Annotated in this window: 103 protein-coding genes (2 of these 103 only partly in view); 47 read left to right on the top strand and 56 right to left on the bottom strand. The window is 69.0% G+C overall.

Annotated features, from left to right (window positions below):
* The 5 genes from AC1RGU_RS01920 to AC1RGU_RS01900 form a co-directional block, all read left to right on the top strand.
* Positions 1-802: the 3' portion of a 3-methyl-2-oxobutanoate dehydrogenase (2-methylpropanoyl-transferring) subunit alpha gene (locus tag AC1RGU_RS01920; protein WP_492694354.1), read on the top strand. 440 nt of this gene lie to the left of the window's left edge; the window shows 802 of its 1242 coding nt (coding positions 441-1242); its start codon lies beyond the left edge, outside the window; it ends in the stop codon at positions 800-802.
* 5 nt (positions 803-807) lie between these two features.
* Positions 808-1821, top strand: coding sequence for an alpha-ketoacid dehydrogenase subunit beta (locus tag AC1RGU_RS01915; RefSeq protein WP_062472230.1), 1014 nt, complete (start codon positions 808-810; stop codon positions 1819-1821).
* Positions 1822-3042: a dihydrolipoamide acetyltransferase family protein gene (locus AC1RGU_RS01910; RefSeq protein ID WP_492694352.1), complete on the top strand. Its 1221-nt coding sequence runs from the start codon at positions 1822-1824 to the stop codon at positions 3040-3042. It abuts the gene before it with no gap.
* Positions 3043-3254: 212 nt separating this feature from the next.
* Positions 3255-4559, top strand: a complete 1305-nt coding sequence (locus AC1RGU_RS01905; RefSeq protein ID WP_492694350.1) for an ABC transporter substrate-binding protein — start codon at positions 3255-3257, stop codon at positions 4557-4559.
* A gap of 41 nt (positions 4560-4600) precedes the next feature.
* Entirely contained in the window at positions 4601-5503 is a 903-nt protein-coding gene (locus AC1RGU_RS01900) for a helix-turn-helix domain-containing protein (RefSeq protein WP_070061640.1), read from the top strand.
* A 12-nt stretch (positions 5504-5515) separates the two neighbouring features.
* Here AC1RGU_RS01900 and AC1RGU_RS01895 read toward each other — a convergent pair whose 3' ends face one another.
* Positions 5516-6163, bottom strand: a complete 648-nt coding sequence (locus AC1RGU_RS01895; RefSeq protein WP_492694348.1) for a nucleoside/nucleotide kinase family protein — start codon at positions 6161-6163, stop codon at positions 5516-5518.
* A gap of 236 nt (positions 6164-6399) precedes the next feature.
* Here AC1RGU_RS01895 and AC1RGU_RS01890 point away from each other — a divergent pair, with 236 nt between their 5' ends.
* The 5 genes from AC1RGU_RS01890 to AC1RGU_RS01870 all read left to right on the top strand — a co-directional run bounded on the left by AC1RGU_RS01890 (position 6400) and on the right by AC1RGU_RS01870 (position 11810).
* A complete protein-coding gene (locus AC1RGU_RS01890) occupies positions 6400-7731 on the top strand; it encodes a C4-dicarboxylate transporter DctA (RefSeq protein WP_062472092.1) in 1332 nt (443 codons plus the stop codon).
* 5 nt (positions 7732-7736) lie between these two features.
* Positions 7737-8444, top strand: coding sequence for a GntR family transcriptional regulator (locus tag AC1RGU_RS01885; protein ID WP_492694346.1), 708 nt, complete (start codon positions 7737-7739; stop codon positions 8442-8444).
* A gap of 161 nt (positions 8445-8605) precedes the next feature.
* Entirely contained in the window at positions 8606-9715 is a 1110-nt protein-coding gene (locus AC1RGU_RS01880; protein WP_062472098.1) for an AI-2E family transporter, read from the top strand.
* A gap of 145 nt (positions 9716-9860) precedes the next feature.
* Positions 9861-10298, top strand: a complete 438-nt coding sequence (locus tag AC1RGU_RS01875) for a DUF2141 domain-containing protein (RefSeq protein ID WP_307586462.1) — start codon at positions 9861-9863, stop codon at positions 10296-10298.
* 12 nt (positions 10299-10310) lie between these two features.
* Entirely contained in the window at positions 10311-11810 is a 1500-nt protein-coding gene (locus AC1RGU_RS01870; protein WP_492694344.1) for a carotenoid oxygenase family protein, read from the top strand.
* Positions 11811-11871: 61 nt separating this feature from the next.
* Here AC1RGU_RS01870 and AC1RGU_RS01865 read toward each other — a convergent pair whose 3' ends face one another.
* Entirely contained in the window at positions 11872-12945 is a 1074-nt protein-coding gene (locus AC1RGU_RS01865; protein WP_487850370.1) for an aromatic ring-hydroxylating dioxygenase subunit alpha, read from the bottom strand.
* A gap of 348 nt (positions 12946-13293) precedes the next feature.
* Between AC1RGU_RS01865 and AC1RGU_RS01860 the strand changes: the two genes are divergently transcribed.
* The 3 genes from AC1RGU_RS01860 to AC1RGU_RS01850 are packed head-to-tail and all read left to right on the top strand — an operon-like array spanning position 13294 to position 15699.
* A complete protein-coding gene (locus AC1RGU_RS01860; RefSeq protein WP_492694342.1) occupies positions 13294-14322 on the top strand; it encodes an ABC transporter substrate-binding protein in 1029 nt (342 codons plus the stop codon).
* On the top strand, positions 14319-14846 hold the full coding sequence (locus AC1RGU_RS01855; RefSeq protein WP_095744142.1) for a nucleoside deaminase: 528 nt from the start codon (positions 14319-14321) through the stop codon (positions 14844-14846). The genes AC1RGU_RS01860 and AC1RGU_RS01855 overlap by 4 nt, the downstream gene beginning before the upstream one ends.
* 22 nt (positions 14847-14868) lie before the next feature.
* Positions 14869-15699 (top strand): urease accessory protein UreD, encoded by an 831-nt coding sequence (locus AC1RGU_RS01850; RefSeq protein WP_492694340.1) that lies wholly within the window; start codon positions 14869-14871, stop codon positions 15697-15699.
* 20 nt (positions 15700-15719) lie between these two features.
* On the opposite strand, the gene AC1RGU_RS01845 is transcribed toward AC1RGU_RS01850, so the two are convergent.
* The 3 genes from AC1RGU_RS01845 to AC1RGU_RS01835 form a co-directional block, all read right to left on the bottom strand.
* Complete coding sequence (locus tag AC1RGU_RS01845; protein WP_492694338.1) at positions 15720-16220, bottom strand: hypothetical protein; 501 nt, start codon at positions 16218-16220, stop codon at positions 15720-15722.
* Between the two features lie 52 nt (positions 16221-16272).
* Complete coding sequence (locus AC1RGU_RS01840; protein ID WP_159278026.1) at positions 16273-16692, bottom strand: SEL1-like repeat protein; 420 nt, start codon at positions 16690-16692, stop codon at positions 16273-16275.
* Between the two features lie 115 nt (positions 16693-16807).
* Positions 16808-17860: a YeiH family protein gene (locus tag AC1RGU_RS01835; protein WP_492694336.1), complete on the bottom strand. Its 1053-nt coding sequence runs from the start codon at positions 17858-17860 to the stop codon at positions 16808-16810.
* Positions 17861-17930: 70 nt separating this feature from the next.
* Between AC1RGU_RS01835 and AC1RGU_RS01830 the strand changes: the two genes are divergently transcribed.
* Positions 17931-18815, top strand: a complete 885-nt coding sequence (locus AC1RGU_RS01830) for a LysR substrate-binding domain-containing protein (protein WP_492694334.1) — start codon at positions 17931-17933, stop codon at positions 18813-18815.
* A 54-nt stretch (positions 18816-18869) separates the two neighbouring features.
* Here AC1RGU_RS01830 and AC1RGU_RS01825 read toward each other — a convergent pair whose 3' ends face one another.
* Positions 18870-19076, bottom strand: coding sequence for a YbdD/YjiX family protein (locus AC1RGU_RS01825; protein WP_062472123.1), 207 nt, complete (start codon positions 19074-19076; stop codon positions 18870-18872).
* Positions 19077-19093: 17 nt separating this feature from the next.
* Positions 19094-21166 (bottom strand): carbon starvation CstA family protein, encoded by a 2073-nt coding sequence (locus tag AC1RGU_RS01820; protein ID WP_095744137.1) that lies wholly within the window; start codon positions 21164-21166, stop codon positions 19094-19096.
* Between the two features lie 230 nt (positions 21167-21396).
* Between AC1RGU_RS01820 and AC1RGU_RS01815 the strand changes: the two genes are divergently transcribed.
* The 9 genes from AC1RGU_RS01815 to AC1RGU_RS01775 all read left to right on the top strand — a co-directional run bounded on the left by AC1RGU_RS01815 (position 21397) and on the right by AC1RGU_RS01775 (position 31471).
* On the top strand, positions 21397-21801 hold the full coding sequence (locus AC1RGU_RS01815) for a type IV pilin protein (RefSeq protein WP_492694332.1): 405 nt from the start codon (positions 21397-21399) through the stop codon (positions 21799-21801).
* Positions 21795-22349 carry a prepilin-type N-terminal cleavage/methylation domain-containing protein gene (locus AC1RGU_RS01810; protein WP_492694330.1) on the top strand — a complete coding sequence of 185 codons (555 nt, stop codon included), beginning with the start codon at positions 21795-21797 and terminating at the stop codon, positions 22347-22349. Before AC1RGU_RS01815 ends, AC1RGU_RS01810 begins: the two co-directional genes overlap by 7 nt.
* Entirely contained in the window at positions 22346-23476 is a 1131-nt protein-coding gene (locus AC1RGU_RS01805) for a PilW family protein (protein ID WP_492694328.1), read from the top strand. Before AC1RGU_RS01810 ends, AC1RGU_RS01805 begins: the two co-directional genes overlap by 4 nt.
* Positions 23473-24090, top strand: coding sequence for a pilus assembly PilX family protein (locus AC1RGU_RS01800; protein WP_492694326.1), 618 nt, complete (start codon positions 23473-23475; stop codon positions 24088-24090). The genes AC1RGU_RS01805 and AC1RGU_RS01800 overlap by 4 nt, the downstream gene beginning before the upstream one ends.
* A gap of 26 nt (positions 24091-24116) precedes the next feature.
* Positions 24117-27194: a pilus assembly protein gene (locus tag AC1RGU_RS01795; RefSeq protein ID WP_492694324.1), complete on the top strand. Its 3078-nt coding sequence runs from the start codon at positions 24117-24119 to the stop codon at positions 27192-27194.
* Positions 27195-27198: 4 nt separating this feature from the next.
* A complete protein-coding gene (locus AC1RGU_RS01790; RefSeq protein WP_492694322.1) occupies positions 27199-27735 on the top strand; it encodes a GspH/FimT family pseudopilin in 537 nt (178 codons plus the stop codon).
* A gap of 118 nt (positions 27736-27853) precedes the next feature.
* Entirely contained in the window at positions 27854-28702 is an 849-nt protein-coding gene (locus AC1RGU_RS01785) for a DUF6502 family protein (RefSeq protein WP_492694320.1), read from the top strand.
* Entirely contained in the window at positions 28699-30072 is a 1374-nt protein-coding gene (locus AC1RGU_RS01780; protein WP_492694319.1) for a DUF5666 domain-containing protein, read from the top strand. Before AC1RGU_RS01785 ends, AC1RGU_RS01780 begins: the two co-directional genes overlap by 4 nt.
* A 106-nt stretch (positions 30073-30178) precedes the next feature.
* Positions 30179-31471, top strand: a complete 1293-nt coding sequence (locus AC1RGU_RS01775) for an FAD-dependent oxidoreductase (protein ID WP_492694317.1) — start codon at positions 30179-30181, stop codon at positions 31469-31471.
* A 22-nt stretch (positions 31472-31493) separates the two neighbouring features.
* On the opposite strand, the gene AC1RGU_RS01770 is transcribed toward AC1RGU_RS01775, so the two are convergent.
* Both AC1RGU_RS01770 and AC1RGU_RS01765 read right to left on the bottom strand, forming a co-directional pair.
* Positions 31494-32051, bottom strand: coding sequence for a C40 family peptidase (locus AC1RGU_RS01770; RefSeq protein ID WP_062472146.1), 558 nt, complete (start codon positions 32049-32051; stop codon positions 31494-31496).
* Positions 32052-32156: 105 nt separating this feature from the next.
* Positions 32157-32804, bottom strand: coding sequence for a DUF938 domain-containing protein (locus AC1RGU_RS01765; protein WP_492694315.1), 648 nt, complete (start codon positions 32802-32804; stop codon positions 32157-32159).
* Positions 32805-33238: 434 nt separating this feature from the next.
* Between AC1RGU_RS01765 and AC1RGU_RS01760 the strand changes: the two genes are divergently transcribed.
* Positions 33239-33925 (top strand): HipA domain-containing protein, encoded by a 687-nt coding sequence (locus AC1RGU_RS01760; RefSeq protein WP_492694313.1) that lies wholly within the window; start codon positions 33239-33241, stop codon positions 33923-33925.
* Entirely contained in the window at positions 33922-34707 is a 786-nt protein-coding gene (locus tag AC1RGU_RS01755) for an HIRAN domain-containing protein (protein WP_492694311.1), read from the top strand. The genes AC1RGU_RS01760 and AC1RGU_RS01755 overlap by 4 nt, the downstream gene beginning before the upstream one ends.
* 213 nt (positions 34708-34920) lie before the next feature.
* On the opposite strand, the gene AC1RGU_RS01750 is transcribed toward AC1RGU_RS01755, so the two are convergent.
* The 17 genes from AC1RGU_RS01750 to ppk2 all read right to left on the bottom strand — a co-directional run bounded on the left by AC1RGU_RS01750 (position 34921) and on the right by ppk2 (position 53404).
* Positions 34921-35163 carry a hypothetical protein gene (locus AC1RGU_RS01750; RefSeq protein ID WP_492694309.1) on the bottom strand — a complete coding sequence of 81 codons (243 nt, stop codon included), beginning with the start codon at positions 35161-35163 and terminating at the stop codon, positions 34921-34923.
* A gap of 389 nt (positions 35164-35552) precedes the next feature.
* Positions 35553-36233: a response regulator transcription factor gene (locus AC1RGU_RS01745; RefSeq protein WP_492694307.1), complete on the bottom strand. Its 681-nt coding sequence runs from the start codon at positions 36231-36233 to the stop codon at positions 35553-35555.
* A 5-nt stretch (positions 36234-36238) separates the two neighbouring features.
* On the bottom strand, positions 36239-37603 hold the full coding sequence (locus AC1RGU_RS01740) for a cache domain-containing protein (protein WP_492694305.1): 1365 nt from the start codon (positions 37601-37603) through the stop codon (positions 36239-36241).
* 34 nt (positions 37604-37637) lie between these two features.
* Complete coding sequence (locus tag AC1RGU_RS01735) at positions 37638-38576, bottom strand: VTT domain-containing protein (protein WP_354343226.1); 939 nt, start codon at positions 38574-38576, stop codon at positions 37638-37640.
* 150 nt (positions 38577-38726) lie between these two features.
* Positions 38727-39737, bottom strand: coding sequence for an aldo/keto reductase (locus tag AC1RGU_RS01730; protein ID WP_095946666.1), 1011 nt, complete (start codon positions 39735-39737; stop codon positions 38727-38729).
* Between the two features lie 89 nt (positions 39738-39826).
* Complete coding sequence (locus tag AC1RGU_RS01725; RefSeq protein ID WP_492694303.1) at positions 39827-41377, bottom strand: alkaline phosphatase D family protein; 1551 nt, start codon at positions 41375-41377, stop codon at positions 39827-39829.
* Positions 41374-41907 carry a DUF3592 domain-containing protein gene (locus AC1RGU_RS01720; RefSeq protein ID WP_492694301.1) on the bottom strand — a complete coding sequence of 178 codons (534 nt, stop codon included), beginning with the start codon at positions 41905-41907 and terminating at the stop codon, positions 41374-41376. Before AC1RGU_RS01720 ends, AC1RGU_RS01725 begins: the two co-directional genes overlap by 4 nt.
* A 73-nt stretch (positions 41908-41980) precedes the next feature.
* On the bottom strand, positions 41981-43237 hold the full coding sequence (locus AC1RGU_RS01715) for an MFS transporter (RefSeq protein ID WP_492694299.1): 1257 nt from the start codon (positions 43235-43237) through the stop codon (positions 41981-41983).
* A gap of 109 nt (positions 43238-43346) precedes the next feature.
* On the bottom strand, positions 43347-44039 hold the full coding sequence (gene urtE / locus AC1RGU_RS01710) for an urea ABC transporter ATP-binding subunit UrtE (RefSeq protein WP_492694297.1): 693 nt from the start codon (positions 44037-44039) through the stop codon (positions 43347-43349).
* Between the two features lie 263 nt (positions 44040-44302).
* The gene (urtD, locus tag AC1RGU_RS01705) at positions 44303-45181 is read right to left on the bottom strand and encodes an urea ABC transporter ATP-binding protein UrtD (protein WP_095744117.1); all 879 of its coding nucleotides are present in this window, start codon (positions 45179-45181) and stop codon (positions 44303-44305) included.
* Entirely contained in the window at positions 45178-46401 is a 1224-nt protein-coding gene (gene urtC, locus AC1RGU_RS01700; protein WP_492694295.1) for an urea ABC transporter permease subunit UrtC, read from the bottom strand. The genes urtD and urtC overlap by 4 nt, the downstream gene beginning before the upstream one ends.
* Positions 46398-47945, bottom strand: a complete 1548-nt coding sequence (gene urtB / locus AC1RGU_RS01695; RefSeq protein WP_492694293.1) for an urea ABC transporter permease subunit UrtB — start codon at positions 47943-47945, stop codon at positions 46398-46400. The genes urtC and urtB overlap by 4 nt, the downstream gene beginning before the upstream one ends.
* Positions 47946-48129: 184 nt before the next feature.
* Positions 48130-49398: an urea ABC transporter substrate-binding protein gene (gene urtA, locus AC1RGU_RS01690; protein WP_013543023.1), complete on the bottom strand. Its 1269-nt coding sequence runs from the start codon at positions 49396-49398 to the stop codon at positions 48130-48132.
* A gap of 117 nt (positions 49399-49515) precedes the next feature.
* A complete protein-coding gene (locus tag AC1RGU_RS01685; protein ID WP_489059502.1) occupies positions 49516-49839 on the bottom strand; it encodes a nucleotide pyrophosphohydrolase in 324 nt (107 codons plus the stop codon).
* A 45-nt stretch (positions 49840-49884) separates the two neighbouring features.
* A complete protein-coding gene (locus tag AC1RGU_RS01680) occupies positions 49885-51321 on the bottom strand; it encodes an MFS transporter (protein WP_492694290.1) in 1437 nt (478 codons plus the stop codon).
* Positions 51322-51393: 72 nt separating this feature from the next.
* Positions 51394-52428, bottom strand: coding sequence for an extracellular catalytic domain type 1 short-chain-length polyhydroxyalkanoate depolymerase (locus AC1RGU_RS01675; RefSeq protein ID WP_062472220.1), 1035 nt, complete (start codon positions 52426-52428; stop codon positions 51394-51396).
* A 49-nt stretch (positions 52429-52477) separates the two neighbouring features.
* Positions 52478-53404 (bottom strand): polyphosphate kinase 2, encoded by a 927-nt coding sequence (gene ppk2 / locus AC1RGU_RS01670; RefSeq protein ID WP_172438226.1) that lies wholly within the window; start codon positions 53402-53404, stop codon positions 52478-52480.
* 194 nt (positions 53405-53598) lie between these two features.
* Between ppk2 and AC1RGU_RS01665 the strand changes: the two genes are divergently transcribed.
* The gene (locus AC1RGU_RS01665) at positions 53599-54633 is read left to right on the top strand and encodes a transporter (protein ID WP_492694288.1); all 1035 of its coding nucleotides are present in this window, start codon (positions 53599-53601) and stop codon (positions 54631-54633) included.
* A gap of 25 nt (positions 54634-54658) precedes the next feature.
* On the opposite strand, the gene AC1RGU_RS01660 is transcribed toward AC1RGU_RS01665, so the two are convergent.
* On the bottom strand, positions 54659-55600 hold the full coding sequence (locus tag AC1RGU_RS01660) for a LysR family transcriptional regulator (protein ID WP_492694286.1): 942 nt from the start codon (positions 55598-55600) through the stop codon (positions 54659-54661).
* A 107-nt stretch (positions 55601-55707) separates the two neighbouring features.
* Between AC1RGU_RS01660 and AC1RGU_RS01655 the strand changes: the two genes are divergently transcribed.
* The 8 genes from AC1RGU_RS01655 to AC1RGU_RS01620 all read left to right on the top strand — a co-directional run bounded on the left by AC1RGU_RS01655 (position 55708) and on the right by AC1RGU_RS01620 (position 63625).
* Positions 55708-56694, top strand: a complete 987-nt coding sequence (locus AC1RGU_RS01655) for a Bug family tripartite tricarboxylate transporter substrate binding protein (RefSeq protein WP_492694284.1) — start codon at positions 55708-55710, stop codon at positions 56692-56694.
* A 9-nt stretch (positions 56695-56703) separates the two neighbouring features.
* Complete coding sequence (locus AC1RGU_RS01650; protein WP_492694282.1) at positions 56704-58278, top strand: GMC family oxidoreductase; 1575 nt, start codon at positions 56704-56706, stop codon at positions 58276-58278.
* A gap of 120 nt (positions 58279-58398) precedes the next feature.
* Entirely contained in the window at positions 58399-59256 is an 858-nt protein-coding gene (locus tag AC1RGU_RS01645) for a 3',5'-nucleoside bisphosphate phosphatase (protein ID WP_062482136.1), read from the top strand.
* Entirely contained in the window at positions 59253-60230 is a 978-nt protein-coding gene (locus AC1RGU_RS01640; protein ID WP_070061589.1) for a DMT family transporter, read from the top strand. Before AC1RGU_RS01645 ends, AC1RGU_RS01640 begins: the two co-directional genes overlap by 4 nt.
* A gap of 16 nt (positions 60231-60246) precedes the next feature.
* Complete coding sequence (locus AC1RGU_RS01635) at positions 60247-60882, top strand: L-threonylcarbamoyladenylate synthase (protein WP_062482128.1); 636 nt, start codon at positions 60247-60249, stop codon at positions 60880-60882.
* Positions 60883-60925: 43 nt separating this feature from the next.
* Complete coding sequence (locus tag AC1RGU_RS01630; protein ID WP_062482125.1) at positions 60926-61597, top strand: site-2 protease family protein; 672 nt, start codon at positions 60926-60928, stop codon at positions 61595-61597.
* A 17-nt stretch (positions 61598-61614) separates the two neighbouring features.
* On the top strand, positions 61615-62946 hold the full coding sequence (locus AC1RGU_RS01625) for a tryptophan--tRNA ligase (RefSeq protein WP_095744105.1): 1332 nt from the start codon (positions 61615-61617) through the stop codon (positions 62944-62946).
* Positions 62947-63022: 76 nt separating this feature from the next.
* Complete coding sequence (locus AC1RGU_RS01620; RefSeq protein ID WP_056578680.1) at positions 63023-63625, top strand: LuxR C-terminal-related transcriptional regulator; 603 nt, start codon at positions 63023-63025, stop codon at positions 63623-63625.
* An 89-nt stretch (positions 63626-63714) separates the two neighbouring features.
* Here the strand turns inward: AC1RGU_RS01620 and AC1RGU_RS01615 are convergent, their stop codons facing one another.
* Together AC1RGU_RS01615 and shkS are read right to left on the bottom strand one after the other, a co-directional pair.
* Positions 63715-64893: a hypothetical protein gene (locus AC1RGU_RS01615; protein WP_492694279.1), complete on the bottom strand. Its 1179-nt coding sequence runs from the start codon at positions 64891-64893 to the stop codon at positions 63715-63717.
* A 104-nt stretch (positions 64894-64997) separates the two neighbouring features.
* Positions 64998-66413, bottom strand: coding sequence for a surface-behavior sensor histidine kinase ShkS (gene shkS, locus AC1RGU_RS01610; protein WP_070061585.1), 1416 nt, complete (start codon positions 66411-66413; stop codon positions 64998-65000).
* 198 nt (positions 66414-66611) lie between these two features.
* Between shkS and AC1RGU_RS01605 the strand changes: the two genes are divergently transcribed.
* Positions 66612-67013: a phage holin family protein gene (locus AC1RGU_RS01605; RefSeq protein WP_062482043.1), complete on the top strand. Its 402-nt coding sequence runs from the start codon at positions 66612-66614 to the stop codon at positions 67011-67013.
* A 101-nt stretch (positions 67014-67114) separates the two neighbouring features.
* On the opposite strand, the gene AC1RGU_RS01600 is transcribed toward AC1RGU_RS01605, so the two are convergent.
* Complete coding sequence (locus AC1RGU_RS01600) at positions 67115-68317, bottom strand: MFS transporter (RefSeq protein ID WP_492694277.1); 1203 nt, start codon at positions 68315-68317, stop codon at positions 67115-67117.
* A 144-nt stretch (positions 68318-68461) separates the two neighbouring features.
* Here AC1RGU_RS01600 and AC1RGU_RS01595 point away from each other — a divergent pair, with 144 nt between their 5' ends.
* Entirely contained in the window at positions 68462-69403 is a 942-nt protein-coding gene (locus AC1RGU_RS01595) for a LysR family transcriptional regulator (RefSeq protein WP_492694275.1), read from the top strand.
* Here AC1RGU_RS01595 and AC1RGU_RS01590 read toward each other — a convergent pair.
* The gene (locus AC1RGU_RS01590) at positions 69379-70740 is read right to left on the bottom strand and encodes an amidohydrolase (RefSeq protein ID WP_492694273.1); all 1362 of its coding nucleotides are present in this window, start codon (positions 70738-70740) and stop codon (positions 69379-69381) included. The genes AC1RGU_RS01595 and AC1RGU_RS01590 overlap by 25 nt on opposite strands.
* Before the next feature lie 182 nt (positions 70741-70922).
* Here AC1RGU_RS01590 and AC1RGU_RS01585 point away from each other — a divergent pair, with 182 nt between their 5' ends.
* The 4 genes from AC1RGU_RS01585 to AC1RGU_RS01570 all read left to right on the top strand — a co-directional run bounded on the left by AC1RGU_RS01585 (position 70923) and on the right by AC1RGU_RS01570 (position 77937).
* Positions 70923-71873, top strand: coding sequence for a LysR substrate-binding domain-containing protein (locus tag AC1RGU_RS01585; RefSeq protein ID WP_492694271.1), 951 nt, complete (start codon positions 70923-70925; stop codon positions 71871-71873).
* 206 nt (positions 71874-72079) lie between these two features.
* On the top strand, positions 72080-73306 hold the full coding sequence (locus tag AC1RGU_RS01580) for an efflux RND transporter periplasmic adaptor subunit (protein ID WP_492694269.1): 1227 nt from the start codon (positions 72080-72082) through the stop codon (positions 73304-73306).
* A gap of 9 nt (positions 73307-73315) precedes the next feature.
* A complete protein-coding gene (locus AC1RGU_RS01575; protein ID WP_492694268.1) occupies positions 73316-76480 on the top strand; it encodes an efflux RND transporter permease subunit in 3165 nt (1054 codons plus the stop codon).
* Positions 76480-77937, top strand: coding sequence for an efflux transporter outer membrane subunit (locus tag AC1RGU_RS01570; RefSeq protein WP_492694266.1), 1458 nt, complete (start codon positions 76480-76482; stop codon positions 77935-77937). Before AC1RGU_RS01575 ends, AC1RGU_RS01570 begins: the two co-directional genes overlap by 1 nt.
* A gap of 12 nt (positions 77938-77949) precedes the next feature.
* On the opposite strand, the gene AC1RGU_RS01565 is transcribed toward AC1RGU_RS01570, so the two are convergent.
* A complete protein-coding gene (locus AC1RGU_RS01565) occupies positions 77950-79377 on the bottom strand; it encodes a short-chain fatty acyl-CoA regulator family protein (protein WP_492694264.1) in 1428 nt (475 codons plus the stop codon).
* A 120-nt stretch (positions 79378-79497) separates the two neighbouring features.
* Between AC1RGU_RS01565 and AC1RGU_RS01560 the strand changes: the two genes are divergently transcribed.
* Genes AC1RGU_RS01560 through AC1RGU_RS01540 form a run of 5 tightly spaced genes read left to right on the top strand, consistent with a single transcriptional unit; the run spans position 79498 to position 85803 of the window.
* Positions 79498-79908 (top strand): acyl-CoA thioesterase, encoded by a 411-nt coding sequence (locus tag AC1RGU_RS01560; protein WP_489059543.1) that lies wholly within the window; start codon positions 79498-79500, stop codon positions 79906-79908.
* Positions 79905-81062, top strand: coding sequence for a bifunctional 2-methylcitrate synthase/citrate synthase (gene prpC, locus AC1RGU_RS01555; protein ID WP_062469421.1), 1158 nt, complete (start codon positions 79905-79907; stop codon positions 81060-81062). The genes AC1RGU_RS01560 and prpC overlap by 4 nt, the downstream gene beginning before the upstream one ends.
* A gap of 60 nt (positions 81063-81122) precedes the next feature.
* Positions 81123-83717 carry a Fe/S-dependent 2-methylisocitrate dehydratase AcnD gene (gene acnD / locus AC1RGU_RS01550; RefSeq protein WP_492694262.1) on the top strand — a complete coding sequence of 865 codons (2595 nt, stop codon included), beginning with the start codon at positions 81123-81125 and terminating at the stop codon, positions 83715-83717.
* A gap of 2 nt (positions 83718-83719) precedes the next feature.
* Entirely contained in the window at positions 83720-84910 is a 1191-nt protein-coding gene (prpF, locus tag AC1RGU_RS01545) for a 2-methylaconitate cis-trans isomerase PrpF (RefSeq protein WP_492694260.1), read from the top strand.
* A gap of 29 nt (positions 84911-84939) precedes the next feature.
* Complete coding sequence (locus AC1RGU_RS01540; protein ID WP_492694258.1) at positions 84940-85803, top strand: isocitrate lyase/PEP mutase family protein; 864 nt, start codon at positions 84940-84942, stop codon at positions 85801-85803.
* 6 nt (positions 85804-85809) lie between these two features.
* On the opposite strand, the gene AC1RGU_RS01535 is transcribed toward AC1RGU_RS01540, so the two are convergent.
* From AC1RGU_RS01535 to fliE, 24 genes are all read right to left on the bottom strand, one after another.
* On the bottom strand, positions 85810-86544 hold the full coding sequence (locus tag AC1RGU_RS01535) for an RNA polymerase sigma factor FliA (protein WP_492694256.1): 735 nt from the start codon (positions 86542-86544) through the stop codon (positions 85810-85812).
* A 25-nt stretch (positions 86545-86569) separates the two neighbouring features.
* The gene (locus AC1RGU_RS01530; RefSeq protein ID WP_492694254.1) at positions 86570-87373 is read right to left on the bottom strand and encodes a MinD/ParA family ATP-binding protein; all 804 of its coding nucleotides are present in this window, start codon (positions 87371-87373) and stop codon (positions 86570-86572) included.
* Between the two features lie 5 nt (positions 87374-87378).
* Positions 87379-89703: a flagellar biosynthesis GTPase FlhF gene (gene flhF, locus AC1RGU_RS01525; RefSeq protein ID WP_492694252.1), complete on the bottom strand. Its 2325-nt coding sequence runs from the start codon at positions 89701-89703 to the stop codon at positions 87379-87381.
* A complete protein-coding gene (gene flhA, locus AC1RGU_RS01520) occupies positions 89700-91805 on the bottom strand; it encodes a flagellar biosynthesis protein FlhA (protein WP_492694250.1) in 2106 nt (701 codons plus the stop codon). Before flhA ends, flhF begins: the two co-directional genes overlap by 4 nt.
* Positions 91802-92944, bottom strand: a complete 1143-nt coding sequence (gene flhB / locus AC1RGU_RS01515; RefSeq protein ID WP_492694248.1) for a flagellar biosynthesis protein FlhB — start codon at positions 92942-92944, stop codon at positions 91802-91804. Before flhB ends, flhA begins: the two co-directional genes overlap by 4 nt.
* A 134-nt stretch (positions 92945-93078) precedes the next feature.
* Positions 93079-93723, bottom strand: coding sequence for a protein phosphatase CheZ (gene cheZ / locus AC1RGU_RS01510; RefSeq protein WP_492694246.1), 645 nt, complete (start codon positions 93721-93723; stop codon positions 93079-93081).
* Positions 93720-94112: a chemotaxis response regulator CheY gene (gene cheY, locus AC1RGU_RS01505; RefSeq protein ID WP_056582361.1), complete on the bottom strand. Its 393-nt coding sequence runs from the start codon at positions 94110-94112 to the stop codon at positions 93720-93722. Before cheY ends, cheZ begins: the two co-directional genes overlap by 4 nt.
* Before the next feature lie 37 nt (positions 94113-94149).
* Positions 94150-95241: a protein-glutamate methylesterase/protein-glutamine glutaminase gene (locus tag AC1RGU_RS01500; RefSeq protein ID WP_083259225.1), complete on the bottom strand. Its 1092-nt coding sequence runs from the start codon at positions 95239-95241 to the stop codon at positions 94150-94152.
* 2 nt (positions 95242-95243) lie between these two features.
* Positions 95244-95837 (bottom strand): chemoreceptor glutamine deamidase CheD, encoded by a 594-nt coding sequence (cheD, locus tag AC1RGU_RS01495; protein WP_062469392.1) that lies wholly within the window; start codon positions 95835-95837, stop codon positions 95244-95246.
* The gene (locus AC1RGU_RS01490) at positions 95834-96661 is read right to left on the bottom strand and encodes a CheR family methyltransferase (protein ID WP_139704680.1); all 828 of its coding nucleotides are present in this window, start codon (positions 96659-96661) and stop codon (positions 95834-95836) included. The genes cheD and AC1RGU_RS01490 overlap by 4 nt, the downstream gene beginning before the upstream one ends.
* Before the next feature lie 91 nt (positions 96662-96752).
* Positions 96753-98039 (bottom strand): EAL and HDOD domain-containing protein, encoded by a 1287-nt coding sequence (locus tag AC1RGU_RS01485; RefSeq protein WP_492694244.1) that lies wholly within the window; start codon positions 98037-98039, stop codon positions 96753-96755.
* 22 nt (positions 98040-98061) lie between these two features.
* A complete protein-coding gene (gene cheA / locus AC1RGU_RS01480) occupies positions 98062-100083 on the bottom strand; it encodes a chemotaxis protein CheA (RefSeq protein WP_492694242.1) in 2022 nt (673 codons plus the stop codon).
* Between the two features lie 52 nt (positions 100084-100135).
* Complete coding sequence (gene motB, locus AC1RGU_RS01475; protein WP_062469377.1) at positions 100136-101044, bottom strand: flagellar motor protein MotB; 909 nt, start codon at positions 101042-101044, stop codon at positions 100136-100138.
* 13 nt (positions 101045-101057) lie between these two features.
* Positions 101058-101918 (bottom strand): flagellar motor stator protein MotA, encoded by an 861-nt coding sequence (gene motA / locus AC1RGU_RS01470; RefSeq protein ID WP_070061563.1) that lies wholly within the window; start codon positions 101916-101918, stop codon positions 101058-101060.
* Positions 101919-101980: 62 nt separating this feature from the next.
* A complete protein-coding gene (gene flhC / locus AC1RGU_RS01465) occupies positions 101981-102571 on the bottom strand; it encodes a flagellar transcriptional regulator FlhC (RefSeq protein WP_062469371.1) in 591 nt (196 codons plus the stop codon).
* Positions 102568-102936, bottom strand: a complete 369-nt coding sequence (gene flhD, locus AC1RGU_RS01460) for a flagellar transcriptional regulator FlhD (RefSeq protein WP_370680118.1) — start codon at positions 102934-102936, stop codon at positions 102568-102570. The genes flhC and flhD overlap by 4 nt, the downstream gene beginning before the upstream one ends.
* Before the next feature lie 350 nt (positions 102937-103286).
* The gene (locus AC1RGU_RS01455; RefSeq protein ID WP_062469365.1) at positions 103287-103571 is read right to left on the bottom strand and encodes an EscU/YscU/HrcU family type III secretion system export apparatus switch protein; all 285 of its coding nucleotides are present in this window, start codon (positions 103569-103571) and stop codon (positions 103287-103289) included.
* Entirely contained in the window at positions 103568-104797 is a 1230-nt protein-coding gene (gene fliK, locus AC1RGU_RS01450; RefSeq protein WP_492696434.1) for a flagellar hook-length control protein FliK, read from the bottom strand. The genes AC1RGU_RS01455 and fliK overlap by 4 nt, the downstream gene beginning before the upstream one ends.
* A 31-nt stretch (positions 104798-104828) precedes the next feature.
* Positions 104829-105194: a flagellar protein FliT gene (locus tag AC1RGU_RS01445; RefSeq protein WP_223301366.1), complete on the bottom strand. Its 366-nt coding sequence runs from the start codon at positions 105192-105194 to the stop codon at positions 104829-104831.
* Positions 105194-105613: a flagellar export chaperone FliS gene (fliS, locus tag AC1RGU_RS01440; protein ID WP_070061560.1), complete on the bottom strand. Its 420-nt coding sequence runs from the start codon at positions 105611-105613 to the stop codon at positions 105194-105196. Before fliS ends, AC1RGU_RS01445 begins: the two co-directional genes overlap by 1 nt.
* 14 nt (positions 105614-105627) lie before the next feature.
* Positions 105628-107076, bottom strand: a complete 1449-nt coding sequence (fliD, locus tag AC1RGU_RS01435) for a flagellar filament capping protein FliD (protein ID WP_492694239.1) — start codon at positions 107074-107076, stop codon at positions 105628-105630.
* A 54-nt stretch (positions 107077-107130) separates the two neighbouring features.
* Positions 107131-107496 (bottom strand): flagellar protein FlaG, encoded by a 366-nt coding sequence (locus AC1RGU_RS01430; RefSeq protein WP_139700351.1) that lies wholly within the window; start codon positions 107494-107496, stop codon positions 107131-107133.
* A gap of 163 nt (positions 107497-107659) precedes the next feature.
* Entirely contained in the window at positions 107660-109306 is a 1647-nt protein-coding gene (locus tag AC1RGU_RS01425; protein ID WP_492694237.1) for a flagellin N-terminal helical domain-containing protein, read from the bottom strand.
* Positions 109307-109472: 166 nt separating this feature from the next.
* Positions 109473-109790 (bottom strand): flagellar hook-basal body complex protein FliE, encoded by a 318-nt coding sequence (gene fliE, locus AC1RGU_RS01420; RefSeq protein WP_095744078.1) that lies wholly within the window; start codon positions 109788-109790, stop codon positions 109473-109475.
* A 280-nt stretch (positions 109791-110070) separates the two neighbouring features.
* On the opposite strand from fliE, the gene fliF reads away from it, so the two are divergent.
* Both fliF and fliG read left to right on the top strand, forming a co-directional pair.
* Positions 110071-111768 carry a flagellar basal-body MS-ring/collar protein FliF gene (gene fliF, locus AC1RGU_RS01415; protein WP_492694235.1) on the top strand — a complete coding sequence of 566 codons (1698 nt, stop codon included), beginning with the start codon at positions 110071-110073 and terminating at the stop codon, positions 111766-111768.
* A protein-coding gene (gene fliG, locus AC1RGU_RS01410) for a flagellar motor switch protein FliG (protein ID WP_062469343.1) crosses the window boundary here: on the top strand, positions 111761-112378 show its 5' portion. 384 nt of this gene lie beyond the right edge of the window; only the first 618 of its 1002 coding nucleotides appear in the window; the start codon lies at positions 111761-111763; its stop codon lies off the right edge, out of view. Before fliF ends, fliG begins: the two co-directional genes overlap by 8 nt.

Genomic DNA, 112378 nt, shown 5'->3' with positions numbered 1-112378 from the left:
GCTGGAGCTGACCTGCGAGCTGATGTCCAACGAGCGCGACCCGCTCAAGGGACGGCAGCTGCCGGTGTGCTATTCGATGAAGCGGGCCGGCTTCTTCTCGATCTCGGGCAACCTGGCCACGCAGTTCATCCAGGCGGTGGGCTGGGGCATGGCCTCGGCGATCAAGGGCGACACGCGCATCGCCTCGGGCTGGATCGGCGACGGCGCCACCGCCGAGTCCGACTTCCACACGGCGCTGACCTTCGCGCATGTCTACCGCGCGCCGGTGATCCTCAACGTGGTCAACAACCAGTGGGCGATCTCCACCTTCCAGGCCATCGCCGGCGGCGAGGCCACCACCTTCGCGGCACGCGGCGTGGGCTGCGGCATCGCCTCGCTGCGCGTCGACGGCAACGACTTCCTCGCGGTGCTGGCGGCCTCGCGCTGGGCGGCCGAGCGCGCCCGCAGCAACCTGGGGCCGACGCTGATCGAGTGGGTCACCTACCGCGCCGGCGCGCATTCGACCTCGGACGACCCGTCGCGCTACCGCCCGGCCGACGACTGGGCGCATTTTCCGCTGGGCGACCCGATCGCGCGCCTGGCACAGCACCTGACGGCCATCGGCGCCTGGTCGCAGCAGGAGCACGCGCAGACGCATGCCGACATGCAGGCGCAGGTGAACACCGCGGTGAAGGAGGCCGAGCGCTTCGGCTCCATGGCCGACGGGCACGTCGCGGGCGACGCCGCCCTGTTCGAGGACGTCTACAAGGACATGCCCGAGCACCTGAAGCGCCAGCGCGAACAGCTGGCGTCCGAGGGGTGACGGCCATGGCCTCGATGACCATGATCCAGGCCCTGCGCTCCGCCATGGACGTGATGCTCGAGCGCGACGACAACGTGATCGTCTACGGCCAGGACGTGGGCTACTTCGGCGGCGTGTTCCGTTGCACCGAAGGCCTGCAGGCCAAGTACGGCCGCTCGCGCGTGTTCGATGCGCCGATCAACGAGGGCGGCATCGTCGGCTCGGCCATCGGCATGGGCGCCTACGGCCTGCGCCCGGTGGTGGAGGTGCAGTTCGCCGACTACGTCTATCCGGCCTACGACCAGATCGTGTCCGAGGCGGCGCGCCTGCGCTACCGCTCGGCGGGCGATTTCACCGCGCCGATCACCATCCGCATGCCCTGCGGCGGCGGCATCTACGGCGGCCAGACGCACAGCCAGAGCCCGGAGGCGCTGTTCACGCACGTGTGCGGGCTACGCACGGTGATGCCTTCCAATCCGCGCGATGCCAAGGGCCTCCTGATCGCCTCGATCGAGAACGACGACCCGGTCATCTTCCTGGAGCCCAAGCGGCTGTACAACGGCCCCTTCGACGGCCACCACGACCGGCCGCTGGTGCCCTGGTCGGCGCATCCGCTGGGCGAGGTGCCCGAGGGCTACTACACGGTGCCACTGGAGTCGGCCACGGTGTTCCGCCCCGGCGCCGACCTGACGGTGATCAGCTACGGCACCATGGTCTTCGTCTGCGAAGCGGCCGCGCGCGAGACCGGCATCGACGCCGAGATCATCGACCTGCGCAGCCTGTGGCCGCTGGACCTGCAGACGCTGGTCGCCTCGGTGAAGAAGACCGGCCGCTGCGTGATCGTGCACGAGGCCACGCGCACCAGCGGCTTCGGCGCCGAGCTGACGGCGCTGGTGCAGGAGCATTGCTTCCACCACCTGGAAGCGCCGATCGGGCGCGTGGCCGGCTGGGACACGCCCTATCCGCATGCGCAGGAGTGGGCCTACTTCCCGGGCCCCGCGCGCGTCGGTGCGGCCCTGCGCCGCGCCATGGAGAACTGAATGGGCACGCTCACGATCAAGGTGCCGGACCTGGGCGAAGGCATTGCCGAGGTGGAGCTGGTGGCGTGGCGCGTGCAGCCCGGCGACACGGTGGCCGAAGACCAGGTGCTGGCCGACGTGATGACCGACAAGGCCACCGTCGAGATTCCCTCGCCGGTCGCGGGCCGGGTGGTCGCGCTCGGCGGCGAGGTGGGGCAGCAGATCGCGGTGGGCGCGGACCTGATCCGGATCGATGTGGCGGGCGGCGGCGAGGCGCAGGAGGTGGTGCCGGCCGTGTCGGCCGTCTCGGCGCCGGCGCCTGCAGCGGTGCCGGCACCGGCACCGGCCGAACGCGCGCGCCCCTCGGCCGGCAAGCCGCTCGCCGCGCCCGCGGTGCGCCATCGGGCGTCGGTCCTCGGCATCGATCTGCGGCAGGTGCCGGGCAGCAGCGCGGACGGCCGCATCCTGCACGAGGACCTCGACGCCTGGCTGCTGCGCCGGCCCGGTCCGCCGGCGCCGGATGTCGCGCGCTACGCCGAACGCAACGACGAGGAGGCCGTGCCCGTGACCGGCGTGCGCCGCCGCATCGCGCAGCGCATGCAGGATGCGATGCGCCGCATTCCGCACTTCACCTATGTCGAGGAAGTCGACGTGACCGAGCTGGAGCTGCTGCGCGCCCGCATCAACGAACGCTGGGGCGGCGAGCGGGCGCACCTGACGCTGCTGCCGCTGCTGGTGCGCGCGGTGGTGCTGGCGGTGCCGCGCTTCCCGCAGATCAATGCCCGCTTCGACGACGAGGCGGGCGTGCTCACGCGCTACGGCGCGGTGCACGTCGGCATCGCGACCCAGACGGCGGCCGGCCTCATGGTGCCGGTGCTTCGCCACGCGGAAGCGCGCGACCTCTGGTCGAGCGCGACCGAGATCGCCCGCCTGGCCGACGCCGCGCGCGCGGGCCGGGCCACGCGCGACGAGCTGAGCGGCTCGACCCTCACCGTCACCAGCTTGGGCGCGCTGGGCGGCATCGCCTCCACGCCGATCATCAACGCGCCCGAGGTGGCGATCGTCGGCGTCAACCGCATCGTGCAGCGCCCGGTGATGCTGGACGGCGCGGTGGTCGCGCGCCGCATGATGAACCTGTCCTCCTCCTTCGACCACCGCGTGGTCGACGGCCAGTTGGCGGCTGAGTTCGTGCAGGCCGTGCGGGCGTCGCTCGAATGCCCGGCGCTGCTTTTCATCGAGTAGCTGTCGGCCATGTGCACCGCATGCGGCATGAACCGGCGTCTGCGCAGTGCGTCGGCCTCATCGGCCCGCCCGGCCCGCTAGGGAAAATCGCTAGACCAAAAAGCACCGAAGTATCAATTCGGGCAAGTCGACGCGTTACAGGAATCGGACCATCCTCGCGATCCTTGGGGGAGATCGGAATCGCCGATTTCAAACCCGATGGGAGACACCTCATGACCTATACGAAACTGCTTGCAGGCTTGGCCGGCTCGGCGTTCGCTTTTTCCGTCTCGGCCACCGAACTGGTCATCGCAACCGTCAACAACGGCCACATGATCGAGATGCAGAAGCTCACGCCCTTCTTCGAAAAGGCCAACCCCGACATCAAGCTCAAGTGGGTCACGCTGGAGGAAGGCACGCTGCGCCAGCGCGTGACCACCGACATCGCCACCAAGGGCGGCCAGTTCGACGTGATGACCATCGGCCTGTACGAGGCGCCGATCTGGTCGAAGAAGGGCTGGCTGCAGCCCATCGCCACCGATGCCGCCTACGACGCCGACGACCTGCTGCCCGCCATCCGCGCCGGCCTGTCGCACGAAGGCAAGCTGTACGCGGCGCCCTTCTACGGCGAGAGCTCGATGCTCATGTACCGCAAGGACCTGGCCGACAAGGTCGGCTTCAAGATGCCCGAGCAGCCCACCTGGGCGCAGGTGAAGGAGCTGGCCGGCAAGATCCACGACCCGAAGGCCGGCGTGTACGGCATGTGCCTGCGCGGCAAGCCGGGCTGGGGCGACAACATGGGCCCGATCACCACCCTCGTGAACACGCATGGCGGCCAGTGGTTCGACATGCAGTGGAAGCCGCAGATCGACACCAAGCCCTGGAAGGACGCGATCAACTTCTACGTCGACCTCATGAAGGCCTACGGCCCGCCGGGCGCCTCGGCCAACAGCTTCAACGAGAACCTGGCGCTCTTCAACGAAGGCAAGTGCGGCATGTGGGTCGACGCGACCATCGCGGCCTCGTTCATCAGCGACCCCAAGCAGTCGAAGGTGGCCGACAAGGTGGCCTTCGCGCAAGCACCCGTCGCTGTCACGCCGAAGGGCGCGAACTGGCTGTGGACCTGGAACCTGGCCATTCCCGCCAGCTCGACCAAGGGCGCCGCCGCACAGACCTTCGTGAAGTGGGCGAGCTCCAAGGAGTACGTCAACCTCGTGGCCAAGGAGAACGGCTGGGCGTCCGTGCCCACCGGCACGCGCAAGTCGACCTACGCGAACCCCGAGTTCCAGAAGGTCGCCAGGTTCGCCGCCGCCGAGAAGAAGGCCATCGACAGCGCCAACCTCAGCGACAGCACCTTGCCCAAGTCGCCGTACGTCGGCGTGCAGTACGCGGCCATTCCCGAGTTCCAGGCCATCGGCACCGGCGTGGGCCAGCAGATGAGCGCGGCGCTGTCGGGCAAGGTCACGGTCGACCAGGCGCTGAAGACCTCGCAGAGCATCGCCGAGCGAGAGATGAAGAAGGCCGGCTACTACAAGTAGCCGGCGCTTTGCAGCCAACGCAACGGGCGACCAGAGAGCGCATGGAAAAGTCTCACCCGTCCAGGGAAGATCCGCTGTGCCGCAACGCGGAGCTCGGCTACAGCCCCTCGTCCGATCTCGACAGGCTCGTGCGCTGCGTGAGCCACGGCACGCCCTCGCCGCTCATCCGGTGGCACTACCACGACGACTACGAGATCCACCTGGTCGTGTCCACCTGCGGAAAGATGTTCGTGGGGGACTACATCGGCACCTTCGAGCCGGGCAACCTCGTGATCACGGGCCCGAGGCTCCCTCACAACTGGATCTCGACGAACGCACCCGCCGGCGGCGTGGCACTGCGCGATCACTGCATCGTCTTCGACCGGGGGCCGCTGGATCGGGCGTCCGAGTCGATCTCGGAACTCAAGGACGTGCTGCCCCTTCTGGACCGGTCTGCACGCGGCATCGAATTCTTCGACATGTCGGCGCTCGCCGGCGACTACTTCGGCCGCATCCGCGCCAGCCAGGGCATATCGAGGTTCTCGGTCTTCCTCGAGTTCCTCTGCGTGCTCGGCGAGTGGAAGGACTACCGGCTGCTCTCCAACCCCTGGACCGATGCGGCGGAGGACGCAAGCTCGATGGCGCAGATCGACGCGATCATCGGCTTCATGAACGACCGCTATGCCGAAGACCTCTCGATGCCGCGGGTGGCTCGGCACTTCGGCATGAGCAAGAGCCACTTCTCGCGTCTCTTTCATCGACGCACAGGCAACACGTTCACGGACTTCCTGATCCAGCTGCGCGTGTCCAGGGCGTGCCAGCTGCTGGCGCATGCGCGCGATCCGATCGCCGCGATCTGCCAGGACGTCGGGTTCAACAACGTCGCCAACTTCAACCGCCGCTTCCTTGCAGTGAAGGGAATGACGCCTTCCGCGTTTCGCAAGGCGTTTGCGGACCCGCGCTGAGGGCGGAGGGCCTCAAGGCCATGTGAACACGTGGTGAGCGCGTGCTTTCGTTGCAGCGATCAGCCGCGCGTTCGGTGCATCGGTATTGGCCACCCAGTCGCGCGCGGCCTCGGCATTGCGGCCAAACTGCCGATGGCGCGCGAGCAGGCGTTCCTCGCGCACCGCGTCGTCGATGTCCACGTACCAGACCTCGTCGAGCATCGCCGCCGCCCTCGCCCACGGGCCGGCGTCGTGCAGGAGGTAGTTGCCTTCGGTGATGACGAGGGGCGTCGAGGGCAGCACCGCAATGGCGCCGGCGATCGGCTCCTCGATCTCGCGGCGGAACTCGGGGGCGTAGACGATGTCGCCGTCGGGGCGCTGATTGCGCAGCCGCTGCAGCAGGGCGACGTAGCCGGCGCTGTCGAAGGTATCGGGCGCGCCCTTTCGGTCGGCACGGCCGAGCCGTTGCAACTCGACGTTGGCGAGGTGAAAGCCGTCCATCGGCACGACCTGTGCGCAGCCGGCGCCAGCCGCCTGGCGCAACGCCATCGCGAGCGTGGACTTGCCTGCGCCGGGCGCACCGACCAGCCCCAGCAGCTTGCGCTGGCCGCCGGCCATCAGGGCATGCAGGCGCGCGACTGAATCTGAAGGAAGAAAGAAGGGCTGCGGCATGGCGTTCATGGCTGCAGCGTATCGCCCGCGCCGCCCCGGAGTTTGCCGATGGCGCCTTCGTTCTTTGCACATGGCGCACGGCGCTTCAAAGCTGGAAGGTTCACGCCCGAGCCCCCCGCAGGCCGCCGGAACGCCCCGGGAATACCCTCTGAACCCCCTGCAATCTTCTTGCCTACAGTACTTGTATGCAAGAAAAAGCGATCCTTGCATGCAAAACCTCGACACGACAATGACAGGAGATTTCCATGCCTCGCTTTGCCAAATCGCTCTTCGGACAGGTGGTCATCGCACTGGTGATCGGCGTGCTCGTCGGCCTCTTTGCCCCCGAGTTCGCCGCCAAGCTCAAGCCGCTGGGTGACGGCTTCATCAAGCTGATCAAGATGATCATTCCCGTGCTGGTGTTCTGCGTGGTGGTGCATGGCATCGCTGGCGCGGGCGACCTCAAGCGCGTGGGCCGGGTCGGCGTGAAGGCGCTGATCTACTTCGAGGTGCTGACCACCATCGCGCTGGCGATGGGCCTGGTGCTGGCCTTCGTGTTCGAGCCGGGCGTGGGCATGAACGTCGACCCCAAGGCGCTGGACGCCAGCGCCATGAGCGCCTACGCCTCCAACGCCGACAAGCTCACCAGCGGCGGCACGGTCGAGTTCCTGATGAAGCTCATTCCCACCACGGTGGTGGCCGCCTTCGCCACCGGCGACGTGCTGCAGGTGCTGCTGTTCGCGGTGCTGTTCGGCTGCGCGCTGTCGCTGCTGGGCGATCGCGGCGCGCCGGTGGCGGCGGTGGTGGACGCGCTCTCGCTGGTGCTGTTCAAGATCATGGGGATCATCATCAAGCTGGCGCCGCTGGGCGTGCTGGGCGCCATCGCCTTCACGGTCGGCAAGTACGGCATCGGCTCGCTCAAGCAGCTGGGCATGCTGGTCGCCCTCTTCTACGGCGCGGTGCTGGTCTTCGTGTTCGTGGTGCTGGGGCTGGTGATGCGCATGTCGGGCTTCAGCCTGTGGAAGCTGCTGCGCTACCTGCGCGAAGAGCTGGCCATCGTGTTCGCCACCACCTCGTCGGACAGCGTGCTGCCGCAGATCATGGCCAAGCTGCGCCGCATGGGCATCCGCGATTCGACGGTGGGCCTGGTGATTCCCACGGGCTACTCGTTCAACCTCGACGCGTTCTCGATCTACATCACGCTGGCGGCCGTGTTCATTGCGCAGGCGACCAACACGCCGATCTCGATGGCCGACCTGCTGACCATCCTGGCGATCGCACTGGTCACCTCCAAGGGCGCGCACGGCGTGCCGGGCTCGGCGATCGTGGTGCTGGCCGCCACGCTGCATGCGATTCCGGCGATTCCCGCCATCGGCCTGGTGCTGGTGCTGTCGGTCGACTGGTTCATGGGCATCGCCCGCGCGCTGGGCAACCTGATCGGCAACTGCGTGGCCACCGTGGCGATCGCCGCGTGGGAAGGCGACATCGACCGCGAACGTGCCCATGCCGTGCTCGACGGCACCTATTCGCCCGACGACGAGCCGCTGGCCGAGGCGCCCGTGGTAAACACCGGCACCGCCGCTTCCACCGCCCACTGAAAAAAATGCCCGCCGACGTCAGCCCCACCGCCATCGCCGAACGCGTCGTCGAGGCCATCCTCGCGCAGAAGCTCGCGCCCGGCGACCGGCTCGGCGAGCAGGCGCTGGCCGAGAACTTCTCGGTCAGCCGCACGATGGTGCGCGAGGCGCTGATGCAGCTGCAGGCGCGCGGTTTCGTCGAGGTGCAGTCGCGCCGCGGCTGGTACGTGGTGGAGCCCTCGGCCGAGGAAGCGCGCGACGCCTTCTCGGCGCGCCGCATCGTCGAGGCCGGCATCCTGGCCGCGAGCGAAGGCCGACCGCTGGGCCAGGTGATCCGCAAGCTGCGCGACCACATCGCCGACGAGCAGCGCGCCATCGAAGGCGCCGACGCCGCCACGCGCGCCTTCCTGCTGGCCGACTTCCATGTCTGCCTGGCCGAGCAGATGGGTCACCAGCTGCTGGTCGACGTGCTGCGCGACCTCACGGCGCGCACCACGCTGGCGGCCACGCTGTACCAATCGAAGCACGAGGCCGGGCAGTCGTGCGCGGAGCACGGCGCCATCGTCGCGGCGCTCGAGGCCGGCAACATCGAGCAGGCGCGCCAGCTCATACTCGACCACATCGGCAATGTCGAACGGGCGCTGGAGGTCGATGCCACCGCCGAGCCCGACGCGCCGAGCCGGCTGCGCGCCACGCTGGCGCCGGTGGCGCTGCCGCGCGCCGCCAGACGTTGAAGCTGTGCATTTGTGCCACGATCAGCTATCAATTGAATAGCTGACACCCGCCGCCGGTCCTGCGCCTGCGGCGTTTTTCCTTGGCAACCCTGCTGCGCCGCACAAGGGCGCGCCGGCTGACACGGCGGCGGGTTCCGGCTCGGCTACAGTCCGAGACACTTATGAACTCTCCCCAACTCCAGCGCGGCGTCTTCCTCGCCCTGCTTGCCGCCGTCACCGTCGCCTTTCTGTGGGTGCTGATGCCGTTCTTCGGCGCGGTGCTCTGGGGGGTGGCGCTGGCGATTCTGTTCACGCCGCTGTTCAAGTGGCTGCTCAAGAAGATGCCCGGTCGGCGCAACGTGGCCGCGATGTCCACGCTGGCGATCTGCCTGTTCATCGTGATCCTGCCGCTGGCGATGGTGGGCGTGTCGCTGGTGCAGGAGATCGCGCTGATCACCCAGAGCATCCGCTCGGGCCAGATCAACTTCGCGGCCTACTTCCAGCAGATCCTGAACGCCACGCCGCAGTGGCTGCTGAACATCGTGGAGCGCTTCAACCTGGGCGACATGGCGGCCTGGCAGGCGCGCGTCTCGGCCATCGCGGGCCAGGCCAGCCAGCTCATCGCCAGCCAGGCGCTGGCCATCGGGCAGAACACCTTCGACTTCGTGGTGAGCTTCTTCGTGATGCTGTACCTGCTGTACTTCCTGGTGCGCGACGGCACCTCGCTGTCGAAGACCATGCGCGATGCGCTGCCGCTGGCCAAGCCGCACACGCACTACCTGCTGAACAAGTTCACCACCGTGATCCGCGCCACCGTGAAGGGCAACGTGGCCGTGGCCATCGCGCAGGGCACCATCGGCGGGCTGGCCTTCTGGTTCCTGGGCGTGCAGGGCGCGCTGCTGTGGGCGGTGCTGATGGCCTTCCTGTCGCTGCTGCCGGCCGTGGGCGCGGCGCTGATCTGGGGCCCCGTGGCCATCTACTACCTGGCCACCGGCCACTTCTGGCAAGGCGGTGTGCTGATCTTCATCGGCGTGTTCGTGATCGGCCTGGTCGACAACATCCTGCGCCCCGTGCTGGTGGGCAAGGACACGCAGATGCCCGACTACATCGTGCTGATGTCGACCATCGGCGGCATGGCGATCTTCGGCATCAACGGCTTCGTGATCGGGCCGGTGATCGCGGCGCTGTTCATGGCGGCCTGGAGCCTGTTTGCGGACTCGGGCCATGTGGGCACGGGGCACGCGGTCGAAGAGGCCGCGCAAGCCCCGAAGGACGGGCAGGACAAGGCCTGACACCGGTCGCGGCCCTTCCCGGGCCGCGGCGTTCGCTCCTTCTGCGCGCATTTCGCGCGCGCAATCACGCATTCCGTCGCATGACGCTGGGCACCGCCCGGCGACTGCGGGATCGTCGGGCCCTCCACCCACCACGAGGCCTGCCATGCACCTTCCCGCTTTCCTCTCCCGCCCCGCCGCGCGCGGCCTGATCGCCGCTGCCGCGCTCGCCCCGCTCGGCGCCCTGGCCGCCGACCTGAACCTGCGCATCGCCGACGGCCCCGCCGCCGGCGCCACGCTCTACGTCGCGCTGTACAACGACGCCGCCAGCTACGCCGAGAGCAAGGCCCTCGCCTCGCAGACCGCGCCGATGCGCGAAGGCAAGGCCCGCTTCGTCTTCACCGACCTGGCACCGGGCCGCTACGCGCTGCGCGTGTTCGCCGACGAGAACGGCAACGGCAAGCTCGACACCAACCTGGTGGGCATGCCGATCGAACGCTACGGCTTCTCGAACGACGCCAAGGGCAACCGCGGCGCGCCCGACTTCGAGGCCGCGGCACTGCGCATCGACGCCGACGCGCAGGCCGTCATCCACCTGCGCTGAGGAGACACGGCCATGGAACGACGCGAACTCCTGCGCCTGCTGGCCACGGCTGGCGCCCTGCCCCTGCTCGCCCCGCTCGCACGCGCGGCCGGCACCACCGACGACTGGCAAGCCCAGTTCGAAGCCGCCGACGCGCCCTGGAAGATCGGCTTCGCCACGCCCCCGGGCGACCTGCCCCTGACCCGCGCCACCGTGCGCGGGCGCTTTCCCGACGCCGTCGCCGGCACGCTGTTTCGCATCGGCCCGGCCGGCCACGACCTGGGCGGCGAGCGCTACCACCACTGGTTCGACGGCGACGGCATGGTGCACCGCTTCGTCATCGAGGGCGCCGACGTGCGCCACCAGGGCCGCTACGTCGCCACGCCCAAGCGCGTGGCCGAGGTGAAGGCCAGCCGCCACCTCACCGAAGCCTTCGGCACCATGCCGCCGGGCGTGGAGCCGCCCACCTCGGCCGACGCCATCAACGTCGCCAACACCAGCGTGCTGCCGATGCAGGGCGAGGTGCTGGCGCTGTGGGAAGGCGGCTCGGCCACGCGCATCGATGCACGCACCCTCGACACGCTGGGCGTGAAGACCTGGCGCGCCGACCTCGCGGGCATGCCCTTCTCGGCCCACCCCAAGGTCGACCCGGACGGCACGGTGTGGAACTTCGGCGTGAGCTCGGGCCAGAGCCTGCTGGCGCTGTACGAGATCGCGCCCGGCGGCGCGCTGCGCCGCGCGGCCGTGGTGCCGGTGCCCGAGCTGCCGATGGTCCACGACTTCGCCGTGACCGCGCGGCACCTGGTGTTCCTCATGCCGCCGCTGGTGTACGACAGCAAGCGCAAAGAGGCCGGCGCGAGCTTTCTCGACGCCCACGTCTGGCGGCCCGAGCTCGGCATGCGCGCGCTGGTGGTCGACAAGCAGGACTGGGACAAGCGCCAGCTGCTGGAGCTGCCGGCCGGCTTCCTGTTCCACGTCGGCAATGCGTGGGAAGAGGACACGCCGCGCGGTGTGCGCATCCACATCGACTACGTGCGCACGCAGAACGCCGAGTCGGTGTTCACCAGCAACCGCGAGGTGATGCGCGCACGCCGTGTGCGCCGCAACGAGCCGCGCCTGACCGTCGCCACGCTCGACCTGGGCACCGGCAAGGCCACGCAGCGCGAACTGCCGTTGGAGGCCGAGTTCCCGCGCATCGACCCGCGCCGTGTCGGCCTGCGCCACCGCCAGGTGGTGCACGCCACGCAGACGCGCGCCGACGTGCCGGGCTTCGGCGCCGTTGCGCGCACCGACATCGAGAGCGGACGCAGCCAGCGCTTCAGCTACGGCGCGCAGGCCATCGTGGAAGAGCACGTCTTCGTGCCCGACGGCGCCAAGGCCGGCTGGGTGCTGGGCACGGCGCTGGACTTCGGGCGGCAGCGGACGGTGCTGTCGTGCTTCGCCGCCGACCACCTGGCCGCCGGGCCGGTGGCGCAGGCGATGCTGCCGTACGCGCTGCCGCTGGGGTTGCACGGCGCCTTCGTGAAGGCCTGAGAAGGTGTGAACGCCCGACCGCTGCGGCCACGCGCACGCGGGGCCTGCAGCGGTCTCCCGTTCAGGCGGCCTTCGCGATCGGGATCGTCATGCCCCGGTGCACCTCCGCCTCGCCGTGCCTGGCCAGCAGCTGCATCAGGTGCTTGCGGATCAGCATGCCCGGCCGGTCGGACTCCATCGAGTACTCCACGCCGCGCCGACGCGTGTCGACCAGCGCATCGGGGTCGGTCGATTCGAGGATGTCCTTGTCCTCGCGCGTGATCTCCTCGTCGAAGTCGATCAGCATCTGCGCCGCGCAGTCGGCCTCGGTGTCGTTGCGGAACAGCCATTGGCACAGCTGCATGCGCCCGTCGTCGATGGGCGTGAAGCAGTTGATGATGATGTGGCGGATGCCGCTCGGGTACTCGATGTCGAGGCGGCGCGCGAACGGCAGGAAGTAGGCGTTGCGCATGTGGCGCGTGGTGATCGCGTCGGTCACGCCGCTGATCGCATGGAACTTCACCGGGTTGGTCGCTTCGATCACCGTCTCGGCGTAGAAGCCCGATTCGTTTTCCACCAGTTCGTACTTGCTCGGCTTCGGGCTTGCGGCCACGCCGAAGGTGGCGCGGTGCACGAAGCTGAAATGCGAGTTGTCGAAGGAGTTTTCGAGCGCGCGCATCGGGCTGGTCTGCCACTCTTCGTAAAACTGGAAGATCGTGCGGTAGCCCGGGTCGTCGAACTCGGGAATGGCCGGGATGTCGGCGATGGGCTCCTCCAGCGCCACCCAGGCGTAGCCGTAGCGCGCGGTGCAGGGGTAGGCCGTGGTCTTGTACTCGGGCGAGATCGTGCGATCGGGCTCGTACTGCGGAATGCGCACCACCTGGCCGCTGCGGTCGTAGGTCCAGCCGTGGTAGCCGCACTGGATCGCGCCCTGCCCGCAGGCCTTGCCTTCGCCATCCACGCACCAGCCCTTCGAAAGCTTGGCGGTGCGGTGGCAGCAGCGGTCGCGCAGGGCAGCCGGCTGGCCGTCGGCGTCGAGAAACAGAACGATGTCTTCGCCCAGCAGCCGAAAAGGCTTGGGGCCGTGGGCCAGTTCGGTGAGCGGCATGACGGCATGCCAGAACTTGCGGAAGACGGGTTGTCGGGTGACGAGCATGGGCGAACTCCTTCGATGTGCGTGTGGGACGAACGTGAAAGAGCAATTTCCTGCTTCGTCGGCATGCCCGATGAAAGGCATGCGCGAGGCTGAACGCTTCTACTCTGCGCCGATCGACTTGCAATTAGCGCGCCCGGATTGTGGCGCGCCCTTGTCGCGCGTCCAAGCCCCGCGCCGCCATGCCCGAGCGCCGCACCCTGGCATGCCTCATGCAAGACAGCGAGCAAGAGTAGAAGCGTTCAGCAGCGCACGCACCAACCCCGTGCGCCCGCCCGGAAATTGCTCTTGAGGCGCCTCCCGCCCGCGGTGGGAGGCATCCGTCAAGACCACCGACTCCGAGGCCCCACCATGCAACGCCGATCCTTTCTTGCCGCCGCTGCCGCCACCCTCGCCGCCCCTGCCGTGTTCGCGCAGGGCGGCAAGCTCACACCGCTCAAGTTCACGCTCGACTTCCGCATCAACGGCCAGACCGCGCCCTTCTTCCTGGCGCAGGCCAAGGGCTACTACCGCGACGAGGGGCTGGACGTGACGATCGACACCGGCGCCGGCTCGGTCGCGTCGATCACCCGCATCGCGAGCGGCGTCTACCAGCTGGGCCTGGGCGACATCAGCTCGCTGGTCGAGTTCAATGCACAGAACCCGGGCACGCCCGTGGTGCAGGCCGTGTACCAGTACTACAACCGTGCACCGTTCGTGATCATCGGGCGCAAGGACCGCGGCGTGACGACCGACTTCAAGAGCCTCACGGGCAAGAAGGTGGCGGCCGCCGCCGTCGAGTCCACGCGCCGCGCCTGGCCGATGGTGGCGCGCAAACAGGGCATGCGCGGCGACGCCTTCCAGTGGCAGACCACCGCCTTCAGCGCACGCGACAACGTGATGGTGCGCGGCGACGTCGATGCCGCCACCTACTTCCACGACTCGGCCGTCTCGCTCTTCGCGCGCATGAAGGCCGACGAGCTCTCGGTGCTCAAGTACGCGGACGCGGGCGTCAACCTGTACGGCAACGCGATCCTGGCGAGCAGCAACCTGATCGCGCAGAACCCGAAGGTGGTGGCGGCTTTCTTGCGCGCCACCAACCGCGCCATCGTCGAGACCTTTGCCAACCCGGTGCCCAGCATCGCGGCCATGCGCCAGCGTGAACCGATCCTGGACGAGAAGGTCGAACTCGAACGCTGGGGCCTCACGGCGCAGTACGTGGGCGCGGCGGACACGCGCGGCCACAGGCTGGGCGACATCCGCAAGCTCACGCTCGAACAGCAGGTCGACGAGGTGGCCGACACCTTCGGCCTGAAGACCCGGCCCTCGGCCGATGCCCTCTTCAACGGCGCGATGCTGCCTGCGCGCAGCGAGCGCCTTCTTCCCGCACCCAAGGCATGACCCCTCCTGAAAACCCCACTCCTTCTCTCCCCGAAGAAACCACGCTCGACGAGCGCGACGGCCGCTACCTGCGCAAGGCCATCGTGTGGTCGCACGCCGCGCGCCGGCGCGGCAACCGGCCCTTCGGCTCGGTCATCGTCTCGGCCGCCGGCGAAGTGCTGGCCGAGGCCGCGAACAGCAACGCCGAAACCGGCGACTGCACCGCGCACGCCGAAGTGAACGCGCTGCGCGCACTGGCCGGCCGCGGCCTCACGCGCGAGGAGCTGGCCGGCGCCACGCTCTATGCCTCGGGCGAGCCCTGCGTGATGTGCGCGGGCGCGATCTTCTGGTCGAACATCGGCCGCGTGGTGTTCGGCATCGACGCGCAGCGGCTGCGCGTGTTCCGCGGCGAGCGGCAGGACCAGCGCGATGCGGAGCTGTCGTGCCGCGACGTGTTCCGCGCCTCGCCGCATGCCATCGAGTGCATCGGGCCTGCGCTCATCGATGAAGCGGCTGCTGCGCACGACGGCGCCTGGAAGACCTGAGCCGGCGCACTAGACTCCCCGCATGCCCTGGCACGCCCGTCTCCACCTCGCCTACCAAAAAGAAGCCGACCGCAGCGTCGCCCGTTTCCGCCACGACGGCCCGCTGCGCATCCTGCAGAGCCTCTACCCCGAGGGCGATGCGGTGTGCCACAACGTGCTGGTGCACCCGCCCGGCGGCCTCGTGGGCGGCGACACGCTCGACATCGACATCGAGGCCGCCGACGGCAGCCACGGCCTGATCACCACGCCCGGCGCCTCGCGCTTCTACCGCTCCGAAGGCGAGACCGCGCTGCAGCGCACGCGCATCCGCCTCGCACCGGGCGCGCGGCTCGAATGGCTGCCGCTCGAAGCCATCTGCTACAGCGGCTGCGAGGCCGAGAACCGGCTCACCCTCGAGGTCGCACCGGGCGCCGAGATGATCGGCTGGGACGTGTGCGCGCTCGGCCTGCCCAACGCCCACCAGCCCTTCGAACGCGGCACCTACCTGCAGCACATCGAGGCGCCCGGCGTGTGGCTGGAGCGCGGGCGCGTCGATGCGAGCGACCACCGCCTGCTGCAAAGCCCGCTGGGCCTGGGCGGCCACCGCTGCCTCGCCTCGCTGTTCGTCGTGGCCGGCTCGCCGATGGCCAAGGCACAGCGCGAGGCCCTGCTGGCACAGGCGCGCGGGCTGCTCGAAGTGCACGAACTGCACGAGAGCGCGGGCGTGACCAGCCCGCATGCGGAAGTGGTGGTGCTGCGCGTGCTCGCGCCGGTGGTCGAGCCTGCGATGCAGCTGCTGCGGCAGGTCTGGCAGGCGTGGCGCAGCGAGCTGTGGCAACTGCCGGCGGCCACGCCGCGCATCTGGGCGACCTGAGGAGCAGGCGGCAATCGCCGCTACTTTCGTGTCTTCAGGCGGTAGGTACCGTTGAACGGATACGGGGACGAACCGTTCTGCCCCACCGCCTGCACGTCGACCGTCAGCGTGTGGCCCGAGAAAACGAGCGCGCCCGTGAGACGCGGCCTGCGCTCCTTCTCGTAGTGCTCCCGCAGCCGGAGGTCGACAGGGTGCGTGGAAGGCGCCTTCTTTTCGGCCGCCTTGTCGAACTCGCTCACCTCGTACACCGAGGCGTCGGCTGCGTCGATGCGCCCCTCGATCGACGGCACCCGGATGCGGGATTCGAGTTCGTAGCTGCGGTGGAAGATCAGTGACACAGGGTCATGCACCATCAAGCCCCGGGTGGCGTAGAGCGTGACCTCGTAGCCGTCGGCGGTCCGGGTGACGGTCGCGTCGGGCTTGTTGCCTGTTGCCGTGCACCCGGCCAGCGCAAAAACGAGCGCGAACAGGAGCCAGGACACGGTGCGCATCAGCCGGTCCGCAGGAGAAGGAATGGGCATGCAACGGCGCGCTCGTGAAGGAGCGCCGAGTATGGCCGCGCCGCACCCGCCATCAACCGCAGGCGATCTTTCCGGACGGCGCGCTGCGCAGCCTGTTGAGAAACGCCAGCTGCACCCTGGCCGTTTCGCTGCCCTGCCCGGCGGCGCGCAGCATCCACGTGCGCGCCTCGCAGCGGTCGGCCTTCACGGCCGGGCCGTACAGCGTGGGCCCCGTCAGCAGCACCATGCCCAGCATCTCCTGCGCCTCGGGATGGCCTTCGGTGGCGGCCTGGCGCAGTTGCTCGAGCATCGTGCGGTAGTCGCGTGCGGCCTGCGCTTCGAGGGCGAGCTGGTAGCGCTGCTCGGTCTGCAGGTCGACGTTCGCGTCGAAAGGCTTGGCCGCGGCGATGGCGGCGACGAGGCACAGCACGCCTGACAGAACAATGCGCCAGCGCAGCGACCAACTGGCGATCTGGTTGAGTTCGGATGACATCGGTTTTTTCTCCACGAATTGCGTGGCACCGATGGTCCCGCGAAGGCGCGCGCAGGAGAAACTGGAATTCACGCAGGACGCCTCAGGCGGCGCCTGAGCCCTGCGCGAAATTCGTTCAGAACATCGCCAGCACGGCCGCGTTCACCGCATAGCCACCGGCCGTCAGGAACACGAACAGCAGCGCCCCCAGCTTGAGCGGTTGCGCCCCGGCCTTGCGCAGGCTCGCGGCGCTGGTGCGCAGGCCCATCGCGGCCATGGCGGTGGCGAGCAGCAGCGTGTCGAGCTGGACCAGCGCGGCCACCAGTGCGCGCGGCAGCACGTCGAGCGAATGCACGGCGCTCACGGCGATGAACAGCACGGCGAACCATGGCACGCGCACCTGGCGCCAGCACGAGCGCAGGCTCGCCGTGCCCGGCGTCGAGGCCGCCACGCGGAACGACAGGCCCATGAGGAACGGCGCCAGCATCATCACGCGCAGCATCTTCTCGACCACGGCCGCGTTCGCCGCGCCCGGGCTGACGGCCTCGCCGACCGCGACCACCTGCGCCACCTCGTGGATGGTGGAGCCCGCGAAGAGACCGAAGGCATGTTCCGTGAGCCCGAGGTACGGATAGACCAGCGGGTACGCCACCATCGACAGCGTGCCGAACACCACCACCGTGGCGACGGCGATCGACACCTTGTGCTCTTCGCCGCGCACCACGGGCTGCGTCGCCATCACGGCGGCGGCGCCGCAGATGGCGCTGCCTGCGCCGATGAGCGCGGCGGTCTCGCGGTCGAGCCCCAGCCAGCGCGTGCCGATGCGCACGGCGAGGCCGAAGGTCAGCGCCACCATCGCCATCGCGATCAGCACGCCGGGCCAGCCGACGGCGCCGATGTCGCTCAGCGAGATGCGAAAGCCGTAGAGCACGATGCCCGCGCGCAGCAAGGCGCTGCGCGCGAAATCCACGCCCGCGCCGGTGCGCGCCGACACCGCGGGGAACACCGTGTTGCCCGCCACCATGCCCAGCGCGATGGCCAGCGTGAGCGCGCTCAGGCCCAGGTGCACCATCGGCGGCCACTCGGCCAGCAGCGCGGCGGCGGTCGCCAGCAGTGCAGACAGCAGCACGCCGGGGCCGCAGCGGCGAACAAAGGAGAAACCGGGCAAGGAGGCGGCAAGGGAGGACATGGACCCGAGCTTAGGAATCGACAGCCCATGAGTCAAAGACATAAACTTCACCGATGCATGAAGTTAAGTTATGACCCTGAACCTGCACCTGGTGCGCCTGTTCGTCGCCGTGGCCGAGGCGGGCAGCTTCTCGCGCGCGGCCGAGGGCCTGTGGATCAGCCAGCCGGCGGTGTCCAAGGGCATCCGCGAGCTGGAGCACCAGCTCGACCTGACGCTCATCGAGCGCGGCGCGGGCAAGGGCTTTCGGCTCACCGAGGCGGGCGCGTCGCTGCTCACGCATGCGCGCGGCATCTTCGCGATGGAGCGCGCGGCACTGGACGACGTGCGTGCGCGCGTCGGCGTGCAGCGCGGCAGCCTCACGCTGGGCGCCAGCACCACGGTGGCGAGCTACTGGCTGCCGCCGCAGATCGCGGCCTTCTGCGCCGCCTACCCGGCGGTGGTGCCGCGCGTCACGGTCGGCAACACGCAGTGGGTGTGCGAGCAGCTGCTCGAATGCCGCATCGACCTCGCGCTGGTCGAGGGCCGGGTGGACGAAGAGCGCGTGGAGGTGCGCGAGTGGACCACCGACCCGCTCGCCATCGTCGCGCCGCCCGATGCCGCGCTGCCCCGCCGCGGCGTGACGGCCGCGCTGCTGGGCCGGCAGCACTGGATCCTGCGCGAGCCCGGCTCGGGCACGCGCCAGGCCACCGAGGCGCTGTGCGCGGCGCACGGCATCGACGCGCCGCCGTGGATGGAAATGGCGAGCAACGAAGCCATTGCGCGCACCGTGGCCAGCGGCGTCGGCATCTCGATGCTGCCGCGCGTGGTGGTGGCCGACATGCTCGCGCTGGGCACGCTGCGCGAGCTGAAGCTGCCAGGCGCGGTGCTGTCGCGGCCGCTGTACCGGCTGGCCTTGAAGAACCGGCCGCTCTCGCCGGCGGCGCTGCGGATGGCGCAGATCCTCGACGCCTCGTGAATAAAAAAAGGGCGCACCGTGTGCGCCCCTTTCGTTGTTGTCAGCCGACTGCCGCTAGCAGCAGCGGCCCTTGCCCGCGCCGTAGCGCGCCTCGAGCCGCTCGCGGAAGAATTCCTCGTAGCTCATCGGCGCCCGGTCCGGGTGGGTGGCCGCCATGTGCGTCAGGTAGACGTCGTAGTCGGGCAGCCCGACCATGAGCCGCAGCGACTGCTTGATCGAGCGGGCGATGTAGCGCCCGGCTTCCGGCATGGCGAGGCCCATGGCCTGCTTGCGCCCGGTCAGTGGGCGGCGGACGAAGCCGCGCCCATCGCCTCGAACGGCGTCTCCTGCGTGGTCGGCCGGTTGGCCGCGCGGGCTGCCAGGCAGGCCTTGATGCTGTAGACCAGCACGCTCAGCACCACGAAGATGAACAGCGCGCACAGTGCCGCGTCGAGCCGGTCGTTGAAGACGATGCGCGACATGGCTTCGGGCGTCTTGGCCGGCGCGATCAGCACGCCGTTGGCCAGGCCGTCGGCGTACTTGGCCGCGTGCGACAGGAAGCCGATCTTCGGATCGCTCGAGAAGATCTTCTGCCAGCCCGCCGTCAGCGTGCAGGCCAGCAGCCACACGGCCGGCGCCGCCGCCACCCAGGCGTAGCGCTCGCGCTTCATGCGGAACAGCACGACCACGCCCAGCATCAGCGCCACCGCGGCCAGCATCTGGTTGGAGATGCCGAACAGCGGCCACAGCGTGTTGATGCCGCCCAGCGGATCGACCACGCCCTGGTACAGGAAGTAGCCCCAGGCTGCCACGCACAGCGCAGTGGCGATCAGGTTGGCCGGCAGCGAGTCGGTGCGCTTGAGCGCGGGCACGAAGCTGCCCAGCAGGTCCTGCAGCATGAAGCGGCCGGCGCGCGTGCCGGCGTCCACCGCCGTGAGGATGAACAGCGCCTCGAACAAGATCGCGAAGTGGTACCAGAAGGCCATCATGGCCTGCCCGCCGATCACCTGGTGAAGGATGTGGGCCATGCCCACGGCCAGCGTCGGTGCGCCGCCGGTGCGCCCGAGGATGGTGGTCTCGCCCACGTCCTTGGCCGTCTGCAGCAGCATCTCGGGCGTGACGACGAAGCCCCAGCCCGAAATGGTGGCGGCGGCCTGTTGCACCGTGGTGCCGACCAGCGCGCCCGGGCTGTTCATCGCGAAGTAGATGCCCGGCTCGATGCACGAGGCCGCCACCAGCGCCATCACGGCGACGAACGACTCGGCCAGCATGCCGCCGTAGCCGATGAAGCGCGCGTGGCGCTCGTTGTCGAGCATCTTGGGCGTGGTGCCCGAAGAGATCAGCGCGTGGAAGCCCGAGACAGCACCGCAGGCGATGGTGATGAACAGGAACGGGAACAGGCTGCCCGACCACACCGGGCCGTTGCCCTGCGCAAACTGCGTGATCGCGGGCATCTGCAGCGTGGGCATCACGACCACGATGCCGATGGCCAGCGCGATGATCGTGCCGATCTTCAGGAAGGTCGACAGGTAGTCGCGCGGCGCCAGCAGCAGCCACACGGGCAGGCTGGCGGCCACGAAGCCGTAGCCCACGAGCATCCAGGTGAGCGCCTTGCCGTCGAAGGTGAAGGCCGGGCCCCACACCGGGTGCTGGCTGACCCACTGGCCGCCGAAGATGGCCGCCATGAGCAGCACGAAGCCGATCACCGACACCTCGCCGATGCGGCCCGGGCGGATGTAGCGCAGGTACACGCCCATGAACAGCGCCACCGGAATCGTCGCGGCGACCGTGAAGCTGCCCCACGGCGATTCGGCCAGCGCCTTCACCACGATCAGGGCCAGCACCGCCAGGATGATGATCATGATCATGAAGGTGCCGAACAGCGCGATCATGCCGGGCACCACGCCCATCTCCTGCTTGACCAGGTCGCCCAGCGAGCGGCCGTCGCGGCGCGTGGAGATGAACAGGATGATGAAGTCCTGCACCGCCCCCGCGAACACCACGCCCGCCAGCACCCACAGCAAACCGGGCAGGTAGCCCATCTGCGCGGCGAGCACCGGGCCCACCAGCGGGCCGGCGCCCGCAATGGCCGCGAAGTGGTGGCCGAACAGCACGTTCTTGTCGGTCGGCACGTAGTCCAGGCCGTCGTTGTGGCGGTGCGCGGGCGTCTTGCGGTTGGCGTCCAGCCCCAGCACCTTGTCGGCGATGAACAGGCTGTAGTAGCGGTAGGCGATCAGGTAGGTGCAGAGCGCGGCGGTCACGACCCAGAGGGCGTTGATGCTTTCCCCCCGGCTCAGGGCGACGGTGCCCAGCGCAAAAGCGCCGAGCACGGCCACGGCCAGCCACACCAGATGGCGGCGAATGTTGGGCATGCGGATGTCTCCTCGATATGAACCGGGCGAGTGTTCCCCGCCCGCCGCCGGGCCGCATCCGTCGGACTGCGCGGGCCGGGCGGGTGGAATTGCCTAATGGATAACCCCTATCCACGCCCGGATCGCCTCCGCCGGACCGCCGCGGGAAGCGCCGCAAATCCGTTGCGCTCACATTAGATGTGATAAATTCACATTCACTAACAATGTGAAACATCTCTGACGAGTCCACGATGACCCAGCATTCGCAGGCACGCGCCCCCCGCGGCTTCACATTGATCGAGGTCATGATCACGGTGGCCATCGTGGCCATCCTGGCGTCGATCGCCCTGCCCAGCTACCAGCAGTACATCGTGCGATCGAAGCGCTCGGCGGCCCAGGCGCAGATGATGGACATCGCCAACCGGCAGCAGCAGTTCCTCATTGCCAACCGCGGCTACGCCGACAAGACGGCACTGACTGCCAGCGGCTACAGCCTGCCCGCCGAAGTCAGCAGCAACTACAGCTACGACGTCGCGCTGCAGGAATCCGGCCCGCCCACCTTCGCGATCACGTTCACCGCGATCGGCAGCCAGGTGGGCGACGGCAACCTCGGGCTCACCAGCGAAGGCGTGAAGACGCCGGCCAACAAATGGTGAGCCCCACCTTGCAGCGCCAGCGCGGCGCCACGCTGATCGAGGTGCTGGTCACCCTGCTCGTGCTGGCCTTCGGCCTGTTCGGCCTCGTGGGGCTGCAGGCCCGGCTGCAGGCCTCCGAGATGGAGTCGTACCAGCGCTCGCAGGCGCTGATCCTGCTCAACGACATGGCCAACCGCATCGCCATCAACCGCCGCGTGGCGGCCAGCTACGCCACCAGCGCACCGCTGGGTGGCACCGATGCCTGCCCCACCGGCACCGGCACGCGCCAGCAGATCGACGCCAGGGAGTGGTGCAACGCGCTGCAGGGCGCGGCCGAGTTCTCGGGCAACGACAAGCTGGGCACCGTGATCGGCGGACGCGGCTGCGTGGAAGACATGGGCAACAACGAGTACCTCGTGACGGTCGCCTGGCAGGGCCTGGGGCCGATCTCGGCGCCGCCGGCCGGCGTGGCCTGCGGCAAGGACCTCTACGACACCGGCACCAAGTGCATCAACGACCTGTGCCGCCGCACCGTGACCACGCTCGTGCGCATCGGATCGCTCTCATGAACCTGCGCCCCACCGCACGCCGCGCCCAGCGCGGGCTGACGCTGATCGAGCTGATGGTGGCCATCACCATCATGCTCATCGTGATGGCCGCGCTGCTCACGCTGTTCCTCAACGTGAGCGGCTCCCAGCGCGAGATGGAACGCGTCAACCGCCAGATCGAGACCGGGCGCCTGAGCATCTTCGTGCTCGAGAACGAGATCTCGCACGCGGGCTTCTGGGAAAACTACATGCCCGAGTTCGACGACCTCACGGTCAGCGCCGCGCCCACGCACGTGCCCACCGGCGCCGTGCCCGACCCTTGCCTGGCCTACTCGGCGGCGAACTGGACCGAGGACTACAAGCGCCAGCTGCTCGACCTGCCCGTGCAGGTCTACAGCAGCGTGCCGGCCACCTGCACCGACCTGCTGACGCACCACAAGACCGGCACCGACATCCTCGTGGTGCGCCATGCCGAAACCTGCCTGCCCGGCACGACGCATTGCGACGCCGACGTGGCCGGCGCGATGTACTTCCAGTCGTCGCTTTGCGGCACGCAAAAGCCCTCGTCGTTCGACCTCTCGACCGGCGCCTTCGACCAGATGTTCCTCAAGGACTGCACCACCCCTTCGCCCAAGCGCAAGCTGGTGGCCGACATCTACTACGTGCGCGACTACGCCGAGGCCGAAAACGACGGAATTCCCACGCTGGCACGCTCGCGCTTCGACCTGGTGGGCGGCACGCTCGCGCAGCAGCCGCCCACGGCGCTGATCGAAGGCGTCGAGGGCTTTCGCGTCGAGCTCGGCCTGGACACGCTGAGCAAGACCGGCGCCGCCGTCAACTACACCCAGGCCATCGCCTGGGCCGATCCGGCGAACAAGTCCACCCCGTCCAACCGCGGCGACGGCAGCCCCGACGGCGCCTTCGTGCACTGCGGCGCGACCTGCACCGCCGACCAGCTGGTCAACGCGGTGGCCGTGAAGCTGTATGTGCTCGCGCGCGCCACCACCATCTCGCCGGGCCACACCGACACGCGCAGGTACCAGATGGGCGCTGCGACGCTCGCGCCGTTCAACGACCACTACAAGCGGCACGCGTTCGCGACCACCGTGCGCCTGACCAACGTCACCGGCCGGAGGGAAACGCCATGAAGCCACGCGTGCGCGCCGGCCGCTCCACCCAGACCCAGCGCGGCGCCGCGCTGATCATCGGGATGATCATGCTGCTGCTGATCACGCTCGTGGTCACCGCCGCCTTCAACCTCAGCGGCGCCAACCTCAAGGCCGTGGGCAACCTGCAGACCCGCAACGAAGCCGTGGCCGCCGCCAACCGCGCGATCGAGGAAGTCGCGGCCAGCCTGCTGGTGCCCGGCAGCGACGGCACCCCGTCGCTCGCGCCGCCGCAGGGCACCGTGAGCATGGTCGACATCAACAACGACGGCGTGGACGACTACAAGGTCACCGTCGCCCCGCCCGTGTGCGTGCGCGCCACCAAGGCCGTCGACAGCGGCGGCGGCGGCAGCACGGGCCCGGGCGGCATCACGGGCGGCGCGTCCAGCAGCGGCTCGGGGCTCGCGGCCCTGCCCGACCAGTACAACGCCGTGTGGGACATCAGCACCACCGTGACCGACACCACCCCCGGCGCCACCGGCACCACCACCTCCGTGCGCCAGGGCGTGCGGGCGCTGCTCAACAAGGCGCAGTTCGAAGCGCTGTGCGCGCCGCCGCCCGCCGCGCCAGCCGAACCCGCGCCGGCCGCCTCTTGAACCACGACGATGAACGGGTCCCCGCCATGACAAGGAAACTACTCACCACGCTGTGGGCCGCCGTGCTGCTCGCGTTGCCGATGCAGGCTGCGCAGGCGGAGGACATCGATCTCTTCGTGGGCTACAACCCCGCCGTCACCCAGGCCCCGAACGTGCTGTTCGTGCTGGACAACACGGCCAACTGGAACCAGCCCTTCACCGCCGAGCTCAACGCGCTCGCCAGCGCCTTCGAAAGCCTGCAGGCCGACAAGTTCAAGGTCGGCCTGATGATGTTCACCGAGACCGGCCAGGGCAATTCGAACAGCGACGGCGGCTACGTGCGCGCCGCGGTGCGCACGCTCGACAGCGGCACCAAGCTCAAGTACGGCGCCATGATCCGCAGCCTGGACAAGGTGGCCGACAAGTCCAACGGCGGCAAGGCCGGCAAGACCATGGCGGAGGTCTACCGCTACCTGGCCAGCGCCGCGCCCATCGCCGGCAACGGCAAGGTCAAGACCGACTACACCGGCAACGTGAGCGGCACCGCGGCATCGAAGGCCATCTACGCGCTCACGCGCAACGCCCTGGCCAGCGTCAACGCCAGCACCTATGTCGGCCCGAGCACCGAGAACTGCATCGGCACCTTCGTCATCTACATCAGCAACGGCGCAGCGCAGGACAACAACAACGACAACCAGCTCTCCAACGAAGCCCTGCGCGCCGCCGGCGGCAGCACCGCCCAGATCACGCTCAGCCCCAGCGGCTCGCAGGACAACACGGCCGACGAATGGGCGCGTTTCCTGCAGACCAGCATGGGCGTCAAGGTCTACACCATCGAGGCCGCCAAGGCCACCCAGGGCCAGGGCCCGGGCTGGAGCGCGCTGCTGCAGAGCATGGCCAAGCAGAGCAACGGCGAGTACTACGACCTCTCGAGCAAGCCCGAACTCGGCGCCGCGCTCGGCGAGGCGCTGGACGACATCTTCAGCAAGATCCAGTCGGTCAACAGCGTGTTCTCCTCGGTGAGCCTGCCCGTGAGCGTGAACACCCAGGGCACCTACCTGAACCAGGTGTTCGTGGGCATGTTCCGCCCCGACGAGAACGCCTTTCCGCGCTGGAACGGCAACCTCAAGCAATACAAGCTCGGGCTGGACAGCAGCAGCCAGCTGATCCTGCAGGACGCGGACGACAAGAACGCGGTGAACAACCAGACCGGCTTCATCGCGCCCTGCGCGCGCAGCTTCTGGACACCCGCCGCCAGCGACAGCGACGCCTACTGGAGCTTCCGGCCGTCCGGCGACTGCCTCAAGAAGGAAGCCGCGGACAGCCCCGACGGCAACGTGGTGGAAAAAGGCGCGCAGGGCTACATGCTGCGCGGCGTCGTGCCGGCCGTGCGCAACATGAAGACCTGTGCGGCGGGCAGCTGCACCGCGCTCACCGCCTTCGACGACGCCAACACGGCCATCACCACGACCGCGCTCGGCATCGCCGCGGACGCGACCGCGGACCGCACCAAGCTCATCAACTGGGCGCGAGGCCTGGACAACAAGGGCGACGAACGGCCCAACGCCCAAGGCAACCCGGTGCCCTCGAGCGCCATGCGCCCGTCCGTGCACGGCGACGTCGTGCACTCGCGCCCGGTGGCCATCAACTACGGCACCGACGCCTCGCCCCAGGTCGTGGTGTTCTACGGCGGCAACGACGGCGTGCTGCGCGCCATCAACGGCAACCGCAACACGGCCATCGGCGGGGCCGCCGCAGGCTCCGAGCTGTGGTCGTTCATGCCGCCCGAGTTCTACGGCAGCCTCAAGCGGCTGTACGACAACACCACGCGCATCAACTTCCCCGGCCTGCCCGTCAGCCTGGGCGCGGTAGCGCCCAAGCCCTACGGCATGGACGGCGCGGTCGCGGCCTACCGCCAGGGCAGCACCGCCTGGCTCTACGCCAGCATGCGCCGCGGCGGCCGGCTGGTCTACGCCTTCGACGTCTCGTCGCCCGCCGCGCCCACGCTGAAGTGGCGCAAGGGCTGCCCCAACCAGAACGACGACACCGGCTGCGACACCGGCTTCGAAGGCATCGGCCAGACCTGGTCGGCGCCGAAGGTGCTGCGCGCCACCGGCTACGGCAGCGGCAGCAGCCCTCTGCTGGTCTTCGGCGGCGGCTACGACAAGTGCGAAGACGTTGACACCAACAGCGCCGCCCAGGCCTGCGGCACCGGCGTGAAGGGCAACCGGATCTACGTGCTCGACGCCAACACCGGCGCGCAGCTCAAGGTGTTCACCACCGCCCGCCCCGTGGTCGGCGAAGTGACGGTGGTCACCGACGCCCTGGGCATCGCCACCATCGCCTACGCCGCCGACCTGGGCGGCAATGTCTACCGCATCGCCATCGGCAGCGCGGCCCCGTCCGCCTGGGCCATGACCCAGATCGCCTCGCTCGGCTGCGACACGGTGACCACCTGCACGCCCAACCGCAAGTTCATGTTCGGCCCCGACGTGGTCGCGGACAACGGCGCCTACGTCGTGCTGCTGGGCTCGGGCGACCGCGAGAAGCCGCTGCGCCACTACAACGTCGCACTCGGCGTGGCCAACCGTTTCTACATGCTGGTCGACAAGCCCACCGACGCCACCTGGCTGACCAGCGAAGCCGACCGCTGCGGCACCGGCAACGAGGTGCTGTGCCATACCTCGCTGCAGGCCATCACCGACGCGAGCACGCCGAGTTCGTCCGACCTCGCCACCAAGAAGGGCTGGTACCTCGGGCTCACAGCGGGCGAGCAGGTCGTGACCGGTTCGGTGACCGCCTACGGCGTCACCACCTTCAACACCCACACGCCCACCAACCCCAACACGCAGTCGTGCCGGGCCGACCTGGGCACCGCGCGGGTCTACAACGTGTCGTACGTCAACGCGGCCGCCCAGGGCACCAACGGACGCTTCCAGAACGTGGTGGGCGGCGGCCTCGCACCCACACCGGTCGTGGGCCGCGTCCAGCTGGACGGCGATGGCGGCATGCGCGACGTGGTCATCGGCGCCAACCCCGACTCCTTCCTCAGCCCCAAGGGCACCGCGCCCAAGGCCGCGTTCAAGCAGCCCAAGGGCCGGGTCTACTGGTTCATCCAGAAGTAACGCCGTGCACCCGCGCATGCGCAACCACCACCCCAGGCAGGCCCGCCCCCGGCCGCGCGGCTTCACGCTCATCGAGCTGATGGTCACGCTGGCCGTGCTGGTGGTGCTGATCGCCATTGCCGTGCCCTCGTTCGACGGCATCCGGCTGTCCACCCGCCTGAGCAGCTACAGCACCGCGCTGGTCGCGGGCAGCCAGCTGGCGCGCAGCGAGGCCATCAAGCGCAACGCCCCCGTCACCCTGTGCGCCTCGGCCAACGGCACCAGCTGCAGCACCAACGGGCAGTGGGAAGCCGGCTGGATCGTGCGCAGCGACACGCAGGTGCTGCGCGTCGAGCCCGCGGCCGCCAGCGGCTACCGGCTGCGCGAGGCCGATGGCGCCAGCGCCATCGTGTTCCAGGCCACCGGCCTGGGCGCCGGCCGGAGCAGCATCACCATCTGCCGCGCCACCCCGAGCGCCGACCAGTCGCGCGCCGTGAGCATCAGCGCCACGGGGCGCACCACCGTCACCCGGGCGAGCGGCGGCACCTGCGCCGCGACCTGACCCGGCCGGCCGAGGGGGTCCGCCGGACGAACGACAATAGGGCCCTGTGGCAAGCCCGGGCGCCGGTCCCGCCTCTCTTGCCTTGACGACCTTCACCAGGAACAACGCTCCCGCATTCATGGAACACCGGCTGGACTGGGCCCTTGCCGCCTGCGCTCGCATCCTCAGGCCCGTGGTCCGGCTGGCGCTGGGCATGGGCGTCAAGCACCCGCACCTCGAAGCCCTGCTGCGCGACCTGCTCATCGAGGAAGCCCAGCGCACCTGGCGCGCCCAGGGCGTGACCAAGCCCAACCTCAGCCAGATTTCGGTCACCACCGGGCTGAACCGCAAGGTCGTCACCGCCAAGGTCCGCGCCACCGTTGACCCGCTGCCGCACACCGAGCTGTCAGCGGCTGCCAAGACTTTTACGTTGTGGTTACAGATGACCACCGACGACGACACCCTGCGCCGCCTGCCCGTCGTCACCGAGGGTGACGGGCCCTCGTTCGAACGCGTGGCCCGCCTGGCCAGCCGGGGCAACGTGCACCACCGCACCATCCTCGACGAGCTGGTGCGCCTGCAGATGGTGGCCGAGAGCGACGGCAGCGCCGAACTCACGGCCGACGGCTTCGTGCCGGTGGAAGACCTGCAGTCGATGCTCGCCTTCCTGGGCGACAACGGCCGCGACCACCTGCTGGCCGCCGTCTCCAACACCCTGGGCGAGACGCCCCGCATGCTCGAGCGCGCCGTGTACGCGCGCGGGCTCACGCTGGCCGACTGCACGGCCATCGAACGCCTCGTGCGCGAACGCTGGGCCGGCCTGCACCACGAGCTGGCCCGCGAGATGACCGAAGCCGTCGACCGCGTGCCCCCCGAGGCCAAGGCTACCGCGAAGGCACGCATCCGCGTCGGCATCTACACGTATTACGAAGACGAAGAAGGCGCGCCCGCCCCCGGCGCGCCCCAGCACAACGAGTCCCCCCGATGAACACGCCTCCCCTCTCCTTGCGACTCGTGCGCGGCCTGCTGATGGCCGGCGCCATGGCCCTGCTTCTGTCCTGCGGGGGAGGCGGCGGTGGCAGTGGAGGCGGCGGCACATTGGGTTTCGGCACCGCCGGCACCACGGCCACCGGTAACGGCAACGGCGGTGGGGGCGGCGACGGCGGCTCGGGTGACGCCGGCAGCGGCACGGGCAACGGCAGCACGGGAAGCACGGGCGCCGGCGGCGACAGCACCGCCAGCAACACCAACGGCGACGGCTCGGGCGTGGGCTCCGGCGGCACGGGCGTGACCGCCGACGCCGCCGGCATCGGCGCGGCCGACGGCCTGGGCAGCGTGATCCTCAACGGCCTGCGCTACAACACCGACAGCGCCACCTTCAGCCTCGAGGACACCACCGAGCTGCAGATCGGCATGAGCGCGCGCATCGCCGGCAAGGTCGACGCCGACTTCAACAACGGCATCGCCGCCACGGTCGTCTCGGCCGCCGAGTTGCGCGGCGCCGTGTCGGCCATCGACCTGAAGGACGGCAGCTTCACCGTGATGGGCGCCCGCGTGACCACCGACAACGCCACCGTCTGGGGCGACGCCAAGGGCGCCGCCGACCTCGTGGACACCGCCGTGGTGCAGGTGTGGGGCCTGCCCGCCGCACCGGGCACGCTGCGCGCCACGCGCGTGCTGGTGGCGCCCGCCACCACCGCCCCGCTGGCGACTGGCACCGTGCAGAACCTCGACCGCGGCGGCCAGCAGTTCACGCTCGGCCTGCTGACTGTCGACTTCGGCGGCGCCGCCTTCGGCCCCGGCATCGATGCCGCGAGCCTGGTCAACGGCGCCCTCGTGCGCGTGCGCGGCACGGCGGCACCGGCCGCCGGCCGCTTCACCGCCACCCAGGTGCAGGGCTGGTACGCCATTCCCTCGGCCGACGGCATCGCGCTGCAGCTGGCCGGCGTGGTCACCGACTTCGCCGCGCTGGGCGACTTCCGCGTGCTGGGCAACAGGATCGACGCGCGCAACGCCCAGATCACCGGCGGGCCCAGCGGCTCCATCGGCAACGGCGTGAAGGTCGAGGTCGACGGTTTCCTCTCGGGCCAGGTGCTCGTGGTCAAGAAACTGCGCATCCGCCACGTGCCCGGCACCGGCGGGCCGGTGTCGTTCACCGTCATCGGCGCCATCGGCGGCTACCAGTCGGCCGCCGACTTCACCGTGCGCGGCCAGCGTGTGGATGCCAGCGGCTCCGGTACCATCTTCGAAAACGGCACCGCCGCAGACCTGGGCAACGGCAAGCGCGTGACCGTCGTCGGCGACCGCGTGGTCGACGGCGTGCTCATCGCCCAGCGCGTGAGCTTCACGCAGCCCTGAGGTCCGGGCCCCGGCGGTCCGGCCGCGCAGTGCATGCACCCAGGGTGCACGCACCGCGCACCCCACAGGCCACGCCACCTATGGCGCGACCGGATCGATCGGAGCCATGGACACCCACACCACCTCTGCGCCCGCTCCCACCACGTCGCCCCGCTGCTGCATCGCCGGCGGCGGCCCGGCCGGCATGGTGCTGGGCCTGCTGCTTGCGCGCGCGGGCGTGCCCGTCGTCGTGCTCGAGAAACACCTCGACTTCCTGCGCGACTTCCGGGGCGACACCGTGCACCCTTCCACCCTCGAAGTGCTGCACGAACTCGGCCTGCTCGACGCCTTCCTGCAGCGCCCGCACAACCGCATCGAAGAGCTGCGCGGCACTTACGAAGGGCGCGGCGTGACCATTGCCGACTTCAGGCGGCTGCCCACGCACGCCCGCTTCCTCGTGCTCATGCCGCAGTGGGAGTTCCTGGACTTCATGTGCGACGAGGCGCGGCGCTACCCCGGCTTCGAGCTGTGGACCGACGCCGAGGCCGTCGGCCTGCTGCAGGACAAGGGCCGCGTCAACGGCGTGAAAGTGCGCGTCGGCGCCCGCAGCCCCGACAGCGGCGGCCCGAAGGACATCGAGCTGCACGCCTCCCTCATCGTGGCCGCCGACGGCCGCCACTCCACCCTTCGTGACGCGGCGGCGCTGCCGCACATCAGCTACGGCGCGCCCATCGACGTGCTGTGGATGCGCCTTCCCAAGCTCCCTGGCGACCCCGAGGCCACCGGCGGCCACATCGCCGCGGGCCACCTCCTGGTGACGCTCAACCGCGGCGACTACTGGCAATGCGCCTTCGTCATCCGCAAGGGCGGCAGCGCCGAACTGCAGTCGCGCGGCATTGCCGCCTTCCACGCCGAGATCGCGCGCATCGCGCCCTTCTTCGCCACGCGCCTGCCCGAGGCCCTGCCCGACTGGGAGGCCGTGAAGCTGCTCGAAGTGACCGTCGACCGGCTCGAATCGTGGTCGTGCCCCGGCCTGCTGTGCATCGGCGACGCCGCGCACGCCATGTCGCCCGTGGGCGGCGTCGGCATCAACCTCGCCGTGCAGGACGCCGTGGCCGCCGCCAACCTGCTGGCCGCGTCGCTGGCCGGCAGCGCCACCGACAAGGAGATCGACAACCTGCTGCCCCAGCTGCAGCGCCGCCGCGAATGGCCCGTGCGCGTCACCCAGGCCGCGCAGCGCCTCGTGCAGGACCGCGTGCTGATGCCCGTGCTCAGCCGCAAGGCGGCGGCGTCGACCGCGCCCCGCCCCATGCCCTGGGCCCTGCGCCTGCTGGGGCGCTGGCCGTGGCTGCGCACCCTGCCCGCGCGTGCCGTGGGCATCGGCGTGCGGGCCGAGCACGTGCAATCGCCGCGCGCGTAACGCGCGAACCGGGTTCGCCGGATCAGCCGGGCCGGCGCGCCTGCGTCGGCTGGCGCGACCAGTACACGCCGTCGAGTCGGTCGAGCCGCACCTCGCCGCCCGTGGACGGCGCGTGCACGAAACGCCCGTCGCCCACATAGATGCCCGCATGCGTGGGCGACGCCGAGCCGAACAGCACCAGGTCGCCCGAGCGAAGCTCCGACATCGGCACCGGCCGGCCGAAGCCCGCCATGCGCGACACCGTGCGCGGCGGCACCTGCCCCACGCTGTGGCGGTACACGTAGCCGATGAGCCCGCTGCAATCGAACCCGCCCTCGGGCGAGTTGCCGCCATAGCGGTACGGCGTGCCGACCAGCCCCAGCGCATGGATCGTGATGCTGTTCGACTGCTCCGACGTCAGCGGCGGGATGTTGCTGCTCGGAACCGAACCACCGGGCGTGCGCGTCGGCGGCGGGCTCGCGCAACCGATGGCCAGGAGGCAGGCGGTGACGGCGGGGATCAGTCGGAACAGGAGCCGCTGCTGCAGCAGCGACAGCGATGCGGGGGAATGAGGAGGCGTCGGCAATGGTGTGTCGAGCATGGGCGCAGGCCGGTCTTGTGGACGTGGCCCGACTCTAGCGCGAGTGGGCCGGATCGCAATGCAGAGCCCCTTGGCGGGCGACAACGCCCTCGCCCTTCATCGCCATCAGCTGAAGCCGAAGACCAGCAGCAGGTTGTTCGCAGGCATCGCGTGCCGCTCGCGCAATGCGAGGCCGACGCGGCGCGCCTCTGCCACCACGTCGTCGAGCCGACGAATGCCCCATGCAGGATTGCGCGCGCGCAGGTCTTCGTCGAACGCCAGATTGCTCGGTGCCGTGGGGCCGTGCTGTGCTTCGTCTTCGAAGTAGGGCCCGTAGGTGACCAGCACGCCGGTGCCGGCACGCAGATGCCGCGCGGCACCGGCCATTAGCGCGGCGCAGGTGGGCCAGGGTGCAATGTGCAGCATGTTGGCGCAGTAGATGGCGTCGAACTTTTCTTCCTTTTCGCCTTCTTGAACGAACGCGGGGCCTTGCGAGGGCCACTGCGGCGCCATCACGTCGAGCAGCAGCGGTGGACGCAGATTGGGCAGCGCGGCTTGCTCGACACGGCTGGCGATCGCGGGGATCGAGCGGGCGTCTGCGTCGGTGGGCTGCCAGGTCCATGAAGGCATGGCGGCGGCGAACCAGGCGGCGTGTTGGCCGGTGCCGGAGGCGATTTCCAAGGCGGTGCCGCGCTCACCGAGGATGCGGGTCAGGGCATCGAGGATGGGTTGTTTGTTGCGGTCGGCGGCGGGGCTGTGGGGGTACTCAGGCATGGGGACTCGAATCATGGTGAATACACGATATGAAGGAAGGTAAGACTGCCTTGGGTGCTTTCAGCCCCTTTTTCACGTTTTGGCTGCAGCCCTCTGCAGCCGGGGAGAATTTGATCGGCAACGCGCGTCACTCGTCTGCGAGGCCGTTGCCCACAATCGTAAGCGCAACAAGAAATATGATCGGTAGACTGTAGTTCGTGTTCTCAATCCGACAAATACCTCCTGGCTCTGCTCAATCAACGGAGCCTTTGGGTACCAAGTTCAAGTTCTGGTTCGTTGATCCAGATCATGGCCCAACTTTGTTCAAGGAAGGGCGCCCAGGAACTGGAGAAAACTGGGCCGAAAAGATCGCATGTGAACTCGCAGATCTACTGGGTCTTCCGCATGCTCTCTATGATCTCGCTCAGTATGAAAATCGGGATGGAGTGGCCTCCATGTCCTTGGTCGACAAAGGTGCTCGTGTCATTCACGGAAATGAGCTTCTTGCCAGCTACAGCACGGACTACATACTGAGTGAAGGTGCACGCTACAGGAACCCTAGCCACACCCTCCGACGAGTCGGCGCGTACTTTCGTGCAAGTGAAGAGTTGGTTGGAGCGCCGTATGGCTGGCCTCAGTCGGAGCGCGTTCGCACAGCGCTCGATTTTTTCATCGGCTACCTCATGCTCGACGCCTGGATTGCAAATCAAGACCGTCACGACGAGAACTGGGGCGTCCTGCGAATGAATGATGGCAACATCTTTCTCTCACCGTCTTTTGACCATGGCTCCAGCATGGCTCGGAATGAGCCGGATAGTCGGCGGCTGATGCGACTCACAACGAACGACAAGATGCAACACATTTCTACGTTCGTACTAAAGGCGCGAAGCGGTCTATTCCCTACGACGTCTGACCCCAACCCCGCCCCCCTGTACACTGTTGAGGCCTTTGTTCAAGCCGCCGCATACAGCCCACATGCGGCATCCGAATGGCGAGAAAAATTGGCAGGGGTGGACCTTCATCGCGTCCACGCCATCATCGACCAGATACCTCAAGAATGGATGTCAACAGCAGCCCGAGAGTTCACGGTCGAACTACTTCGCCTAAATAGAGAACGCATCCTGAACGCTGCCCTGAAATGAGACGCCTATATGTTGCCTGCCAGAACGAGAAGACACGTGAGTGGATTCCCGTTGCAGAGTTGCGCAAAGTTGAACAAGGCTACGAACTCCGCTACACCAACGGGGCGCAACGACTTTCTGGCTTCGTAGGGTTGGGGCGGATGCAATCACTCGACAAAGTCTATTACTCCCCGATTCTGTTCCCGTTTTTTGCGAATAGGCTTCTCTCAAAATCCCGCCCCGAGTACGCGAGTTACCTGCGATGGCTAGGCGTAGAAGGCGTCGTCGGGGACTCAATGGAAGTTCTATCGGTGACAGGAGGTGTGCGAGCAACAGACTCGTATGAACTCGTAGCTTCACCCAAGCAACTTGCAGGGACACTTGAACTCGACTTTTTCCCTCGGGGCCTTCGCTACCAGCCCAGCACCTCACTCGATCTCCTGATGCAGCAAGTGGAGGGGAATCGAGTGTTCCTAATGAACGACGTTCAGAATGACAAGGATCCCCAAGCACTTGCCCTTCGAACAGAAACGCCCTCAGCGACTTTCATTGGCTATGTACCTCGCTACTACTGCTCGGGAATTTCACGTCTACTCGAAGACGAGGGCGCTTGTGTCGAGGCGACTATCAAACGCGTCAACTCGGATGCCCCGCTAGACATGAAGCTCCTGGTGACGTTAAGAGCGAAGGTTTCCGATACTTTCGATTTATTTGATGGAGTAGATGACTTCAAGCCCTTGACGAGCGAACATGCGGGGCGCCTGTCGGAAGACGCACTCCTAAAGACTGATCTCAACTTCTGAGAAGCACGTCAAAGATCATCGGCAATCGCAGACCAGAACCAAGTGGTCATCAACTTCTTGTTAGCTAGAAGTGCCGAGTGAAACCCCATCGAAAAGTTTGGAATTGGGGACATGAGCGTTCCTCGCGAGCCTCCTCTTTTCGATTCGTTTTTCACATATTCGCCCCCTCGTATTTGGTTCACTGGCTGATAACTTGGGAGCGAATCAGGCACGTCACTCAAGTGCTCGCTCCTGAAACAACGCCGCCGCATCCCGCGCCAAATCCGAAGCGATCCAAAGCAGGTTGTCCCGATGCCCTGCCCCCGCCTCTTCGAACCATCCATCGCCGGCGCCGTAGCAGCACCACAGCAGTGAGTTCAGTTGTTCCAGCTTGCATTCCAGCAGGTCTGCTGCGCTGGGGGTGGTCGCGTGGGGAGGGGTCGACCCAATAGGCCGGGCCATAATTCGTTTAGCCATTTGTTGTGCTCCTTCTCAAAGCTTGCACGTCACTTGGTTAGACGGTCATGGTGTTCGCGCACCGTGGCCGTCGCCTTTTGTGCCTCACGTTCGCATCGATCGATCTGCATCGATGGCCCGCCGTGAGGCGAAGCGGTTCATTCATTCACTCAATCAGTCAGTGGTCCGTGGTGTGGTGTGGTGTGGTGTGTGCTGCCCTTCTCGCCCACATGGCGGGTCGTTTCATCACAGGGGCATTCACTGTAGAGAAGTCCTGCCCGGCACAGAGAGAAATTTCGCCGAGGAATGCGCGGTTCGCGCAAGTAATCGCGCTGCAGCAGCGGCGATTCACAAAGCCCTGACAGTCAGGCCCTGAAAGCAGGGCCCGAGCCCGCATCGACAGCAGCGCCTCAGCCCTGCCCGCCGAACTCCCGCGCGTGCTCCACCGCGTACTTGATGAGCTCCGCCTGCCCTTCGATGCCCAGGCGCCGCTTGATGCTCTGGCGGTGCGCCTCCACGGTGCGCACGCTCAGGCCGAGGTCGCGCGCGATCTGCTTGCTCGATTCGCCGCGGCCGAGCGCACTCAAGATCTCGCTCTCGCGCGGCGTGAGCAGCGGGCGCGGGGTCTGGTTGCGAAAGAGTTTCTTCGACACGGCCGGGCTCAGGAAGGTGCCGCCCGCCGATACGGCCTCGATGGCCGCCACGATCTCCGCGGCCGGCGCATCTTTCAGCACGTAGCCACGCGCGCCGACCTGCAGGGCCTTCTGCACGTACTCGGGGTTGTCGTACATGCTGAGCATCACGATGTGCGGCGCGGGCTTCTGGTGCTGCGGCTGTTGTTGCAGCAGCAGCGCCGCCAGCTCGATGCCGTTCATGTCCTTCATGCCCACGTCCATGAGCACGAGGTGCGGCTGTGCGGGGCCGATGAGTGCCAGCGCCTCGGCCGCGCTGCCGGCCTCGCCCACGATCTCCAGGCCGGGCATGACGCCCAGGCGCGCACGCAGGCCGTCGCGCACCAGCGGGTGGTCGTCGACCAGGAACAGGCGCACAACCACGGGGGCAGCGGCAGCAGCGGTGGGGTCTTCTGTCATGGCCGCTATTCTGGCTTTGCGCGCCGCACGGGCACTTCGGCCACGATGGAGGTGTGGCCCCGGCCCGAGCGCATGCGCAGCCGGCCTTCGATGGACTCCATGCGCTCGCGCATGTTGCGCAGGCCGATGCCGCGCTGCGGGTCGAGCTGCATGGCCTCGACGTTGAAGCCGACACCGTCGTCGCTGATCTCCAGGCGCACGGCCTCTTCGTCGAAGCCCAGTGCGATGTGCACCTGTTGCGCACGCGCGTGTTTATGCACATTGGTCAACGCTTCCTGCGTGACGCGAAAGAGCGCGGTCTTGGCTTCCTGCGACAGCTCGAAGGGTTCGCCCTCGACCATGATGGATGCGTCCACGCCGCCTTCTTCACCGAACTCGGCGCCCAGGCGCTCCAGCGCGGCGGGCAGGCCCAGGGTGTCGAGCAGCGCGGGGCGCAGTCGGTGCGAGATGCGGCGCACCTCGGTGAGCGAATCGTTCAGCCGCTGCAGCGCCTTGCCGAGCGCGGGCGGCGGCGACTGGTGCGCGCGGTCCAGCTGCTCCACCGCCGATTCGATCAGCAGCTTGGCCGACACCAGCGTCTGGCTGGTGCCGTCGTGCAGCTCGCGCGCGAGGTGGCCGCGCTCTTCTTCCTGCGACTGCACCACGCGGCGCGCGAGCAGGCGCAGCTTGGCTTCGGCGGTGCGGTGCTCGCTGAGGTTGAGCAGCAGCCCGGCCGCGCTGACCACGCCCAGGCACAGCGCGGCGATGCCGGCAATCCACAGCAACGTGGCGGTGACGTTGGCGTTCATCTGCCGGTCGAGGGTGTCCATGGTCGACTGGATGTCGTCCAGGTACAGGCCGGTGCCGACCATCCAGTTCCAGCGCGGCAGCGCGGTGACGTAGCCGAGCTTGGGCGCCATCTGCGCGCTGGAGGGCTTGCGCCATTCGTACTCGACGTAGGCGCCGCCCTTGTCGCGCGCGCCCTGGATCAGCTCCTGGATGGTGAAGCGGCCGTGCGAATCGCGCAGGTTCCACAGGTTCTGGCCGACCAGCTCGGGCTGGCGCGAGTGCATGAGCGAGTTGCCGTCCATGTCGTAGACGAAGAAGTAGCCGTCGTCGCCGTAGTTGAGCGTGGCCAGGCGGCGCAGGGCTTCGTTGCGCGTGGCCTCGTCGTTCAGCCCCGACTCGTACAGCGGCAGCAGGTTGCTCACGGCCAGGTCGACGTAGCTGCGCAGCTCGCTGCGGCGCTGGGCCATGTAGCTGCGCTCGATGAGCGCCCGCTCGCGCTGAGCCAGGTCGTGCTCCTGGTGGCGCACGGCCAGGGCCACGAGCACCAGCGCGACCAGCAGGGGCGCAACGGCCAAGGCGACGATCTTGGTGCGCAGGTTCATCGTCGGGGTGGGTGCCTCGTTCGTCCTGGTGCGTTCAATGCACGCTGGTCGGCCGCCCCGAAGCCACCCACGCATCCAGCCCACCCGTCAGCGGCAGCGCCCGCCGCGCCCCGCGCGCCAGCAGCACGCGCGCAGCCTGCGCGGCCGAGACTTCGTTGGGGCAGTTGCAGTACAGCACCACGTCGCGGTCGGGATCGATGGTGAGGTCCAGGTTGCGCTGCTGCAGCGCCTTGAGGGTGTACGACAGCGCCCCCGGAATGCGGCGCGGGTCGACCTGCACGCCGGCTTCGCCGCGCACGTCGATCACCAGCGGCGGCACGTCGCCGCTCATGAGGTCGAACAGCTCGTCGACGCTGATGCGCGGCATGCCGGTGAGCCGCGCGAAGGCGCGGCGGCGCCAGTAGCGCACGGCGAGCATCACGAGCAGCACCACGCCCAGCGCGGCGGTGGCGATGCCGCCGGCCTGCGCCAGCACGGCGAGCACTTGCTGGATCTGGTCGCGAAAGAGCCAGCCCAGGCCGAGGAACAGGCCCGTCCAGACCAGCGCGGCGACGATATCGAAGCCGACGAAGCGCCGCACCGACATGCCCAGCGCGCCGGCCATGGGCGGCGCCACCACGGACACGCCGGGCACGAACTTGGCAGCCACCAGCGACATGCCGCCCCAGTCGGAAATGAGCGATTCGCCACGCCGCACGCAGGAGTCCTGCGACAGCGAGATGCGGCACAGCAGCCGCATGAAGCGGTAGCCGAAGCGGCGCCCGGCATAGAACCACGCGCCGTCGCCCAGCAGGTTGGCGACCACGGCGGCCAGCACCACGCCGACCACCGACACGTCGCCCGCCGCCAGCAGCGCACCGGTGACGACCAGCACGGCCGCGGCCGGCACGGGCAGGCCCAGGCGTGCGGCGAAGCTGGCGGCAAACACCACCAGGATCGCGTTCTGCACCAACAGCGACATCAGCTGCGCCATGCTGCGGGCCGCCGTTCGGTCGTTGCCGGATGCCGCAGGGCGGCGCGCCGGGAGGGGGTGTGGGATGTGGTCATGCCGGGCGCGATTCTCCCGCATGGCCCAAGCACGTACTGCGCGCAGGCCATCCGGGGCGCCCGCACGCCCGTTCGCTCAGCGGGGCGCGTCGCCCTTGCGGTACTCGGCGGTGAGCGCGTCGAGCTTCTGCTTGAGCGCCGGGTCGAGCACGTAGCTGGCGGCGGCCACGGTGGCGTCGAGCTGTTCGGGGCGGCTGGCGCCCAGCAGTGGTGCGGTGATCAGCGGGTTGGCCATGACCCACGCCACGGCCAGCGTGGCCAGCGGCACGCCGGCTTCGTCGGCCAATGCGTGCAGTTGGGTGACGGTGTCGAAGCTGCGGTCGTTCCAGTAGCGGTCCTGGTACATGCCGCCGGCGGTGCCAAGGGTGAAGCGGGTGTTCTCCTCGGGCTTGGCGCCGGGCTTGTACTTGCCGGTGAGCAGGCCGCCGGCCAGCGGGTTGTAGGGAATCACGCCCAGGCCCTCTTCGGCCGCGAGCGGCAGCAGCTCGCGCTCGATCTCGCGGAACAGCAGGCTGTAGCGCGGCTGCACCGACACGAAGCGCGTGAACCGGTGCAGCTCGGCCTTGCCCAGCGCGCGGGCCAGGCGATAGGCCAGGAAGTTCGACACGCCGATGTAGCGCGCGCGGCCCGACTTGACGATCACGTCGAGCGCCTCAAGGCTTTCTTCGAGCGGCGTCTCGCGGTCGTCCATGTGCAGCTGGTACAGGTCGACGTGGTCGGTCTTCAGCCGTTTGAGCGAGAGGTCGATGGCGTCGAGCAGGTGCTTGCGCGAGGCGCCCTGGTCCCAGGGGTTGGGGCCGACCTTGTTGACGGCCTTGGTGGCGACCACGAAGCGGCGGCGGCCGGCGGGGCCCTGCTTGTCGAGCCAGTTGCCGATGATCTCTTCGGTGCGGCCGGTGGTCTCGATGGTGCCGCCCAGCGGGTACACGTCGGCGGTGTCGAGGAAGTTGATGCCGGCGTCGGCGGCCTTGTCCAGGATCTGGTGCGACACGGCCTCGTCGGTCTGCAGGCCGAAGGTCATGGTGCCCAGGGCCAGGCGGGACACGGTGAGGCCGGTACGGCCCAGGCGGGTGGTGGGGATGCTCATGCAGGCTCGCTCCGAGAAGGTGGGAGAGGGAGGGAAAGAGGCGGCGGCCATCATAGGCACGGCCGCGCATTCCTGCAGGCGCTGGAGATTCAGGTGGATTCGAGGTGCACGCCGGGCGCGCCGCGTTCGACCGAGAAGCGGGCCATGGCTGCGACGGCGGAATCGGCGTTCTTCTCGTCGTCCACCGCGCGGAACTCGACGGCGCAGCCGCGCGCGTCGAGCGTCATGAGGCCGTAGCCGCGCTTGTCGGCGCGGCCGTAGCGCAGGTGTTCATTCTTCGCGCGCATGTGGGCCACGCTGGCGGCGCTCGGCCCTTCGGAGGTGATGGCGCCGCCGACGAACTCGGTCGCGACGACGGGCCCCTGCGGCTCGCGGCGCAGGTCGGCGGCCCAGAAGGCGTGCACGTCGCCGCCGAGCACCAGCGCATCGCCACCGCGCGACGGGTTGGCGGTCAGCGCGTCGAGCAGGCGCGTGCGCGCGGCGGCGTAGCCGTCCCAGCCGTCCATCCAGTAGCCGTGCCCCACGCCGCGCTGGCGGTCGGCTTCGGCGAGCAAGGTGGGTTGGGCGATGACGGTCCAGCGCGCCGGCGGCGTTGCGAGTTCGTTCGCGAGCCAGGCTTCCTGCTGCATGCCGAGCAGGCTGCGCTCCGGGGCCAGCCGGTCGGCGCAGTCGACCAGCGGCTTGGTGCTGCGGCCCGGGAGGCAGGCGTGGTGCGAGCGGTACTGGCGGCCGTCGAGCAGCATCACGTCGAGCATGCGGCCGAAGCGATGGCGCCCGTAGATGGTCGCGCCCGCGCCGCGCGGGCGCATGGAGGCCGGCACGGGCATGTGCTCGTACCAGGCCTGGTAGGCGGCAGCGCGGATCGCGAGGAACTGCGCCGGGTCGGGCGTGCGCGGCGAGACGTCGTCGGTGTAGTCGTTGGCGACCTCGTGGTCGTCCCAGGTCACGAGCCACGGAAAGGCGGCGTGCGCGGCCTGGAGGTGCGGGTCGGTCTTGTAGAGCGCGTAGCGGTTGCGAAAGCCGGCCAGGTCGGTGGGAATGCCGCCTTCGTGCCGACGCACGTTGTGCGAGCCGCGCGAGCTTTCGTAGATGTAGTCGCCCAGGTGAACGACGAAGTCGATCGGCTGCGCGGCCATGTCGCGGTAGGCGGCGTAGTAGCCCTCCTCGTACTGCTGGCACGAGGCGAAGGCGAAGCGCAGCGGTTGCACGGCGGCGTCATCGTCGGCCGGCGCGGTGCGCGTGCGGCCGACGGGGCTGCGCACGCCGGCGGCAGTGAAGCGGTACCAGTAGGGGCGGCCCGGGCGCAGGCCCTGTACCTCGACGTGCACTGAGTGCGCGAGGTCGGCGTCGGCGCTGGCGATGCCCTTGGTCACGATGCGGCGAAAGCGCTCGTCCTCGGCGACCTCCCACTGCACCGCCACGGGCGCATCACCCATGCCGCCGCCCAGCAGCGGCTCGGGCGCGAGCCGCGTCCACAGCACCATGCCGTCCGGCCGTGGCGCGCCCGAGGCGACGCCCAGCGTGAACGGGTCGCGCGCCGCCGCGGTCTGGGCGCGCAGGTGCAGGAAGGGATGGCCGAGCGCGGCGGCGGCGAGGCCGGTGTGCAGCAGGCGTCGGCGGGTGAAAAACGGAGGGGTCATCGGGCGTCCTTCTTGGCGCGTCGCTCGGCGATCTCGAGGTCGATCGATGCTTGCAGCTGCGCTTGCCGTTCGGGGTTCTTCGGGCGGGTGTCGAAGCTCCTCGTGCGTATGCCTTCGACCGACTGTGAGGAAACACGGCGAGACTTTCCCCACCAGATCGCTGCAGCGCCGCCGAGCAGGAACAGCGCGACCATGAATTCCGCGGCGACCCGGTTCAGGTCGCTCTTGAGGATCGGCTGCGCTGCGTTGTCTGTCCGGTCGCGCGGAGGCAGCAGGACCGCGAGCTTCTTGCCCACGGGGCGCGCGCTGAACTTGCCGCCACGGCCGGCCCGCAGGACGGCTTTTCGGCCATCGGGTCGGACGTAGTCGACCCGCACCTCGTCGCCGTGGACGCCGGTGACGACACCCTCGACTTCGTCGTAGGAAAGAAGAACCAGCGCCGCGTCATACGCCGACAGCAGCGCGACACACAGCATGGCGACGCCCATCGCCGCAACGCACGTCGCCACCAACACTCGAAAGATATGCATGGACTCCAGCCATCAGGAACGTGCCTGATTCTGGCGCCCTTCTCTTACAGCACCGCCACTGCAGAACGGCGTCTCAGCCCACCGACCCTTCGCAAACCACAGCCACCGGCCGCCGCGCATCCGCACGCGCGCTCGCGACCGCCCAGGCAAAGATGCCCACGCCCGCCAGCGCCAGCAGCGCGCCGACCCAGCCAGTCGAGGTCCAGCCCAGGCCGGCCGCAATGGCCACGCCGCCGAGCCAGGCGCCGAGGGCGTTGGCCATGTTGAAGGCCGAGTGGTTGAGCGCGGCGGCGAGCGTTTGTGCGTCGCCGGCCACGTCCATCAGGCGGATCTGCAGGGCCGGGCCGATGGCGACGGTGGTGCCGATCAGGAACACGGTGAAGGCCGCCGTCACGACGTGGTGCGCGGCGAAGGTGAAGCTGGCAAGCACGAGCGCTGCATAGACGAGCACGCCGCCGATGGTGCGCATGAGCGACTTGTCGGCCAGCCGCGAGCCCACGAGGTTGCCGGTGACCATGCCCAGGCCGAACAGCGCGAGCACGAAGGGCACGCCGCCCAGCGGCAGGCCGGCCACCTCGATCAGCGTGGGCTTGATGTAGCTGAACACGGCGAACATGCCGCCGAAGCCGATGGCGCCGATGCCCAGCGTGAACCACACCTGCTTGCGCTTGAGCGCGCCGAGTTCGCGCCAGGGGCTGGCGCCGGCGGCGGGCGCGATGTCGGGCACGTCGCGGCGCAGCAACGCCACGGCGACGAGCGCGATGACGCCCACGAACACGAAGGCCGCGCGCCAGCCGAACAGCTGGCCCAGCCACGCCGCGATGGGCACGCCGACCAGCGTGGCGCCGGTGAGCCCCAGCATCACGAGGCCGACGGCGCGTGCGCGGCGCCCCGGCGGCGCGAGCGTGGCGGCCACGAGCGCGGCCACGCCGAAGTAGGTGCCGTGCGGCAGGCCGGTGGCAAAGCGCAGCAGGTTGAGCGACAGATAGCCGGGCGCCAACGCGCTGGCGAAATTGCCGGCCGCGAACACGGCCATCAGCGCGATCAGCAGTGCGCGTCGGCCCCAGCCGGCGGCCAGCACCGCGAGCACGGGCGCGCCAATGACCACGCCCAGCGCGTAGGCGCTGATGACGTGGCCGGCCTGCGGGATGGTGACGGCGATGTCCTTCGCGACCTCGGGCAGCAGGCCCATGATGACGAACTCGCCGGTGCCGATGGCAAAGCCTCCGACGCCGAGCGCGAGCACCGCGCGCAGGAACTGGGTGGACGAGACGGACGGTGCAATGGCGGTGGTTTCCGCGCCTTCGCGGGCGGACGGTGAGGCGTTCAAGGCCGGGCTCCTGGGGGGTGCCCGGCGGACGCGGGCAAGGCCCGATTCTAGGGTAAACCCTTAAATTGTGAAGATGCTCTCGTGCGGCGCGTCGGTACCGTCTTGCAATTCAGATGGTAACCAACTGCCTCACGCCCTGCGCTTCCATGTCCTTGCCCAGGCCGCGCGCAATGACTTCGCCGCGCTCCATCACGAGGTAGTCGTCGGCCAGCTCCTGCGCGAAGTCGTAGTACTGCTCGCACAGCACGATGGCCATGTCGCCGCGGTCGGCGAGCATGCGGATGACGCGGCCGATGTCCTTGATGATGCTGGGCTGGATGCCCTCGGTGGGCTCGTCGAGGATCAGCAGCTTGGGCTTGGGCGCGAGGGCGCGCGCGATCGCCAGTTGCTGCTGCTGCCCGCCCGAAAGGTCGCCGCCTCGTCTGTGGATCATCTGCTTGAGCACGGGGAACAGCTCGAACAGCTCCGCAGGAATGGGCGTGCCGCCGCTCTTGTAGGCCAGGCCCATGCGCAGGTTCTCTTCCACCGTGAGCCGCGCGAAGATCTCGCGGCCCTGCGGAACGAAGCCGATGCCGGCCCTGGCCCTGTCGTAGGGCGTGGCCTTGTGGATCGGCTTGCCTTCGAGTTCGATGCTGCCGCTCTTGATGGGCACGAGGCCCATGAGCGACTTCAGCAGCGTGGTCTTGCCTACGCCGTTGCGGCCGAGCAATACCGTGACCTTGCCGAGCGTTGCCTCGAAGCTCACGTCTCTGAGGATGTGGGAGCCGCCGTAGTACTGGTGGATGTTTTTTACTTTCAGCATGGTGGGATGGCTTCCTTGGTCTTTATCGGGGGCACCCGGTGGGCGGCACGGCGCGGTCGGCCCCACTGTGCCGGCCCTTCGGGCTGCCCTGCGGTGCTCGCGTTCCGCGGGGTCTCGCAGAACTCGCTTCGCTCAGACAGCTGCGAGCCCTGATCCGCGAAACGCTGCGCTCCTCGGCGGCACAGAGGGGCCGCCCACGCCGCACCGCACACCGGGCGCTGGTCGTGGCGTTGATGCCGACGGCTCCGGCCGTGGCTAGAAATTCACCGCCCAAGGTAGACCTCGATCACGCGTTCGTCGGCCTGCACTTCGTCGAGCGTGCCTTGCGCGAGCACGGAGCCATCGCACAGCACGGTGACGATCTCGGAGATGGTGCGGATGAAGCTCATGTCGTGCTCCACCACCATCAGCGAATGCTTGCCCTTGAGCGTGAGGAACAGCTCGGCGGTGCGAGCGGTTTCCTCGTCGGTCATGCCGGCCACGGGCTCGTCGAGCAGCAGCAGCTTCGGGTCCTGCATGAGCAGCATGCCGATCTCGAGCCACTGCTTCTGGCCGTGGCTCAGGTTGCCGGCCAAGCGCGAGACGCTGTCGGCCAGGTGAATCGTCTCCAGCACCTCGGCCAGACGATCGCTCTGCGCCGAGTCGAGCCTGAACAGCATCGAGGCGCGCACGCCCTTGTCGGTCTTCAGTGCGAGTTCGAGGTTCTCGAACACGGTGAGGTGCTCGAACACCGTCGGCTTCTGGAACTTGCGGCCGATGCCCAGCTGCGCAATGTCGGCTTCGCGGTGGCGCAGCAGGTCGATGGTGCTGCCGAAGAACACGGTGCCCGAGTCGGGCCGGGTCTTGCCGGTGATGATGTCCATCATCGTGGTCTTGCCCGCGCCGTTGGGGCCGATGATGCAGCGCAGCTCGCCCGGCGCGATGTCCAGCGAGAGCTTGTTGATGGCCTTGAAGCCGTCGAAGCTCACGCTCACGTCTTCGAGGTACAGGATGCGGCCGTGCGTGATGTCGACCTCACCCGGCGTGGCGATGCGGCTGAAGCCTGCGGTGCGGCCGCCCGATTCGGTCTGGCCCGTGGCCGCGTGCAGGCCGGCTGCGCGTGCGGCGCGCTCGGCACCGGCTTCCATCAGGTCGGGCGTCATGCGCGGGCTCCCTTCACATCGGCGACCAGGGGCGCCTGCACCGTCGCTTCGGGCTCGGCGTGCGAGGCGGCGGGCTCGCGCCGCGCGTCCTTCGCGGCCGGCGCTGCGGCCTTCTGTGTCTTCTCGCGCGACAACCACTTGCGCACCAACCCCACGATGCCGTTCGGCAGGAACAGCGTGACAGCAATGAACAAGGCGCCCAGGAAGTACAGCCAGTACTCGGGGTAAGCCACGGTGAGCCAGCTCTTGGCGCCGTTGACGATGAAGGCGCCGATGATCGGCCCGATCAGCGTGGCGCGCCCGCCGACTGCGGCCCACACGGCGATCTCGATGGAGTTGGCCGCGCTCATCTCGCCCGGGTTGATGATGCCGACCTGCGGCACATACAGCGCGCCGGCCACGCCGCACATCACGGCGGAGATGACCCAGATCGTGAGCTTGTACGGCAGCGGGTTGTAGCCCGAGAACATCACGCGCGTTTCGGCATCGCGAATGGCCTGCAGCACGCGGCCGAACTTGCTGCCGATGAGCCACTTGGCGAAGAGGAAGAAGCCCAGCAGCGTGAGGCCGGTGAGCGCGAAGAGCGTCATGCGCATCTCCTGCGTGGCGATCGGGATGTTCAGGATGCGCTTGAAGTCGGTGAAGCCGTTGTTGCCGCCGAAGCCCGTCTCGTTGCGGAAGAAAAGCAACATGGCGGCGAAGGTCATGGCCTGCGTGATGATCGAGAAGTACACGCCCTTGATGCGCGAGCGGAAGGCGAAGAAGCCGAACACGAAGGCGATGAGGCCGGGCACCGCCACGATGAGCAGCAACGTCATGCCGAAGCTGCCGCTGAAGGTCCAGTGCCAGGGCAGTTCCTTCCAGTCGAGGAACACCATGAAGTCCGGCAGGTCGCTCTTGTAGTTGCCGTCGCGGCCGATCTGGCGCATGAGGTACATGCCCATCATGTAGCCACCGAGTGCGAAGAACAGGCCGTGGCCCAGCGACAGGATGCCGGTGTAGCCCCAGATCAGGTCCATGGCCAGCGCGCAGATGGCGTAGCACATGATCTTGCCGACGAGCGCCACGGCGTAGTCGCTCATGTGCAGCGGGCTGTCGGCCGGCACCCACATGTTGAGCACGGGCGCCACGGCGCACACGACGATGAGCGCGACGAAGAAGGCCGTCCAGCCCTTGCCGCTCAACAGCGGGCCTTTGGTGGGAAGTACGACCTTGCTCATGCCTCAGCGCTCCGGCCTTTCATTGCGAAGATGCCTTGTGGCCGCTTCTGGATGAAGATGATGATGAAGACAAGCACCGCGATCTTCGCGAGCACCGCGCCCGCCCAGCCTTCGATGAACTTGTTGAGAATGCCCAGCCCCAGCGCCGCATACACGGTGCCCGCGAGCTGGCCGACGCCGCCCATCACGACCACCATGAAGCTGTCGACGATGTAGCTTTGGCCGAGGTCGGGGCCGACGTTGCCGATCTGGCTCAGCGCGCAGCCCGCCAGGCCCGCGATGCCCGAACCGAGCGCGAAGGCGTAGGTGTCGATGCGCGCGGTGTTCACGCCCATGCACGAGGCGATCGGGCGGTTCTGCGTGACGCCGCGCACGAACAGGCCCAGGCGCGTCTTGCCGATGAGCCAGCCCATCGCGAGCAGCACGAGCGCCGCGAAGACGATGATGCAGATGCGGTTCCACGGCAGCGTGACGTTGCTCAGCATGGTGAAGCCGCCGCTCATCCAGCCGGGGTTTTCCACGCCGACGTTCTGCGCACCGAAGAGCGAGCGCACGAGCTGCTGCAGCATCAGGCTGATGCCCCAGGTGGCGAGCAGCGTCTCGAGCGGACGGCCGTACAGGAAGCGGATCACGCCACGCTCGAGCACCGCGCCCACGAGCGCCGAGGCGAGGAAGGACACGGGAATGGCGGCCACCAGGTACCAGCCGAACGCCGCCTCGGGCATGTACTTCTGGAAGACGCCCTGCATCACGTAGGTGGCGTAGGCGCCGATCATCATCAGCTCGCCGTGCGCCATGTTGATGACGCCCATGAGGCCGTAGGTGATGGCCAGGCCCAGCGCGGCCAGCAGCAGCACCGAGCCCAGGCTGATGCCGCTGAACACGGCATTGATGCGGTCGCCCCAGACCAGCGCGCCGTCGATGTTGGCGATCGATGCGGTGATGGCCGCCTTCACGTCGGCTTCGGTCTCGTCGGCCAGGCGCTGGTTGAGCAACAGCTTGGTGTCGGGGCTGCGGTTGTTGCCCAGTTCCTTGGCGGCGGCCAGGCGCTTGGCCTTGTCGGCGCTGGTGAGCATGCTGGCGGCGCGCACGAGCTCGAGCTGCGCCTTGATCTTCGGATTCGTCTCGGCGGCCAGCGCCTTCTCGACCATCGGAATGCGCGATTCGTCGGGCTCCTTGAAGAGCGCCTGCGCGGCTTCGGCGCGCACCGCGTCGTCGGTGCTCGTGAGCTTGAGCGCGGCCTGCGCGGCATCGAGCGCGCCGCGCATGAGGTTGTTGTTGACGACGTCTTCGGCGGTGTCGGGCACCTTCAACTCGGCGCCCGTCACGGGGTCGAAACCCTTGTCGTCCTTCATCACGAAGACCTTGTCTTCGGTGTACTTCACGGCGTCGTCGGACATCGCCTGGATGAAGGCGGCGGTCTTGTCGTCGGCGGTGAGGACGGCCTTGTTGAGCGCGGCGATGCGGGCTTCGGATTCGCCGGAGGCGATGGCCCGGGCTTCGTCGGCGGTCAGCGCGTGGGCGGCCGACGCTGCGAGGAGCATGGCGGCGAAGGCGCAGTGAAGGGTTCGTCGAAGCATCATGAAACTGGAAGTTGGGGTTGGCCCCTTCCCCTTCCGGGGGAAGGTTGGGATGGGGGCACGCGGCGCTCATTCAGGCGCTGCGACCTGATCGACCACCGTCAGCCCCCACCCCTGCCCTCCCCCAGTGGGGGAGGGAGAAACACGCTTACATCGACTTGCCGGCCGGGTAGTCAGGCTTCTTGTCGTTGCCTTCGATGTACGGGCTCCACGGCTTGGCCTTCACCGGGCCCGGCGTCTTCCACACCACGCTGAACTGCCCGTCGGCCTTGATCTCGCCGATGAACACGCTCTTGTGCAGGTGATGGTTCTTCTCGTCCATCTTCGAGACGATGCCCGACGGTGCCGTGAAGGTCTGGCCGGCCATCGCCGCGATCACCTTGTCGGTGTCGGTCGACTTGGCCTTCTCGACCGCCTGCTTCCACATGTGGATGCCGATCCAGGTGGCTTCCATCGGGTCGTTTGTGAGCGGCTTGTCCTTGTGGCCGGCGATGTTCTTGGCCTTGGCGTAGTCGCTCCACTGCTTGATGAACGCGGTGTTCGTCGGGTTCTTGATCGACATGAAGTAGTTCCATGCCGCGAGGTGGCCCACGAGCGGCTTGGTGTCCACGCCGCGCAGTTCTTCTTCGCCCACCGAGAAGGCGACCACCGGCACGTCCTTGGCCTTCAGGCCCGCGTTGCCCAGTTCCTTGTAGAAAGGCACGTTGGAGTCGCCGTTGATGGTCGAGACCACCGCCGTCTTGCCGCCGGCCGAGAACTTCTTGATGTCGGCGACGATGGTCTGGTAGTCGCTGTGGCCGAAGGGGGTGTACTTCTCGTCGATGTCCTTGTCGGCCACGCCCTTGCTCTTGAGGTAGGCGCGCAGGATCTTGTTGGTCGTGCGGGGGTACACGTAGTCGGTGCCCAGCAGCACCCAGCGCTTGGCGCCGCCGCCTTCCTTGCTCATCAGGTAGTCGACGGCCGGAATGGCTTGCTGGTTGGGCGCGGCGCCCGTGTAGAACACGTTCTTGGAGAGCTCTTCACCCTCGTACTGCACGGGGTAGAACAGCAGGCCGTTCATTTCCTCGACCACCGGCAGCACCGACTTGCGCGACACCGAGGTCCAGCAGCCGAAGATCACCGAGACCTTGTCCTGGCCGAGCAGCTGCTTGGTTTTTTCAGCGAACAGCGGCCAGTTGGAGGCCGGGTCGACCACCACGGGCTCCAGCTGCTTGCCCAGCACGCCGCCCTTCTTGTTGATGTCGTCGATGGCCATCAGCACCGTGTCTTTCAACACGGTTTCCGAGATGGCCATCGTGCCCGACAGCGAGTGCAGCACGCCGACCTTGATGGTGTCGGCTGCGAATGCAGGCGCAGCAGAAATGCTGGCCAGCGCGACGGCGGCGGTGAGCGCCTTGAGTGTGAAACGACGTTGCATGTGGACTCCTGCTCCGGGTGGGTTGAACCTTGTCGACAGCGCGGGGCTGGCGATGGAGAGGAGTCTGCGGAACGCACCACAAAGGGGAAATACGCCGGGTGGCGTACACGGAGGTACTCAGGCGGGTGGCGGGGCCGGGTACTTCACGGCGTTGGCGAGCATCTTGTGCTTCGCCGCCTCGACCGGGTCGATGCCGAGCTTGTCGGCCAGCTGCAGCAGGTAGAGCAGGACGTCCGCGATCTCGGTGCCGATCTGCGCGCGCTTGTCTGCGGGCAGCGCCCGGCTTTGCGCTTCGGTGAGCCACTGGAAATGTTCGAGCAGCTCCGCGGCTTCGACCGACAGCGCGGCGGCGAGGTTCTTGGGGGAGTGGAATTGCTCCCAGTCGCGGGCTTGTGCGAAGTCGCGCAAGGCCTGGGTCAGTGCTTGAAGTTCGGTGGCCATGTCAATCCTGCGGGGGTCTTCCGCGAGTTTGGCATGGCCGCCCGGCTACGCCATGCGACTTCCCCGCCCATGCAGCACCGCCACCAGCAGCGCCGACACCATCAGATAAACCAGCGCCACGCCGAACGCGGCCGTGTAGTCCGCCTCGCGCCCCAACTGCCCATAGAACAAGATCCCGACCAACGCCACCCCCAGCGCATTGCCCGCCTGCTGCACCATCGACAGCACGCCCGAGGCCACGCCCGCGTGCTGCGGCGGCAGGCCGGCCAGCACGGTGGACACCAGCGGCGCCATCACCATGCCGAGCCCCGCGCCCTGCACGAACAGCAGCGGCACCATCCACGCCACGACATGCGTGTGCCCCGGCCAGCCGGCCACGTTGGCGCACTGCAACGCATGCCCCGCCGCGAGTACGAGGGCGCCGAGCGCGATCTGGGGCGTGCCGCCGAAGCGGCGGGCGATGCGGGCGCCGGCCATCGAGGTCGCGAAGAAGCCGACGGCCAGCGCGGTGAAGACGATGCCCGAGTGGAGCGCGCCCAGCCCCATCCCCTGCTGCAGATACAGCGCGAGCACGAAGTAGAACGAGGCGTTGCCGGCATAGAAGGCCAGCGTGGTGAGCAGCCCGGTCACGAAGCGGCGGTTGGCGAGCAGCACCGGCGCCACCAGCGGCGCACCGCCGCGTGCCGCGAGGCGGCGCTGCTGCCCGGCGAAGAGGCCCCACAGCGGCACGGCGGCGGCCAGGCACAGCCAGCTCCACAGCGGCCAGCCCTGCTGGCGCCCTTCGACCAGCGGCAGCACCACGGCCACCGAACCGGCCGCGACCAGCGCCATACCGGCGAGGTCGAGCCGGCTGTCGCCGCGGCCCTGCGCCAGCGGCGGCACCACGCGCGGTGCGAGCACCAGCGCCAGCAGGCCGATCGGCACGTTGATGAGAAAGCAGCTGCGCCAGCCGAGCCCCGCGAGGTCGGCATGGATCAGCGCGCCGCCCACCAACTGTCCCAGCGTGGCCGCCAGGCCCAGCGTGAGGCCGTAGGCCGCGAAGGCGCGTGTCCGGTCTTCACCCGCGTAGGCCAGGCCGATCATCGCGAGCACCTGCGGCTGCAGCAGCGCGCCGGCCAGGCCCTGCAGCAGGCGCGCGGCCACGAGCAGCCCGGCGTTCGGCGCCACGCCGCAGGCGGCCGAGGCGAGCGTGAACAACAACAGGCCGAGCATGAACATGCGGCGCCGGCCGAACAGGTCGCCCAGCCGCCCGCCCGTGACCAGGCCCGCGGCGGTGGCCAGGCCGTAGCCCGCCACCACCAGCTGCAGCGTGCCCGCGCTGGCCTGCAGGTCGTGCTGCATCGAGGGCAGCGCGACGTTGACGATGAAGAAATCGAGCACCACCAGGAAGGTGCCGCTGAGCATGACCCACAGGCCCAGCCGGCCCGGTGTGGCGGACGTGATCGATGGGGCAGAAGAAACGGCAGGGTTCGAGGAGGGCATGGCCCCCACTGTCGGCACCGGCCGGCATCGCGGCAATGACCTGCGAGGTCATGCGCGCAGGGCGCCGCGCGTTCAGCGCTTGTCGAACTGCGCGGACGCAAAGGCCCAGGTCATGCGCGTGGCGTCGGGCCCGAGCGGGTCGCTGAACAGCTGCCCCCGCGACCCGCCGCTCCACGAGTGGCCGAGCCCCGCGATCTCGCACAGCGTGACCAGGGTGCGGCCCTGGCGCTTGAAGTCGGTCACGCGCATGGCACGGCGCTGGCCGCGTTGCAGGTCGCGCGCGATGCCAGCGTGCGCGCCCACGGCGGTGGCCCAGACGGCCGCGCTGCTCATGGCGTTGCTCGGCGCCACCACAGCGTCGGCGTCGCCGTGCAGCACCAGCATCGGCGGCAGCGTCGTGAAGACGGCCGCCGCGCCCATGGCCTTGCCGACCGCGGTGACGGGCATCGGCGGCACGTGCTGTCCGCGCATGGCCCCGAGCGCGGTGGCCGACGACTTCGCGGCGCCGGGCGCCACGCCCGAGTGCATGACCACCGCGCGAAAACGGTTCGGGTAGCGCGTGGCCAGCAGCGCCGCCATGCTCGCGCCCGCCGACAGGCCGGCCACGGCCACGCGGTCGCGATCGACGGGGTACAGCATGCAGGCTTGGTCGACGGCGGCCATCAGCGTGGCGGCCTCGGCGTCGGCCTTGCCGGAGCGGCGCTCGTACCAGTTCCAGCAGCCCTGCGGATGGGCGATGCGGTCCTGCTCGGGGTAGAGCACGAGAAAACGCTGGCGCACCGCGAGCGCATTCATGCGCGTGCTGGCCGCGAAGTCGCGACCGGTCTGGCCGCAGCCGTGCAGCATGACCATGAGCGGGAGTTTCTCGCCGGGCTGCAGCACCAGGTCGGCCGGACGGAACAGGTGATAGCCGCGCGCCCCACCCGCGCCCATCGCCATGCCACTGATCCAGTCGCCCTTGCCGGGCGGCGGCTTGAGCCGCTTGGCGGTCGCACGTTGCACCTGGCCGGCCACGCGCTTGCCGTTGCTCAGCGTGAGCTTGGTGAGCGCCTTCAGATTGCGCTCATAGGCGCGGGCGAAGAAAGAAGCGGTGGAGCGACGGGCCATGGCGCAGTGTGCAGGCAAAGCGCCGGGCGGCCAAACGGCCGCGAAGCCTTCAGTAGATTTCCGGAACGATCATGCTGGCCGGCACGGGCTGGCGCAGGTAGTCGTCATGCCGCTCGCGCGCCGGCAACTCGACCGGCGCGTGCGCCACTTCCTGATAAGGCAGCTGGCCCAGCAGGTGGCTGATGCAGTTCAGGCGCGCCTTCTTCTTGTCGACGGCCTGCACCACCCACCACGGCGCCTCGGGGATGTGGGTGCGCTCCAGCATGATCTCTTTCGCCTTGGTGTATTCCTCCCAGCGGCGGCGGCTTTCGAGGTCCATGGGGCTGAGCTTCCACTGCTTGAGCGGGTCGTGGATGCGGCCCAGGAAGCGCATGTGCTGCTCGTCGTCGGTGATGGAGAACCAGTACTTGATGACCTTGATGCCCGAGCGCACGAGCATCTTCTCGAACTCGGGCACGGTGCGGAAGAACTCCTCGTACTCGTCGTCGCTGCAGAAACCCATCACGCGCTCGACGCCGGCGCGGTTGTACCAGCTGCGGTCGAACAGCACCATCTCGCCGGCCGCCGGCAGGTGCGCCACGTAGCGCTGGAAATACCACTGCGTGCGTTCGCGGTCGTTGGGCGCGGGCAGCGCGGCAACGCGGGCCACGCGCGGGTTCAGGCGCTGGGTGATGCGCTTGATGACACCGCCCTTGCCCGCCGCGTCGCGGCCTTCGAAAAGGATGACCACCTTCTGCTTGCTGTGCTGCACCCAGTCCTGCAGCTTGACCAGCTCGCCCTGCAGGCGAAAGAGCTCCTTGAAATAGGCCTGGCGCGCCGCCTTGTCGGACACGGAAGACGCTGCCGAGCCGGGGTCGAGCCCGTCGAGGTTGCGGTCTTCGATCTCCAGTTCGAGCTCTTCGTCGTAGCTGTCGATCAGGTCGCGGGCGATGCGTTGCATCAGGTCTTCGTGGTCGGGAAGTGCGCTCGTCAGCATGATGAAAAGGGGCAAGAGTGGCGGGTAGACAAAAAGCATGCTGCACCCGCCACATGACGACGGCGTGACGGTTTTGCGGCTGTTTTCTGTAAGCCGACACGCCGTTGTCACATGGCACGAACACCATCCGGGGCACGCTGGCAGCCCGCCAAACGGGCGTCTGCCTGTTCACATGTCTTTTCTGACCACGCACCTTGTCGGTATTTCATGACCTCGCCGCGCAGTCCTATGGCGGCGACGAAGCCGGGCTGATCTGCGGCTACCTGTTCGACGCCGCGGCGCCGGAATCCGCGCGGGCGATCGATTCGGCGCAGGCCGCCGCGTGGCTGGCGGATGCCGGCCAGCTCGGCGACAGCAACGCCTACGTGTGGCTGCACTTCAATCTGAGCCATGCGCACGCCGAACGCTGGCTGGTGCGGCACGCCGCCCTGTCGGACACCTTCTACGAGACGCTGCACGAAGGCCTGCCCTCCACGCGCATCGAGCGCGCCGACGACTCGCTGATCGCGGTCATCAACGACGTGCACTTCGAGTTCAGCTTCGAGCCCTCCGACATTTCGACGCTGTGGATCAGCGTCGGTCCGCGCCTGGTGGTCACGGCGCGCACCAAGCCGCTGCGCTCGGTCGACGCGCTGCGCACGGCCGTGAAGGCGGGCGAGGCGCCGCGCTCCAGCACCGAACTGCTCGAGCACCTGCTGCGCGCGCAGGCCGACGTGCTGGTGAAGATCGTGCGCGGCGTCACCTCGCGCATCGACCGCATCGAGGACGAGCTGCTGGCCGGGCGCCTGGACCACAAGCGCGCGCGCCTGGGCGTGCTGCGCCGGCTGCTGGTGCGGCTGCAGCGGCTGCTGGCGCCCGAGCCGGCCGCGCTGTTCCGCCTGCTGCAGGGTCCGCCGGCCTGGATGGCCGAGCCCGACGTGCAGGAGCTGCGCGGCTCGACCGAGGAGTTCTCGGTGGTGCTGCGCGACATGCAGGCGCTGCAGGAGCGCATCAAGCTGCTGCAGGAAGAAATCGCCGCCAACGTCAACGAGGACAACAACCGCAGCCTGTTCGTGCTGACGGTGGTCACGGTGCTGGCGCTGCCGATCAACATCCTGGCCGGCCTGTTCGGCATGAACGTGGGCGGCATTCCGCTGGCGGAGCACAGGCACGGGTTCTGGATCGTGGTGGCGATCGTCGCCACCTTCACCGCCGTGGCCGCCTGGACGGCGTTTCGCAAGAAGCGCTGAGGCGCGGCCGCGCCCGCCCGCCCGGTCAGTCCGACGGCAGCGGCGCGGCGGCCGCGTCCTGCATGCATTGCAGGAAGACGCGCGTGGGCATGTTCATCGCCTCGCTGCGCAGGCGGAAGGCGCACATGGGGCCGCGCAGCAGTTCGCCCGGCATGGCGATGCGGCGCACGAGCCCGCGCCGCTCGAAGTCTTCGGCGTAATGGTTGGCAGTGGCCCACAGCAGGCCCGAGCTGCGCACGAGGTGCAGCGCGAGCGGGGCCGAGTCGGCCTGGATGTCGGTCGGGTGCGGGCCGCCCGGGCGCCGGTGCACCGACAGCATGCGGTCCAGCTTGGGCCGCAGCGGCGTGCGGTGCGGCGGCAGCACCCAGCGCTCGTTGGCGGCCTCGGCCCAGGTCGGCGCACGCTTGAGCGCCAGCCGGTGCCGCGGCGCCGCCACGATGCTGCTGAACTCCTCGTACAGCGGCGTGACCTCGACGCGGTTGAGGTCGACCGTCCACTCCGTGTGCGCGAGCATGAGGTCGATGCGCCCGTCCTGCAGCGCGCCGTGCAGGTCCTCGATTTCCAGCGTCTGCACCATCGGGCGCACGTGGGGCAGCATCTGCGAGGCCTGCAGCAGCGCGGCCGCGAGCCGCTGCGCCGAGAACACCGGCAGCACGCCCAGGCGCAGCTCGCCGCTCACGCCCACGCGCAGGTCGCGCAGCGACTCCTCGGCCAGCATGAGCTCGCCCAGCACGCGGTCGGCATGCCGGACCATGCTCAGCCCCGCCGCCGTGGGCGCGATGCGCTTGGTGGTGCGCTCGAACAGGCGCACCTGCAGCGTGGCCTCGAGCTGGGCCAGCGTGCGCGACAGCGCGGGCTGGGTGGTGTTGAGCAGCTCGGCCGACTTGCTCAGGCTGAGCGTGCGGCCCAGCTGGCTGAGCAGCCGCAGCTGGCGCAGCGTGAGGTTTCGTTCCAGGAAGGAGGCCATGGCCATTTATATCGGCAACGGTATGAGTACGCTCGGATTTCTCATTTGTCGCCCTCCCCCGGCCTGCCCAGAATCCGCCCACCGCCCTGGCACCCCGGAGACCCGCGATGACCGAACCGACGAAGCGATTCCTTTGCGCCGCCCTCATGGCCGCCGCCCTGCTGGCCGGCCTGCTGCCCGCCGGCGCCGCGGCCCAGGCGTACCCGTCCAGGCCCGTGCGCCTGATCGTGCCGTGGGCGCCCGGCACGCCGGCGGACGTGGCGGGCCGCGTGGTGGCCGAGCGCATGGCGGGCGGGCTGGGCCAGACCGTGTTCGTCGAGAACCGGCCGGGCGCGGCCGGCACCGTGGGCCTGGGCGAGGTGCTGCGCCAGCCGGCCGACGGCTACACGGTCTACATGCTGTCGTCGGCCTCGCTGGTGGCGCCGCTGCTGTTCCCCGCCCAGTCGCTCGACCTGCTCAAGAGCCTGGAGCCGGTCGGCATGACGGCCTGGAGCTACAACGTGCTGGTGGCGCCCGCCGCCTCGGCGCTGGGCTCGCCGCGCGAGCTGGAGGCCGCGGCCAAGGCCCGGCCGGGCACGCTGAGCTTCGGCTCCGGCGGCAACGGCACGCCGGCGCACCTGGCGGGCGCGCTGTTCGCCCAGCAGACCGGCAGCCAGCTCACGCACGTGCCGTACAACCAGTTCCCGATGGCGGTGGGCGACCTGCTGGCCGGGCGCCTGGACACCATGTTCCTGACCGCGTCGGCGGCGCTGCCGCAGATCCAGGCCGGCAAGCTGCGCGCCCTGGCGGTGACCGGCGCGCAACGCCTGCCGGCCCTGCCCGCCGTGCCCACGATGATCGAGCAGGGCTACGCGGGCTTCGAACTGCGCTCCTTCGACGGCATGACGGTGCGCAGCGGCACGCCGCGCGAGATCGTCGAGCGGCTCGGCGACGCGCTCGCCAAGGCGCTGGCCGCCCCCGAGGTGCGCGAGCGCCTGGCCACGCTGGCGCTCGAGCCGGAGCCGATGACGCCGGCGCGCTTTCGCACCGTGCTGGCGGCCGAGTCGGACAAGTGGCTGCGCCTGGGCCGCGGCGCCGGCATCAAGGCCGACTGAGCGCGCACGATGCAGGCAGACATCGTGATCGTCGGGGGCGGTTCGGCGGGCTGCGTGCTGGCCGCCCGCCTGAGCGAAGACCCCGCGCTGCAGGTGGTGCTGGTCGAGGCGGGGCGGCCCTCGCGCAACCCGTGGCTGCGCATTCCCATCGGCTACTTCAAGACGGTGGGCCACCCCCGGCACGACTGGCGCTTCGAGACCGACCCCGAGCCCGACATGGCGCAGCGCCGCCTGCCCTGGCCGCGCGGGCGGGGGCCGGGCGGCTCCAGCCTCATCAACGGCATGCTGTACCTGCGCGGCCACCGCGCCGACTACGACCAGTGGGCCGCGCTGGGCAACCCGGGCTGGGACTGGGACAGCGTGCGCCCCTACTTCGACCGGTCGCAGCCCGCGGCCGATGGGCCGCTGTGGGTGTCCGCGCTGCCGCGCGATGCGCTGTCCGATGCCTTCATCGCCGCGGCGGCGCACGCCGGCATCGCGCCCACGGCCGACTTCAACGGCGGCGACAACAGCGGCGCCGGCTACTTCCGGATGACGACGCGCCACGGCCGGCGCATGGACACCGGGCGGGCCTTCCTGGCGCCGGCGCTGGGCCGGCCCAACCTGCGCGTGCTGTCGGGCGCGCAGGCGACCCGCGTGTGCTTCGAGGGGCGGCGCGCCGTCGGCGTGGACTGTGTGCGCGACGGCAAGGTCGAACGCGTCTCGGCGCGGCACGAGGTGATCCTGAGCGCCGGCGCCATCCAGTCGCCGCAGCTGCTGCAGCTCTCGGGCGTGGGGCCGGCCGGGCTGCTGGGCCGCCTGGGCCTGCCGGTGGTGGCGCCGCTCGAGGGCGTGGGGCGCAACCTGCAGGACCACCTGCAGGTGCGGCCCAGCTACCGCTGCCAGGGCATCGAAACGCTCAACGACATCGCCCACAGCCGCTGGCGCAGCGCGCGCGAGTTCATGCGCTACCTGCTGACGCGCGGCGGCGCGCTGAACGGCGGCGTCTACCGCGCCGGGGCCTTCTTTGCCGCGGGCGACGAGGCCGCGGGGTGGCCCGATGCGCAGATCCACTTCGGGCTGGTGAGCTTCGAACGGCCGCACCAGCCGCCGCACCCGTTCCCGGGCGTGACGCTGTCGGCCTGCCTGCTACGCCCGCACAGCCGCGGCGAGATCATGCTGCGCTCGGCCGATCCGCTGGCGCCGCCGTCGATCCAGCCGCGCTACCTGTCGCACGAAGCCGACCGGGCGCTGGCCGTGCGGCTGGTGCGCAAGATGCGCGAGATCGCCGCCGCGCCGCCGCTGGCGCGCTACCTGGCGCAGGAGCACGAGCCCGGGCCCGCGCTGGCCAGCGACGCGCAGCTGCTGGACTGGGTGCGCCGCCGCGGCGGCAGCATCTTCCATCCGGTGGGCACCTGCGCCATGGGCCCCGCCGACGATGCCAACGCGGTGGTGGATGCCCGCCTGCGGGTCCACGGGCTGCAGGGGCTGCGCGTGGTGGACGGCTCGGTGATGCCGCGGCTGGTGTCGGGCAACACGAACGCGCCGATCATCATGATCGCCGAGCGCGCCGCCGACCTCGTCAGGCACGACCTGCGCGCCTGAGCGCCCACGGGACGGCGCGCGCCAAGCCGCTTGGGCGATGAGGTTAATGCTATTTATCTAGTAGCACCGCGAAGCATCCACACGCCGGTGTCGGCGGGCGAGAGCGCCTAGAATCGGCCGGTGTCTTCTACTCTCAATGCCGATCTTCACTGCCACTCCGTGGTCTCCGACGGCACATTGACGCCCGAAGCGCTGGCCGCCCGCGCCGCCGCCAACGGGGTCGAGCTCTGGGCCCTCACCGACCACGACGAAGTCGGCGGCCAGCACCGCGCCGCCGCGGCCGCGCGCGAAAACGGCATGCGCTACCTCACCGGCACCGAGATCTCGGTGACCTTCGCGAACGAAACCGTGCACATCGTCGGCCTGGGCTTCGACCCCGACGACGCCGCCATGTCGCAGGGCCTGTACGACACGCGCGGCGGGCGCGGCAAGCGCGCGCAGGAAATGTCCGAGGGGCTGGCCAAGGTCGGCATCCACGGCGCCTACGAAGGCGCGCTCAAGTTCGTCGGCAACCCCGAACTGATTTCGCGCACGCACTTCGCGCGCTTCCTGGTCGAGCAGGGCCACTGCCGCGACACCCCCGAGGTGTTCCGCAAGTTCCTCACCGAAGGCAAGCCCGGCTACGTGCCGCACCGCTGGGCCTCGCTGAAGGACGCCGTGCACTGGATCACCGCCGCCAAGGGCATGGCCGTGATCGCGCACCCGGGCCGCTACAAGTTCACGGCCAACGAGGAGTACGCGCTGTTCCTCGAATTCAAGGCGCACGGCGGCCAGGCGATCGAGGTCGTCACGGGCAGCCACACGCCGGCCGAGTTCGTCGAGTACGCCGACAAGGCGCTCGAGTTCGATTTCGCCGCCTCGCGCGGCAGCGATTTCCACAGCCCCGACGAGAGCCACTGCGATCTCGGCAAGCTGCCACCGTTGCCCGGCAGCCTCACGCCGGTGTGGGAACTGCTCGGCCACCGCATCCAGCAGTGAGCCAGAGCCCCGGGCCCGGCATCGACAGCGCGGCCACCGCCGCGCTCGCCCAGGCACGCGCCGCAGCGCAAACCCGCCGCCGCACCGAATCCGAACGCATCCTGGCAGGCATCGGGCTGGTCATCCTGGCGGTGGCCTGCTTCGCCACGCTCGACACCGCCACCAAGTATTCGACGCTCGCCGTGCCGATCCTCATGGGCGTGTGGTTCCGCTATGCCTTCCAGGCCGTGGCCACCACGCTGGTGCTCTTGCCGCTGCGCGGCACGGCCCTGCTGCGCACGCAGCACCCGCGCTACCAGGCGCTGCGCGGGGCGCTGCTGCTGGGCTCGAGCCTCTTTGCCTTTTTGAGCCTGCGCTACATGCCGCTGGCCGAGTTCACGTCGATCGTGCTGATCGCGCCGCTGGTGATCACGCTGCTGGCCGCCACCACGCTCAAGGAGCAGGTGTCGCCGCTGCGCTGGGCGCTGGTGGCCGGCGGCTTCATCGGCACGCTGGTCATCCTGCGCCCGGGCGGCGGCAGCTTCAGCTGGGCCGTGCTGCTGCCGCTGGGGCTGGTGCTGACCAACGCCTGGTTCCAGGTGCTCACGAGCAAGCTCGCGCAGACCGAGAACCCGCTGACCATGCACTTCTACACAGGCTGGGTCGGCACGCTGCTGGCCTCGGTGGCCGTGCCCTTCGCCTGGACCTCCCTGCCCTCGTGGGAATGGTGGGCGCTGCTGTGCCTCATGGGCTTCATGGGCACGGTGGGCCACTTCATGCTGATCCTGGCCTACCAGCGCGCGCCGGCCTCCACCCTCACCCCGTACCTGTACGCGCAGATCGCCTTCGCGATGCTGGGCGGCTGGCTCATCTTTTCCCACGTGCCCGACCGCTTTTCGCTGATCGGCATGGCGATGATCGCCGTGTGCGGCGCCGCCGGCGCGTGGCTCACCGTGCGCGAGCGGCGCGTGCCGATTGAACCGGCGGAATCCTGATCAGGAGCAATTCACCATGGCCCAGTACTTCGAAGTCCACCCCGAGAACCCCCAGCAGCGCCTGCTGAAGCAGGCCGTGGCGCTGCTCGCGCGCGGCGAGGTCGTGGCGGTGCCCACCGACTCCAGCTACGCGCTGGCCTGCCACCTGGACGACAAGGACGCGGTCGACCAGTTGCGCCGCATCCGCCAGGTCGACGACAAGCACCACCTCACGCTGCTGTGCCGCGACCTGAGCGAGCTGGCCAACTACGCGCGTGTCGACAACAAGCAGTACCGCCTGCTCAAGGCCGCCACGCCCGGCCCCTACACCTTCCTGCTCGAAGCCACCAAGGAAGTGCCGCGCCGCGTGAGCCATCCGCAGCGCAAGACCATCGGCCTGCGCGTGCCCGACCACAAGGTGCTGCTGGAGCTGCTGGAACTGCACGGCGCGCCGCTCCTGGCCACCACCCTCATCGCCCCCGGCGAGACCGAGGCACTGAACGACGCGCAGGAAATCCGCGAGCGCTTCGAGAAGCAGATCGGCGCCGTCATCGACGCCGGCGCCTGCCCGTCGCAGCCGACCACCGTGGTCGACCTCACGCCCATGGGCGCGGGCGACGACCCGGTCGTGGTGCGCCAGGGCCGCGGTGCGCTCGCGGTGCTTGGCCTCTGACGAACGGCTCGGCCGCCCCATTCCTCTCTGACACAATCGCGCAGTGGATATTTCCAATCTGATACAGACGGTTCTGATTTACGCACTGCCGGTGATCTTCGCGATCACCGTGCACGAAGCGGCGCATGGCTACGTGGCGCGCCACTTCGGGGACAACACCGCCGCCATGATGGGCCGCGTGACGCTCAACCCCATGAAGCACATCGACCCCATCGGGACCATCCTGATGCCGCTGATGCTGTACTTCGCGACCTCGGGCGCCTTCCTGTTCGGCTATGCCAAGCCGGTGCCGGTCAACTTCAACCGCCTGCGCCATCCCAAGCGCGACATGGTGTGGGTCGCACTCGCGGGCCCGGCCTCCAACTTCATCCAGGCCATCCTGTGGGCCGTGCTGCTGATCGTGATCGTCGCGGCCGGCGTCAGTGAAACCTTTTTCATCAAGATGTGCCAGGGCGGCGTGCTGGTCAACCTCGTGATGTGGGCCTTCAACCTGTTCCCGCTGCCCCCGCTCGACGGCGGCCGCGTGCTGGCCGGCCTGCTGCCCAGCGGCCCGGCGCAGAATTTCCTGGCGCGCATCGAGCCCTACGGTTTCTTCATCGTGATGGCGCTGGTGCTTGCCGGCATCGTCAGCAACTACTGGCTGCGCCCGCTGATGGATGCCGGCTACTTCGTGGTCAACCTGCTCATCACGCCGCTCAAGGCAATGCTGCTCTAAGTTTTCTCTTTCGTCCCATGGCTTCGTCTTCTCCAGCTCCCCTGCGCGTCCTGACCGGCATCACGCCGTCGGGCACGCCTCACCTCGGCAACTACGTCGGCTCCATCCGCCACTCGGTGCGCCAGAGCGTCGCGGCCGGCGTCGAGAGCTACTTCTTCCTGGCCGACTACCACGCACTCATCAAGGTGCAGGAGCCCGCGCTCATCCAGCGCTCCACGCTCGAAATTGCGGCCAGCTGGCTGGCCTGCGGCCTCGACCCCGAACGCGTCACTTTCTATCGCCAGTCGGACATCGCCGAGATCACCGAGCTCACCTGGTTCCTGACCTGCGTCACCGGCAAGGGCGTGCTCAACCGCGCGCATGCCTACAAGGCCCAGCTCGACAAGAACATCGCCAAGGGCGAGGAGCCCGATGCCGACGTCACGGCCGGCCTGTTCATGTACCCCGTGCTGATGGGCGCCGACATCCTGATGTTCAACGCCCACAAGGTGCCCGTGGGCCGCGACCAGGTGCAGCACATCGAGATGGCGCGCGACATGGCGCAGCGCTTCAACCACCAGTACGGCGAGCACTTCACGCTGCCCGACGCCGAGATCGACGATGCGGTCGCCACCTTGCCCGGCCTCGACGGCCGCAAGATGAGCAAGAGCTACAACAACACGATCCCGCTGTTCGCGCCGCGCGCGCAGCTGCAAAAGCAGATCGCCAGCATCGTCACCGACTCGCGCGCGCCCGGCGAGCCCAAGGACACCGAGGGCTCGGCCCTGTTCCAGATCTACCAGGCCTTTGCCAGCGCCGAGGAAACCGAGGCCCTGCGCAAGGCGTACGCCGACGGCATCGCCTGGGGCGACGCCAAGCAGGTGCTGTTCGAGCGCATCGACCGCGAGGTGGCGCCGCTGCGCGCGCGCTACGAGGCGCTCATGAACGACCCGGCCGAGATCGAGCGCATCCTGCTGCTGGGCGCCGAGAAGGCGCGCAAGCTGTCGCGCCCCTTCATGACCTCGCTGCGCCATGCGGTCGGCCTGCGCAACCTCGCGGCGGGCCGCGACGGCGCCGGTGCCAAGGCCGCCAAGGTGGCAAAGCCCAGCTTCAAGCAATACCGCGAGAAGGCCGACGGCCTGTTCTATTTCAAGCTGCTCGATGCGCGCGGCGAAACCCTTTTGCAAAGCCGTGGATTCGCGTCGCCGCAGGAAGCCGGCCGTACCATCGCCGACTTGCAGGCGCAACGCGGCGCGGCGCTCACGGCACTGGCCGCGCAGCTCGAACCGGTCGACGCGCAACAGGCTCGCGCCGCCACCGAGGCGCTGGAGGCACTGGCGGAGGCAACGTCCACCACCCAGGGACATTGATCCGGCAACAACCCGCGGGCCATCCGCCGGCGGGTGTGACAAGAGAGAAGACGGTGCGATCACAAAGGAAGAAAACATGAGCATTTATGTCATCGACGACCACCCCCTGATGCGCGACGCGATCGTGATGGTCCTGCGTCGCCTGCGCCCCGCCGAGAACATCGTCGAGCTCGAGCGGCTCGACAAGCTCGCCAGTTCGGTCCAGCAGCGTGGCGCGCCCACTCTCTTCTGCCTGGACCTGAAGCTGCCGGACACCAATGGCGTCTCGGGCGTGATCGCGGTCAAGCAGGTCTATCCGAACGTGCCGATCGCCGTGTACTCGGCAGCCCCGGCCGCCGACATGGAAGACGCCTGCATCGAGGCCGGCGCCGACACCTACATCGAGAAGTCGGCCAGCTCCAACGAGCTGGCAGCCGCCCTGCGCGGACTGCTGATGGCCGGGTCGGAAGACGACACCGAGGAGATGCCGGCCGCCAACAGCGGCAAGCTCTCCAAGCGCCAGACCCAGCTGATCGCCATGCTCGACAAGGGCATGAGCAACCGCGACATCGCCACCGACCTGGAGATCAGCGAACACACGGTGAAGGTGCACCTGTGGCGCCTGTTCCGCCGTCTGGGCGTGAAGAGCCGTACGCAGGCCTTGCACTATGCACGCACGAATGGGCTGCTCTCGGGCTGAGCCTGAACCAGAGCTGGCTTGATCAGGAACCGCGCCTCGTGCGCGGTTTTTTCATGGAGGCGCCCCTGCAGGCGCCTCCATGCATCCGCTCAGGAGGGCTTTCGCCGGTACACGAGCTGATGCACGACCTCGACGGTGTAGATCCCTTGCGTATTCGGAACCACTTGATAGACCGCCGCATTGAGGTCGAGCTCGATGTCCTCGGAAAACTCCGTGTCGAAGGTCTTTGAATAGACGGGGACCTTGACGTACGGACTGTCCCGATCGGTGATCAACGTGACCTCGATACGAACCGAGGTCTGCCCTGTCACCTCCCACCCGAGAGGCGCGTTGGCCGGCACCACCGTTCCGGCAATGCGGTATCGCGCCTTGGGCCGCTGGATGGCAACGCGCGGATCATCCGGCCAATAGATCATCCGGGCCCCTTCCAGGCTGTAGCGGAAGGAGAACCCGTTGCTCTTGCCGATCGGGGTCCGCGCCAATGCCCCGGGATTTGCCGTCACTTCATAGGCCGCACTGACCGGTGTGGCCGGCGTGTCAGCCGGCAGGGTTCCGGGGGTCGCGACGACGGTCTCGCCCATTCGGCGGACCAGGAAGTCCAGACTTCCTGCCGAACCGGAACCCATCGAACGCCCCTCGAGTTCGAGCGGGGAATTGATCGCAAAGCAATCCCGCGCATCGAGTGCTGTCGGCCAGAAATCCTTGAAGTGCGTGTCGGGCCGATAGCCGCCGCAGCTCGCATCGGGGATGTACCTGTTTCCGTTGTCCGGCGTGGCAAGCGTCTCGATCAACGCGAACTTGAGATGCGGCCCCGTCGCCGCCGGCGCGGTGGGCGTGACCGTCAGGTAGGCCGCCTCGCTGTCCTTCACCCCGTCGTTCACCACCAGGCGAACGACGAACTCGCCGGGAACGTCCGGGAGGAAAGAAGGGGTTGCACTGTCGGCGCTCGTGAGCACCGCCTTGCTGGTCAAGGGCTTGGACTGCAGCACCCACACGTAGCGCAGCGAACGCCCTTGTGCCGCCTGGCTCGTGCGGCCGTCGAGCTTGAGGACCAGCCCCAGGGTCGTATCGACGGGTTTTGCCACGCGGGCCTGCGGCGGTTCATCCCCGACGGGTGCCGGTGTCTCCGGCTCCGAGGGGCCGGAAGGCCCGCCCGTGCTGGTGCCCGAATTTGGCGAAGGCAGGCCGAAGACAGGCCCTCCGCCACCGCATGCGGTCAGCAATGCGAGCGCCGCAACGCCCAACGCATGTTTGAACTGAATAGCCATATCCGCTCGATCCTCCCTTGTGTATTGACAGGGAAGATAGCAGAGCCGGCGACGCATTCGCGCGCTCGCCGCGGCTTCGCGGCACCTGTGTGATCGAGCGCCGCTCAGCCGCCCGACGCACTCACCCGCGCCTGCGCCACCGCCTCGTCGGCGTCGTGCAGCGCCACGCGGAACACGCTGCCGCTGCCCAGGCGCGAGCGCACGCTGACCGGGTGGCCCAGCACGTGCGACAGCCGCGCGACGATGGCCAGGCCGAGGCCGAAGCCGTCGGAGGTGCCGGCATGGTCGGCGACCTTGTAGAACTCCAGGAACACGTCGCGCAGGTGCTCGGGTGCGATGCCGATGCCGGTGTCCCACACCTCCACGCGCATGCCCTCGCGGGTCTGGCGCGCGGCCAGCAGCACGCCGCCTTCGGTCGTGTACTTGATGGCGTTGGCGAGCAGGTTGCCGATCATGCGGCGCACGCGGATCGGGTCGGTGAGGAACGAGCCCTCGGTCACGTGCACCCGGAAGTCCAGCCCCCGGCTCTCGGCCACGGGACGGTACTGCAGCTCCAGGTCGTGCAGCAGCTCGGCCACGTCGACGCGCTCGATGTGCAGCCGCACCTGGCCCGCGTCGATGCGCGCCAGGTCGAACATGGAGTCGAACAGCGCGTTCACCGCATGGGTGGCGCGCACGATCTTCGGGGCCAGTTCGAGCACCAGCTCGGGCTCGTTGCGCAGCCAGTCGGCGTACAGCGACAGCGCCAGCACCGGCTGGCGCATGTCGTGCGCGGCGCTGGCCAGGAAACGGTTCTTCATGGCCACGGCCGACACCGCCGCCTGCCGCTGCTGCGTGAGCGACTTGATCAGGATGTGGTTGTGGAACAGCAGCTCCAGGCTGTTGCGCGCGGTCTCATGGATGTTGCGGCCGGCGCGCAGCAGCAGGAACCAGTGCAGCGCCGGCAGCAGCGGCATGAGGTAGCCGTACTGGAAATGCGGGTGCTGCATGGTGACGGCCACGAGGCGCACCAGCACCGCGCCCAGCATGGTGATGAACAGCGTGTTGACGTAGCGCTTGAGCAGCGGCGGGTGCAGCGCCAGCCCGTTGAGCGGGAAGGTGCCCACGCCGGCCACGATGAGCCAGCTCATGAACTGGTTGACCTGCGGCGTGCGCTCGAAGAACAGCAGCACCGAGCAGCCCCAGACCACCGCGCTGGTGCTCCACACGAAGCCGTAGCGGTCGGTGAACTGCTGCTGCGCGACCGCGCTGCGCCCGGCATAGCGCACGGCGTACACGCGTGCGCCCCAGGCCCGGCAGGCGGTGGCGATGATGCCGGCGGCCAGCCAGGTCAGCAGCTCCCAGCGGGGCACGTGGCCCCAGCTCAGGCCGACCATGGCGGGCATGAGCGCCGCCGAGACGAGGTAGGAGCCGCGCGCCGAGCGCATCAGGCTGCGGATGAGTTCCCCGCGCACCCACGACTCGGCCTCGTCGGCCGACGCCGGAGCGGGTGTCACGCTTGCGATCGACGCATTCGCCATGGATGCATGACCGTGGTGGATTCGGCCAAACCAGAGAAAGATGGAGACAGGCGCCTGCGCAGGCGCCGGAAGTTCGCGATCTTAACGGCCTGTCGGCCATGGTTTCGGGAAGTAACCGCAGAAAATCCGCCCGCCCCGCGCAGCGGTCCGCCGCGACGCCCCGTTTACCATGCGGGCTGCCGACACACACCGCACGCCATGCTGAACAACATCACCCCTTTCCTCGTCCACTGGGCCATCACCGGCATCTCGCTGTGGGTCGCCAGCCATCTCTTCAAGGGACTCAAGTTCGACAGCACCTCGGCGCTGATCGTGTCGGCGCTGCTGCTCGGCCTGGCCAACGCCATCGTCAAGCCGCTGCTGATCTTCCTGACACTGCCGCTGACGCTGCTGACCTTCGGCCTGTTCCTGCTGGTCATCAACGCGCTGATGATCCTGCTGGTGGCGGCGCTGGTGAAGGGCTTCAAGGTGTCGGGCTTCTGGACCGCGCTGTTCGCGAGCATCTTCGTCTCGCTGCTGAGCATCGTCATCGGCTCGTTCGTGACGGGCGGCGACCCGGCCGAGCAGATCCAGATGCCGCAGGGCGGCAACTGGCTCTGAGCGAGCCCCCGCCGGCGGAGACGGTGATGATCCCGTTCCACATCGAGCAGCGCGAAAGCTCCTGAGGCGGTTGCGCGCGAAATGCCGCGCGCCCTTCGGAATCAGTGGGACGACCGGTGTGGCTTCGCGGGAAACCCGTGCGCACGCGATGTCCAGGCAATCAGAAGGCCGGGAAGCAGCAGCGCCAGCAGTGCCCATGGAAAAGCGCCGACGCCCGATGTCTCCAGCAACACGCCACCGACGATGCCGCCGCCCGCAATGGCGATGTTCCACACCGTGACGAGGATGGATTGCGCCACGTCCGCGCCGGGGCCGGCTGCTTCGGCCGACGCGGTCTGCAGCAAGGCCCCGGAGCCGCCGAAGGTCAGCCCCCACGCGGCCACCGCGACATAGACCACCACCGGCTGCGTGCCGGCGACGCCCAGGGCCAGCGACGCCAGCGCAAAGCCCGCGAGGGCGAGCAGCACCAGCGAGCGCAGCATGCGGTCGATGAGCAGCCCGCTGATCCAGATGCCCGCCAGCGACGCCACGCCGAAGACCAGCAGCACCGCATCGACCCGATCGGACAGGCCCGCCGGCGCCAGGAACGGCATCACGTAGGTGTAGAGAATGCTGTGCGCCAGCACCCACAGCGCAAGCACGGCCAGCACCGGTCGCACGCCGGGCGTGACGAAGATTCGGCGCACCGGCGCGCGCTTTTCGGCCGGCTGCCCCGGATAGTCGGGCACCTGCAGGAAGACCCAGGCCATCACCGCCAGCGTGAGCAGCGACATGCCACCGAACGCGGTGCGCCAGCCCAGCGTGGCGCCCATCAACGTCCCCAGCGGGACGCCCAGCGACAACGCCAGCGGTGCGCCCAGCCCTGCCACTGCCAGCGCGCGCCCCTTGAGGTGCTCGGGCACCATGCGCCGCGCGTAGCCCGCCAGCATTCCCCAGATCAAGCCGCCCGCCATGCCGGCCATGAAACGCGCAACCAGCGCGACGGCATAGCTCGACGTCAGCGCCGTGAGCGTGTTGAAGGCCAGCACGGCGACCAGCGCCGCGATCAGCAACGACCGGCGCCGCCAGCCCAGCGTCGCCGCCGTCAGCGGGATGGCCGCAACCAGCGAGCCGATGGCATAGAGGGTCACGAACTGGCCCGCGAGCGCTTCCGACACGCCCAGGTCCTGGCTGATGCGCAAGAGCATGCCGGCCGGCATCGTTTCCGTCAGCAGTGCCAGGAAGCCGGTCATCGACAGGGCCAGCAAGGCGGCCACGGGCAGTCGTTCAGTGCGCTCGCCCCCGGTGGCGGTTGTGGTGGTCATTCAGTTGTTTTCCATCGTCTGTGCCCGCGTTGGCCGGGCGGCCCGCGTTGGCGTTCACCCCAGTGTGGGCGGGAATGCATCAATGAAAAATGGGCTAAAGTTTCAAATACATATGACTCTCCAGTCATCAATCAAAGTCGCTCCATGGAAAACCTGGGTTCGCTGAACGTCTTCGTTCGCGCCGGCGAAACGCGCAGCTTCACGGCCGCGGGGCAGCAGTTGGGCATCTCGGCCTCGGCCGTCAGCAAGGCCATCGTGCGGCTCGAAGAACGGCTGGGCGTGCGGCTGTTCCATCGCTCCACGCGCACCGTCCACCTGACGCCGGAAGGCGCGCTGTTCCTGGAGCGCTGCCGGCGCATCCTTTGCGAGGTGGAATCGGCCGAAGCGGAACTGCTGCAGACACAGAGCGCACCCCGCGGCAAGCTGCGCATCAGCCTGCCGTCGGTGGGCACCCTGTTCATGCCCAAGCTGGCGGCGTTCAAGCGGCTCTACCCCGACATCGAACTGGACATCGACTACGCCGACCGGCTGGTGGACGTCATCGAGGAAGGCTTCGACGCGGTCATCCGCACCGGCGAGCCCAGCGATTCACGGTTGATGGCGCGCCGCATCGGCTCCTGCCGCAAGGTGATCGTCGGCGCGCCGGCCTACTTTCGCCGGGCCGGCGTGCCGCGCGAACCGCAAGACCTGGCAAGCCACGCCTGCCTGCTCTACCGCTTTCCCAGCACCGGCAAGCTGGACGTGTGGCCGCTGGGCCTTGCGGCCGGCGCGCCCGCCATCGACCTGCCGGCCAGCATGGTGACCAACACGCTCGATCCGCAGGTCTGCTTTGCCGAGCAGGGGCTGGGCATTGCCTGCGTGCCGGAGATCGCCGTGCGCCAGCAATTGGAACAGGGCCGCCTGGTCACGGTGCTGGACGACCACAACCGCGAGCACATGATCTTCCACGTGCTGTGGCCGTCGAGCCGGCAGCTGTCGCCCAGGATCCGTGTGTTCGTGGACTTCATCGCGCAGCACCTGTTTCCGCTTTCGGATGCGCTGGAGCAGCCGATTCGCGCAGGTCAGCGCTGCGCGCCCGCCATGTAGTCCACGGTCAGCTGCGTCAGCGTGCGCACGCCCACCAGCAGGCTGGCCTCGTCGACGAAGAAGCGCGGCGAGTGGTTGGGCTCGGCCTTGTTCGCGTCGCGGCCGGGCGGCGTGGCGCCGATCATCACGAACAGGCCGGGCGCCTTCTGCGCGAAGAACGAGAAGTCTTCCCCGCCGGTGCCCTTCGGGATCACGATCGGCGTGGCGCCGGGCACGCGCTGCAGGCTGGGCACCATCTTCGCGGTCAGGGCCGGGTCGTTCACGGTGGGGGCGTAGCCGTCGGCCTCGACGCGGACCTCGGCCGTGCCGCCGCCGCTTTGCGCGATGTGCGAGGCGGTCTCGCCCATGCGCTTGATGATGAACTGGCGCATCTCGTCGTCGTAGGTGCGCAGCGTGCCGCTCATCTCCACCGAATCCGGAATGATGTTGTAGCGCGTGCCCGCATTGAAGGTGCCCACGCTCAACACGGATGGCTCCTTGGTCACATTGACCTGGCGGCTCGCGATGGTCTGGAAGCCCAGCACGATCTGCGAGCCCAGCACGATCGGGTCGACCCCGCTCCAGGGTTGCGAGCCGTGCGTCTGGCGGCCCTTCACGCTGACCTTGAAGGTGTCCGAGCTCGCGGTGATGGGGCCGCTCTTGTAGCCGATCTGCCCGGTGTTCAGGGCCGAGACCAGGTGCAGGCCGAACACCGCGTCGGGCTTGGGCGCGTCGAAGGCGCCTTCGGCCAGCATGCGGCGCGCGCCGCCGATCTCGGCATTGGGCAGCTTCTCTTCGGCCGGCTGGAAGATCAGCTTCACGGTGCCGGGCAGCTGCGCCTTCATCGAGGCCAGCACCTCGGCCACGCCCATGAGGATCGCCACGTGGCCGTCGTGCCCGCAGGCGTGCATCACGTCGACCGTGGCAAAGCCCCACTGGGCACGCGCCTTGGAAGCGAAGGGCACGTCGACCTGTTCCTTCACGGGCAGCGCGTCCATGTCGGCGCGCAGCGCCACCACCGGGCCGGGCTTGCCGCCGCGCAGCGTGGCGACCACGCCGGTCACGGCCACGCCCTCGCGCACCTCGTAGCCCAGCGCCTTCAGGTGGGCCGCGACCAGCGCGGCGGTGCGCTTTTCCTGGTTGCCCAGCTCGGGGTGCTGGTGGATGTCGCGGCGCCAGTCGATCACCTTCTGCTCGATGGCCTTGGAACGCTCGGCGATCAGCGGGTACAGCGGCACGGCGGCGGCCGGCGCAGACGATGTGGCAGCAGGTGCCTCCTGCGCCGAGACGCACAGGGACGAGACGGCAAGGACGATGGGCAGGCACAGGCGCGCGGTCGGACGGAATCGGTGGGACATGGTGATGTGTTGTCAGAAAAGCAAGGAAGGGAAGGACCCGCCGGGCGGGAGCCCTTCGTCCGCACGGCCCCGTCGGGCCGGCAGCCGATGCGCCCTTGTCTGCCGCCCGACCCCGTGAGCGTAGGAAGGCCACCGATTGGCGTCCAATCGCTTTTGCATCGACTGATAATGATTGCCTATCGATGGCCGCCGACACGCCCACCCCCTCCTCCGTGCTGCACGAGCGGCTGCTCGCGCGCCTGCGCCTGCGCCACCTGAAGCTCATCGACGCGCTGGCCGCGCACTCGCACCTGCGCCGCGCGGCCGAGGCGATCCACATCAGCCAGCCGGCGGCCACGCAGATGCTGCAGGAGGTCGAGGGCCTGCTCGACACGCCGCTGTTCGAGCGCCACGCGCGCGGCATGCGCATCACCGAGGCCGGGCGCCTGCTGGCGCTGCACGCGCGCATGGTGATCGACGCCATGCAGGTGGCCAGCGACGGCCTCGCGGCGCTGGCCGCGCAGGAGACGCGCGCGCTGCGCATCGGCGCCATCGAGGCGGCCATCGCCAGCGTGCTGCAGCCCGCGCTGAACCTGCTGCATGCGAAGCACCCCAAGCTGCGCCTGTTCATCGAGGAAGGCAACATCGAGCGGCTCACGATCGGCCTGCGCGCGGGCGCCTTCGACGCCGTGCTGCTGCGCCAGCCGGCGCGCGTGCCCGATGCCCACCGCTTCGTGCCGCTGCGCAGCGACGAGGTGGTGGTCATCGCCGGCATCGGCCACCCGGCCGTGCAGCGCAAGCGCCTGCGGCTGCGCGACCTCGCCGAGTCGCGCTGGGTGCTGCCGCCCGCGCACTTCGCGGTGCGCCAGGTGATGGAGGCCGCCTGGGCCGCCGAGCGGATCGTGCCGCGCCCGCATGCCATCCAGGTGCTCACGCCGCAGCTGGTGCGCGCCCTGCTCTCGCAGCCCGACGTGGTGGTGCCGGTGCCGCGCACCGTGCTCGACCAGCTCGACCGCACGGCCGTGGCCGAGCTGCCGCTGCGCATGAACGCGCCCATCGCGCCGCTGGGCATCCTCTACCGCACCGACAACGAGGTCGGGCCGCTGCAGCTGCTGGTCGATTTCCTGGTCGCGCAGGCGAAGAAGAAGCCATAGAGAGCGCTTCAGGCGGGTTTTTCATGCGGGCAATGCCCCGCTTCACACCCGCTTAACTGTGGGGCCGCACACTCGACGCCACCCGCCAGTCCCCTCGGGACATGGCACGGTTTCCGCTCTGTAAAGTTCGCCGCCCTCGCGCCGCGGCATTGAACTCGACGGCGCGAGCCCGCTCCATCTTTGGCTTTCGTTACTTCTGCCTGTCCATGCCCGTCCACTTTGCCTCCCGCTCCGCCCCGCTCCTCACGGCCCTGTGCATCGCCGCCGCCCTCGCGGGGTGCTCGCGCACCAATGTGGAGGCCCCCGGCGCGGCCAAGGCGGCCAACGCTCCGGCAAAGGAAGTCGGCATCGTCACGCTCAAGTCCGAGGTGCTGGCCCTGAGCACCGAGCTGCCCGGGCGCACCGCGGCCCCGGTGATCGCCGAGATCCGCCCGCAGGTCGGCGGCATCCTCAAGGAGCGGCTCTTCACCGAAGGCTCGCAGGTCAAGGCCGGTCAGGTGCTCTACCAGCTCGACCCGGCCTCGCTGCAGGCGGCCCATGCCAGCGCGCAGGCCAGCGTGCGCAAGGCCGAATCGGCCCTGGCCACGGCCCGCACGGTCGCCAAGCGCAATGCCGAGCTGGTGAAGATCGACGCCATCAGCCGCCAGGTGTTCGACGAAACGCAAGCCGCCGAGCAGCAGGCCGAGGCCGACCTCGGCGTGGCCCGCGCCGCCGAGCAGACCGCGCGCATCCAGCTGGGCTACACGCGCATCACCTCGCCGATCACCGGCTGGGCCGAGCTGTCCACGGTCACGCCGGGCGCGCTGGTCACAGCCAACCAGGCGGCGGCCATGACCACCGTGCAGCAGCTCGACCCGATCCACGTGCACGTCACGCAATCGAGCAGCGAGCTGCTGCGCCTGAAGCGCGAGCTGGCCAGCGGCCGGCTGCAGCGCGCCAGCGACGCCGAGGCGCGCATCCAGCTGCTGCTGGAGGACGGCAGCCCCTACCCGCATGCGGGGCGCCTCACCTTCAGCGGCGTGACGGTCGATGCCGGCACCGGCAGCGTCACGCTGCGCGCCGTGGTGCCCAACCCCGACAAGCTGCTGATGCCCGGCATGTACGTGCGCGCCGTGCTGCAGGAAGGCGTGAACGACGCCGCGCTGCTGGTGCCGCAGCAGGCCGTCACGCGCGCGCCCGACGGCAGCGCCTCCACGCTGGTGATCGACGCTGAGGACAAGGTCCAGAAGCGGCCCATCCGCATCGGCCGCGCCGTCGGCACGCGCTGGCAAGTCATCGACGGCCTGGCCGCAGGCGACCGCGTGCTCATGGAAGGCTCGCAGCGCGTGAAGGTGGGCGACAAGGTGCGCACGGTCGACCTCGGCGCCAGGCCGGCGGGTGCCGCCGTGGCAAGCGCCACGCCCGACGCTGCTTCCACCACCCTCGCACGCTGAGGCCGCCCCATGGCCCAGTTCTTCATCGACCGCCCCATCTTCGCGTGGGTGCTCTCCATCGTCGTCATGCTCGCCGGCCTGATGGCCATCCGCACGCTGCCGCTGGAGCAGTACCCCGACATCGCGCCGCCGCGCGTGTCCATCAACGCCACCTACACCGGCGCCTCGGCCAAGACGGTCGAAGACTCCGTCACCCAGGTCATCGAGCAGCAGATGAAGGGGCTGGACAACCTGCTGTACATGCAGTCGACCAGCAACTCGTCGGGCGTGGCGCGCCTGTCGCTCACCTTCAACGCGGGCACCAACATCGACGTGGCCCAGATGCAGGTGCAGAACAAGCTGCAGCAGGCCATGTCGCGCCTGCCGCAGCAGGTGCAAAGCCGCGGCGTCACCGTCACCAAGGGCGGCAACGACTTCCTGCTGATCGTCTCGATGTTCTCCGGCGACGGCAGTGCCTCGGCGGTGGACGTGGGCGACTACATCAGCAGCAACCTGGTCGACGTCATCAGCCGCGTCGACGGCGTGGGCGAGGTGCAGACGCTGGGCACCGGCTACGCCATGCGCCTGTGGCTGGACCCCGACAAGCTGCGCAAGTACGCGCTCATGCCCTCCGACGTGGGCAGCGCCATCACCGCGCAGAATGCGCAGGTCTCGGCCGGCCAGCTCGGCGCGCTGCCGGCCGGTGCGCAGCAGCAGCTCAACGCCACCATCACGGCGCGCAGCAAGCTGAAGACGGTCGAGGAGTTCGAGAACGTGGTGCTGCGCGCCACGCCCGACGGCGCCGTGGTGCGCCTGCGCGACGTGGCGCGTGTCGAGCTGGGCGCCGAGAACCTCACGGTGCGCTCGGTGCTCGGCGGACGTCCGGGCGCCGGCATGGGCATCGTGCTGGCCGACGGCGCCAACGCAGTGCAGGTGGCCGAGGCCGTGAAGGCCAAGGTGGCCGAGCTGCAGCCGCTCTTTCCGAACCAGATGCAGACCTTCGTGAGCTACGACACCACGCCCTTCGTGAGCGCGTCGATCGACGAGGTGGTGAAGGCGCTGGCCGAGGCCATGGTGCTGGTCGTGCTGGTGATGTACATCTTTCTGCAGAACTTCCGCGCCACGCTGATCCCGGCCATTGCCGTGCCGGTGGTGCTGCTGGGCACCTTCGGCGTGCTCTCCGTGGCGGGCTACTCGATCAACACGCTCACCATGTTCGGCATGGTGCTGGCCATCGGCCTGCTGGTGGACGACGCCATCGTGGTGGTGGAGAACGTCGAACGCGTGATGCACGAAGAGGGCCTGTCGCCCAAGGAGGCCACGCGCAAGTCGATGGCCGAGATCACGCCCGCGCTGGTGGGCATCGCGCTGGTGCTGTCGGCCGTGTTCATCCCGATGGCCTTCTTCGGCGGCTCGACCGGCGTGATCTACCGCCAGTTCTCGATCACCATCGTCTCGGCCATGGCGCTGTCGGTGTTCGTGGCGCTCACGCTCACACCGGCGCTGTGCGCCACGCTGCTCAAGCCCGTGGCCAAGGGCGGCCACGCGGCCCCGCGCAAGGGCGTGCTGGGTGCGGTCGACCGCTTCTTCGCGGGCTTCAACCGCCGCTTCGACCAGGGCGCCGACCGCTACCAGGGCATCGTCGGCGGCATCGTGCGGCGCGGCAAGCGCAGCCTCGTGGTGTACCTGCTGATCGCAGCCGTGATGGCGCTGCTGTTCATGCGCCTGCCCACCTCCTTCCTGCCCGATGAAGACCAGGCCTTCCTGCAGGTGCAGGTGACGCTGCCGCCGGGCGCGTCGGATGCGCGGCTGCAGCCGGTGGTCACGCAGATGCAGGACTACTTCACCAAGCAGCCCGAGGTGGTGAGCGTGAACGTGATCACCGGGCAGAACGGCGACCAGAGTTCGGCGCGCGCCTTCGTCAAGCTGAAAGACTGGGCCGAGCGCGAAGGCGCCGGCCAGTCGGCCGCCGAACTCGCGCGGCGCGCCAACAAGGAGCTCTCGACCATCCGCGACGCGCGCATCTTCGTGCTGCTGCCGCCGGCGGTGCGCGGGCTCGGCGCCAACGCGGGCTTCAACTTCCACCTGAAGGACATCAACGGGCTGGGCCACGACGCGCTGGTGAAGGCGCGCGACCAGCTCATCGACCTGCTCTCCAAGCGCCCCGAGGTGGCGAACGTGCGCAGCAACAACCTGGACGACACGCCGCAGTTCGCGGTGGACATCGACGACGCGCGCGCCGGCGCGGCCAGCCTGGCCACGTCCGACATCGACAGCACCTTGTCGAGCGCGATGGGCGGCACCTACATCAACGACTTCCTGGACAACGGCCGCGTCAAGCGCGTGTACATGCAGGGCGACACGGCCTTTCGCATGCTGCCCACCGACATCGACCGCTGGAGCGTGCGCAACAGCCTGGGCCAGATGGTGCCATTCCCGGCGTTCTCCAGCTCGCGCTGGACGTATGGCTCGCCGCAGCTGCAGCGCTACAACGGCAGCCCCAGCTACGAGTTCGTCGGCGATGCCGCACCGGGCGTGAGCTCGGGCGACGCCATGGCCGCGGTCGATGAAGTGATGAAGCAGATGCCCGCCGGCATCGGCTACGAATGGACCGGCGCCTCGTTCCAGGAACGCCTGTCGGGCGCGCAGGCGCCGGTGCTGTATGCCATCTCGATCCTGTTCGTGTTCCTGTGCCTCGCGGCGCTGTACGAGAGCTGGTCGGTGCCGTTCTCGGTGATCCTGGTGGTGCCGCTGGGCATCGTGGGCGCGCTGCTGTTCACCAGCCTGCGCGGCCTGAGCAACGACGTGTACTTCCAGGTCGGCCTGCTCACCACGGTGGGGCTGTCGTCGAAGAACGCGATCCTGATCGTGGAGTTCGCCAAGCAGCTGCAGGAGCAGGGCAAGGGCGTGATCGAGGCGACGCTGGAGGCCGTGCGGCTGCGGCTGCGCCCCATCCTCATGACCTCGCTGGCCTTCGGCTTCGGCGTGCTGCCGCTGGCCATCGGCACGGGTGCAGGCGCGGGCGGCCGCCAATCGATCGGCACCGCGGTGCTGGGCGGCATGGTGGTCGGCACGGCACTGGGCATCTTCTTCGTGCCGCTGTTCTTCGCGATGATCCGCGGCTGGCTGGAAGGCCGCCGCAAGCCGGCCGACACGCCGTCGGATGCCTTGCCCGCAGAGCAGGGAGCCCAGTGATGAAGCGCACCACCCTGCCCCGCCTTCCCCTGCGCGCACTGGCCTGCGCCGCCCTGGCCTCGGCCGTGCTCGCGGGCTGCGTCAACCTCGCGCCCGCGTATGAAACGCCCGCCTCGCCGGTACCGTCGGCCCTGCCCTCGGCCGGCGTCACGACGACCACACCCCTGGACATCGGCTGGCGCGACTTCTTCGTCGACAAGCAGCTGCAGGGCGTGATCGAACTCGCGCTCGCCAACAACCGCGACCTGCGCGTGGCGGCGCTCAACATCGAGCGTGCGCGCGCCCAGTACGGCATCGCGCGGGCCGACCTGTTCCCCACCGTCAACGCCGGCGCGGCCGGCACGCGCTCGCGCACGCCGGGCAGCCTGTCGACCAGCGGCGAATCGCGCATCGCCTCGCAGTACAGCGCCAACCTCGGCATGACGGCCTACGAGCTCGACCTGTTCGGGCGCGTGCGCAACCTCGGCGAATCGGCGCTGCAGGGCTACTTCCAGACCGAAGAGACGCAGCGCAGCACGCAGATCAGCCTCGTGGCTTCCGTCGCCACGGCGTGGCTGCAACTGGCCGCCGACGAACAGCGCCTGCAGCTCGCGCGCGGCACGCTCGAGAGCCAGCGCAAGTCCTTCGAGCTGGTGCAGCGCAGCCATGCGCTCGGCGCGCAGTCGGGCCTGGCGCTGGCGCAGGCGCAGAGCACCGTCGATGCCGCGCGCGCCGACGCCGCGGCCTTCGACAGCCAGGTCGAGCAGGACCGCAACGCGCTCGCGCTGCTGGTCGGCGCCACGCCGCCGCCCGAGCTGCTGCCGAGCGCCGCGACGACCGCCGACGTGGCGCAACTGCTCGTGCCCCCGGCCGGTCTGTCGTCGAACGTGCTGCAGCAGCGGCCCGACGTGCGCGCCGCTGAGCACGCGCTGCGCGCGAGCAACGCCGACATCGGCGCGGCGCGCGCGGCCTTCTTCCCGCGCATCGCGCTCACCGCCTCGGCCGGCACCGCGAGCAGCACGCTCTCGGGCCTGTTCGCGAGCGGCAGCAAGGCCTGGAGCTTCGCGCCGTCGATCAGCGTGCCGATCTTCGATGGCGGCGCCAACCGCGCCAACCTGCAGGTGGCGCAGGCGCAGCAGAAGATCCAGGTCGCGACCTACGAGAAGGCCGTGCAGACCGCCTTCCGCGAAGTGGCCGACGCCCTGGCCGAACGCCGCACGCTGGCCGAGCGCCTCGACGCACAGCGCTCGCTGCGCGCCGCCACCGCGCGCAGCTTCGAACTCTCGCAGTCGCTCTTCAAGAGCGGCGCCGCCAACTACCTCGACGTGCTGGACGCGCAGCGCAGCGACTATGCGGCGCAGCAGACGCTCATCGGCCTGCAGCTCACGGAGCAGACGAACCGGCTGGCGATCTACAAGGCGCTGGGGGGTGGGTGGCGCGAGGCGTCCGGCACGCAGCAGCCTGCGCAAGGCGACTGATACGCCGCCGCCCTACGCCCCCGCCACCGCATACGGCGTGAACCGGCTTTCGTTCTCGTTCACATCCAGCGGCCGCCCGATGAACGGGAATGCCCGCTGCGGGCAGGCCACGCGTTCGCACACCTTGCAGCCCATGCCGATGGGCGTGGGCACGTCGGGGTCCTTCAGGTCCAGGCCCTTGGCGTAGACCAGGCGCGGGGCGTGGCGGATGTCGCAGCCCAGGCCGATCGAGAAGGTCTTGCTCGGTGAACCGAAGCCGCGCTGGCCGTGCGACACGGTGCGCGCGATCCACAGGTAGGCGCGGCCGTCGGGCATGCGCGCCAGCTGCGGCAGCACGCGACCGGGCTGCGCGAAGGCCTCGTACACGTTCCACAGCGGGCAGGTGCCGCCGGTCTTCGAGAAGTGGAAGTGCGTGGCTGACTGTCGCTTGGAGATGTTGCCGGCCCGGTCCACGCGGATGAAGAAGAAGGGCACGCCCGACGCGCCCGGGCGCTGCATGCTGCTCAGGCGGTGGCACACGGTTTCGAAGCCGACACCGAACTGGCGCGCGAGCAGATCGATGTCGTAGCGCAGCGCCTCGGCCGCCTGCAGGAACGGGCCGTAGGGCAACAGCACGGCCGCCGCGAAGTAGTTGGCCAGCCCGATGCGCGCGAGCGCGTGGGCCGGGGCGTCGCCGAAATCGGCCTGCACGACCAGCGACTCGATGAGTGCGGCCTGCTCCAGCAGCGCGAGCTGCGTGGCCAGCTGGAAGGCCTGCTGGCCCGGCTCCAGGCCGGCCGACAGGCGCAGCACGCGGCGGGCCGGGTCGTAGCGGCGCTGGCTGTCGAGCGCGCCCTCCGCTTCGTCGCCCGGCACCACGCGCACGCCGTGGGCCGAAAGAAGCCGCTGCTGGAGCCATTCGGCGAGCGGTCCGCCCTGCGCATGGGCCTGCGCCGCGAGCGCTTCGGCGGCGGTGTCGAGCGGGTCGAAATGGTTCTGGTGGGCAAAGAAGAAATCGCGCACCACCTCGAAAGGCATCGGCCGGCTGCGCGAGATGTCGCCGCGCCCGTCGCCGAGTTCGGCGGCCATGAGCTCCAGCCGCTCCTGCGCCTCCTGGTGGCGGCGGTGCAAGGCGAGCAGCGCGCGCGCCACGGCCGGCATCTGCGACGCCACCTCGCGCAGCTCGGGCAGCGCCACGGCCTCGCCGCCGGGGTTGTCCGCCAGCGCCTCGCGCATGCTCGCCACGAGCCGCGCCTCTTCGTCCTCGGAGAACTGCTGCACGTCGACACCGAGCGTCTTGCTGATGCGCAGCAGCACCGCCACGGTGAGCGGGCGCTGGTTCTGCTCGATCTGGTTCAGGTAGCTCGGCGACAGGCCCAGCATCTGGGCCAGCGCCACCTGCGTGAGGCCGCGTTCGGCGCGCAGCGTGCGCAGGCGCACGCCCATGAAGGTCTTGCTCATCGGGTCACCTCGTGGGTCTTTGCGATATTCGCAATATTTGCAAAATCAGTCGTCTTCATTCGCAATGATTTGCCAATTCAGGCCTTCATTATGGGCGTTCGATTGCGTAAATTGCGAAGCATGACAAACCGATCCGCCGCCATCGAGCTGACCGACATCGTGTTCCCCGAGCACGCCAACCACTACGGCACGCTGTTCGGCGGCAACGCCCTGCTGCTGATGTCCAAGGCCGCGTTCCTCGCCGCGCGCGCCTTCGCGAAATCCGACGTGGTGATGGCCAGCCTGGGCGACGCGCAGTTCTTGGCGCCCGTGCCCGTCGGCCACGTGCTGCGCCTGCGGGCCTGGGTGACGCGCGCCGGGCGCAGCTCGCTCACGGTCTGCGTCACCGGCGCAGCCGAGCCGCCCGACGGCGAAGCCCGCCCGTCGCTGAAAGGCCTGTTCGAGATGGTGGCCGTCGACGGCCGCGGCCGTCCCGCGCGCCTGCGCAACGCCTACCTGCACCCCGTGCCCACAGACAAGGAACCCGCATGAACGACACCGCCACCCCCACCGGCTTCAAGCCCAAGAAATCCGTCGCCCTGTCGGGCGTGACCGCCGGCAACACCGCCCTGTGCACCGTGGGCCGCACCGGCAACGACCTGCACTACCGCGGCTACGACATCCTGGACATCGCCGAGGTCTGCGAGTTCGAGGAAATCGCGCACCTGCTGGTGCACGGCAAGCTGCCCACGGCCGCCGAGCTGCGCGCCTACAAGGCCAAGCTCAAGGCCATGCGCGGCCTGCCCGCGAGCCTGAAGGAGGCGCTGGAGCAACTGCCCGCCAGCGCCCACCCGATGGACGTGATGCGCACCGGCGTCTCGTCGCTGGGCTGTCTGCTGCCCGAGAAGGAAGACCACAACCTGCCCGGCGCGCGCGACATCGCCGACCGCCTGATGGCCTCGCTCGGCTCGATGCTGCTGTACTGGTACCACTGGTCCACGCAGGGCCGGCGCATCGAGGTCGAGACCGACGACGACTCCATCGGCGCGCACTTCCTGCACCTGCTGCACGGGCGCAAGCCCAGCGCACAGTGGGAGCGCGCGATGCACACCTCGCTCAACCTCTATGCCGAGCACGAGTTCAACGCCTCCACCTTCACGGCGCGCGTGGTCGCGGGCACGGGCTCCGATGTGTATTCGGCCATCACAGGCGCCATCGGCGCGCTGCGCGGCCCCAAGCACGGCGGTGCGAACGAGGTCGCCTTCGAGATCCAGAAGCGCTACGACGCACCCGACGAGGCCGAGGCCGACATCCGCCGCCGCGTCGCCGCCAAGGAGGTCGTGATCGGCTTCGGCCACCCGGTCTACACCGTGAGCGACCCGCGCAACGTGGTCATCAAGGGCGTGGCGCGCACGCTGTCGCAGGAAGCCGGATCGACCAAGATGTTCGACATTGCCGAGCGGCTCGAGGCCGTGATGTGGGACGTGAAGCAGATGTTCCCCAACCTCGACTGGTTCAGCGCCGTGAGCTACCACATGATGGGCGTGCCCACCGCCATGTTCACGCCGCTGTTCGTCATTGCGCGCACCTCGGGTTGGGCGGCGCACATCATCGAGCAGCGCATCGACAACAAGATCATCCGGCCCAGCGCCAACTACACGGGCCCCGAAGACCTGAAGTTCGCGCCGATCCAGGATCGGAAGTAAAAACACGAGAAGAAGAAAAGCGCCCGTGCCTGCGCGCGGGTGCCGAGCGACAAGCGCCCCATGAACACCGACTACCGCAAGAACCTTCCCGGCACCGCGCTGGACTACTTCGATGCGCGCGAAGCCGTCGAAGCCATCCAGGCCGGCGCCTGGGCCCCGATGCCCTACACCGTGCGCGTGCATGCCGAGAACCTCGTGCGCCGCTGCGACCCGGCGATCCTCGTGCAAAGCCTCACGCAGCTCATCGAGCGCCGGCGCGACCATGACTTTCCGTGGTTTCCCGCGCGCGTGGTCTGCCACGACATCCTCGGCCAGACCGCGCTGGTCGACCTGGCCGGCCTGCGCGACGCCATCGCCGAACAGGGCGGCGACCCGTCGCAGGTGAACCCCGTGGTGCCGGTGCAGCTCATCGTCGACCATTCGCTGGCGGTGGAGTGCGGCGGCTTCGACCCCGATGCCTTCGCGAAGAACCGCGCCATCGAGGACCGGCGCAACGAAGACCGCTTTCACTTCATCGAATGGACGAAGCGGGCCTTCCGCAACATGGAGGTGATCCCGCCGGGGAACGGGATCATGCACCAGATCAACCTGGAGCGGATGTCGCCCGTCGTGCATGCGCAGGACGGCGTGGCCTACCCCGACACGCTGGTGGGCACCGACAGCCACACGCCGCACGTCGATGCGCTGGGCGTGGTCGCCGTGGGCGTGGGCGGGCTCGAGGCCGAGAACGTCATGCTGGGCCGCGCCTCGTGGATGCGGCTGCCCGACATCGTCGGCGTGCGCCTCGCGGGCCGACCGCAGCCGGGCATCACGGCCACCGACGTCGTGCTCGCGCTCACCGAGTTCCTGCGCGCGGCGAAGGTGGTGGGCGCCTACCTGGAGTTCCACGGCGAAGGCGCGGCCAGCCTCACGTTGGGCGACCGCGCGACCATCTCCAACATGGCGCCCGAGTACGGCGCCACCGCCGCGATGTTCGCCATCGACACGCAGACGCTCGACTACCTGCGCCTCACGGGCCGCGCCGACGAGCAGGTGCGCCTGGTCGAGGTCTATGCGAAACAGGCGGGCCTGTGGGCCGACACGCTGAGCGAAGTCGAATACGAGCGCGTGCTGCAGTTCGACCTCTCGACGGTCGTGCGCAACATGGCCGGCCCGTCGAACCCGCATGCGCGCGTGGCCACCGCCGACCTCGCCGCGCGCGGCATCGCCGCCCCGTGGGACGACGTGCCCGGCCAGATGCCCGACGGCGCGGTGATCATCGCGGCCATCACCAGCTGCACCAACACCAGCAACCCGCGCAACGTGATCGCCGCGGGCCTGCTCGCGCGCAACGCCAACCGCGTGGGGCTGGCGCGCAAGCCATGGGTCAAGACCTCGCTCGCGCCCGGCTCGAAAGCGGTCACGCTGTACCTGGAGGATGCCGGCCTGATGGGCGAGCTCGAACAGCTCGGTTTCGGCGTGGTCGCCTATGCCTGCACCTCGTGCAACGGCATGTCGGGCGCGCTCGATCCGGCCATCCAGCAGGAGATCGTGGAGCGCGACCTGTACGCCACCGCCGTGCTCTCGGGCAACCGCAACTTCGACGGGCGCATCCACCCGTACGCGAAGCAGGCCTTCCTGGCCTCGCCGCCGCTGGTGGTGGCCTACGCGATTGCGGGCACGGTGCGCTTCGACATCGAGAAGGACGTGCTCACGGTGGTCGACGGCAAGGAGATCCGCCTCAAGGACCTCTGGCCGCGCGACGAAGAGATCGACGCCATCGTCAAGGCCAGCGTGAAGCCCGCGCACTTTCGTCAGGTGTACGAACCGATGTTCGCGATCCAGCCCGACACGGGCGAGCAGGTGGCGCCGCTGTACGACTGGCGCCCCGCCTCCACCTACATCCGCCGCCCGCCGTACTGGGAAGGCGCGTTGGCGGGCGAGCGCACGCTCACGGGCATGCGCCCGCTGGCGATCCTGCCGGACAACATCACGACCGACCACCTCTCACCGTCGAACGCGATCCTGCTGGACAGCGCAGCCGGCCAGTACCTGCAGCGCATGGGCCTGCCCGAGGACGACTTCAACTCCTACGCCACCCACCGCGGCGACCACCTCACGGCGCAGCGCGCCACCTTCGCCAACCCGACGCTGAAGAACGAGATGGTGCGCAAGGCCGACGGCACGGTGCGCGCCGGATCGCTCGCGCGCGTGGAGCCCGAGGGCGAGGTGATGCGCATGTGGGAGGCCATCGAGACCTACATGCTGCGCAAGCAGCCGCTGATCATCGTGGCCGGTGCCGACTACGGCCAGGGCTCCTCGCGCGACTGGGCCGCCAAAGGCGTGCGGCTGGCCGGCGTGGAAGCGATCGCGGCCGAAGGCTTCGAGCGCATCCACCGCACCAACCTGATCGGCATGGGCGTGCTGCCGCTCGAATTCAAGCCGGGCACCAACCGCCTCACGCTCGGCCTGGACGGCACCGAGACCTACGATGTGACCGGCGCGCGCACCCCGCGCGCCGACCTCGTGCTGGTCGTGCACCGACAGAATGGCGAACGGCTCGACGTGCCCATGACCTGCCGCCTCGACACCGCCGAAGAGGTCTCCATCTACGAAGCCGGCGGGGTGCTGCAGCGCTTCGCGCAGGACTTCCTCGCCGCCACGAAAGCCGACTGACGATGCCGCACACCCCGCAGATCAAGATCCCCGCCACGTACATGCGCGGCGGCACCAGCAAGGGCGTTTTCTTCCGCCTGCAGGACCTGCCCGAGGCCGCGCAGGTGCCGGGCCCGGCGCGCGACGCGCTGCTGCTGCGCGTGATCGGCAGCCCCGACCCCTACGGCAAGCAGATCGACGGCATGGGCGCCGCGACGTCGAGCACGAGCAAGACCGTGATCCTCTCGAAGAGCGAACGGCCCGGCCACGACGTGGACTACCTGTTCGGCCAGGTGTCGATCGACCGGCCCTTCGTCGACTGGAGCGGCAACTGCGGAAACCTCTCGTCGGCCGTGGGCCCGTTCGCGATCAGCAACGGCCTCATCGATGCGGCACGCGTGCCGCGCGATGGCGTGGCCGTCGTTCGCATCTGGCAGGCCAACATCGGCAAGACCATCGTCGCGCACGTGCCGATGACCGGCGGCGCGGTGCAGGAGACCGGCGACTTCGAACTCGACGGCGTGACCTTTCCCGCGGCCGAGGTGCAGCTCGAGTTCATGGACCCCGCCGCCGAAGAAGACGGCGCGGGCGGCGCGATGTTCCCGACCGGCAACCTCGTCGATGACCTGGAGGTGCCCGGCCTCGGCACGCTGCAGGCCACGATGATCAACGCCGGCATCCCCACCGTCTTCGTGAACGCGGAGGCGCTCGGCTACACCGGCACCGAGCTGCAGGACGCGATCAACGGTGACGCCGCCGCGCTCGCCCGCTTCGAAGCCATCCGTGCACACGGCGCGCTGCGCATGGGCCTCATCCGCACGCTCGACGAAGCGGCCAGCCGCCAGCACACGCCCAAGGTCGCCTTCGTGGCCAAGCCTGCCGGCTACACCGCATCGAGCGGCAAGACAGTTGCAACCGGCGACATCGACCTGCTCGTGCGCGCGCTGTCGATGGGCAAGCTGCACCACGCCATGATGGGCACGGCGGCGGTGGCCATCGGCACGGCCGCCGCCATTCCCGGCACGCTGGTGAACCTCGCGGCCGGCGGCGGCGCGCGCGAGGCCGTGCGCTTCGGCCACCCCTCGGGCACCTTGCGCGTGGGCGCGCAGGCCACCCAGGTCGATGGCGAATGGCAGGTCACCAAGGCCGTCATGAGCCGCAGCGCTCGCGTCCTCATGGAAGGCTGGGTCCGTGTGCCCGGCGACACCCTTTGAGCTTTCAGATCCATTCACAGGAAATTCCGATGTCGACTCGCAAGACCCTCCGTTCGCTCGCCGAGGCCCGCCGCGGCGTGCTGGTGCCGGGCGCCTTCAACGCGCTGTCGGCGCGTGTCATCGAAGACCTGGGCTTCGAAGCCATTTACGTCACCGGCGCAGGCGTCACCAACATGTGGTTCGGCCTGCCCGACCAGGGCTTCATGGGCCTGCATGAGATCGCCGACCACACGGCGCGCATCCGCGACGCCGTGAACCTGCCGCTGATCGTCGATGCCGACACCGGCTTCGGCAACGCGCTGAACGTGCGCCACACGGTGCGCGTGCTGGAGCGCGCGGGCGCCGACTGCATCCAGTTCGAGGACCAGGTCGCACCCAAGCGCTGCGGCCATTTCTCGGGCAAGGAGGTGATCTCCACCGAGGAAGCCGTGAACAAGATCAAGGCCGCCGTCGATGCACGCACCGACCCCGACCTGCTCATCATGGCGCGCACCGACGCGGCGGCCACGCTGGGATTCGAGGCCGCGATCGAGCGCGCGCAGAAGTTCAGCGAGGCCGGCGCCGACATCCTCTTCGTCGAGGCCGTCACCACGGCCGACGAGATCCGCGCGCTGCCGCAGCGGCTGGCCAAGCCGCAGCTCATGAACATGGTGATCGGCGGCAAGACGCCGATCTTCGGCGCCGAGGAACTCGGGGGCCTGGGCTACGGCATCGTGCTGTATGCCAACGCCGCATTGCAAGGCGCGCTGGCCGGCATGCAGAAGGCGCTCACGGTGCTGCGCGACACGAAGCGCATGGACGAAGACCCGTCGCTGGTCGCGCCCTTCGCCGAGCGGCAGCGGCTGGTGCGCAAGCCCGAGCTCGATGCGCTCGACGCGCGCTACGCCAGCTGAGTTTCTCTACAGAGAATCCTTCAGCTTCGCACGCAGCCGGCTCACCGCCTGGCCGTGCAGCTGGCACACGCGCGACTGGCTCACCTCGAGCACCGCGCCGATCTCGCGCAGGTTCAGCTCTTCCTCGTAGTAAAGCTTGAGCAGCAACTGGTCGCGCTCGGGCAGCGCGCCAATGGCGTCCACCAGCTGGTGGCGAAAGCCGCTTTCGAGCAGGCGCGCGAGCGGGTCGTCGAAGTCGCCGCGCCCCTTGCGCGCCTCCTGCGCATGCAGGTCGAGGAAGGGGTTTTCAGGGTCGCCCTTGGCGAAGTCTTCGACGTACAGCAGCTGGCAGCCCTGGATGTCCTGCAGCATCGACTGGTAGGTCTCCAGGTCGACCTTCAGCTCCTTCGCGATCTCGCCTTCGGTGGGCGCGCGGCCCAGCCGGTGGCCCAGCGCCTGGATCGCTTTCTCGATGCCGCGCGCCGACTGGCGCAGCCCGCGCGAACCCCAGTCGCTGGCGCGCAGCTCGTCGAGCATGGCGCCGCGGATGCGCTGGCTGACGAAGGTCTCGAACTGCGCGCCGCGGTGGTCCTGGTAGCGGCTCGATGCGTCGAGCAGGCCGAGCATGCCTGCCTGGATCAGGTCGTCCAGCTCCACGCTGGCCGGCAGCCGCGCCATCATCTGCAGCGCGATGCGGCGCACCAGCGGCTGGTGCTGTTCCAGCAGATGCGATTTCTCGATGGTGCCCTGTGCGGTGTACACGGCCGTCCGTCCTCGTGGTCGTGTCTCAGGCCGCGAGCGCCTGCGGGAACACGGCCGGCCGCGCGGGCGTGCACCAGGTCCAGCGGCCCATCTCGTCGGCGATGGCGCGGAAATCGACCGCCGCCGCGCTGGCCGGAAAGGCCTCGACCACGGTCTGGCGCAGCCGCGCCGCATCAGCCAGCCAAGGGTCGGTGCGCACCCAGCCCACGGGCAGCAGCGACAGCGCGAGGTACCGGCTGGCGGCCTGTGCGAGGTTGTGCATGACCTGCTGCGCGGTGCCCGCATCGGCCACGCCGTTGAGCAGGAAGCGCAGCTGCTTCAGCGCATGCGCGCGGTGCAGGCGCTTGATGCCCGCGTAGGCCGAGGTGATGGCCGCCGGGTGCGGTTGCAGCACGAGCAGCAGTTCGTCGGCGCCCTGCGCCAGCGGCGACAGGCAGCCTTCGCCGTCGAAGGCCACATCGACGAGCACGATGCCGCGTGGCCACAGCGTGCGCGGGTCGATGGTCGCGCCGGGCGATGCGGGCAGCACCTGCACGCCGCACACGGCGCCGGCTGCGGCCTGGTCGATGCGCAACCGCCGACTCGCCACATCGGCCAGCGTGCCGCGTGGGCCGAGCGCCCACACGTCGCACACCGAGCGCACCTTGGCGTGATGTTCATCGAGCAGCAGCACGTCCTTGCCCTGCTGCGCCAGCGCCGCGCCCAGGCTCATCGCGGCCGTGGTCGCGCCCGCGCCGGGGCCCATGCCCGCGACGGCGACGACGCGCACCGGCGCCTGCCCGAGCAGCCGGCGCAGCCCGTCGGCCTGGTCCGTGACGCGTGCGCTCATCGCCTTCAGCCCAGGCGTTCCAGCGCGCGCGGCGCTTGCGCAGGCGCTGCCGATTCGGTGCCCAGCGCATCGAGCAGCAGGAACAGCTTGCCCACGCCCGCGTACAGCGCGCCGCCCGTCAGCGCGCGGCCGGCGCGCGTGGCGCGGCCCGTGAGCTGGCCCAGCAGCAGGCGCGTGCGGTCGGCCCATTCGCCTTCGGCCTGCAGCAGGCGCCACACGGTGGTCGTGACCTGGCCGGCGACGAGCAGGCGCTTCATCATGTGCAGATCGCCGGGCTCGCCCATGCCGCCCACGAGCTGCACGCCGTCGCGCAGCAGGCGGAAGCACGGCTCGGCGTCGGCGGCCCAGCCCTGCCATTGCGCGAGCTGCGGTGCGCCCACTTCGTCGCCCAGGTTGGTGAGCACGCAGGTGTGCGACAGCAGCTTGCGGCTGCGCGCATCGACCACGCGCACGGCAGCGCAGCGCAGCGTGGGCAGGGTGTCGCGGTCGACGGCGGTGCGCGGCAACACCTCGACCTGCGCCTCGCATTGCAGCGCGGCCTTGCCGCGATAGCGCACGGGCCGCTCGGTCGTGTCGTCGAACGCGAAGGCCAGGCGCGCGAGCGTGGTCGCGGCGCCGGTGTGCACATCCGTCACGGCCGTGCCGCCCGGCGCGCGCGCCAGCCACTGCGAGCCTTCGGCCTGCCACGCCAGCATCTGCTCGACCGTCGGTGGCTTGCCCAGCACGTGCACGAGGCGCTTGCCGAAATCCTGTTGCTGCAGCCACTGCGCCTGACGCGATCCCGGCTGCGCCGACTGGCGGGCCGCAGCGGTCGAAAGCCACTGGTTCGGCGCGGCCAGCGGCAGGCCGCTGCGGTCCGACAGCAGCAGGCTGCCGTGGCACACGTAAGCGTCGCCACTGTCGGTCGCGCGCAGGCCCACCTGCCCGGCCAGCGCGAGGACGTAGGTGTCGCAGCCGGAAACCACTTCCCCACGCGCGAAAGTCGACAGCTCGTGCAGCACAGCCTTGGCATCGATGGCCTCGTCACCGGCCTGACGCCACAGCGTGCGCGCGCCGTCGAAGCCGATGTGTGCACCGGCCAGCGCGCCGGCCGTGGTCGCCAGTTCCTGCGCGTCATGCGCCATCGCGCGGATCAGGCTCTGGTAGCGCAGGCGCAGGCGATCGGTCTCGCCCTGCGCCTGCGGCGAAGGCGCGGCCTCGTCCGGCAGGTCGGCTTCGGCCGGCACGAAGAGCGGGCTGTGCTGGCGCGGCTGGAACACGCTGTCCACCAGCTGCACGCGGTCGGCGCGCAGCAGGTTCTCGGGCACCTTCTGGCCGCCCGAGATGTAGTGCACCGGCAGGCGGTGGCGGATCACGGTGTCGATCAACGCGCCCGGGTGCGTGGCCTCGTCGACCTTGGTGAAGATGCAGCCCGCCAGCGCATGGCCCTGGCGGTAGGCGTGCACCACCTCGTTGAGCGTGTCGCCGTGGCTGGTGGCGTTGAGCAGCAGCAGCCGCTTCACCGGCCGCTTGCTGCTGCCCAGCATCGCGATCTGCTCGGGCACGGCGCGGTCGCGCTGGCTCATGCCGACGGTGTCGATGAGCACCATGTGGCGGTCGCGCAGGTCGTGCAGCACCAGCTGCAGGTCGGCCGCGTCCTTCACCGCATGCACCGGCACGTTGAGGATCTGGCCGTAGATGCGCAGCTGCTCGTAGGCGCCGATGCGGTAGCTGTCGGTGGTGACGAGCGCGAGCTTGTCGGCGCCGAAGCGCATCACGCAGCGCGCCGCCAGCTTGGCGGTGGTGGTGGTCTTGCCGACGCCGGTCGGGCCCATCAAGGCATAGACGCCGCCCTGCGCGAACAGCGCGTCTTCGTCTTCATGCACCGGCACCGCGCGCACGAGCTCGGAGCGTACGAAGGCCATGCCGTCGGCGTAGCTCTGGCCCGTGGGCAGCTTCTCGAGCATGGCCTTCGACAGGCGCGCGCTGAAGCCGGCGCCGAGCAGCGTGCGCAGCAGGCGACCGCGCACCGGGTCGCGCCGCTGGCTGTCGCTCCAGACCACGCTGGCGAGCTGTTCTTCGATCATGCCGCGCATCGAATGGAGTTCGCTGAGCACGGTGGGGTCGGCGGATGCGGCCGTGGCAGGTGCGACTGCGGGCACCGCGGCCTGCACGGTCTGCTGCACATCGCCCTCGGCCATGGCGACGATTTCGACGCCTTGCGCGGTGGCGCGGTGCGTGAGCACGATGGCCTCGGCGCCGAGCGATTCGCGCACCAGGCGCAGGGCCTCGCGGCCGGTGGCGGCGACGAATTTGCGTGCGGTGGTGCGCACGTCGGTCTGTGGATTCAAACGGCTCGTCCTCCAATGGCGGCGGTGATCTTGATGGTCCGGGCGTCAGGAATCTCGGCGTGCGAGAGCACCTTGAGCTGCGGCAGGCTGCGCCGCAAAAAGCGCGACAGCAGCACGCGCAGCGCGTGCTGCACGACCAGCACCGGCGCCAGCCCCATCTGCTCCTGGCGCACCATGGCGGCCTGCGCCTGCTTGAGCAGGTTGTCGGCAATGCCCGGCTCGATGCCGCTGCTGTTGTTCAGGGCCTGCTGCAGCACGCTGTCGAGCGAGCCGTCCAGGCCGATCACCTGCATTTCCTCGTCGCCCGGGAACAGCTGCTGCGTGATGGCGCGGCCCAGCGCCAGGCGCGTGAGCGTGGTGAGCTCGGTCGGGTCTTTCACCGTGGGCGCGTGCTCGGCCATCACGTCCAGGATGGTGCGCATGTCGCGGATCGGAACCTCTTCGTCGAGCAGGTTCTGCAGCACCTTGTGCAGCGTGCTCAGCGACAGCACCTTGGGCACCAGGTCTTCGGTGAGCTTGGGCGCGGTCTTGGCGATCTGGTCGAGCAGCTGCTGCACCTCCTGGCGGCCCAGCAGCTCGGCCGCGTGGGTGTGGATCAGGTGGTTCAGGTGCGTGGCCATCACGGTGCAGGCGTCGACCACGGTGTAGCCGTACACCTGTGCCTGCTGGCGCAGGCTGGCGTCGATCCAGGTGGCCTCCAGGCCGAAGGCCGGGTCGCGCGTGGGTGTGCCGGTCAGCGTGCCCGTCACCTGGCCGGGATTGATCGCCATCCACTGGTTGGGGAAGGCCTCGCCGCGGCCGATCTCCACGTCCTTCAGGCTGATGACGTAGGCGTTGGGCTTGATCTCCAGGTTGTCGCGGATGTGGACCACCGGCACGAGAAAGCCCAGCTCCTGCGCGATCTTCTTGCGGATGCTCTTGATGCGGCCCAGCAGCTCGCCCTGCTGCGACTGGTCCACCAGCGGGATCAGCCGGTAGCCGACCTGCATGCCCAGCGGATCGACCATGGCCACGTCGTCCCAGGTGGCTTCGGCCTGCTCGGCCGAGGCCGGCACGCCCGCCCCCTGCGTGGCGGCGGCGGCTGCCTGCTGCGCGGCGACCTGCGGCTTGCGCTGCACCAGCCGCTTGCCGAGCCATACCAGGCCGCCCGCGATGAGCAGGAAAGCCAGGTTCGGCATGCCCGGGATCATGCCCAGCAGGCCGACGATGCCGGCCGTGAGGAACAGCACCTGCGGGTTGGAAAAGAGCTGGCCCGTGAGCTGGCTGCCCACGTCCTCGTCGGTGGTCACGCGCGACACGATCACGCCGGCCGCGGTGGAGATCACCAGCGCCGGAATCTGCGCCACCAGGCCGTCGCCGATGGCCAGCAGCGTGTAGGTCTTGCCGGCCGTGGAAAAGTCGAGCCCGTGCTGCAGCATGCCGACCACGAGGCCGCCGATGATGTTGATCACCATGATGAGCAGGCCCGCGATGGCGTCGCCGCGCACGAACTTGCTGGCGCCGTCCATCGAGCCGTAGAAGTCGGCCTCCTGCGCCACTTCGGCGCGGCGTTTGCGGGCGATCTCTTCGCCGATCAGGCCGGCGTTGAGGTCGGCGTCGATCGCCATCTGCTTGCCCGGCATCGCGTCGAGCATGAAGCGCGCGCCCACCTCGGCGATGCGGCCCGCGCCCTTGGTGATCACCATGAAGTTGATGAGCACGAGGATGATGAACACCATCACGCCCACCGCGAAGTTGCCGCCCACCAGGAAGTGGCCGAAGGCCTCGATCACCTTGCCGGCCGCGTCGGGCCCGGTGTGGCCGTGCATCAGCACCACGCGCGTGGAGGCCACGTTGAGCGACAGGCGCAGCAGCGTCGAGAACAGCAGCACCGCCGGGAAGGCCGCGAAGTCCAGCGCCTTCATGGTGTACATGCTCACCAGCAGCACCATCACCGACAGCGCGATGTTGAAGGTGAACAGCAGGTCGAGCAGGAAGGGCGGCAGCGGCAGCACCATCATGCTCAGGATGAGGATGATGAGGATCGGGCCCGCCAGGCCCTTGAACTGCGAACCGGAGAAGATCCGCGCCGGCAGGCGCATCAGGTCGTTCAATCCGTTCATGCCACCGCCGGCGAATACTGCAGGTCGGCCGGCACCGGCAGGTCGGTCGGCGTGCGCGGCGCCTCGCCGCCCTCGCTGTTCCAGCGCTTGAGCTGGTACACCCAGGCCAGCACCTCGGCCACGGCGGTGTACAGCCCGGCCGGAATCTCCTCGCCCAGCTTCGTGTGCCGGTAGAGCGCGCGTGTGAGCGGCGGCGCCTCGAGGATCGCGACCTTGTGCTCCTTGGCCATCTCGCGGATGCGCGCGGCCACCAGCTCGGTGCCCTTGGCGACCACGCGCGGTGCGCGCATGTCGCTGTCCAGGTACTGCAGCGCGACGGCGAAGTGCGTCGGGTTGGTGAGCACGATGTCGGCCTTGGGCACCTCGGCCATCATGCGGCGGCGCGCCATCTGCTGCTGTTGCCGGCGGATCTGCGCCTTGATGTGCGGATCGCCTTCGCTTTCCTTGTGCTCCTGGCGCACGTCCTCGCGCGACATGCGCAGCTTGCGGTAGTAGTTCCACAGCTGGAACGGCACGTCGACGAGCGCGACGAGAAAGAGCGTGGCGGCGATCAGCGCGCAGTGCTTGGCCACCAGCACGAGCGCGTGCGGCAGCGCCTCGTGCGCGGGCTGCGACATGAGCGCCATCACGGCCTCGATGTCGTCCACGATGACCCACCACGCCACGCCGCCGATGAGCGCCGACTTGGCCAGCGCCTTCACGAGTTCAGCCAGCGCCTGCGCCGAGACCATGCGGCCGATGCCGGCCAGGGGATTGAGCTTGCCGAAGTTGGGTGCAACGGCCTTGCCGGAGAACATCCAGCCGCCGAGCATCAGCGGCGCGGCCACGGCGGCCACGACCATCATGGCGAACAGCGGCCCGATGGCGATGAGTGCATGCAGCACCATGAGCCCGCTCTGCGAGAGCATGTGCGCGGGGTCGAAGGCGCTGGCGCGTTCGAACTGCAGGCCGCGTCGCAGCGCGCCGCTCAGGCTCGCGCCGAGCGACTCGCCCGCCAGCCACAGGCCGGCGCTCGCGGTGGCGAGCATGACGAAGGTGGTGAGCTCGCGCGAACGGGCCACGTTGCCTTCCTCGCGCGCCTTCTCCAGGCGCCGCTCGGAGGCGGGTTCCGTTTTCTCGAGATCGCTTTCCTCAGCCATTCATGCTCCGAACCAGCACTGGCGAAGTACGCCTTGCCCAGAACCAAATTATTGGATCCGGTGGTGCGGAACAATCTGCCGATCAGGGCCGGTATCGCCCTGCAATTCGGCCAATCAAGCAGGCTGCAAGCGGCTCAGAAACCGAGGCTTTCGAGCAGGTCGTCGACCTGTGCCTGGTCGGTCACGGCGTCGGGGTTGCCGGGCTTGACCTGCGGCCCGTTCTGCAGGCTCTGCACGGCCTCGTGGCGCTTCTCGGGCGGCGAGTTGTCGATCAGCACCTGCAGCAGCTGCGTCTCGACGTCGTTCACGACTTCCATCATCTTCTTGATGACCTGGCCGGTGAGGTCCTGGAAGTCCTGCGCCATCAGGATCTCCATGAGCTGCGTGTTGATGGCGCTCGCGCGCTGGGGCACGTCGTTCAGGTAGCCGCGCGTGTCCAGCACGAGCTCGCGCGCCTGGTCGAGTTCGATCGGGTTCTCGAACCACTGGTCCCAGCGCTGCGTCAGGGCCTTGGCGTCGGTGGCCAGGGCTTCCTGCAGCGGCTGCGCCACGTCGATGGCGTTGAGCGCGCGGTGCGCCGCGCGCTCGGTGGTGGCCGCCACGTAGTTGAGGCGGTCGCGCGCATCGGGGATGGCCTGCGCGGCCTTGGCCACCTGCTTGTCCAGGCCCAGCTCGCGCAGGCCTTCGCGCAGCTGGCGCGTGAGGTGGCCGATGCGGCCCAGCAGTTCTTCGGTGGTGTTGTTGGTGGCGTCCACCGCGCCGGCGGTGTCCTGGCTCATGCCTTGGCCAGCTTCTCGAAGATCTTGGTGATCTTCTCTTCCAGCGTCGCCGCGGTGAAGGGCTTCACCACGTAGCCGTTGGCGCCGGCCTGCGCGGCCGCGACGATGTTTTCCTTCTTGGCCTCTGCCGTGACCATCAGCACCGGCAGCGTCTTCAGCTCGGGGTCGGCGCGGATGGTCTGCAGCATGGTCAGGCCGTCCATGTTGGGCATGTTCCAGTCGGACACCACGAAGCCGAAGCTGCCGCCGCGCAGCTTCTCCAGGCCGGCCACGCCGTCCTCGGCCTCGTCGACGTTGAGGAACTCCAGCTCCTTCAACAGGTTGCGCACGATGCGCCGCATGGTCGGGAAGTCATCCACCACCAGGATCTTGATGCTCTTGTCGATCACGATTTTTTCCAGCTCCACAGGTCGTTGTTCAAACTCGTCATACCCGGTTCGCACGTTCACCGAACGTACGAAGGTGCGCCATCACGCGGCGACTGATCTCGTTCAGCGGCGACACCTCGTCCACCGCACCCAGCGCCACCGCCTCGCGCGGCATGCCGAAGACCACGCAGCTGGCCTCGTCCTGCGCCAGCGTGTGCGCGCCCGCGCGCCGCATGCGCAAGAGGCCCTCGGCGCCGTCCTTGCCCATGCCGGTGAGGATGATCCCGATGGCGTTCTTGCCCGCGTGCTTCGCGGCCGAATCGAACAGCACGTCGATCGACGGCCGGTGGCGGTTCACGGGCGGTTCCTGGTCCAGGTGCGCCACGTAGTTGGCGCCGCTGCGCGCCAGCGACAGGTGAAAGCCGCCCGGCGCGATATAGGCATGGCCCGGCAGCACGCGCTCGCCCTGCTCCGCCTCCTTCACGCGGATGCGGCACAGGCCGTCCAGCCGCTGCGCGAAGGAACGCGTGAAGCCGGCCGGCATGTGCTGCGCGATGAGCACCGCGGGCGCGTCGGGCGGCAGCGGCTGCAGCACCTCGCGGATGGCCTCGGTGCCGCCGGTGGAGGCGCCGATGATGAGCAGCTTCTCGGTGCTCAGCAGCGGGCTGCGCAGCAGCGCCTCGGGCGCGGCCTCGTGGGCGGGCCGCGCCGCCGTGGCCGCGGGCCGCGCGGGCAGCAGCCGCGCACTGGCGGCCGTGCGGATCTTGCCGGCGATGAGCTCGGTGTAGTTGAGCAGGCCGTCGCGCACGCCCAGGCGCGGCTTGGTCACGAAGTCGATGGCGCCCAGCTCCAGCGCGCGCAGCGCGATCTCCGAGCCGCGCTCGGTGAGCGAGGACACCATGACCACCGGCATCGGCCGCAGGCGCATGAGCTTCTCGAGAAACTCCAGGCCGTCCATGCGCGGCATTTCCACGTCGAGCGTGAGCACGTCGGGGTTCGTCACCTTGATGAGGTCGCGCGCCACCAGCGGGTCGGCCGCGGTGCCGACCACGGTCATGTCGCTCTGGCTGTTGATGATCTCGCTCATCACGCTGCGGATCAGCGCCGAATCGTCGACGCAGAGCACCTTGATCTTTTTCTTGCTTGGCAGGCTCACCGGCTTCCTTTGGTTCTGTCGATCTCGTGCGGCGCGGCGGGCACCGACAGCCGGCGCAGCAGCTCGCCTTCGTCGCGGCGCACCCGCAGCACCTCGGTCTGCGCGCGCAGGCGGCGCACCACGGCCTTGCCGCTCTCGGGCAGGAAGCACACGCGGCGCGCGTGCGGGCCGCGCAGGTCCTGCGCCGCCACTTCGATGCGTTCCGCCTCCAGGTAGCGCAGCACGAAGTCGGCATTGCGGTCGCCGATGTTGAGCGTGGTCATGCCGGCCAGCACCGCGCCGCCGCCGAACACCTTGGCCTGCAGCCGCTCGCGCCGCGCACCCGCGCGCACCAGCTCGCGCACCAGCACGTCCATGGCGAAGGCGCCGTAGCGCATCGAGCCGCCGCCGGGCTCGCCGTCGTCGGGCAGCATGAAGTGGTTCATGCCGGCCACGCCCGCCTGCGCGTCGTGCAGGCAGGCGGCCACGCAGGAGCCGAGCACGGTGCTCAGCACGGTGTGGTCGGTGGTCACGTAGTACTCGGAGGGCAACAGCTTGACGGCCATGCGCCCGACATCGCGGTCGAAGTAGTGATGGCTCGCCAGGCTCATGCGAGGCCCGGCGTGCGCGACAGCTCGTACACCGTCTGCCCCAGCGGGCGGAAGGCCGGGTTGACGAGCGAGGCGTTCTCGGAATGCCCGGCGAACAGCAGGCCGCCCGGCTTGAGCAGCGGCGCGAAGCGGTCGAGCACCTTCTTCTGCGTCGGCTTGTCGAAATAGATCATCACGTTGCGGCAGAAGATCGCGTCCACCGGCTCCTTCACCGACCAGGCGCTGTCCAGCAGGTTGACGCGCGAGAACTTCACCAGCGTGGCCACCTCGGGGCGCACGCGCACCTTGCCGGCATTGGTGCCGGTGCCCTTGTTGAAGAAGCGCCGCAGCCGCTCGGGCGACAGGCGCCGCACCTGCTCGGTGGTGAAGACGCCGGTGGCGGCCTTGGCCAGCACCGCGGTGTCGATATCGCTGGCGATGACGCGGGCCGAACCCGCGCGCTCGCCCAGCGCTTCCATCAGCGTGATGGCGATCGAGTACGGCTCCTCGCCCGTCGAGGCGGCGGCGCACCACACGGTGACCGGGCCCGGCCGCTTGCGCACATGGTCGGCCAGCGTGGGAAAGTGGTGCGCCTCGCGAAAGAACGAGGTCAGGTTGGTGGTGAGCGCGTTGATGAACAGCTGCCACTCGTCGCCGTCGTGGCGCGCCTCGAGCTGGTCCAGGTACGGCGCGAACGCCGGCAGCTGCAGCTCGCGCAGGCGCCGCGACAGCCGGCTGTACACCATCTGCCGCTTCTGCTCGCCCAGGGCGATGCCGGCGCGGCGGTGGATGAGGGTCCGGATTCTGGAGAAGTCGTGGTCGGTAAAGTGGAACTCGGTCGTCACAGCCAGCCTGGAAGCGTGACTTTCAATGGTCACGGAAACCGCCGTTTCCAATCGGCCGATCAGACGCGCAAAAGCCTTGCATTTCCGGGGGTCAGGCAGGCGGTGCGGTCACGGCCGGGCCGGCGTCGAGCGCCCACACCAGCGCCGACAGCTGCGCGGCATTGACCTGCGCGGCGCTCAAGAAGAGCGCCTCCGACAGGCGCGCCGCGCGGCCGTCGTCGGTCTCGCAGCTTTCGGCCAACGCCACGAAGGGGCCGTAGACGCCGCTGCGCGACAAAATCGCCTGCTGCACCGCCTCGGTGAGCTGCACCTTGCGCAGCACGCCTTCCATCGGCACGCCCAGCAGCTGGTCGAGCAGCGAGAACATGCCCGCCACGAACAGGTTGTCGGCCTCACTGGGTGGCAGCATGCCCTGCCCCATCAGCTCGACGAAACGCCCGCGCAGGATGGCCTTCTTCATCATGAAGGGCGAGCTGACCTTGTTGCTGGTGGCCAGCAGCAGCGACAGCCAGCGGTACAGCGGCGAATAGCCGAGCATCGCGACGGCATGGCGCAGCGAGTGGATCTCCACCGCCAGCCCGACCGAGGGCGAGTTGATGTAGCGCAGCAGCCGGTAGGTAAGCGCCGCGTCGTGCTTGAGCGCGCCCTCGATGGCGCGCACGTCCTCGTTGCGCAGGATCATCTGCATCAGGTGCACGATGAGCTGCGACTCGGGCTGCAGCGCATCGGCGCTGTCGCGCGCCGGTGGCAGGCGCACGGCGCCGTCGACGAACACTTGCACGCCGCGCGCGGCGCAGGCCTCGAACTCGGCCCAGTTCGCCACGCGCGCGGCGATGGGCGCCGGGCCGGCGGGCGACACGTCCGCCAGCTGGGAGGGCAACACCTCGCGGTGCGTGACGATGGCGCGCAGCTCGTCGTCGTCCGGCAGCGCGACGCCGCCGCACAGCATGAAGCCGAAGCCCTGCTCGCGCAGGAACAGCAGGATGGAGCGCATGTCGGCGTCCATCAGCTCGTCGGCCTTCATGCACAGCACGACATTGCGCGGCGGCAGCGACTGCAGCTCGCTCTGGAACAGCGCATCGACCGTGACGTCGACGAACACCATCTGCCCGCCCAGCAACCAGCCGTGGCCACCCGGGTTCAGGTGCAGGCCCAGCGTGTCCATGAGCGCCTTGACGCCCGCCGCCGCACCCGCGTCGGTACCCTGCCCCGCCGCGCGCCAGGCCATGCGGTAGCCGACCACGCGGCGCTTGCCGTCGAGCAGCATGGCGTAGGCCACATGGCCGTCGGCACCGACTGCGGGCGTGATGGCGGGCGTTGCGTCGGCTTGCGCGCCGTTGCCGTCGACGCCGGGGCGCCGGAAGAAATCGAACCTCATGCGGCCGTCCCTCGCGTCGGGATCAGGAAGCCAGCGCGTCGGTGCGGCGCGCCGCGCCCGCCAGGGCCGCCGCGCTGGCGGCCTGCGCGCGCTGGATGCGCGGCATGGCGCCCACGTCGACGATGAAGGCCACGCTGCCGTCGCCCACGATGGTGGCGGCCGAGATGCCCGGCACCTTGCGGTAGTTGGTTTCCAGGTTCTTCACCACCACCTGGTGCTGGCCGAGCAGCTCGTCGACCAGCAGCGCGAAGCGGCTGTCGTCGGCCTGCACGATCACCAGGATGCCCTGCGTGGGCTGCGTCTGCGCGCCGGCCACGTCGAACACGCGGTGCAGTTCGATGAGCGGCAGGTACTCGCCGCGCACGCGGATCACGTGGCCGTCGGCGGTGATCGAATGCAGGTGCTCGGGCAGCGGCTGCAGCGACTCGATGACGTAGCTCAGCGGCAGGATGTAGGCCTCGCTGCCCACGCGCACCGACATGCCGTTGAGGATGGCCAGCGTGAGCGGCAGCACGATGCGCGTGGACGTGCCCTGGCCGCCGCGCGAATGAATCTCCACATGGCCGCCCATCTCCTGGATGTTGCGCTTGACCACGTCCATGCCCACGCCGCGCCCCGAGATATCGGTGACCTGCTCGGCCGTGGAGAAGCCGGGCGCGAAGATCAGCTGCCACACCTCTTCGTCGGGCATGGCGTCGTTCACCGACAGGCCCTGCTGGCGCGCCTTGTCGAGGATGCGCTCGCGGTTCAGGCCCGCGCCGTCGTCGCTCACCTCGATCACGATGTTGCCGCCGTGGTGCTGCGCCGACAGCAGCAGCTGGCCGGTGGCGTCCTTGCCCTTGGCCAGGCGCACCTCGGGGGCCTCGATGCCGTGGTCCAGGCTGTTGCGCACGAGGTGCGTGAGCGGATCGACGATGCGTTCGATGAGCCCCTTGTCGAGCTCGGTCTCCTTGCCGTAGGTGTCCAGGCGCACCTGCTTGCCGAGCTTGGCGCTCACGTCGCGGATCACGCGCGGGAAGCGGCTGAACACGTAGTCCATCGGCATCATGCGGATGGACATCACCGACTCCTGCAGGTCGCGCGCGTTGCGCTCCAGGTGGCCCAGGCCGCTCAGGAAGCGCTCGTAGGCCACGGGGTCGAGCACGGTCGCGGCCTGCGTGAGCATCGACTGCGTGATGACGAGCTCGCCCACGAGGTTGATGAGCTGGTCGACCTTCTCGACGTCGACGCGGATGGAGCTGGATTCCTTGGCGCCGGCGGGCACGGCCGCGGCCGGTGCGGGGGCCGGTGCGGCGGGCGGAGGCACCACCGGCTCGGCGATGGCAGCCAAGGGCGCGGTCTCCTGCGCCGCTTCTTGCGTCGCCTCGTGCGTGATGTCGATCTGCGATTCGTCGATGACGAAGCAGCACACGGCCACGATGTCGTCGGGGTCGCAGGTGGTGGCCAGCCGCACGGTCAGCTGGTCGTTGCTGCGCGTGCGCGTCAGCACGGTGCCGAGGTTGGCCAGCTCGCCGGCGAGCAGCTCGCACTCGCTGTCGGACAGGCGCGCGAAACGGATGACGAGCACGCCGTCGCTGCTGCCACCTTCATCGGCCGGCGCAGCGGCTTGAACGACAGGCGCCGGTGCGGGCGCGGGTGCCGGCACGGGCGCGGCGGCGTTGTTCTCCATCGCCAGCTGCTGCAGCACGCCGCAGATGTGGGCGACCCTCTCGGCGTCCGGCTCCTTGCCGGCCTGGTAGGCGGTGAGTTGTTCTTGCAAGGCGTCCTTCGTTTCCAGAAAGGCATCGATCATCGGAGCGCTCAGGTGCAGCTGCCCGTGGCGGGCCCTGTCCAGCAGCGTTTCGAGCACGTGCGTGGTGTGGGTCAAGGCGGTGAAACCGAACGTGGCCGCGCCGCCCTTGATGGAGTGCGCCGCGCGGAAGATGGCATTGAGCTGCTCGCCGTCGGGCGCCTCGACGTCGAGGTCGAGCAACAGCTGCTCCATCTCCGCCAGCAGCTCGATGGCTTCGACGAAGAAGGCCTGGGTGAATTGACTGAGGTCCATCTGTGGTGCTCCGGGGCCCGCGCGCTTGCGCGAAGCCGCTTCCTTGTTCTTGTTATCCCGCCGTGTGTCCCGCCGCGGTGCGCGCCTGCGCGGCCGGTGGCGGCAGGCCGATGCGCGTGGCGCCGGCGTCGTTGCTGTTCTCGCGCTCGATGCGCTCCTGCGTGCGGTGGTTCAACAGGATGATGCTGATGCGGCGGTTGATGGGGTTGCGCGGGTCGGCGCGGTCCAGGTGCATGCTGTCGGCCAGGCCGATCACGCGCAGCACCTTGTCCTCGGTCATGCCGCCCGTCACCAGTTCGCGGCGCGAGGCGTTGGCGCGGTCTGCCGAGAGCTCCCAGTTGCCGTACGAACGGTCGTTGGTGTAGACGATGGCGTCGGTGTGGCCCGACAGCGTGAGCTTGTTGGGCAGGCCGTTGAGCACCGGCGCCAGCTCGCGAAGAATGGCGCGCATGTGCGGCACCACGCGGGCGCTGGCCAGCTCGAACATCGGGCGGTTCTCGCTATCGACGATCTGCAGGCGCAGGCCTTCGGTGGTGATGTCGATGAGGATCTGCGAACGGAACTGCTGGAACACCGGGCTCTTCTCGATCAGCTCGTCGAGCTTCTTCTTCATCTCGGCCAGGCGGCTCGCGTCGGCCGCGTCTTCGCTGTCGGCCTCGGTGTGGCGCACCTCGCCTTCGGCGTGCATCACGTCGGCGCCGCCGCCGGGAATCATGCTGGTGCTCATGCTGCTCTTGTCGCCGCCGGCCAGCGCCACACGCAGCGGCATGCGAAAGTGCTCGGCAATGCCTTCGCGCTGCTTGGGGCTGGAGATCGACAGCAGCCACATCACGAGGAAGAAGGCCATCATGGCCGTCATGAAGTCGGCGTAGGCGATCTTCCAGCCGCCGCCCGCATGGCCGCCGCCGTGCCCGCCGCCGTGGGCGCGCTTGATGATGATGCGGGGCTTCGCGTCGCTCATGGCCGTCGGGGAATCAGCGAGCCTTGACTTCGCGCACGTGGTCGTCCAGCTCGGTGAACGAGGGGCGCTCGGTCGAGAACAGCACCTTGCGGCCGAACTCCACGGCCAGCTGCGGCGCGTAGCCGTTCAGGCTGGCCAGCAGCGTGACCTTGGCGCACTGGTAGATCTTCATGCCCTCTTCGACCTTCTGCTCGATCAGCGAGGCCAGCGGAGACACGAAGCCATAAGCCAGCAGCACGCCCAGGAAGGTGCCGACCATGGCGTGTGCGATGAGCGCGCCCATTTCCGACGGCGGCAGGTGGGCCGAGCCCAGCGCATGCACCACGCCCATCACGGCCGCGACGATGCCCAGCGCGGGCAGTGCGTCGCCCACGCGCGAGAGGCTGTGGCCGGGCACGGCGGCCTCGTGGCGGATGGTGTCGATCTCGTGGTCCATGAGGGCCTCGATCTCGTGCGCGTCGGTGTTGCCGCTGATGACCAGGCGCAGGTAGTCGCACAGGAACACGGTGATGCCCTCGTGCGCCAGGATGGTCGGGTAGCGGCCGAAGATTTCGCTTTGCTCCGGCGCTTCCACGTCGGACTCGAGCTTCATCATGCCTTCCTTGCGGGCCTTGGCGAGCAGCTCGTACAGCAGCGCCAGCAGGTCCATGTAGAGCTGCCGGTTGTGCTTCGAGGAACGCAGCAAGAGCGGCAGCTCCCGGATGGTCGCCTTGATGGTCTTGCCGTTGTTGCCCGCGATGAACGCGCCGAGCGCGGAGCCGCCGATCATGAGCAGCTCCACGGGCTGGAACAGCACGCCGAAATGCCCGCCCATGAGGCCGTAGCCGCCGAAGACGGCGCCGATCACCACCAGATATCCCACCAGTACCAGCACGCGCTTCCCCTATGCCCTGAGGCGTCCAAAACAAAAAACCCGCGCCGGGCGCCGGGGCACTTTCACGAGACGGCGCCGCCGATGTCGAGCACCGGGCCGCCGGCAATCAGGCCGCCGCGGCGCACCGGTTCGAGCTTGGGCTTGCGCGCCTTGCCCGCGCGCGAAGGCGGGCGGCACAGCACGCACACATAGCCGTGCTTGTGGTCGTGGGCATGCGCCACGAAGTGGCCGCCGCAGCGGCTGCACGGGCTCAGCTGCAGCATGTCGCTGTCGAAGAAACGCACCATGGTCTCGGCGCGCGTGAAGTCGAGCACGACCTCGCTGCCCTGCGACTCGACCTGCTCGGTGTACAGGCGGTAGGCCTTGATGAGCGCGGGCAGTTCGCCCTCGCCGGCCTCGTCGCGCATGAAGCGGTAGATGTTGTAGAACATCGACGAGTGGATGTTGGCCAGCCAGGTCATGTACCAGTCGGTGGAGAACGGCAGCAGGCCCTTGGGCGGCGAGACGCCCTTGAGTTCCTTGTACAGGCGGATCAGGCGTTCGCGGCTGAGCGCGACCACGGCCTCCAGGAACTGCAGGCGCGCGCCCAGGCCGATGAGCTCGACCGCGAGCTGCACCTGCCGGACCTCGCCCAGGATGCTCTTGGCAGTCATGCGCTGGCCGAACCTGCTTTGCGCATCTGCGGCTGGGCCTGGGCCTGTGCCTGGCGCGCGCTCATCAGGATCGACATGTGGGCCTGCTGCAGCGCGGGCTCCTTGCCCTCGCCGACCACCGCGAACATGGGTCGGTCGTCCAGGCGGAAGCTGCACAGCAGGAAGTTGGACGCGGCCAGCTTCACGATCTGGCTGAGCGACATGTTCATGAGCAGATCGGCCAGCTCGCGCCCCACGCCGAGACGGAACATGGCTTCCGCCCGGTCCCGCTTCACGAGCTTCTGCGCGAGCAGCATGTAGGCCAGATTGATCTCGCCGATTTCCTTCGAAATCACGCCACCTGCGTTGACATTGCAATTTTCCACGTCTACTTCCATTTCCGATTCCATGTCGACTCCGCACGTCCATCCAACATGTATACATTATATACACACTTATTTACACTTCGAAGACAAAGTAGAGCAAAAAGTAAAAGGGTTTTGACGCGGTTTCCGACGGAAGGCTTCAGACCTCCCTCTGGGGAATCGGTTTCAATCCTGGCACCGGCGCGCGGTCACATAGCGCAAGCAATTGTTACGAGCGTGCGTATTCCGGCAATTGGCAATCCCCTCACCAATTGAATTTATAAAGACTATCGAACACCGACGAGTGTTAATCGGCGGCTTTATTCAGGGTCTTTCAATAGGTCAATGACTTTCCATAGAACAACCGCCGATCAAGGCGCCGCAGCCTCGGCGCCGCCTTCCAGCCGGTGAATCCAGGCCATCACTTCCGCGACCGCCTGGTACAGCTGCGGCGGGATCTGGCGGTCGAGGTCGATCTGCATCAACAGCTTCACGAGATCGGCCGACGCATGCACGTAGAGCCCGTGCGCGCGCGCCTCGCGCAGGATCGATTCGGCCACCACGCCATAGCCCTTGGCGACGACGACGGGGGCCTTGCGCGTGTCCGCATGCGAGAGCACGACGGCGCTGTGGCGGTTGCGAAGGTCATCGGTCATGCCACCGCCTTCTCCGTGACCTGCAGCTGCTGCAGCTGAAGCCCGACAGCCTCGAAGCGTTGCGCGAGCCGGCCGGCGTCGCCGCGCAGGCGGGCCACGGTGGCGTGCTCGCGCGCCTGCAGCTGCGCCTGCACGGTCGGGCCGCTGAGGCTCAGGCGCAGGTCGACTTCGCCCAGGCGCGGCAGCACGAGCGACACGGTGGTCGACCAGCGGCGCGCGGCTTCTTCTTCGGCGGGTTCGCCTTCGCGTGCGTTGGAGCTGGCGGGGTCTTCCTCGATGGTCCACGCCATCGGCACCTCGGGCCAGGCCTGGCCGCTCCAGCGGAAGGCGGCGCTGGCCAGCAGGTCGAGCTGCTGGTGCACGACGGTGACGGCTTGCGGGTGGATCACTTCAGCGCTGCGCGGGGCCGGCGTGCTGGCGAGGTCAACCGCAGCGCGTGCGTGTTCTGCGAGGCGGGGCGCGGGCATTTCCGACGGGGCCTCGGAGAGGCCGTAGGCCGCCTGCACGCGCGCCGCATCCGGTGCGGGCGCGGCGGCGGTCTCGCTGCGCGCAGCCCCACGCGCTGCTTGTGCGATGTCGGCTTCCGGCGCGTCGACCTGCGGGGCCTGCACCGGCGCATTCGGCGCGGGCGGCGTCGCGACATCGACCGCAGCCAGCGCCGTCGCCGCAACCACCACGCCCTGCACTGCTGCCGCCGCTGTCGTCGTCGTCGCCACCATCACCGGACTCGCCCAGCGCGCCTGCGGCTCCCGCGCCATCTGCGCGAGCGTGCGCGTGCCGGCCGCGAACTCGGCCAGGTGCGATTCGTAGAAGAGACCGCTGTCCGCCACCGTCTGCGCCAGCGTGCCCGCGAGTGCCGCGGTGTTCGTGCCCTGGCGCGCGACGGGCAGCAGCAACGGCGCCTCGCCCCGCACCGGCCCCGGCGCGGCCTGCAGGTCGGCCAGCACCGCGCCGATCACGCGCGCGGCCAGCGACAGGCGGGTGTCGATGGAAGGCGGTGCGCCGCCGGCGGGCGGCGCAGCCACCTCGCCACCGGATGCGCCCGAGGGCACCAGCCGGTCCAGCGCCGCGCGCGACGGCAGGCGCACGTCGTTCGCGGTCTTCGGCACGGCCACCGCCGCACCGGGCGCGCCCACCGTGGTCTCGGGCCGCAGGCCGAGCAGGTCGAGCGGCGGCGTCAGGCGCGCGGCCCTCAGTGCGTCGATCAGTCCGGTGAGTCCCAGCATGGCCACGGTGGTGTCGTCCTGTCGGTTCGCGTCAGTGCGCGAGGCCGTAGGCCTTGCCCAGGTTCTTCTGGTGGTTGAGCGAATCCATGCGGCGGATCAGGTCGTCGAGCTGCGGCTTGATGAGCCCCGACAGCTCGGCCTGCTCGGTGCAGATGCGCTCGAGCAGGCGCAGCACGAGGTCGCGCTGCGCGGGCTCCAGCGACGCCAGCGGCTGGATCGCCTTCAGGCGCTCGACCGATGCCGAGCACCGGGCCTCCAGCTCGGGCAGCTGCCCCCATTCCTTGGCACGGGCCAGCGCCAGCATCGTCGAGATGCACGCGGCCAGTTGCTCGTAGCAATGGACGATCTCGCTGCGCACGGCCATCTGTTCCTGCCCCCAGGTCACGCTCTGCATCATCAGTTGGAGGGCCTGTCGTCGATCTCGCGCCAGGCGGACGCCAGGTGGTCGAGCAGGCGGTCGGCCTCGTCCAGCGCCTGCACGTCGTTGCGCAGGTTGGCCAGCAGCAGGCGCTGCACCACGTAGTCGTACAGCGACGACAGGTTGCCGACGATGTCGCCGCCGGCCTCGCCGGCCGCCTCGGCGTCGAGGCTGGCCTTCAGGCCGTTGTCGACGATGTTGATCGCCTTCGAAATCGCCTGCCCCTTGGCGCCGATGTCGCCGGCCGTCATGTGCAGACGCGCCGCGCCGATGGCGGTCTTCGCGCCGTCGAACAGCATGTGGATCAGTTGCAGCGGCGACGCGCTCATGGCGCGCGTCTCCACGCCGACGCGCGCGTAGACGCCGGCGCCGGTGCGGGAGTGGTGAGAGCTGTACATGTCGCGTCCTGTCCTCAGCCCTTGTTGGCGTTCATCGCATCGAACTGCTGCGCGAGGTATTTCAGCGTGCCGTTCATCTTGTTCATCGCCACGTCCAGCTGCACGAACTGCTTGCGATAGCGCTCCACCGTCGCATCGGCGCGCTCCTTCATCGCGGTGTACTGGGTGTCGAGCTGCTTGAGCGAGCTCGTCACGCCGTCGGTGGCGACCTTGAGCGCGCCCTTGGTGCCGGTGAGGTCGTCGACCAGCGCCGTCAGCTGCTTGCCGTAGCCGGCGGTGCTGCCGGTGCCGCTGGAGAACAGCTTCGCCACGCCCTCCAGGTTGGTGTCGATGGCCTTGTCGAGCTTGTCGTTGTCGATCGCCAGCGTGCCGTCCTTCTGGAACGAGATGCCGATGGACGTGAGCACCTTCAGGTCGTTCGGGCCGCCCACCTGCGGGGCGACCAGCGCCTGGCGGATGCGCGTCTGCAGGTTGCGCAGGGTCGAGTCGCCCACCAGCGGCGCGGCGGCCTTGGCGTCGGTGTCGAAGGCCGTGAGCGACTTCGCAGTGCTCTGCAGCGCGTTGTAGGCCTTCACGAAATCGGTGATGGCCGTCTTCACCGACGTCGTGTTGGCCTTCATCACCAGGCTGAGCTTGCCGGTCTGCACCAGCGTGAGCGTGGTGCCCTGGATGGCGTCGGTCACCGAGTTGCTCGTGCTGGTGACGGCGATGTTGTTGACGGTGAGCTTGGCGTTCTGCGCCGCGGCCGTCTGCTTCAGGTTCTGCGTGCCGGCGGGGTCGTTGCCCAGCAGGTTCTGCAGCGCGGCGTCGCCGTCCACCGAGATGCGCATGGCCGAGGCCTCGCCCGTCTGCGTGGAGGTGAGCACCAGCCGGTTGGGCGTGCCGCTGCCGTCGTTCACGATGGTGGCCGACACGCCGGCGTTGGCCGCGTTGATCGCATCGCGGATGCCGCCCAGCGTGTTGTTGGTCGCATCGATGGTGATCGGCTTGGCAATGCGCGTGGCGTCCTTGTCGAAGGTGGCGCCGGTGTACTGGCCGGTCACCGGGTCCAGCGTGCCGCCGGAGACCTTGCCGAAGTCGATGGTGATCTTGCCGCTGCCGATCGCGCTGGTGGTGCTGGCCTGGCCCTTCGCGATGACCGACTGCGCCTGCGCGAGCTGCGAGATGTCGATGGCATAGGTGCCGACCGACCGCGGGTCGGTGCCGCTCGCCGCCATGATGCCGCTCACGCTCGGCGTGCCGGTGATGGCCTGGAACAACGCCGGGTCGCCCAGCTTCTTGGCAGCCGCCTGGATGCCGGTGAGCGCGCTTTGCAGCGTGCCGTAGGCCGAGAGCTTGCTGTTGTAGCTGGTCTGCTTGGCCTTCAGGGCCACCAGCGGCTGGTTCTCCGCGGTCTGCAGCTGGGTGAGCAATGTGCCCAGGTCAAGGTTGGCGCCAACGCCGATGCTGCTGATCGATGCCATGTCGGGGGTGTCCTGAAATGCGAATGAAATGAAGAGGTCTGGAGCGGGTCGTGATCAGGCTTGCTGGCTCACCAGAAGCCCGGCCTGCCGGTCCATGACCTTGGCGATGCGAACGACCTCTTCGGTCGGAATCTGGCGAATGACTTCGCCGTTGCTGCGGTCGACCACCTTGACGATGAGCTTGTCGGTGTCGCGGTCGACCTCGAACTGCAGGCTGATCGAGCGGCTTTCCAGCGAGGCGTTGACGGACTTCACCGCCATCTCGATCTGCACCGGCGTCGCCTCCTCGACCTCTGCCTCGGCCTTGCGCAGTGCGGTGGCCTCGGCGGCGGCCGCAGCGGCGCCGCCGGTGCGGCCGGCGAGCAGTTGCTGCAGCCAGGGGCTTTCCACGGCGGAGGCGGCGGGTACGGGCTGGGACATGGTCTGCGTTCTTCTTCTGGAGTTCGTTGTCCTGTGCGGCCTCGCCACGAGCGTGGCCGCACAGGACAACGCAGGCAGCTTCGGGTCGCCCCGAAGGCCTGCGAGCAAAAAACCAAGGCACCGGGCGCCACCCTTGTGAGGAGCGCCCGGTGGTCTTAGTGAATCAACGCAGCAGCGACAGCACGCCTTGCGTGGTCTGGTTCGCCTGGGCCAGCACCGAGGTACCGGCTTGCTGCAGGATCTGCGCGCGCGTCATGTTCGACACTTCCACGGCGTAGTCCGAGTCTTCGATGCGCGAACGCGACGACGACAGGTTGGTGATGGTGGTGCCGAGGTTGGCGATCACCGAGTCGAAACGGTTCTGCACCGCACCCAGCGAGGAGCGCAGCTTGTCGACCTTCGACAGGGCGGCGTCCAGGGCCTTGAGCGGGTCGACCGTCGAGGTCTTGCCGCTGCGGGCGTTCAGCGTGAAGGCGCCAGCCTTGGCCGAATCGGCGTAGACCGCATTGCCAGCGCCGTCGGTCACTGCGCCGTTGCTGTGCACGCTGTAGGTCGACACGGTGGTGAGCGAGTTGCCGAGCGAGCCGTCGGCGCCCACGTAGGCGCCGGCAACCGTGCCGCCAGCAGTGATCGTGACACCTGCCACGCCGCCGATGGTCGATGCCAACACGGCGGTACCAGCACCTGCGGCCAGCTTGTCGTTCAGCGCAGCGGCCGAGATTTCGTCGCCGGTCACGTCGAAGTTGGCTGCACCGGCGGTTGCCGTGTAGGTGGTGCCGCCGACCTTGATGGTGCCGCCCGTGCCGGTAGCCGACGCCATGCTGGTCGTCAGGCTCGTCAGCGTGGCTGCCTGAACGCCAGCGCCAGCGCTGTTCTGCGTCAGGTTGCCCACGTTGTCGACAAACAATGCAGAGCCGTCGGTCGCCGTGATCGTGCCGGCGCTGTCGATCTTGACGTCCAGCGAGGTGCCGCCGATGGTGACCGTGGCGGTCTTGCTCGAGCCCGCTGCGGGCTGGAGCGAAGCGATCGTGGCAGCGTTCGTGCGACCCGTTTCACCGAAGGTGAAGGCGGACTTCGCAGCGTTGTAGGTGTAGGTGGAACCTGCGGTGACGACCGAGTCGCCCGCCTTGGCGCCCGCCAGCAGCTGGCTGCGCGTGGCCAGCGTGTTGGTGGCCGTGACGTCGTACTTCTGCGTGCCGTTGACCGGTGCGCCGTTGGCGACAGCGCCAGCCAGCGTCAGGTCGTCCTTGGTGGCGGCCTTGTTCAGCGTGCCCGTGCCGTTCACGTTGAAGCTTTCCAGGCCCAGGGTCTTGGCGCTGATTTCCTGCAGGTCGATGTCGATGGTTTCGCCATCGTTCGCGCCGACTTGCACCGTCAGCTTGCCGGCGTTGGCCGACAGGACCTTCACGCCGTTGAACTGGGTCTGTTCCGACACGCGGTTGATTTCGTCCAGGCGCTGGCCGATTTCCGACTGGATCGAGTCCAGGTCGGTGGCCGAGTTGGTGCCGGTGGCGGCTTGCACCGACAGGTCGCGGATGCGCTGCAGGTTGTTGTTGACTTCGGTCAGCGCGCCTTCGGTGGTCTGCGCGATCGAGATGCCGTCGTTGGCGTTGCGCGCGGCTTGCGTCAGGCCCTTGATGTTGGCGGTGAAGCGGTTGGCGATGGCCTGGCCGGCGGCGTCGTCCTTGGCGCTGTTGATGCGCATGCCGGACGACAGGCGCTCGATGGCCGTGTTCAGGGCCGATTGCGACTTGTTGAGGTTGTTCTGCGTGAGAAGAGAAAGGCTGTTCGTATTGATGACTTGCGCCATGTTCGACTCCTGATTGACAAAAGGTTGTGGACTCCGGCCATCGGCCGTAACGCTGGACCCGCTTCCACGGTGAGACTCAAGCCATCGTTGAAGGGGATATCGGCGGGTGTCCGCAAACCTTTAGGGTCGCAACGAAAAAAGTTCTACGTTGCCGACCCCTGCCTCGTCATGCCTGCATGCTCATGATTTCCTGGTAGGCCGTCACCAGCCGGTTGCGCACCTGCAGCCCGGTCTGGAACGCCACGTTGGCCTTCTGCAGGTCGACCATCACGTCGTTGAGCGCCACGCCGGGCTTGCCCAGCTCGAACGATTCGGCCTGCGCATAGGCCTGCTGCTGCGCGCCGCTGATGTTGGCGAGCGAGCGCTGCAGCTCGGCCGCGAAGCCGCCCGCGCCGGCCGGCGCAGTCGTCGTGGGCCCCATGCCGCTGGCCAGCGCGGTGGCGCGCATCTGCTGCAGGACGGATTCGATGGCATTGATGGACATGGGGAAAAGTTCACTTCCAGCTGACTTGACACGGAGCGCGCGAGCACTCCAACCGGCTGGCAGCGTATCAAGGGAAGACCCCCATTCAAACGCGCAACTGAGGGCAAAAACCCCGGCTGTTCGACCGATCGAATTCCCCATCGCCTGCTGACAATCGTTCGCGAAACCACAGGCCGCGCACGACGTCGCCGGCCACCGGCATGACATCCCAACACCGAATTCCCTCTCTCACTCCGGCGCCGGCCCTGCAGGGCGCAACGGCCCCGGCGAAGGCGCGCCGATGAGCACGGCCGCGCCCACGGGCGGCCTGACGGCGGGCGCCAACGGCCTGCCCCCGATGCTGGAGCGCATGCGCGCGCAGCCCCGGCTGCCGCTGATCCTTGGCGCCGCGGCGCTGGCGACGGTGGCGGCCGCCTTCTTCCTGTGGAGCCGCGGCCCCGACTACAAGGTGCTCTACACCAACGTGTCGGACCGCGACGGCGGCGCGATCATCGCGTCGCTGCAGCAGATGAACGTGCCCTACAAGTTCGCCGAGGGCGGCGGCGCGATCCTGATCGCGGGCGACAAGGTGGCCGAGACGCGCCTGAAGCTCGCGGCGCAGGGCCTGCCCAAAGCCGGCGGCGTGGGCTTCGAACTGATGGACAACCAGAAGTTCGGCACCAGCCAGTTCGCCGAGCAGGTCAACTACCAGCGCGGGCTCGAAGGCGAGCTGGCGCGCTCCATCGAATCGATCGGCAGCATCGAGGCCGCGCGCGTGCACCTGGCGCTGCCCAAACCGTCGCTGTTCGTGCGCGACCAGAAGAAGCCCTCGGCCTCGGTGGTGCTCACGCTGATGCGCGGGCGCAGCATCGACGAAGGCCAGGTGAGCGCCATCGTGCACATGGTGTCCGCCAGCGTGCCCGACCTGGACGCCAAGAGCGTCACGGTGGTCGACCAGCGCGGCAACCTGCTGTCGTCGGCGCGCGGCACCAGCCAGGGGCTGGACGTGAGCCAGCTCAAGTACGCACAGGAGATCGAGCAGGGCTACGTGCGCCGCATCGAGGCCATTCTTCAGCCGCTGGTGGGCGCGAGCAACGTGCGCGCGCAGGTCGCGGCCGAGATCGACTTCTCGGTGGTGGAACACACCGACGAGAAGTACCGGCCCAACCAGGACCCGGCGCAGGCCGCGATCCGCAGCCAGCAGTCCAGCGAATCGGCGCAGCACAACGGCGCGCCGCCGGGCGGCGTGCCGGGCGCGCTGTCGAACCAGCCGCCGGTGAACCCGACGGCGCCGATCACCGCGCCCAAGCCGCCGAATGCGCCGGGCGCACCGAACGCGCCCGCCGCACCCGCCGCCGCACCGGCCGGCCCGAGCAACACGCGCAAGGACGTCACGACCAACTACGAACTCGACCGCACCATCCGCCACGTGCAGCAGGCCGCCGGCGGCGTGAAGCGCCTGTCGGTCGCCGTGGTGGTGAACCACCGCGACACGGTCGATGCCGCGGGCAAGACCAGCGCCCGCGCGCTCGCGCCGGCCGAGCTGGAGCAGATCCGCAACCTCGCCAAGGAAGCGATGGGCTTCAGCCAGGAACGCGGCGACTCGCTCAACGTGGTCAACAGCGCCTTCGCCCGCGACGGCGACAGCGAGGCCGGCCCCGCGCCCGACGTGCCGTTCTGGCGCGACCGCGACAACCTCGCGTTCGGCAAGACGCTGGTCCCCTACCTGCTCATCGGCCTGCTCGCGCTGTTCGCCTGGTTCGCCGTGGGGCGCCCGCTGATGCGCCGGCACCTGGCCGCGCCGCCGCCCGCGCAACCCGTGGCCGATGCAAGCGCCGTGGCCCCCATCGGCACGGCCCCGGCCGAGCCCGAAGAAACACTGCAGCAGCGCGAGTCCGCACGCCAGAAGGCCGACATGGACTACGCCCAGCAGACCGCCGACAAGGACCCCAAGCTCGTGGCCGCCCTGATCCAGCACTGGATGCACACCGATGACTAGCAGCGAAGCAGGCACCCGCAAGAGCGCCATCCTGCTCATGGCGCTGGGCGAAGACCGCGCCGCCGCCGCGCTGCACCTGCTGCCCACCTCCGAGGTGCAGGCACTGGGCCTGGCCATGTCCAAGCTGAGCGCGGTCTCGCGCGACGAGCTGGCCTCGGTGCTGGCCGAGTTCCGCCAGGAGACCGAGCAGCTGTCGGCGCTGCACCTGGGCTCCACCAGCTACATCCGCGCCGTGCTCAAGAAGGCGCTGGGCGACGACCGCGCGAGCAACCTGCTCGAGGACATCCTGCAGCCCGACGAGCCGCACGGCGGCATCGAGCGGCTGAACGAACTCGAGGCCGGCGAAGTGGCCGAGCTCATTCGCGACGAGCACCCGCAGATCCTCGCGACGCTGCTCGTTCACCTGGACCGCATGAAGGCGTCGGAGGTGCTCGAGAAGCTGCCCGCGCGCCTGCGCCACGACGTGATCATGCGCGTGGCCACCTTCGGCGGCGTGCAGCCCTCGGCGCTGAACGAGCTCACCGAGGTGCTGACCGAAATGCTCGCGGGCCAGGGCCTGCGCCGCAGCCGCCTGGGCGGCGTGCGCACCGCGGCCGAAATCGTCAACCTG

Source organism: Variovorax sp. GW823-FHT02B07 (assembly GCF_058797695.1).
The sequence above is the reverse complement of the archived record's forward strand: the minus strand, read 5'-3'. Positions and strand labels throughout refer to the sequence as shown.

Excerpts from the sequence above, each read along its gene's own strand:
- AC1RGU_RS01910 (WP_492694352.1), top strand. The coding sequence starts at position 1,822 with ATGGGCACGCTCACGATCAAGGTGCCGGACCTGGGCGAAGGCATTGCC.
- AC1RGU_RS01890 (WP_062472092.1), top strand. The coding sequence starts at position 6,400 with ATGCCTCGCTTTGCCAAATCGCTCTTCGGACAGGTGGTCATCGCACTG.
- AC1RGU_RS01820 (WP_095744137.1), bottom strand. The coding sequence starts at position 21,166 with ATGCCCAACATTCGCCGCCATCTGGTGTGGCTGGCCGTGGCCGTGCTC.
- AC1RGU_RS01625 (WP_095744105.1), top strand. The coding sequence starts at position 61,615 with ATGGCTTCGTCTTCTCCAGCTCCCCTGCGCGTCCTGACCGGCATCACG.
- urtD (WP_095744117.1), bottom strand. The coding sequence starts at position 45,181 with ATGACGCCCGACCTGATGGAAGCCGGTGCCGAGCGCGCCGCACGCGCA.
- AC1RGU_RS01860 (WP_492694342.1), top strand. The coding sequence starts at position 13,294 with ATGCAACGCCGATCCTTTCTTGCCGCCGCTGCCGCCACCCTCGCCGCC.
- AC1RGU_RS01740 (WP_492694305.1), bottom strand. The coding sequence starts at position 37,603 with ATGAACCTGCGCACCAAGATCGTCGCCTTGGCCGTTGCGCCCCTGCTG.
- AC1RGU_RS01680 (WP_492694290.1), bottom strand. The coding sequence starts at position 51,321 with ATGCCCTCCTCGAACCCTGCCGTTTCTTCTGCCCCATCGATCACGTCC.
- ppk2 (WP_172438226.1), bottom strand. The coding sequence starts at position 53,404 with ATGCTGACGAGCGCACTTCCCGACCACGAAGACCTGATGCAACGCATC.
- AC1RGU_RS01590 (WP_492694273.1), bottom strand. The coding sequence starts at position 70,740 with ATGTCCCACCGATTCCGTCCGACCGCGCGCCTGTGCCTGCCCATCGTC.
- AC1RGU_RS01580 (WP_492694269.1), top strand. The coding sequence starts at position 72,080 with ATGCCCGTCCACTTTGCCTCCCGCTCCGCCCCGCTCCTCACGGCCCTG.
- AC1RGU_RS01595 (WP_492694275.1), top strand. The coding sequence starts at position 68,462 with ATGGAAAACCTGGGTTCGCTGAACGTCTTCGTTCGCGCCGGCGAAACG.
- AC1RGU_RS01845 (WP_492694338.1), bottom strand. The coding sequence starts at position 16,220 with ATGCCCATTCCTTCTCCTGCGGACCGGCTGATGCGCACCGTGTCCTGG.
- AC1RGU_RS01835 (WP_492694336.1), bottom strand. The coding sequence starts at position 17,860 with ATGTCCTCCCTTGCCGCCTCCTTGCCCGGTTTCTCCTTTGTTCGCCGC.
- urtE (WP_492694297.1), bottom strand. The coding sequence starts at position 44,039 with ATGCTGAAAGTAAAAAACATCCACCAGTACTACGGCGGCTCCCACATC.
- AC1RGU_RS01915 (WP_062472230.1), top strand. The coding sequence starts at position 808 with ATGGCCTCGATGACCATGATCCAGGCCCTGCGCTCCGCCATGGACGTG.
- AC1RGU_RS01880 (WP_062472098.1), top strand. The coding sequence starts at position 8,606 with ATGAACTCTCCCCAACTCCAGCGCGGCGTCTTCCTCGCCCTGCTTGCC.
- fliE (WP_095744078.1), bottom strand. The coding sequence starts at position 109,790 with ATGTCCATCAATGCCATCGAATCCGTCCTGCAGCAGATGCGCGCCACC.
- AC1RGU_RS01675 (WP_062472220.1), bottom strand. The coding sequence starts at position 52,428 with ATGGCCCGTCGCTCCACCGCTTCTTTCTTCGCCCGCGCCTATGAGCGC.
- urtC (WP_492694295.1), bottom strand. The coding sequence starts at position 46,401 with ATGAGCAAGGTCGTACTTCCCACCAAAGGCCCGCTGTTGAGCGGCAAG.
- cheZ (WP_492694246.1), bottom strand. The coding sequence starts at position 93,723 with ATGAGCCAGGACACCGCCGGCGCGGTGGACGCCACCAACAACACCACC.
- AC1RGU_RS01720 (WP_492694301.1), bottom strand. The coding sequence starts at position 41,907 with ATGCATATCTTTCGAGTGTTGGTGGCGACGTGCGTTGCGGCGATGGGC.
- AC1RGU_RS01780 (WP_492694319.1), top strand. The coding sequence starts at position 28,699 with ATGAACACGCCTCCCCTCTCCTTGCGACTCGTGCGCGGCCTGCTGATG.
- AC1RGU_RS01455 (WP_062469365.1), bottom strand. The coding sequence starts at position 103,571 with ATGACCGATGACCTTCGCAACCGCCACAGCGCCGTCGTGCTCTCGCAT.
- AC1RGU_RS01650 (WP_492694282.1), top strand. The coding sequence starts at position 56,704 with ATGCAGGCAGACATCGTGATCGTCGGGGGCGGTTCGGCGGGCTGCGTG.
- fliD (WP_492694239.1), bottom strand. The coding sequence starts at position 107,076 with ATGGCATCGATCAGCAGCATCGGCGTTGGCGCCAACCTTGACCTGGGC.
- flhC (WP_062469371.1), bottom strand. The coding sequence starts at position 102,571 with ATGACTGCCAAGAGCATCCTGGGCGAGGTCCGGCAGGTGCAGCTCGCG.
- fliS (WP_070061560.1), bottom strand. The coding sequence starts at position 105,613 with ATGTACAGCTCTCACCACTCCCGCACCGGCGCCGGCGTCTACGCGCGC.
- AC1RGU_RS01730 (WP_095946666.1), bottom strand. The coding sequence starts at position 39,737 with ATGAGCATCCCCACCACCCGCCTGGGCCGTACCGGCCTCACCGTGTCC.
- AC1RGU_RS01815 (WP_492694332.1), top strand. The coding sequence starts at position 21,397 with ATGACCCAGCATTCGCAGGCACGCGCCCCCCGCGGCTTCACATTGATC.
- AC1RGU_RS01865 (WP_487850370.1), bottom strand. The coding sequence starts at position 12,945 with ATGCTCGTCACCCGACAACCCGTCTTCCGCAAGTTCTGGCATGCCGTC.
- flhA (WP_492694250.1), bottom strand. The coding sequence starts at position 91,805 with ATGAACGGATTGAACGACCTGATGCGCCTGCCGGCGCGGATCTTCTCC.
- AC1RGU_RS01885 (WP_492694346.1), top strand. The coding sequence starts at position 7,737 with ATGCCCGCCGACGTCAGCCCCACCGCCATCGCCGAACGCGTCGTCGAG.
- urtB (WP_492694293.1), bottom strand. The coding sequence starts at position 47,945 with ATGCTCCTCGCAGCGTCGGCCGCCCACGCGCTGACCGCCGACGAAGCC.
- AC1RGU_RS01840 (WP_159278026.1), bottom strand. The coding sequence starts at position 16,692 with ATGTCATCCGAACTCAACCAGATCGCCAGTTGGTCGCTGCGCTGGCGC.
- AC1RGU_RS01725 (WP_492694303.1), bottom strand. The coding sequence starts at position 41,377 with ATGACCCCTCCGTTTTTCACCCGCCGACGCCTGCTGCACACCGGCCTC.
- urtA (WP_013543023.1), bottom strand. The coding sequence starts at position 49,398 with ATGCAACGTCGTTTCACACTCAAGGCGCTCACCGCCGCCGTCGCGCTG.
- AC1RGU_RS01770 (WP_062472146.1), bottom strand. The coding sequence starts at position 32,051 with ATGCTCGACACACCATTGCCGACGCCTCCTCATTCCCCCGCATCGCTG.
- AC1RGU_RS01775 (WP_492694317.1), top strand. The coding sequence starts at position 30,179 with ATGGACACCCACACCACCTCTGCGCCCGCTCCCACCACGTCGCCCCGC.
- AC1RGU_RS01620 (WP_056578680.1), top strand. The coding sequence starts at position 63,023 with ATGAGCATTTATGTCATCGACGACCACCCCCTGATGCGCGACGCGATC.
- AC1RGU_RS01540 (WP_492694258.1), top strand. The coding sequence starts at position 84,940 with ATGTCGACTCGCAAGACCCTCCGTTCGCTCGCCGAGGCCCGCCGCGGC.
- AC1RGU_RS01870 (WP_492694344.1), top strand. The coding sequence starts at position 10,311 with ATGGAACGACGCGAACTCCTGCGCCTGCTGGCCACGGCTGGCGCCCTG.
- motB (WP_062469377.1), bottom strand. The coding sequence starts at position 101,044 with ATGAGCGACGCGAAGCCCCGCATCATCATCAAGCGCGCCCACGGCGGC.
- AC1RGU_RS01615 (WP_492694279.1), bottom strand. The coding sequence starts at position 64,893 with ATGGCTATTCAGTTCAAACATGCGTTGGGCGTTGCGGCGCTCGCATTG.
- AC1RGU_RS01605 (WP_062482043.1), top strand. The coding sequence starts at position 66,612 with ATGCTGAACAACATCACCCCTTTCCTCGTCCACTGGGCCATCACCGGC.
- fliF (WP_492694235.1), top strand. The coding sequence starts at position 110,071 with ATGAGCACGGCCGCGCCCACGGGCGGCCTGACGGCGGGCGCCAACGGC.
- AC1RGU_RS01430 (WP_139700351.1), bottom strand. The coding sequence starts at position 107,496 with ATGTCCCAGCCCGTACCCGCCGCCTCCGCCGTGGAAAGCCCCTGGCTG.
- AC1RGU_RS01655 (WP_492694284.1), top strand. The coding sequence starts at position 55,708 with ATGACCGAACCGACGAAGCGATTCCTTTGCGCCGCCCTCATGGCCGCC.
- AC1RGU_RS01745 (WP_492694307.1), bottom strand. The coding sequence starts at position 36,233 with ATGACAGAAGACCCCACCGCTGCTGCCGCTGCCCCCGTGGTTGTGCGC.
- AC1RGU_RS01875 (WP_307586462.1), top strand. The coding sequence starts at position 9,861 with ATGCACCTTCCCGCTTTCCTCTCCCGCCCCGCCGCGCGCGGCCTGATC.
- fliK (WP_492696434.1), bottom strand. The coding sequence starts at position 104,797 with ATGCTGGGACTCACCGGACTGATCGACGCACTGAGGGCCGCGCGCCTG.
- AC1RGU_RS01810 (WP_492694330.1), top strand. The coding sequence starts at position 21,795 with ATGGTGAGCCCCACCTTGCAGCGCCAGCGCGGCGCCACGCTGATCGAG.
- AC1RGU_RS01560 (WP_489059543.1), top strand. The coding sequence starts at position 79,498 with ATGACAAACCGATCCGCCGCCATCGAGCTGACCGACATCGTGTTCCCC.
- AC1RGU_RS01760 (WP_492694313.1), top strand. The coding sequence starts at position 33,239 with ATGTCCTTGGTCGACAAAGGTGCTCGTGTCATTCACGGAAATGAGCTT.
- AC1RGU_RS01825 (WP_062472123.1), bottom strand. The coding sequence starts at position 19,076 with ATGGGCCTCGCCATGCCGGAAGCCGGGCGCTACATCGCCCGCTCGATC.
- AC1RGU_RS01795 (WP_492694324.1), top strand. The coding sequence starts at position 24,117 with ATGACAAGGAAACTACTCACCACGCTGTGGGCCGCCGTGCTGCTCGCG.
- shkS (WP_070061585.1), bottom strand. The coding sequence starts at position 66,413 with ATGGCGAATGCGTCGATCGCAAGCGTGACACCCGCTCCGGCGTCGGCC.
- AC1RGU_RS01900 (WP_070061640.1), top strand. The coding sequence starts at position 4,601 with ATGGAAAAGTCTCACCCGTCCAGGGAAGATCCGCTGTGCCGCAACGCG.
- prpF (WP_492694260.1), top strand. The coding sequence starts at position 83,720 with ATGCCGCACACCCCGCAGATCAAGATCCCCGCCACGTACATGCGCGGC.
- AC1RGU_RS01485 (WP_492694244.1), bottom strand. The coding sequence starts at position 98,039 with ATGAGGTTCGATTTCTTCCGGCGCCCCGGCGTCGACGGCAACGGCGCG.
- AC1RGU_RS01565 (WP_492694264.1), bottom strand. The coding sequence starts at position 79,377 with ATGAGCAAGACCTTCATGGGCGTGCGCCTGCGCACGCTGCGCGCCGAA.
- acnD (WP_492694262.1), top strand. The coding sequence starts at position 81,123 with ATGAACACCGACTACCGCAAGAACCTTCCCGGCACCGCGCTGGACTAC.
- prpC (WP_062469421.1), top strand. The coding sequence starts at position 79,905 with ATGAACGACACCGCCACCCCCACCGGCTTCAAGCCCAAGAAATCCGTC.
- AC1RGU_RS01805 (WP_492694328.1), top strand. The coding sequence starts at position 22,346 with ATGAACCTGCGCCCCACCGCACGCCGCGCCCAGCGCGGGCTGACGCTG.
- AC1RGU_RS01750 (WP_492694309.1), bottom strand. The coding sequence starts at position 35,163 with ATGGCTAAACGAATTATGGCCCGGCCTATTGGGTCGACCCCTCCCCAC.
- AC1RGU_RS01575 (WP_492694268.1), top strand. The coding sequence starts at position 73,316 with ATGGCCCAGTTCTTCATCGACCGCCCCATCTTCGCGTGGGTGCTCTCC.
- AC1RGU_RS01850 (WP_492694340.1), top strand. The coding sequence starts at position 14,869 with ATGCCCTGGCACGCCCGTCTCCACCTCGCCTACCAAAAAGAAGCCGAC.
- AC1RGU_RS01785 (WP_492694320.1), top strand. The coding sequence starts at position 27,854 with ATGGAACACCGGCTGGACTGGGCCCTTGCCGCCTGCGCTCGCATCCTC.
- AC1RGU_RS01735 (WP_354343226.1), bottom strand. The coding sequence starts at position 38,576 with ATGGCGCAGCTGATGTCGCTGTTGGTGCAGAACGCGATCCTGGTGGTG.
- AC1RGU_RS01800 (WP_492694326.1), top strand. The coding sequence starts at position 23,473 with ATGAAGCCACGCGTGCGCGCCGGCCGCTCCACCCAGACCCAGCGCGGC.
- AC1RGU_RS01855 (WP_095744142.1), top strand. The coding sequence starts at position 14,319 with ATGACCCCTCCTGAAAACCCCACTCCTTCTCTCCCCGAAGAAACCACG.
- AC1RGU_RS01530 (WP_492694254.1), bottom strand. The coding sequence starts at position 87,373 with ATGAGCGCACGCGTCACGGACCAGGCCGACGGGCTGCGCCGGCTGCTC.
- AC1RGU_RS01600 (WP_492694277.1), bottom strand. The coding sequence starts at position 68,317 with ATGACCACCACAACCGCCACCGGGGGCGAGCGCACTGAACGACTGCCC.
- AC1RGU_RS01765 (WP_492694315.1), bottom strand. The coding sequence starts at position 32,804 with ATGCCTGAGTACCCCCACAGCCCCGCCGCCGACCGCAACAAACAACCC.
- AC1RGU_RS01755 (WP_492694311.1), top strand. The coding sequence starts at position 33,922 with ATGAGACGCCTATATGTTGCCTGCCAGAACGAGAAGACACGTGAGTGG.
- AC1RGU_RS01635 (WP_062482128.1), top strand. The coding sequence starts at position 60,247 with ATGGCCCAGTACTTCGAAGTCCACCCCGAGAACCCCCAGCAGCGCCTG.
- flhB (WP_492694248.1), bottom strand. The coding sequence starts at position 92,944 with ATGGCTGAGGAAAGCGATCTCGAGAAAACGGAACCCGCCTCCGAGCGG.
- cheA (WP_492694242.1), bottom strand. The coding sequence starts at position 100,083 with ATGGACCTCAGTCAATTCACCCAGGCCTTCTTCGTCGAAGCCATCGAG.
- AC1RGU_RS01445 (WP_223301366.1), bottom strand. The coding sequence starts at position 105,194 with ATGATGCAGAGCGTGACCTGGGGGCAGGAACAGATGGCCGTGCGCAGC.
- AC1RGU_RS01425 (WP_492694237.1), bottom strand. The coding sequence starts at position 109,306 with ATGGCGCAAGTCATCAATACGAACAGCCTTTCTCTTCTCACGCAGAAC.
- AC1RGU_RS01570 (WP_492694266.1), top strand. The coding sequence starts at position 76,480 with ATGAAGCGCACCACCCTGCCCCGCCTTCCCCTGCGCGCACTGGCCTGC.
- AC1RGU_RS01660 (WP_492694286.1), bottom strand. The coding sequence starts at position 55,600 with ATGGCCTCCTTCCTGGAACGAAACCTCACGCTGCGCCAGCTGCGGCTG.
- AC1RGU_RS01905 (WP_492694350.1), top strand. The coding sequence starts at position 3,255 with ATGACCTATACGAAACTGCTTGCAGGCTTGGCCGGCTCGGCGTTCGCT.
- cheD (WP_062469392.1), bottom strand. The coding sequence starts at position 95,837 with ATGAGCCTGGCGAGCCATCACTACTTCGACCGCGATGTCGGGCGCATG.
- AC1RGU_RS01585 (WP_492694271.1), top strand. The coding sequence starts at position 70,923 with ATGGCCGCCGACACGCCCACCCCCTCCTCCGTGCTGCACGAGCGGCTG.
- AC1RGU_RS01895 (WP_492694348.1), bottom strand. The coding sequence starts at position 6,163 with ATGAACGCCATGCCGCAGCCCTTCTTTCTTCCTTCAGATTCAGTCGCG.
- AC1RGU_RS01830 (WP_492694334.1), top strand. The coding sequence starts at position 17,931 with ATGACCCTGAACCTGCACCTGGTGCGCCTGTTCGTCGCCGTGGCCGAG.
- AC1RGU_RS01685 (WP_489059502.1), bottom strand. The coding sequence starts at position 49,839 with ATGGCCACCGAACTTCAAGCACTGACCCAGGCCTTGCGCGACTTCGCA.